Origin of the sequence: Muricoccus nepalensis (assembly GCF_006438825.1) — a bacterium.
Classification (GTDB): domain Bacteria; phylum Pseudomonadota; class Alphaproteobacteria; order Acetobacterales; family Acetobacteraceae; genus Roseomonas; species Roseomonas nepalensis.
This window is the reverse complement of sequence record NZ_RCZP01000020.1, coordinates 1-101,547: the sequence shown is the minus strand read 5'-3', so window position 1 is coordinate 101,547 and position 101,547 is coordinate 1. Positions and strand designations below refer to the sequence as shown.

The window sequence follows — 101,547 nt, the reverse complement described above, 5'->3', positions numbered from 1 at the left end:
TCAGGACCGGCGCTGTTGAACTTCAGCACCCAGTCCCGGACGATCTGCAGCGTCACGCCGCCGATCCTGGCCGCTTCGGTCCGCGTCGCACCATCGTAAACCGCAGCTAGCGAAAGCAGCCGCCGGGCCTGAGCCGCATCCTTCGTCCGTCGCGCTGCCACGCGCAGGCGAACCGCGTCGAAGTCACCCCGAAGCGGAATGGCCATGGCGAACCTCCAGCGTTCGCCATCTTGAATCACGATCCGGCCCCATGAGGGAATCCCCCACGAGAGTCAGGGTCTCCGAGATTTAGTATAAGGCTGCCGCTGACCCGGGCCGAACCAGCCACAGTGGCAAGGCTCTCCCACACGCTCACCCTGGTGATGGAGCAGGAGGAAGCCACAGCAGCCGCGATTGCACGGCCCCGTGTCCGGCAGGTCGCCTGAGATGGCCAAGGAGCCCGAGTTCCTAAGGGATGACCCTGCATCGGCTCAGGCCGTGGCGCGAGTAGGCTTGGTTGGCGGTTTTATTGGGGCGTGGTGCACGTTGATCCACATCCTGACGGCACGGCCCGTCACGCCAGTGCCGATGCTGGTCATGGCCTCCTTCGTGACCGTCGGCTACGCCGTCTCCAACCGGGAACGCTTCCTGGCTGCGAGCCTTAACCGCTGGGATGAAGCCGTGGCTTTCGCGGGCTTGGCTGCACTCGCGCAGGCTATCGTTCGAGCGATGGCAGCTTGACGAACCAGCATGGTCTTACGGTTTCTTCTGGTGAATAGCAGGCGTCATTAGCCAGTGGTGACCACTTGCTGCATCCACAGCAGCGTACCATCGAAATGGTCCGATCGAAGGTCGAGTGGAAGAAAGAGGCAGCAATACCGGCATCTTTTCGGTGCCGTTCTGCCGGGTCGTTCCTCCTGTTTCGGTTCACCGGCGCCGGTCACAGCCATTTCGCGCGCTTGAAGCTGACGAACAACGTAACGCAGAGGGCGGCGATGACACCAAGGACTACGAAGTAGCCGTACTCCGCCTTCAGCTCCGGCATGTTCTCGAAGTTCATGCCGTAGATGCCGGCAATGGCGGTCGGCACCGCCAGGATGGCCGCCCAGGCGGCGAGCTGACGGGTGATGACACCCTGCCTCTTTTGCTCCAGCAAAGAGCTCACCTCGAACACCGACGTCAGCACCTCCCTTAGGGCATCCACCATGGTCTGAACCCGGCGGACGTGATCGAGAACATCGCTGAAGTACGGGCGGGCATCGGCATCAACACAGGGAAGATCGAGACGAACCAGCTTGGAGCAGACCTCACCCATCGGACCGAGAACACGTTGGAAGCGGATCAGCTGGCGACGCAGATGGAACAAGCGGGTGACCTGCTCGCCATCGAGGAAGTTGGCGATCGCGTGCTGCTCCATGGCAAGCACGTCCTCCTCGATGGTCTCCACGATCGGCAGGTAACCATCGACGATGAAGTCCAGCACCGCATGCAAGACGTAGTCGACGCCGTGCGCGAGGAGCTTCGGCGCAGCCTCCAGATGAGCACGCAGTTCAGCATGCCCTCGGCCTGATCCATGGCGAACGGTGATGATGTGGTTGCGGCCGACGAACAGCGCTGTCTCACCATAGGTGATGTGGTCGTCCTCGAGGTGAGCCGTCCGAGCCAGCACGAAGAGCTGCTCTCCGTAGACGTCCACCTTCGGGAGCTGATTGCCCTTCAGGGCATCCTCGACCGCGAGCGGGTGAAGCCTGTAGGTCTCCTGAAGCTGCTTCAGCTCCTCCGCCGTGGGGTCAATCAGCCCGATCCAGGCGAACTCGTTGGGGTTGCCAGTGCACGGGTTCGGCTTATTGACGTCCAGAGCCTGGAGCCGCTCGCCTTGGCGGTAGAGGTGCGCCGCGACCACTGTCATTTCCGGACCTCGATTATAGCAGCACCATCATAACGATCGTCCGGCCCCTTAGTGGCAGGCGCCCGTGCCTGTCCCGATCCACCGGGCGGGTGCGGCCGGGAGGATCTCCAGCACCAAGGGGTTGCTCGCCCTTGTACAGCCCGATCCCTGAGGGCGGCGAACGGCCGAGTGCGTCCCGCGGGCTGATGGGAGTTCCCGGAGCGGGACGATGTTGCGACCTTGCGGTTCCATGAGCCTTTCGTCAGCCGCGTTCCGTTGGTCATGACCGGGCGTTACAGGCGAAACCATAAGACGCAGGAACCGCCGGGTGACCCCAGACATGAACCAGCCGTCACCCGCGCCATCCCGCTCTCCTCCTCCGGTGACCGAGCACCCAGCAGGGCCCGGCATCATGCTCGCGGCGCTCGGCGTGGTGTTCGGCGACATCGGGACCAGTCCGCTCTACGCGTTCAAGGAGTCCCTGCACTCGGCCGGACACGGGGGAGATCCCGCGCTCGGCATCGCCTCCCTGATCTTCTGGGCCGTGCTGCTGGTCGTCGGCATCAAGTATGTCCTGTTGGTCATGAGCGCCGACAACCACGGCGAGGGCGGGACCATCTCCCTCCTGTCCCTTGCCCTGCCCGCCGCTCCGGAGCGCTGGCGTGGAACGGTCCTCATGGTGGGTCTGGCAGGCGCCTCCCTGTTCTTCGGCGACGCGATGATCACCCCAACGATCTCCGTCCTCTCGGCCGTGGAAGGCTTGCACGTCGTCACCCCCGCTCTGACGCCCTACGTCGTGCCCCTCGCCTGCGTTGTCCTCGCCCTCCTGTTCCTTGTGCAGCGCCGCGGCAGTGCGGCGATCGGGCGTTTCTTCGGTCCGGTCATGCTGGCCTGGTTCGCGGTGCTGGCGATTGCCGGGCTGGTGCACGCGCTGAGGCACCCCCAGGTCTTCGCTGCCCTGAGCCCTACCTACGCCTGGGACTACCTCATCCACGCGCCCGGCACCGGCGCCTTCCTGGTCCTCGGCAGCGCCTTCCTGGCTCTCACGGGGGGCGAGGCGCTCTACGCCGACATGGGGCACTTCGGGCGGCGAGCGATCCGGCTGGACTGGTTCCTGCTGGTTCTTCCGGCCCTGGTGCTGAACTACCTGGGGCAGGCCGCGGTGGTGATCACCGACCCGTCGGCCGCCGCCAACCCCTTCTTTGGCCTGTTCCCCTCCTGGCTGCTGATCCCGGTTGTTCTGCTCGCCACGGCGTCGACCGTCATCGCGAGCCAGGCCGTGATCTCCGGCGCCTTCACCCTGGTGCAGCAGGCCATCCAGATGGGGCACGTGCCACGCCTGGAGGTCCGGCAGACCTCGAAGGATGCCGCCGGGCAGGTCTACCTGCCCCAGGTGAACTGGATCCTCGCTGCCGCCGTGCTGGGCCTCGTGTTGGGTTTCGGCTCGTCCACCGCGCTGGCCAACGCCTACGGCATCGCCGTGGCGGGGGACATGCTGGCCACGACCCTCCTGCTCTCGGTGGTGGCCCTGGGGCAGTGGCGGCAGCCCCCGGCCCTCGTGCTGGCCGTGGGCGCGCCCTTCCTCCTGCTCGACCTCGTCTTTGTCACCTCCAACCTGCACAAGGTGCCCGATGGAGGGTGGTTCCCGCTGCTCGTCGGCGCCGCGTGCCTGACCATGTCCCTGCTGTGGCGCAAGGGAAAGGCGGTGCTGGCGTCCCGGCGCGACGAGGACGCCCAGGAACTCGACGCCTTCATCGGCCGCCTCTCCGGCCCCGACGCGCCGCCGCGCACGCGTGGCGTGGCGATCTACCTCAGCGGGCAGAGGACCACGGTGCCCACGGCCCTGGCGCTCAACCTGCGGCATAACGGGGTGCTGCACGAGAGGGTATGGCTCCTGCGGGTCGAGGCGGAACGGCAGCCGCGGGTTCCCGAAGCCGAGCGCCTGTCGGTGGAAGACCTCGGATGCGGCGTCGTGCGCGCCACGCTGCGCTTCGGCTTCGCCGAGGACCCCAACGTACCGGCCGCGCTGCGGGTCCATGGAGCAGCCTTTGGCCTGGACCCGCAGGCCGCCTCCTTCTTCGTCGGCCGCGATGTGCCAGTTGCCTCCATGCGGCCGGACCTGTCGGCCTGGCAGGAAGGGGTGTTCAGCTACCTCGCCCGCAACGCCATGCGGTCGTCGGACTACTTCCGGGTGCCACCGAACAGGGTCGTTGAGCTGGGCTCCCGCGTGGAGGTGTAGGAACGATATGGGCAGCAAGGACCGCCTGGTCTGACGAGGCTGCACCTCGTCGTTGGCCCTGACACCGGTGTGATCGCGGCTGTTAGCTCTGCGACAGACGGTTCATCAGCGACTATGTTGGAGGCGCCAGAAAACTGGAGGCAGCGTGGAGAAGATCACGCATCTCACAAGCGCAAGCAACGCCATTGGCATTATCCGTGAACGTATGATCTTCGGAGCCAACGTTGGCACCCCCAACAGCCTTGAGGCCTACCCGCACTTCTACCACGTGACCCATCCCCGATCAGGCAAGCCCCATCCGGCTAAGGTTGAGGTGCAACTGATCTTCGAGTGCGACTTTCCAAAGGTTCGGGCAAGAGGTGAGCTTCCCGAACCTGGCACTCTGAACGAGCACTGGCACGACCTGGGTCATCGCTCCTTCTGGCAATACACTATCCATCCTGACGGACCGCCAATCCGACTTGTTGGGTTCATCATGCTTGATTCGGACGTGAGCAGTCGGGATCGACAGCTGCTGGAACGGGGAGTGGCGGACCGTCCTCTGATTCAGCCCGTCTGGCATCCCTCCTCAGCCATGGCGAAGAAGACTGAGCCGGTGTCGCCGCTGACGCCGCGTCCTGGCTTACTTCGTCGGCTGCTGGGCAGAAGCTGACGCTCCGCCTGCTCCCTCACCGAGTGCTGTTTAGAGCCGGATGTTTGAACCTTGCGGCCACAAACAGCGAGAAGACCGAGCAGGCGGGCTTATCGGCCTGGCAGGAGGGGGTGTTCAGCTAGCTTGTCCGCAACGCCATGCGGTCGTCGGACTGCTTCCGAATACCACCGAACCGGGTCGTTGAGCTGGGCTCTCGCGTCGAGGTGTGATGAGACCTTTCTGGCGGCACCAGCCCCTCTTTGCTCATAACTAAAATGGTTGCTATCGTTCGGCGATGGCAGAAATCTCCCCTGTGACCTGCCGGGCAGCCCGGGCGCTGTTGGCTTGGCCGCAACAGCAGCTCGCAAGTGCTGCAAACATTGGTTTGTCCACTGTCAAAAGCTTCGAAGGCGGCAACACGCTTCCCCGGCGCACCAGCCTTGATGCCATGCAGCGCGCCCTCGAGGCAGCGGGCGTTACCTTCACCAACGGTGGTGAGCCGGGCGTGAAACTTCGGAAGGCTGGCTCATGACACCGGAGCAGTGCCGTGAAGCTCGAGCCCTCCTCTGCTGGACCGAAGTGCAACTTGCCAAGCACGCCGGCATCAAGGTGGAGACGGTGCGCTACGTCGAAGCGGGCAATGGGCGGCCGAAGGCGCTGACGCTCGCCACCATCCGCACTTGCTTGGAGGCCGCCGGTGTGGAGTTCATCCCCGGGAGCGCAAACAGCGCCGGAGTGCGGATGCGCGAGGCAGAGAAGAGGTGACCAGGACCACTTGGAGCTGAACGTTCCGACAAGGCGCCACGCGCATCAACCAACGGCCTCCTCCCCTTTCGCCCGGGATCGAGACAGTGGTTTGACCGTTGCGTTCACTTCGCCTGGAACGCCGCGGCGAGGGCGGAGACGCTCAAGCCCTCCTCGGCGTCGAACAGGTCCCACAGGAAGGCGCTGCCGGTCCGTCGCTCGACCTCCGCGATCAAGGTCATCACATCGAGAGAGTCGATGATGCCAAGGCCCACCAGGTCCTGCTCGGCGAGAGCCTCTACCGAGAGGCCGGCCTGCTCCACCTTCGGGCGCAAGACCTCCAGGATCGTCGTGCGAACCGCATCCTCAGCCACCCACCATCTCCAGCGCCATCTCAACCACTACGCTTTGGCCTCCCGTGACCACAACGTTAAAGGGCCCTCATCCGCAAGCCAGGCCGGCTGTAGGATGACCAGCTACTTCCTCAGCAGCCATTTAAGAGCCCGCTTCATAACGGCTGGGTTGGGGTGAGCGGCGGGGGTTCTACGCGTTCGGAGGGTGTCTGACGTCCTTCGAGGTGGCCCATGTGGACCCCTGCCGCCCGCGTGCAGCTTGCGCGCGGCTCTCATCCCTATGCAACGTGCCTGACCGATACCGAGTGGGCGGTGGTCGCGCCCTTCCTGCCCCGTCCAGCGCACACCGGGCGACCACGGTCCTGGCCGATGCGGCTGGTGGTCGACGCTATCCTGTACGTGCTTCGGACGGGTTGTGCCTGGGCCCACCTGCCGCGCGAGTTCTTCACCGACGGCGGCCGTGCTGGACGCCCAGTCCGCCCGCTCGGGCGGTGTCGGCGTGAAGGGTGTTCGCGGCTACGATGCCGGGAAGAACGTGACGGGGCGCAAGCGTCACGCCCTGGTGGATACCGACGGCAGGCTCCTGCTGGCCGCGGTCTCACCAGCCTCCCTGCACGACAGCCGAGGGGGTGCGGCCCTCCTGGCCATGTCGCGCCGTCCATGGCCGTTCCTCGCTCGCTGCTTTGCCGACCGCGCCTATGCCGGGTCCCGCGTGGCTCAGGCCTCGTCGATTGCCGTCAGCATCGTCGGCCGGGCACCCGGGCAGAAAGGCTTCGCTGTGCAGCCCAGGCGTTGGGTGGTGGAGAGATCCTTCGCGTGGTTCGGCCGGTGCCGACGCCTCGCCCGCGACCACGAGGCGACCGTCAGCTCCGCCGTCGCCTTCTTCACCCTCGCCGCAGCCATGGTCCTCGTCAGGCGGCTGGCTCAGACGTTATGAAGCGGGCTNTGTCGCGCCGTCCATGGCCGTTCCTCGCTCGCTGCTTTGCCGACCGCGCCTATGCCGGGTCCCGCGTGGCTCAGGCCTCGTCGATTGCCGTCAGCATCGTCGGCCGGGCACCCGGGCAGAAAGGCTTCGCTGTGCAGCCCAGGCGTTGGGTGGTGGAGAGATCCTTCGCGTGGTTCGGCCGGTGCCGACGCCTCGCCCGCGACCACGAGGCGACCGTCAGCTCCGCCGTCGCCTTCTTCACCCTCGCCGCAGCCATGGTCCTCGTCAGGCGGCTGGCTCAGACGTTATGAAGCGGGCTCTGAGACGTCAGGTCAGACAAGCTTTCACCTTCGCCATCGCGAACCATTCAACACTCCCAACCAAATAATCTCGGATCGATTACTTGTTAAATCGCAATCAAATTATTTTGTAACACATGCATGATAAATGCCGTTATGCTACATTTGCAATAGATTTTCTCTTCCACATGGCGCGTGGGTCTACCGACAAGAGGACGTAGCTCATGAACGATGTTTCGAACCCTCAGCACGATGATCTTGGGCGCATGGTCGCGGCATCCTTGGAGGGGGCTCTGGAGGCGATGGTCCGGCGCCAGACGGAGGGTGACCGGCTGCCGTTGATCCTTAGGTTGCGCGCGCAGATGGAGCAGGTCCTGGCGAACGCGCCGCTCAGGGGAGACCTTGTGAAGGCGATCGCCCTCCGTACTCGGATGGCTGCCCTGTTCGATGCCGAGTTCAACCGCCTGGAAGCTTTTGAGAGATTACCGGCGCAGCCCTAGTCAGATTGGTGGCGGGCGGGCCTCATGGCTCATCGTCTGGTTCTCGAGGCGCTGCTGATCGTCGCACGCTGGCATCCTGTGGAGCCGTCAAACGGGTACGTGCCAGTGGAACCACATGGGTTACGGACCTGAGGCAAGGAAGGTTTTAGAGGGAGTGGATCACAGGCAGGTCCGCCTATACCCCGTTACTTCTTCCACGTTCGTGACAGCTTCTTCTCACCGGATATGGTTGGAACCGAGTTACCCGACCTTCGGGCAGCACGCGCCAAGGCCGTTGCAACGGCTGGCAGCATCCTTTGTGAGAACTCGGGAGGGCTGTGTGAAGGCCACCCCTGGCGCTTAGAGTTGACGGGAGAAGGCGGACAGGTCCTCTTTGCAATGCAAGTCGTACTGGACCCGCCGAAGCTGGTGGAATGAACGTCCCAACCAAGCACCACCCGCATTAACCAACCGTCGGGCCTCCTCCGCACCCCTCTTGACCTGATCAGGGCAGCGGCTTGATCGTCGCGCTCCCGCCACCTCCAAAGCTTCCAGTAACCCGGTCTGGCCGGTTCACCGGGGCCGTCGCCGGCAGTTCCGATGGAGCACCCTCTTTGGTAGGGGAGAAGTCGAGACAGCTGCCCCGGGCGGGGTTGAGGATCAGCCAGCGTTTGTCCTCCGGAAAGTCCGCCGTTATGAATTCCACGTACCGGTTTGGGGCGCTCTGAGCATGGATCAGGTCTGCCTCTTTGGAGCAGAGCGCCATGCAGCAGCACACCACCTCTTACGGCCCGCCACACTCGGACCGTCCGCCCGAGCGGCACCGCCTCGTCCGCAAGCTGCAGAGCATCACGGACCTGACGGCCGAGGAGCGGCAGGCGCTCCTCGACCTGCCCATGACCGTCCGGAGCTACGCCAGGGGCGAGGACATCGTGCGAGAGGGCGACACCCCGAGCGAGTGCTGCCTGGTCCTGGAGGGCTTTGCCTGCCGCTATAAGCTCCTGCCCGATGGGCGGCGGCAGATCATGGCCTTCCACACGCCCGGCGACATGCCCGACCTGCAGAGCCTCCACATCGGGGTCATGGACCACTCCGTCGCCGCGATGATGCCGACCCAGGCGGCGTTCATCCCGCACACGAGCATGCGCGATCTGACGCATGCCTACCCCGGGTTACTGCACGCGTTCTGGCGCGACACGCTGATCGACGCCGCCATCTTCCGGGAGTGGCTAATCGGGGTCGGCCGGCGGGACGGCCACGAGCGCATTGCCCACCTCATCTGCGAGATGCTGCTGCGCTTCCGGGGGGTGGACCTTGCCCCGAACGACACCTTCAAGATGCCGGTGACCCAGGCCGACATCGGGGACGCGCTCGGCCTGTCCCATGTGCACGTGAACCGCGTGCTGCAGGACCTCCGACGGGACGGGCTGATCACCTGGACCAACTCTGTGGTCAGCATCCTGGATTGGGAAAAACTGCAGAAGCGCGCCCTTTTCGACGCGACGTACCTGCACCAGGTCCACGAGGCCGCCGCATGAGCCCGGACCTCACCTTGACCCCGGTGCGGCTAGGGACGGACGCGGCGGACGAGGATGGGCAGCTGGTGTTCGCCGGGGACTTCCTGGTCGCCGTGCTCGTGCGGCTGGCCGAGGGACACGAGGCGGTGGGGCACTGGTTCCTGGAGCATGGCTTCGGCCGGCTTCACGTGACTGTGCCCCCGACCTTCTCCGACCTGCAGGCCGCCAAGCACTGGATTGCGGGCAGGCTGAGTGGCATCCCGGCCGGTGGGTCGCGCCTGTCGCCATGACCTGCCGGCTGCGTTTTGTGCTCTCAAGTGAGGCGCTGCCTCAAGCCCGCCTTTACCTTCTCGTGGTCTGATCGGCACACGAGAGGGCCATCCCCAATTCAGCTCGCTCCGGCGGTGAATTACGGCCTGGGCCGGTGTGGTCAGCAAAAGCTGGTGCACCACCCCCCTCGGACTTCTCGGGGCGAGGTTGGTCGTCGCGCTCTGGGAAGTGGAAGGGCCGGCAGGGCGCCCCTCCTGCCGGCCCTTCCGCGCCGAGCGCTCAGAGGCCGCCGGCCGCGAAGCGCGGCTTGGCTGAGTTGGGCACGAGAACAGGTTCCAACTACGGATCGTTGGCCGGTGTCTCTGACAGAAGCACCCGGCCGTCCCGCACCATCAAAAGGTCTCCCTTATCGAGGCTCACCTGCACCAGCGCCTCCTCCAGCAGGCGCGCCAACAGGGGCGGCAGCGGCGGAGCGGAGGGCAGCTTCATCGGATCTTCGGGCGACACGCGCTATCTGACTTCATCCATCATGCTGTCGATGGTCGGCGGCGCAGGATCAGACGCAAACACTTGCTTCAGCGACCCGTCCGGACTTTGCAGCATCACGAAGGTCTCATGGCCGCTGAGACCAAGCTTGCTCGCGACCGCAATGGCAGACTTGATCGCCGTTGCGTCGGTTTTGTAGCCGGTATAACGGTTTGCTTCTTGAACGATTGCCCAACCGTCGTCAGCGGGTGTCACGGTGTAGACCATCTTCGACAAGGCTTTGTCTCCGGGCGTCGTGGCCGCGCAAGCCCGTGCTCATGCTGAGATTGCTGTCGAGCACACTCAATACTTATAGCTTGCCTGGGTGATAAAACAGGGTGGGGCTGTGCCCCCACCCTGTTCATTCTTATCCTTGGTCCAGGTGCCTTCAGCGCTTGTTGGGGTTGGCGCCGCTGAGGTTGGTGCCGAGTGTATCGTCAACGGCTCGGCTTGCGGCGGTGCCGGGCGGGTTGCTGCCCGTCACGCCGACGCCAGCCGCCGTGCCGGTCGTGTCGTCCACCTCGACCTCGGTCCGGCGGACGGTGTCATGCACCGTCTCCGTACGCTCACCGGTGTCCTTGCGGATGACCAGCTCCTCCTTGACCCGCGCCTCCTTGCTGACGACGGCCTCCTCCGAGTGCTCGGTGGCGTCGATGACGCGCTCGCGGAACGCTTCGTCGGCATCGGTCAGCGGCCGGTCTACTGCGCGCCGCTGCACGTCAACGTGCTCCTCGCGCAGCGTCACCTGCTCGGTCACCGGCCTTTCCACGATGTAGGACCGCACCCGCACCCGGCCGCGCTCCACGTCGCGCTTGCCGATCCGGACCTGCTCTTCGACGATCGGGATCACCTCCTCGCCCCCGGTCCGGGTGGTGGAGGCCGCCGGCGCTGGCATGGAGGTTTGGCCGGTCACCGGTGCTGAAGCGGCTACCGCACCCGTGGCAACCGCACCGGTCGCGACCACGCCCAGTTCGGAGTTGGCGGGCGACGTCCCGACCACACCGGTTGCGGCGGCGGCCGGATGGCCGGTCCAACCCGACTGCCGCCACTCGGCCTCCTTGGAGTCGAGGTCCACCGCCCCGTTGTGCTCCAGGATGTTCATGGCCTGGTCGATCTTGCTCTCGTCAACCTGGGCCGAGACCACGTAGTTGCCGCGGCGGATCCCTTCGGCGTAGGCTGTACGGTCCTCGTCGGGGACAAAGAGGTCCTTCAGCGACCCCCAGAAGCCCGTATCCCCAGCGGTCGCCCCCGAGGTGGCCGTTCCGGTCGACGCGGTCTCGGCCGCGTGCACCTGGACCTGGCCGCTGCCGAGGCCGAGCTCGCGGGTGAGCTGGCTGACGGCCGCGTCGGCGGCCGTCCGAACATCGAACATGGCGGTGATGGTACGCGTCATTGTTGGCTTCCTTTCGGGTTTTCCGTCCGTTCGGCCGCCCCAGCAGCCGAGGCCGCTTGTTTCGGGACCAGCCGCTCAACCGTGGCTCGCTGTACCCGCCGTTCGGCGGCCTGCTCCACGCTCTCCTCGCTGTCGACGAAGCGCAGGTGGATCTCCTCTTTGAGAACCAGCTTCTTCGTGACGACGAGGACCTCCTCGACGACGGGAACGATGATCACGTTCCCCTCCTGTCGGGTCACCGGTACTTGGCTTACCTCGCGGCCGATGGGCACGTGCTCGACCTCGGCGTGTCGGCTGCGCAAGGTCTCGCGCAGGGTCTCCTCCACCGTCTCGGTGGTCAGTGAGACCCTGACGCGCCCCGTCTCCACAGTCCGCTTGCCGAGGTGGAGGACCTCCTCGATCAGTGGAATGACCTCCTCGGTCCTTCCTCTGTCGAGTGGGCTGCCCGACGGCCGTGTCTGCTCGACGTCGGGCGTCCCTGCGCCCTGTTCAGGCGATACGGGTGCTGCGGACCGTCAGCAGGTCACGGGTGCCACGGCGGGCGCCCAGCACCGAGGCGATCGCGCCCAGCAGCATGATCGCGAAGACCGCGAAGGCGGCCTTGGCGGCTCCGGAGGCCGCGGCGTCAGCCGCGCTACGGGCCTTCTCCTCGGCCTGGCGCGCCGTCTGAACCGCCTGTTGCTCGGCCTGCTGCACCCGGGCCTGCGCATCCTGAGGGCTGAGGTTGTACTCGGCCGCGACCAACCCGTTCAGGCGTTCACGGTCGGAGGTCGAGAGCTGCCCGTCGGTCACCCGCCGGGTCACCAAGGTGCTCATTTCTGCCTTGCGCTGATCCGAGGTCATCGTGGCCGGAACACCGCCGCCCCCGCTGAGGGCTCCCTGCACCCGGTCAACGAGACCCTGGGCTGCATTCTGCAGCGTGCCCGTGTCCGTGCGGTTGGCCGCCTGCTGGCCGACGGCGGACACCGCCGAACCCGTCCCGCTCGCAACGCTGCTGACCAGGCTGGAGGCGCCGGAGGCCGCGGTGGAGGCAATGCCGGAGACGAGGTTGCCCAGCAGCACCGCCGAGATCAGGAAGGTGGTGCCCCAGACCGCCAGGCCGTGCAGCGTGCCGTCCGTGTTGTCCGAGGTGCCCGACAGCCGGGCCGCGACGTAGCCGCCCGCGGCGAGGCCGATCAGGTTGGACACCAGCACCCAGATGGCGGCACCGATGCCGAAGGAGGAGGCGGAGGGCGTGCCCCGGGCCGTCGCGTCGACGCTGGTGGCGCCGATCCCGGCGCCGAGGGCGTTCAGCATCAGCCCGATCGTCAGTGCCACAACGGCGCCGGCAATCACCGCGCCCCAGGACACGCGTGAGGGCAGCGACGGGGCGCCCTCGGGGAGAACCGCCGTTGCCCTTGCGGCATCATTGTAGACGTCCGGTGTGGCGCGTGTTTGCACGATAGAAGTTCCTTCAGGTTTGTTCTGGAAGCCGGGCACCCACTGGAGCGGCAAGCCCACGGGGCATCGCACCGGTGCTGGTTGCTACTTTTTGGCGGCGCTCTCGGGTTCGCCTTCGGCACTTGCGGCCGTGCTACGAACCTCGGCGTTGGACTTTTCGACGCGACCTTCAGCTTCTGCCTTGGTATCGCCGGTGAGCGTGCTGATGGCGTCTTTGATGGAAGCCTTCACCTGCTCAGCGGTACCGGGAACCGGATCCCTATCCATCTGGCTTTTCCATGAGGACGTCTGAACGAGGCCAGGGTCGTTCAGACCTCGGCTCTTGCTCCGGTAACCGGCGAACCTTTTCAGGGTTCCTTCCGGGAGAACGATGTCATCGAAACAGACGGAGGCTTCTGCACTACAGGGGCACTCGCTCTGCACTAGTCCTTTGTCGGACCAGGTACCTTTGGCGGCGGACCGCCCGTGAAGCCGCGCTCACGGGCCCACACAACCAGAGCTGCCCGGGTGCGCACTCCCGTCCTGCGGTACAGCGCCGTGATGTGGTTGCGGACCGTGTTGCGTGAGATCCCGAGCTTGTGGGCGATGGAGGGATCAGCCATGCCGCGGCACACCAGGGCCAGCACATCGCGGCCGCGGGGTGGCAGATCCGCAAGCTCCGCGGTCATGGTGCCATCGAGGGCGTCCGGGCGCCGCAGTTTGGCGAGCTTCTCCAGCACCATGCGACTGAACCAGGACGTGTCACGCAGGACCGCCTCGATCGCGGACGCGATCTCCATCTCTGTGCGGCGGTGCTCAGCCACGTTCTGCGCCACCACCAGCACGCAGGACCCCTCCCCCATGCTCACCGCCTCGGCGGACAGAAGGACGTCCAACAGGTCACCCGCCCGGGTACGCAGCTGGAGAGCAAAGTCGCGTACGGCGCCATCCACCTCAAGCCGGCGCTCCAGCTCCCGACCGGCCGCCGGGTCAGCCCACAACCCGAGCTCGCCAGTCCATTTGCCGACCAGCTCCGCCTCGGGGTAGCCGCTTTCCCGGACAAAGGCGGTGTTGGCTTGCAGCAGGCGGCAGCCGGCACGCAGAGCGAGGAAAGTTGGTGCTGGTGAGAGGCGAAACGCCACATCGAAGCTGTTCTCGCTTCTCCGAAGAGCCTCCTCGGCCCGCTTGTGAGGCTCGATATCAACGAAGGTGAAGAGCATGCAGTCGGTGCCGCCGACCTCAATCGGCTGCCCGGCGACCACCACCCGTTTCTCGCCGCCCCCAGGAAGCTGAAGTAGGGCCTCCATTTGCGGGATGGTGCGCCCCTGTTGCAGCCGCTCGACGGCGAACTCCCGCCGGGCGGCACCCTCCAGCACGTCAATCTCATAGGCCGAGCGGCCGACCACCTGCTCCTCCGCGTAGCCGGTCATCTCGAGGAAGCCGCGGTTGACCTTGATGTGGCGGTGATCGGAGAGCCGCAGGATCACGGCGGGCGCCGGGTTCGCGCTGAAGGCGGCCTCAAAGCGCTCCTCGGCGTCGAAGCGCTCGGTCTCGTCGTTCAGGATCAGCACGAGGCAGTTCGGCACGCCGGCAGGGTCGTTGAGCACGAGGCTGCGGATCCGGTGGGTCCAGAGCGTCTCGTTCTCCCCGGCCGGCGCCACCTCGACCACCACCTCGTCAAAGGCCTCGCCGGCCATCACCCGCTCCATCGGGTAGGCCCCCTCGGGCAGGCGGTGCCGGTTGCGGTAGCGCAGCTCAAATCGGCCTCGGTACTCGGACACGGTGGCGCCCAGTTCAGCCACCTCGTGTACGCCGTGCATCCGGAGGGCAGCCTTGTTGGCCCAACTGATCCTCTGGTCGGGTTCAATAAGGATCACACCATCCTGCAGGGCGGCCAGGATAAGCCGGATCTGCTGCTGGTCGGCGTGCTCCTGCGAGGGGAGGTCAGGCATGCCGGGCTCCAGGCCACAAGCTGAACAAGGGTTCAGTCCGTCGGCGGGCGTTCGAGCTCGGCGTTGAGGGCTGCACCGATCAGCACGGCGGCACTCGACAGCCAGGCCCAGACCATCAGCGCGACCACGGCACCCAGCGAGCCATAGAGGCGGTCGTAGCCACCAGATCTCGAAACATAGAGGGAGAAGGCCACCGAGCTGAGCAGCCAGGCAACGGCGCCGAAGGCACCACCCCAGCTGACCCACTGCCACTGTGGGCACCGGCGGCTCGGCCCGTGCCGATAGGTCAGGGCCAGCCCCAAGGCCACGGCTGCCAGGAGCACCGGCCACCGGGCGAGGTGAAGGAGCACCTGCTCCATGCCCTCGGCTCCAGCCTCATCAGCAAGCCTCGCTGGCAAAAGGATGACGGCAAGCACCACGACGATAAAGGCCGCAGCGCCGACGGCGAAGAGTAGAGCTTCGCCACAGAGCCGAAGCAGACTCCGGCTTTCAAGCTCGCCATAAGCGACGTTCAGCGCCCCGAAAAGCTGGGCCGCGGCCGCAACGGCACCCCAGAGCGCTGCGCCGACCACGGCGGCCACCGTCGCCTTCCCAAAGCCACCCCCCTGAAGATCCGCAAGGCGGCCAAGGAGCTCGCCGGCCACCTCTGCCGCGCCGGCCGGCAGTAAACCGGAGGCGGTGTCCCGCAGGCCCTGTGTCGCTGCGGCAGGGTCGACGAAGGTACCACAAAGCCAGATCAGGGCTGCCAAGGCCGGGAACACCGTCAGCAAAGCGTAGAACGCCACGGCTGCCGCCTCCCCCAGAAGGCGCTTCTCAAAGACCTGCACGCCGGTCCGGCGCAGGAGCCCCCACCACCTCCGCGGCGACAGGTCGGAAGGAGGCGTGACCCTGCCTTCCTCGACCTGTTGGGGCTCCGCCTGAGTTTCCAGCCCCGCCGGCTTCTGGTTGGGGTCCATCATCATACCATGTTCTACGCCCGAGAACCGGCCGGGAACCCCTTCGACCCGTTGAAGAAGTTTCCGTCATCGGCAGCCCACCGAGGTGATACTCCGACCCGTAGCCGTTTCCGTCAGCTCGGCATGGACCGGAGGACGCACGACGTGCACAGGACTGTCCCGCTGACCACCGTCGGCGCGATCTGCCGCAAGGTACGAGATCTTTGCGGCAAGCGGGGCGTCAGGCCCTCGCCTTTGCCCGCGACTTGGAGGCTGGCGGCTTGGCGGCAGAGCGCCGGGGCGCCTTCTGCACCTCCTCCACCGCTTCGTCCTCGCTATCCTGGTTGGGTGCTTCGAGCCCCTCGGCTATCTCGCTGAGCAGGGCGTCCGTGCGCTTCTCCTCATCCAAGGTCTCCTCCAGAAGCTCCTCTGCATCCTCATGGCCAAGCTTGCGCGCCCAGGTCTTGAGCAGGCCGTAGCGGGCGATCTCGTAGTGCTCAATGGCCTGCGCACAGCCGATCAGCACGTCGTCCGCCGCCTCAGTGCCACCGAAGGACTCCAAGTCCTCTTCCATCTCGGCCATCAGGCCCTGCATGGCCTCGCAGGTCTTTGCCCGAGGCGGCTTGCCGATGATCTCGAACACGCGGACCAAGCGCTCGACCTGAGCGGCACTCTCCTCGGCATGCCGTGTAAAGGCGTCCTTCAACTCGGGAGAGCGCGCGGCCTTGGCGGACTTCTTCAGTCCCCGTACCGACTGCTTCTCGGCGTAGTAAACGTCCTTGAGGGTCTCGTGAAAGGCATCAGCAAGGGTCTTCTCGGCCATGGTCGTCTTTCCTTTCTAGCGTGGCGGGTGTCCGTCCGCCGATGACCATGCAACGCGGGAAGAGGCTGGACGGTGCACTCCTCGTGAGCCGCCCTATGATCAGGACCGCCGATCCAGGATGCTCGAAAGCGGTGCGCCGAGTAGGCAGTGTACCCCATCGGGGTCAAAACTGATCCTTGCCTCTCCCTGCAGCTCCCGCACCAGCACCTCCTCAATCAGGCGCAGGCCAAAGCCACGATGCGTCGGGGGAGTGATGGCTGCTCCACCAGTCTCGTTCCAGCTGACACAGAGCTTGTCGCCTACCGGTCCGGGCACCACCAACCAATTCAGTCCGACGCGGCCGTGAGGTGCGGAAAGGGCTCCGTGCTTGAGTGCGTTGAGCCCAAGTTCGTGCAGCGCCAGACCAAGCACCACAGCGGCTCCCGCGCGAAGATGGATCGATGGTCCACTGGCCTCCACGCGCCCGGCATCGCCAAACCCAAAGGGCGCCAGCTGCGCCTGTGCAAGGGAGTGCAAAGGGACGCTTTGCCAGTGCGCGGCGACAATAGCCTTCTGCGCCTGTGCCAGCGCGGACAACCGCTCCTGCAGGGCAGCCCGGAACTCCTGTATGGAGCTGGTGGTGCGACCCAGACGCGTCGCAAGGGACTGCACCGCCGCCAGATTGTTCATGACCCGATGGTTGAGCTCGCCCAACAGGATCTGCTGACTGGCGGCTGCCCGCTCTCTCGTGCTCACGTCGCGTTGCGCCGACACCCAGTGGAGGAGCCGCCCCTCGGCATTGCGAACCGGGTTGACGAGCCACTCGTTGATGTACTCCGTCCCGTCCTTCCGGTAGTTCACGGCTGTGCCGAAGAAGGTACCGCCCTGCTCCAGAGCGGCCCTGAGGCGATCCATGGTCGAGCGGTCTGTCCGTGGACCTTGAAGGATCCTCGGCGTTTGCCCCAGGACCTCATCAAGCTCGTAGCCGGTGATGCGCGTGAAGGCGGGGTTGACGTACTCGATGCGCGGACCAGGACTGTCCAGATCGGCGCTGGTGACGATTACGCCGTCACTCACTGCTTCCGCGATGGTCCTGAACAGGACCAAATCCTGGGCCGGTGTTGTAAGCGGCTTGGCGGTGTTCACCCCAGCACCGTTAACAAGCGCGGAATTACGATCGTCCAAGCCTGTCATCAGTGACACCGGAGGTGAGGTGCCTTGCCGTGCACCGAGCTTGTATGACGCCCCAGAGGCAGTTCAGGTTTCCGCGAACAGCGCTCAGTTGTACTTTCGTGACCGTTCAGGATGCCGGCCGGATCGAGGGGCAAGGTGGCTCTCCCTTAAGCCGGGCGTCCCTGAACGTTGGCAACTCTCCGTGAGCAAGGTTGCACTGTCATCTAGGCGATGAGGGTGGCAGACACATCTAGCACCCACCAGTGATCAGATAATGCTGATGGTGGAGCTGTCATGCCGGCGCAACGAGAGGTTCAGCCCCTTCTGGTGAGGCGGTACGGACGAGATCGGCTCTACAACGTGACAAGGCAGCATTATGTCACCGTCCAGGAACTCCGCGGTTGGGCACAAAAGGGCCGGCCACTGGTGGTGATCGATGACGAGACCAACACGGACGTTACTCAGGTCCTGCTGGCTGCCGATCCTCCAAGGCTTGGCGCTGTCTTTCATTAAAGGGGCGCTACGGCTTGTTAGCGCCTTATGCCTGACCACGCACAGCCCTCGGCGGGCGAGGCCGCGCAGGAAGTCGGTCCAAAACGTCTCCATCTCGAAGGCGCCGGCCGCTATGCCAAGCACCTCGCGACGGCCGTCGCTGTTCACCCCCACCGCGATGGTGACAGCCACCGAGACGGTGCAGCCCGCGCCGCGGGTTCTCGTGTAGGTGGCGTCCAGCGATAGGTAAGGCCTGTCACCCTTGATCGGGCGGGCCGGAAAGTCCTGCACCCGCCCGTCGATCTCGCGCAAAGGCGTCTCACTTGGCTGTTGCTGATGCCTTCCATGCTCATGGCCCAGACCAGCTCGTCCACCGAGCGGGTCGAGATGCCCTGGATGTAGGCCTCCTGGATCACCGCCGTGAGCGCCTTCTCCGCCAGTCGCCTTGGCTCCAGGGAGGCCGGGAAGTACGAGCCGCGCCGGAGCTTCGGGATGCGGAGCTCGATCGTTCCAGCCCGGGTCTGCCAATCTCGTTCCCGATAGCCGTTCCGCTGGTTCACCCGCTCGGCGCTGCGCTCGCCATGGGCGGCACCGCAGACCTCCTCGGCATCCAGCTCCATTAGCCGATGGGCGGCAAAGCCAATCATCTCCCGCAGAAACGTCGTGTCAGAACCCCTCTCCAGCAGCTCGCGAAGGACAATCCTCTCGTCGGTCATCGTGGCGTCCTTGGGTCAGAGTTGCGTGTCGCAACACAACCCTAACCGAGGTTCACCACATGGCCGCCCTAACCCGGGCGGCCGCCTTCTACACCACCTCCGTGGACGCTACCGAAGTATGTCCGGCTCGGATGACCGCAGACACGCCGATGGTGCTCCTCCGCCGTCAAGCTATTGTCCTGACCGGGAAATAGCCAGCCGCTCCTGATGGGCTGTGATTCGCTGCGGAAGGCAGCGGAGATCGGGCATGGCGACACCGAGGGCGGTTCGGATCGAGTTGTCGGTAGCCGAGCGCGGCGAGTTGGAGGCGTGGCTGCGCCAACGGAAGGTAGCACGCGGCGACGCGCTGCGGGCGCAGATCGTGCTGCTCGCCGCGGAGGGCCTGAGCAACCTGGCGATCGTGAAACGGCTCGGGGTGGCCCGCATGACGGTAGCGACCTGGCGGCGCCGCTTCGCCGAGCAACGGCTGGACGGCTTGGCCGACGAGCCTCGCCCCGGTGCACCACGCACTGTCACCGACGAGAAGGTGGCTGAGGTGGTGACCGCGACACTGGAGACCCTGCCTGCGGGGCGGACGCACTGGAATTCACATGGGATGGCCAGGGCGGCGGGGCTGGCACCGTCCACGGTTCAGCGCGTCTGGACAGCGTTTTCGCTCCAGCCACACCGGGTCGAGACCTTCAAGCTCTCGACCGATCCGCTGTCTGTCGAGAAGGTGCGCGACATCGTCGGCCTCTCTCTCAGTCCGCCGGAGCATGCCCTCGTGCTCTGCGTCGACGAGAAGAGCCAGATCCAGGCGCTGGATCGCACGCAGCCGCTGTTGCCGCTGCGCCCCGGCCAAGTCAAGCGGCGCACCCGCGACTACAAGCGCTGCGGCACGACCTCACTGTTCGCTGCGCTCGACGTGAAGGCGGGCACAGTCATCAGCAAGTGCATGCCGCGGCGCCAGGTAACTGAGTTCCGCCGGTTCCTCGACACGGTCGAGACCCGAGTGCCAGCCGACCTCGACGTCCACGTAGTGATGGACAACGCCGCGAGCCACAAAACGAAGCTCATCCGCGACTGGTTCGCCAAGCGGCCGCGCTGGCACGTCCACTACACGCCGACCTCGGCCTCCTGGATCAACCAGGTCGAGCGGTTTTTCGCCCTGCTGACCGAAGACGCTCTCCGGCGAAGTGTCCACCGCTCCACGGCGGAACTCGAAGCAGCCATCAACGGCTACATCGAAGCCCATAACGCCGAGCCAAAGCCCTTCGTCTGGACAAAAAGCGCTGACGACATCCTCGCCGCTGTCCAGCCCTTCTGTCAGCGCACCATCACCGCCCAAACAAGGTGTCTAGGATCTTCAGAATTTGGACAGTAGTCCATACAACGCAGTCCCACCTAACGGAACGCGATACAGTGCTCCGAGGTCACGAGCATCGCTGCCGCGCGGCTGGTGAGGTCGTCCAGGGAGAACGGCTTGGCGATGGCGGCCATGCCTGATGGCAGGTCGCCATTGAGGAGGGTGCCTGCGTAACCTGTGATGAACAGCACCGGCAGTGCCGGTCGCCGCTCCCGCGCTGCCTCGGCAAGCTGACGGCCGTTGAGGCCGGGTAGGCCGACGTCGGTCACGAGCAGGTCCACCCGCGCGGTGCCGGCCAGCGCCGCAAGCCCGGCTGGCCCGTCCTCCGCCTCCAGCACCGCGTAGCCGCGGTCGCGCAGCGCTTCGGCCACGAGCGTGCGGACGGCAGACTCGTCCTCGACGAGGAGCACCGTGCGACCTGCCGCATCGGGCAGAATCTCTGCCGGAGCCGGGAGCCGGTCCGTGACTGCGGCTGCTGCCTCGCCCCGCGGCAGGTACAGGCGCACCATCGTGCCCTGGCCGACCTCGCTCCCGATCCGCACGATACCGCCGGACTGCCGCACGAAGCCGTAGAGTTGTGAGAGCCCGAGACCGGTGCCCTTCCCAATCGGCTTCGTCGTGAAGAACGGCTCAAAGACGCGGGCCACGACGTCGGGCGGCATGCCCTCGCCGGTGTCGGCCACGGAGACGAGGACGAAGTCGCCCGGCGCGACGCCTTCGGCGTCCGCGCCGAGGTCGGCCGCCGAGAGCCGCACCTCTCCTGTCGAGAAGGTGAGGCGCCCGCCATTCGGCATGGCGTCACGGGCGTTGATCGCGAGATTCAGGAGGGCGCTCTCCAGCCCATTCGGGTCGAGGCGCACCGTCCAGTCGCCATCATGCAGCCGGATCCCCACGTCGATGCCGGGTCCGACGGTGCGACGGATGAGGTCGGCCATGCCCGCGACGACGCCGTCCACGATCACAGGCTTGACGTCGAGCCGCCCACGTCGCGCGAAGGCGAGCAGGCGGTGGGTGAGCGAGGCCGCTCGGTCCACGCCCTCGCGTCCGGCCTTGAGCAGGTGTGGCACGTCAGCCAGCCGCCCGGCCGCGAGGCGCTTTTCCAGCATCTGCAGCGCGCCGCCGATGCCCTGGAGCATGTTGTTCACGTCGTGCGCGAGGCCGCCCGTGAGCTGGCCGATGGCCTCCATCTTCTGGGCTTGGTGGAGCTGCGCTTCACGCTCCCGCAGCTCAGCGGTGCGCTCCTCGACACGGCTCTCCAGGGTGGCATTCAGCTCGCGCAGCTCCTCCTCCGCCCGGCGCTGGGCCGTCCGGTCACTGAGTACCTTCACGAAGCCGACGGCCGTGCCGGACCCATCGCGGAGCGGCGTCACTTTGCCGACGGCCCAGAACCGCTCGCCAGACTTCCGGAGGTGCCAGCGCTCATCGACGCCGCGCCCGGTGGCGAGCGCCTCGCGCATTTCCTCATCGGGCCGCCCGGCGGCGCGGTCCTCGGGCGTGAAGATGCGGTCGAGGGACTCCTTGAGCATCTCGCCCTCCTCCCAGCCGAGCACGCAGCGGGCGCCCTCGTTCCAGCGCGTGACCCGGCCGTCGAGGTCGGTCGCGAGGATCGCGTAATCAGCGGCACTGTCGAGGATTTGGCGGTTGCGCGCCTCGTTCGTCCGCAACGTCGCATCGGCCTGGAGGCGCTCGACGGCGGTCCGCGTCCGCTCCGCGAACTCGCGGATGAGTGCAAGGTCCTCCGCCGACCAGTCGCGAGCCTCGGCGTGGTTGACGAAGAACAGCGCGACGAGGCGTCCGCCCTTCATTACTGGAAAGTTCACGAAGGACCGCGCGCTCCGGGCGATAAGCGCCGCCGCCCCATTCGAGGCGCGCGGGTCCAGGGCGGCATCCGCGATGCTGAAGAACTCGCCCTGCTTCAGCACGTCGATGAGGAACCCGTAGTCCCGTGCCCGAAGCGTGCCCGCTAGGCTCTCGGTGCCCGCCGCAGTCCAGTCCCGCCCGACCGTAAGCGTCTCGGCGTCGTGGTCGATCGTGCCGTAGCCGACCCGGCTCACGCCGATGGTCTCGCCGAGGATCGCCGCGGCGGCGTGGGCCAGGTCGGTCGGGTCGGAGCCGCCGCGGATCGCGTCGGTGAGGCGGACGAGTGCCGAGCGACGCGCCTCGGCCTGCGTTCGCGCCGTCATGTCCACGCCCTGAACGAAGATGCCGGTGACCGCGCCCGCGGCATCCCGCAGGGGCTGGTACACGAAGTCTACGAAGGTCTCGCGCGCCGTTCTGCCCGGCGCGTCCTCCAACGCGAAGCGCGCGCCATCGGCGGCGTAGGCCTCGCCGGTGCGGTACACGCGGTCGAGGAGGGCGAGGTAGCCCTGCTTTACGGCCTCGGGTAGCGCCTCGGCTACCGTGCGTCCGACGACGGGGCGGTGCCCGACGAGGCGTATGTAGCCGGGGTTGGCGAGGACGATCTGATGTTCCGGGCCTCGGAGGAGGGCCATGAAGCCCGGGGCCTGGGCGAACATCGCGTTCAGCCGGTCGCTCTCGTCCTTCAGCGTGAGGTTGGCCTCGGACACGCTTCGGGCGCGGGCGAAGATGCCGCTCTGGGCCGGGGTGATCGGCGGGGACGCGGTCCCGGTCCGTTCCATCTCGCCCTGCAGATGCCGGAGTTCGGTTACGTCGATTGGGTGCTGGAGGACGAACTCGATCGTGCCGTCCGCCCCGAACACGGGGGCGTGGGTGATGCTCCACCAGCGCTCCTCGAAGCCGCCGCCCTCGGCCGCAGGCCGGGGCACGTCGAAGCGCAGGAGGGCCATCGTGTCGGGCTGGCCTGTGCGGATCACGCGCTCGAAGGAGGCGACGGACTGGCGGACCGTCTCGGGATCGGCCGGGAAGGCATCCCAGGCCCAGCGGCCGACGATGTCGGCGAGGCTGCGGCCCACGCTCGAGAGGTAGGCGCGGTTTGCGCCGGCGATGTGGAGACGGCGGTCGAGCACGAGGTAGGGGTTGGGCGAGGCGTCGAGGAGGGCGGCGTGGTTCAACCCGGAAAGGCCCAGCACCACTATGGATCCTGCCGGCGAGGGCGCGAGACCTCGCGTTCCGCTCGACCAGTCTCCGCCGCGCGCGTCTCGTCCTGCTCGATCAAGAGGCGGAGGCCGGCGCGGACCATCTCGCTAGCCGATGCGTAATCGCCACGGGCGATCCTGTCGTCCACGTAGCGCGCCAACGACCCCGTGAGGGCGATGTGGCGAGAGTGCTTCGCGGCCATGTCTCTGAGGGTTTGCCGTCCGGAGGTGTTGCCTTTTGTACACCCTGGGACGAGTGCCACCAAGGTTTCTTTCCCGGCCCGCACGTCTGGCGTGCCGACCAAGGCCAGCAGGGAGACTGCCAAACTCGGGAAAGAAGACAATGGGGCGGTGCTGTAGGGACTCTAAGCTCGAGTTTGGCCATTTGAGATGGACTGAGGTGGCGGAGCGGGATGCCCGAATGGCGCTTTGTGGACTTCCACGGCGTCCTCAGTCGGGCAGCCTGGTGCCTACGGGCGGCGTCACGTCTTCTCCTGGGATCGTTGATCGCCGCCTTCGCGCCGGGCGGACCGGTGGTGCTGAGCATCGACGACACCATCGAGCGGCGGCGGGGTAGACGCATCCTGGCCAAGGGCATTTACCGCGACTCCGTGCGCTCCTCCCACGGCCACTTCGTGAAGGCCTCCGGCCTTGCGCTGGCTCAGCCTGATGCTCCTGGCTCCCATTCCCGGGGCCGGGTTTGGGCACTGCCCTTCCTGACGGCATTCGCGCCATTCGAGCGGTTCTGCCGGGAGCATGGCCGCCGACATAAAAGGCTCACCGACTGGGCCCGCCAACTGGTCCTGCAGTCCCGCCGATGGTTGCCCGGGCGCGAGTTGGTGCTGGTCGGGGACAGCGGCTTTGCTGCCCTGGAGCTCCTGGCAGCCCTCGGCCGCCATGGTGTCGTCGGCGTCACGCGCCTGCGGCTCGATGCAGCCCTCTACCATCGGGCGCCGCTCCGGGCACCCGGCACCAAGGGCCGCCCCCGCACTACGGGAGCGCGCCTGCCCAACCTGTCCGAGGTGCTGACCAGTGCCGAGACGGGCTGGCGGCGCGTCACGGTGCCGGGCTGGTATGGCAAAGGCGAGCGCCTCGTCGAGGTCTGCTCGGCCACCGCTGTGTGGCGCCACAGTGGTATGCCCGTCGTGCCAATCCGCTGGGTGCTGATCCGCGACCCTCGCGGCCGGTTCAACCCCCAGGCCCTGCTGTGCACCGACCCACGCTGCTCTCCCGAAGGGATCATCGGCTGGCTCGTCCAGCACTGGCAGCTGGAGGTCACCTTCCAGGAAACCCGCGCTCACCTCGGCGTCGAGACCCAGCGCCAGTGGTCGGACCTGGCCATCAGCCGCACCACGCCCTGCCTGCTTGGGCTGTCCTCCCTTGTCACAGTGTTGGCGGCACGCCTCAGCTCTGCCGAACGCCAAGCCGCCGCAACCACCGCATGGTACCCGAAGGTACGCCCGACCTTCAGAGACACACTCGCCGCCGTCCGCCGCCACATCTGGCATGAGCAGGGTTTGCTGACATCCCGACGCAACCGCCATGACCCGAAATCCCGAACAGCACTCCAGCGCGCCTTGGTCTACGCCATCTGCCACGCCGCTTGATTGCCAAACTCGAGCCAAGCGCGGCAGCCCGCCCGACCGGGGCGGCCAGAACTTGTTGGCAGGCATGGTTGGGAAGGACCGGCGGAACTCCGCAAGGACCTTCCTGCCGAGCGGGTGGTGCTCGACAAGCGTTGGACGACAAGTCCTGTAGGAGGGCAGATCAGCCGCCTCAAGATGATCAAGCGGACCACGTAGGGCCGCGCGGGCCTTGATCTCCTCCCTGCTCGTCTCCTGCATGCCGCATGACCTGGCAACAGCAGCACGGAACGTGCGGGAGAACCAGGCGGCAGGGGCGCGGCTTCCACTTGATCTCAGGAAACGCTTTCCTGTACCCACTCCTGGCCTGATCATTTGACCGTCCACGAGGGCTGCCGTTAGGCCAGGGCGTGTGTCCTGCCTGCTCCCAGGCAGGACCCCTCAGAGCAATGCCAGGGGAGGATGAAGGTGTCACTCCTCCTTAGCGGACCAGGCAGAGATCCGGTCGGTTTGCATGCGCCCGCTCCGGTCACTGCCCTCCCTCGCCGGCGTACCCCTGGCCCTCTCGCTGTCGCGGCTTTCCTCTCGGCTCTCGTAGCGGGTGCCGCCGGCTTCGGCCTGACCGCTTTCGAGGCGGAGCGCGCCAGGGCTGTCCGCCTTGATGCCGCCGAGAACCAGGCGGAGGCGCTGCTCTCCGATTTGCGCGATGCCGAGACCGGACAGCGCGGCTTTCTCCTGACCGGGCGCGAGAGCTACCTTCAGCCCTACGAGGAGGCCGTGCGCGGGCTGAACGGAAGGCTCGCCGGGCTTGTCCGCCTCGGCGAGGCGGAGGCCGCCCTCGCCCGCCCAGCCGCGGAGCTCGCGCGCCTCATCCCCGCCAAGCTCGAGGAGCTCGCGCGCACCATCGCCCTCCGGCGCGCGGGCGATGCGGAGGCGGCCCTGGCCCTCGTCGAGACCGACAAGGGCAAGTCGCTCATGGACGCGGCCCGCGCCGAGGCCGCCACCCTGCGCACGGCGGCGGCCTCGCTCCGCGCGGAGCGTGACGCCGCGGCGCGGCGCTGGGTATGGGGCGCCTCGGTGGCGACGCTGGCCCTCCTGTCAGGCGGCCTCGGCCTCGGCCTCCGGCTACGGCGGCTGCGCCGCCGCGCGCTCAACGCCCGCGTCCTCGCCGAGACGGCCAACGCGCGCCTGGCCGCGATCGTCGCCTCCACCTCCGACGCGATCATCAGCTTCGCCGCCGAGGACGGGCGCATCCTCACCTGGAACGACGGCGCGGAGGCCCTGTTCGGCTACACCGCGGCCGAGGCCGTCAACGGGCCGGTGGGCCTGCTGGTGCCCCCCGACCTGCCCGACGGCGACCCGACCGGCGTGTTCCGCCGCGCGCTCGGGGGGGCGCGCGTCCACGAGCACGAGACGACGCGCCTGACCAAGGAGGGCAACCGCATCCCGGTCACCGTCACGGCGGCCCGTATGCAAGCCTCCGACGGTGGCGTCCTAGGTGTCTCCGCCATCTTCCGCGACCTCCGCCCGCGCCGGGAGGCGGAGGCCGCGCTCGTGCGGAGCGAGGCCATGCTCCGCATCGCGCTCGACACGATCCCGCAGATGGTCTGGTCGACGCGTCCGGACGGCTACCACGACTTCTACAACAGGCGCTGGTACGAGTTCACCGGAACCGTGCCGGAGGAAACCGAGGGCGAGGGCTGGAACCCGCAGTTCCACCCGGAGGACCAGGAGGGAGCCCAAAGCCGCTGGCGGCACTCGCTCGCGACGGGCGAGCCCTACGAGATCGAGTACCGGCTCCGCGCCGCCGACGGCACCTACCGCTGGACGCTCGGCCGCGCGCTGCCAGTGCGCGATCCCGCCACTGGCGAGATCACCCGCTGGTACGGCACCTGCACCGAGATCGAGGATCTCGTGGCGGCGCGGGCCGCGCTCGCCGAGGCGTTGGAGGTCAAGGAGGCGCTGCTCGCCGAAGTGAACCACCGGGTGAAGAACTCCCTCCAGCTCGTCTCCTCGCTTCTCTCGCTGCAGACCAACAAGGCCCGCGACCCCGCCCTGCGCACGGCGCTCGGGGAAGCGCGGGCGCGCATCGGCGTGGTGGCGCGCTTGCACCAGCGTCTCTACCAGGGCGGCACGCACGGCAGCGTGGACCTTGCCGGCTTCCTGCAGGAGATGTGCACGGACACGCTCACCGCCCTGGATCCGGAGGAGCGGGTGCGGCTCGAATTCGAGGAGACGCGGCAGGGCGGGAGCGGAGCAGCGCCGCTCACCCCGATTGACGAGGCCGTGCCCCTGGCGCTGATCGGGTCGGAGCTGGTCACCAACGCGGTCAAGTACGCCTTCCCCGTCGGCCGCGGGGGCACCCTGTGGGTCCGCGTGCGCGACGCGCGCGAGGAGGACGGCGGCATCACTCTCGAGGTGGAGGACGACGGCGTCGGGCTGCCGGAGGGCTTCGATCCTTCCCGGTCCGCCGGCGTGGGCATGCGCGTGGTGGCAACCCTCGTACGCCAGCTCCGCGCCCGCTTGGCGGTAGGCGAGGGAGCCTCCGGCCGCGGTGCGGCATTTGGGGTGTTCGTGCCAGGTAGGCATGGCCAGGAAGGCAGAAAAGATGACAGGCATTGATCTTGGGCTTCTCTGGGCCGCGGTGCCGAGCGACCTTGGCGGCGGTGGGGGGAGCGGCCGCCTACCCTCTCCCCTGCGCGTCCTCGTCGTGGAGGACGAGGGGCTGGTCGCGCTCGAGATCCAGGTCGGCCTGGAGGTTGCTGGGCACGAGGTGGTGGGGGTGGCCGAGGACGTGGCCTCGGCGGGCGCCCTGGCCCGGACGGAGCGGCCCGACCTCGCCCTCATCGACGTGCGCCTCGCGCGCGGCGAGAGCGGCCTCGACGTGGCGGCCGACCTTACCGCGCTCGGGGTGCCCTGCCTCTTCGTGACGGGCAACTGCCCGGAGGGGCGCGGCCAAGGCTTGGCGCTGGGCTGCCTGCACAAGCCTTTCGACGAGCGTCAGCTCACCGGCGCGGTTGCGGCGGCGGAGGCGCTCCTGCACGGGCGCCCGCTGCCGCGCCGCCTGCCCATGGGACTGCACCTGTACGTGGAGGGGGGGACGAACTCAGGAGGCCGGTGATGGCAGAACTCAGATGTCCGAAATCGAGCAGGCTTTCAACCGAAGGGATTCCGCACGGTGTCGGTGTGCTCCCCTGTCGTGACCTTCTCCGGCAAGGCCTCCTCGCGCTCCAGGGCGGCAACAGCGGCATCAAGCAGGGCGCGCAACTCACGCGCCAGCGCCAGCCCTGCCCGGTCCCGCGTCAGGTCGACGCTGCCGTGGATCGAGAGGCGGTCGAGGCGGTTCTCCACGGTCAGCTGCCCGAGGCGCAGCGAGGCGGCCTCATCGGCATAGGGAACGAAGGTCATGGCCGGTCTCCCGCTCAGCGCCGCCCGAGAACACGAAGGAACGCGATCACCATCGCCACGGCGAATACCCCTGCCACGACGACCGCGAGCTTGCCCTCAGGCCACCAGGAGGTCGCCGGTGGGGAGGGCTCTGGGGAGGAGCCGGGATCGGGGGGAGGAGCGGACGGCCGGCTGGTAACCACGCCGGGCTGGTTGTTGCAGCTTCCCCGGACGTTGCTCGGGCGCGGCTCCGGCAGGCTCATGGCTCGCGCCCTGACCGAGGCCGGGAGCGTGGGGAAGGCGTCCAGCCCGGCCAGTTCCCGCAGCCCCTCCAGCGACACGGCCCGCCATGCCAGTCCCGGCCCGTTCGGCGCCACGTAAGCCCCGGCCTCGCCGCGGGCAGGCAGGTAGACCGCCTTGTAGAGGGAGGTCGGTACCAGCACCCGTCCGTTGAGGCGCTGCAGGTCCTGGCCCTCGAAGATCGGTCCGGTGAGCACCCAGACCTCGCCCGTGTCGACGGCCAGCTCGCGTACCGTGCTCTCGATGCCCTCCCAGAGGCAGCGGTTCGAGCCCGGGTTCTGCGGCACCATGTTGGCGAGCGAGAAGCTCTCGGCCTGGGCCGAGAGGGTGGGCATGTCACCGGACGGTGCCATGTGGCCACGGTCGAAGCCGGAGCGGGCGTAGTCGGCCAAGCGGGCGCGCTCCTCCTCGGGGAGCCGGTCCTCGGCGTGGAAGGCGTCCTCGCGCGCTTGCTGGCGCGCCGCCAGGATCCGGCGGCGGGTGAGGTGTTCCGCCGCGGCAAGGGCCGCGCGCGACACGCCGCTGTGGAGCACCGCGTACCCCTCGAAGCAGAGCTCGCGTGTCCTGGCGGCAAGCGAGGGGCGCAGGATGTCGGGCGCGGCTCCGCCCGGGTGGTGTTCCGGACAGGCCGACGTTGCCGCTTCGGCGCTCGGAAGGCCTGCCAGAGGGCTGAGCAGCAGGCCGCACGCGACGAGCAGGCCGGAGGGTGTCAGCCCTCCGCGCAGCCCCCACCGGACGGCGGGCAGAGGGGTGCCGTGCCCGGGAGAACGGAAGCCAGGCCTGTGTGCCCTTCCCGCATGCCGGATGATCATGGCCGCGAACCTAGCCCTTCCAGATCGGTTTCGGCATTCCCCTCGGGACCGCGGGTTGGCATGCTCTGACGAATACGCGCCTCCGGTGAAAAGCCTCCCGCGAGTTCTTGATCTGTTCGATCTCGGTCTACACCCTTGGCCGGTGCCGCGCCCCGTTCGATTCGTCCCTTCCCGCCCGTGTGCCTCGCCTGCCGAGGTGCCTCGTGGTTGAGCCAGCGGGCGGCACTCCATCGCCCCTGGTGCCGGCCACCGGCGAGGAGGTGGCCGAGGTGCTGGCCTACGCGCTGCGCCACGACGAGCGCGGCAAGCCCCGGCGCGGCGCGGCCTGGGAGGTCGCCGCCGCCGTGCTGGCCGAGCAGCTCGCGGCCCACCTGGAGCGGGCCAACATGGTGGTGGTCAAGAGGCCGCCGCGCCCGCCGCACTCCACCTGATGGCGCAAGCCATAGGCCCGGCTGCTTCGGGAGGGCAGGGAGAGCCGCTCCCACCTGTCCAGCCTTTCGCTGAGCTCGCGGCGAGGTCGAACTTCTCCTTCCTCGATGGCGCCTCCCACCCGTGGGAGCTTGCCGCCACGGCCAAGGCGCTCGGCTACTCGGGCCTGGGGATCTGCGACACCAACACGCTGGCCGGCGTGGTGCGCGGGCACGTCGCCACCAGGGAGGCAGGGCTGCCCTTTGCCGTGGGGTGCCGCCTTCGCCTGGAGGACGGCGCCGAGTACCTCGTGTGGCCGACCTGCCGGAGCTCCTACGGGCGGCTGACGAGCCTGCTGTCCCGCGGCCGCATGGCCTCGTCGAAGGACAGCTGCCGCATCACCCGGGGCGACCTGCTGGAGGCAGCGGAGGGCTGGGTGCTGGCGGTGGTGCCGCCGGAGGAGCCTGGGGCGGAACCCGCCGTGACCTTCGGCGAGCGCGTCCGGCAGGAGGCAGCCGCCCTCCGGTCGCGCTTGGCCCTGCCGCTCATGCTGGCGGCCTCGCACACCCTCCGTGGCGACGACCAGCGCCGCCTGGACCGGCTGGCGGCCCTCGCCGCCTCGGCGGGCGGGTGGCTGCTCGCGGTGGGCGACGTCCGCTACCACGTGGCCTCCCGCCGCCGCTTGGCCGACGTGCTCACGGCCATCCGGCTCGGCACCACGGTGGACGCCATCGGGGCCGCGGCCGAGCCCAACGCGGAGCGCCGGCCCAAGAGCCTGGCCGAGGTGGCGCTGCGCTTCGCCCGCCACCCGGAGGCGGTGGCCAACACGCTGCGCGTGCTGGAGGCGACGCGGGGCTTCCCGCTGGAGGGGCTGCGCTACGAGTACCCGGACGAGGTGGTCGACCCCGGCCGCACGGCCCAGGAGACGCTCGAGGCGAGGGTGGCGGCGGCGCTCGCCGCGCGCTGGACGGTGGTGCCGGCCGAGATCGAGCGGCGCATCGCCCACGAGCTGCGGCTGATCGGCGAGCTCGGCTACGCGCCCTACTTCCTGACCGTTGAGGCGATCGTCCGCTTCGCCCGCGAGCGCGGCATCCTCTGCTAGGGGAGGGGGTCGGCCGCCAACTCGGCCGTCTGCTACGTCCTCGACATCACGGCGGTGGACCCCAACAAGCACGACCTGCTGTTCGAGCGCTTCGTCTCGGCGTCGCGCGGCGAGCCGCCCGACATCGACATCGACTTCGAGCACGAGCGCCGCGAGGAGGTCATCCAGCACCTCTACGAGCGCTACGGCCGCGAGCGCGCCGCCCTCTGCGGCACGGTGATCCGCTACCGGCCCAAGTCCGCCCTCCGCGAGGTCGGCGGACTGTCCGAGGACGTGACCGCCCGGCTGGCCAGGGCGAGCTGGGGCGGGGGAGGGGAGGGGTCGCTCGCCGACCTTGCCCAGGGAAAGGGGCTGGACCTCGCTGATCCGCGGCTCGCCACCACCCTGGAGCTTGCCGGGGAGATCCTCGACTTTCCCCGCCACACCGCCACCCACGTGGGCGGCTTCGTCATCACCCGCGGCGCGCTCACCGAGCTCGCCGTGGTCGGCAACGCCGCCATGGAGGGACGGACGGTGCTCGAGTGGGACAAGGACGACATCGACGCGCTCGGCATCCTGAAGGTCGATGTGCTGGCGCTTGGCATGCTGTCCTGCCTGCGGTGGAGCTTCGACCTTCTGCGCCGCCACGGCGGCCCCGACCACGACCTCGCCAGCCTGCCGCGCGAGTGCGCCGAGACCTACGCCATGCTCCGCCGGGCCGACAGCGTCGGCGTGTTCCAGGTCGAGAGCCGGGCGCAGATGAACATGCTCCCTCGGCTCCGGCCCGCGACGTTCTACGACCTCGTGGTGGAGGTGGCGATCGTCCGGCCCGGCCCCATCGCCGGCGACCTCGTCCACCCCTACCTCCGCCGCAAGGCCGGCGAGGAGCCGGTCAGCTTTCCCTCGCCCTCACCCCAGCACGGCCCCGCCGACGAGCTCGAGCGGGTGCTCGGCAAGACGCTCGGCGTGCCGCTCTTCCAGGAGCAGGTCATGCGGGTGGCGATCGTCGCCGCCGGCTTCACCCCCGACGAGGCTGACCAGCTGCGCCGCGCCATGGCGACCTTCAAGCTGACCGGCGGCGTGGCCCGCTACCGCGAGCGCCTGGTCGCGGGCATGGTCCGGCGGGGGTACGAGGCGGCCTTTGCCGAACAGATCTTCGCCCAGATCGAGGGCTTCGGCTCCTACGGCTTTCCCGAGAGCCACGCCGCCTCCTTCGCCCACCTCGTCTACGCCTCCTCCTGGATCAAGCGACACCACCCGGCGGTCTTCACCTGCGCGCTGCTGAACAGCCAGCCGATGGGCTTCTACGCGCCCGCCCAGCTGGTCCGGGACGCCCGCGAGCACGGCGTGCTGGTCCGCCCGGTGGACGTGAACGCGTCGGACTGGAACAGCACGCTCGAGGCGGAGCGGGAGAGCCGCGGCGGGCTGGCGCTCCGGCTGGGGCTGCGCCTCGTCACCGGCCTGCCTGAGGCGGAGGCGCAGGCGCTGCTGCGGGCCCGGCGCGCCCGCAACGGGGCGCCCTTCGCCTCGGTGGAGGACGCCGCCATCCGCGCCGGGGTGGGCAGACGGGCGCTGGAGGCGCTGGCCGCCGCGAACGTCTTCGGGGCCACGGGGACCCTGCGGCGGCGGGCGGTGTGGGACGCGGCGGTGGCGGCGAGCGGGCCGCAGCAGCTGCCGCTCTTTGCGGTAGCGCAGGACACGGCCGCGGCGGCGATGGCGGCCAGCGCGCCGCTGATGGACGAGCCCGAGGCAGCCCTGCCCCCGCAAGGGGAGGGCGAGGAGGTGGTGGACGACTACCGCGCTACCGGCCTGACGCTCGGGCGGCACCCCATGGCGATCCTGCGGCCCAACCTGGACCGCCTGGGGCTGGGCGACACCCGCCAGCTCGGCGGCCTCCGGCCGGGCGCCCGCGTCCGCCTGCCCGGCATCGTCCTCCTGCGCCAGCGGCCGGGCACGTCGAAGGGCGTGGTCTTCCTGACGGTCGAGGACGAGTTCGGCGTGGGCAACCTCGTGGTCTTCGCCGCCATCGCCGAGCGCGACCGACCGGCGCTGCTAAGCGCCCGCCTCCTCGTGGCCGAGGGCAAGGTGGAGCGCGTCAGCGAGCACGTGGAGGTGCCGGTCAATCACCTCATCGTGGCGCGCCTGATTGACCGCTCCGACCTGCTGGATGGGCTCAGCCAGGCTGAGCAGGGAGGCGAGTGGGCGGAGCGCGCTCTCGGCCGGGCCGATGAGGTCAGGCGGCCGGAGCCGGGGAGCCGGAGGCCCAAGTTGCCGCCGAGCCGTGACTTCCAATGAGGTCGGGAAGGGGAGGGACAGCCACTGTTCAGGTGCGGCCAGCCGCTACAGCAGTTCCACTCAAGCCAGGTCGACGCGGTGTTCTGCTCGCTTCTGTCCTGACGCGCCGCGCTGGCGTGACGCTGGCACAGCGGCGGGGAAAGGGAGTTGCATGGAGGGACCGTCGTTCCGCCGATCCCGTGTTCCACGTGGCTGAGGCTCGGCCGCGGATGCATCGGTAACGCCCGGCACTGGCCAGAAGCAATCCACCCGGCCTTCCTCACCCCGAAGCGCGAGGAAGACTACGCACGTCACCTCGCCATCCTCACCGGTTTCAACCGCCAGGCGGAACATCAGCCCTTCCGCTCCGTCATCCCGGCCAAGCGCGAGGGCGAGCTGTTGCGCTTCGCTCTCCTGCTGGCGGAGCGTGCGCTTGCTCGGCTCGTCGGCATCGCCACGGAAGAACCGCACCGGCACGCCCTCGATCAGGAAAACAAAGTGGTGCGTCTCATCCAGCACGCCGAGCCAAGGATAGCGGCCCGCCTCAGCAGCGCGGCGGAGCCGGTTGCGGCTGAAGGAGTAGGCGCGGCAGCCGATCGACCAGGCGTCGTCGCCGGCCCAGCTGTCAGCCACGGCGAGCGCATCGGTGCGCCCACGGGCGAGCAGGCGGGCACAGGCAGTAATGCGTTCCTCTGTCAGCGCAGGATGGAGATCCCACGGACGGCGTGCCTTCGGCGCGGCGTTGGCCTTGTTCGTCATGTGGACAGCATAGCGTATATTCTCGATGAATAGGACGGCGGATCGGGGGCGGCACCACGTAGCTCCTGACCTGACCGATGCCATATCCTGACAATCCAATATCAACCGGCATTCCCCAATAGGCTTCGGACAACCACTGGAGACTGGGCAGGCCCGCACTTCGCTCCTCTCTCATCCCGGCTTTGGAAGCGATCTAGCGCTAGGGCCCGCCCTCGTCAGGGAGACAGGTACTTGCAAGGGCTTCTGCAGGAGGCAGATATCCGCGCTGGCTTGACGGCTGGTGGGCGGATCGAGAGCGTCGTCATTGTGGCTCGTCGTGACGAGGCCGCCGGGGTGGAACACGTCCCCTACCTGCTGCCGAGTTGGCGGCGCGGCTACGTCGCCATCGGGCTGTTCCGGGGCGCGGGCGTGCGCGCCTACCGCGACCTCACGCGCTTGGTGCGATTTGTGCGCAACGACCTTGGCTATCGTGGTCCCGTCACCTTACACGAGCAGGACTGCCCGAAGCTCAGCAAGCTTCGCTCCGTCGTTGCTGGCGCAGCCCCGAGTAGCGCAGCGCTGCCCAGTCTACCGCAAACCATCGGAGGTCACGACACGAAGCAGGACACGCTCGACACCTGAGGAGCCAGGCGGTCGGCTTGTCGCTGCGTCACCTTGGGACTGATCGTCATCTTGCAACTTGCCGGCCGCTGCGCCCTGTCCGTCACGTTCGAGACGCTGGCCACCGTCATGCGCGCAGAAAGCGACGCTCAGCCGTTCGCCCTCGACCTCAAAGGACCGGGCGGCGGTCCGATCCTCTCCGAGACGCGGGAAACGGCCACGGCCCTCGCCACGACCTTGATCGAGCGCCAGGGCCGTTCCATGGAAGTGGCGCTCATGCCGGTGAACAGAGGCAACCTGCGCCAAGGCTACGCCGCTGCGCGTCGGGGCGAGGCGGGCCTGCAGCGCGCGCTTCGCACTGCCTTCTCCCGCTACGGCACCGGCCATCTCGCGTGAAGCTTTGCCAATGGTTGCGTCCAGCGGACGGCAAAGGCATTTCTGCGGCGTAGGTACGCGCCAGGGCGGTGCTGAAATTCCCCTGAAGTGGAGCGCCGTACAGAGGTGAGGATTGACCCCTTTGGCATCCGGGCAGCTTGACGCCTCAGCATTACGCGCACCGCTAACGTAGCACCTGTCCATCCGTAGTACTCCGGCCGCAACCATGGTTGCACGAAACTCGCCTCAGGGTAGATCCTGGAGCGCGCGGTGCTCCTCGGTATCCTCCCGCCTCAACCGCTTGACCCCGGCCCGGCGCGCCACCGCGACGATGTGCTTTGCCTGAACCAGAGCGCTTCAGGTCTGACGCGTTGAACCATGTGTCCAGACGCGGTCCGGCCCTGCCGCTCCGTCGGTCACAGAGCCGGACTATGTGGTTGCGGGCGTTAACGAGCGGTCCGCGCCCCCTCGCTGGAACCGGACAACGCAGTCACAGAGGCGGCGCCTGAGTGGACCAGGGACGCCTCTGCGCTCAGCCCGGGGGTTAAGCGAGGTCGTTCGAGCCCTCGGGCGAGGGTGCCACATCCGCTTCGTGTGCGGGTGGCTCGTCCTCCGGGGGCCTGTTGGCGTCGGAATTCGAGCCGTCACTGGTCAGGTTCTGCGAGAGCTCGGCCGCAGCGTTGAGGCCGGACGCCATAGCAGAGGCGGCCATTGCGGCACCGACGGCGGCAGGCGCGGCCATTGTCGCCATCATGGCGGCACCGGCTCCGGCCATGGCAGCGGGAAGGGACTTCGCGGCATCGACCTGCTGCTCATCTCCTTCAGGCGATGACGCGGCGGTGTTGGAGGAGTTCCCTGCGCCGTCGCCGTTCACCTCCCTCTTGTCGGGTGCTGATCGTGCACGCCGTGGGCTACGGGCCGCGGCAGGCGCAGTCGCCCGGGAAGGTGCAGACCGTTTGGACGGCGTCGGGCTCGACGTGTCGGCCTTGGACGACATCTTCCGGGCCGCCGGCGTAGCCTGAGGAGTGCGCCGAGCCGGGGACTTTGCCGGGGCGGTAGCGGGCCGCGACGTGCGGGTGCTGGCAGGTGTCGCCTTGCCCTTAGCAGGTGTTGAGGCTTGAGCCTGGATCTTGGACTTCGCCGCCACGCTTCTCGGTACGGACGGCTTTGTCGCCCGGGCCGAACTGGCAGCCGAGGCCGCGCGCCTGCTGGATGCGGTTGCGGGTTTTGCGGGCTGCCGCGCCGCCGTCGCTGCCGCACGAGGGCTGCGGGTAGCGGTTTTGGTTGTGCCCTTGACGCTCGCTGCGGCGCGGGATGACGTTTCGGCCTTGGCTGCAGCAGGCCGGGAGCTAGCCTTCTCTGCCTTCGCCTTGGTGCTGCTGGCTGCCGGAGCAGTCCGCCGCGCCGGCGCCGCGGCCGGCTTCCTGGTCTGCTTGGCAGGGGTGACGGCGGCGCGAGCGCTGCGCGCGGCGACCTTGCCGGTGGCCTTGCTGGCTGCTGCCGTGCGCGGTGCTGCGCTGCGCCCGTTGGCGGCGGGCGCCGCCTTCTTGGCGCCCGCAGCGGAAGCTGGCTTGCGCTCGGCCTTGGCCGGGCGTGCCCCACGCGCCGGCGCCTTCACGGCTGCCTTGCGAGCCGTCGGTGTTTTTGACGCAGCTGTCTTGCCGGTGCGCGACGGAGCCGCCGTGCTCGCCTTGCCCCGAGTGGGAGTGGTAGCGCTCCGGGCGCTCCGCGTTGCTGCGGGGGCTGCGGCAGCCTTCCGGCCTTGAGCCGCAGGCTTGCTGCGCGTGGTGGACGCTGTTGCGCGGCGGCTGGCTGAAGCGGCGCTTGGACGCGTGTTGCTGGGCGAGGGCTTGTTGCCAGGGCGTTTTGCCATGATCACCTCCGATAGACACGGGCAGTTGGCGAGCAACCGATTCGCAGTGTGCGCTCTCGACCGTGCCGTGCAATCAGATCCGTTTGGACAAGGGTCTGGCTGATGGTTCCAGTTGCACCATTGTCGCTAACCCGGACATGACGGGCTTTGACGGGAACGGGGCCGCGCCACTGAGGCGCAGCCCTTCCATACTGGTACCGCCCGACAGCCCTACCGGCCCTCCCGCAAGAACCGCACCGGGTAGGCTCCCCTGAAATCCAGGATCTCACCGCGCCGGATCATGTCGTTACCACGCAGAACCTCCAGCCTCGCTCCGGCAGCGTTGGGATAGACCCTTACAACAACCCTCTCGAGGGACTGCCCACTCCGGGTGATCACGCCATTCGCGACGATGTAGAGGGGCAGGCTGCGTGCGGCGAGCAGAAACACCACCCCTGCAACAGCAGCCCCTGCCGCGGCATTCCACACTTGCGGCACCCGCTTGGCGCGTGACGCTAGAAAGGCGCAGAGACCACCAGCGGCCAAGGCCGCCAGCATCACCGCCGACATCGGCAGCGTGGGGAGCTCAGGCAGGACCCACGCCAAGCTCAATGGGTCCCACCCATAGGCGATGGCCGCCACCGCCGCCGGAAGCACAGCTCCAGCCGGTACCAGCCCCCAGGCTGCCAACCGCCTCGCGCGGTCCAGGCGGGCCATCTCGGCGCGGGCTGCCGTGTCCCGATCGCGCCAAGCCGCTAACTCCCGTTCGTGGTCCTCATTCTTCGGCTGCGGTGCCGGCGCAACTGCCTCGAAGGATGCACGAACCAGGGCATCGTCCGCTGGCAGAAGCCCGTCACCCGTAACTTCAAGTCTTGCCGAGAGAGCCGCATAGGCAGCCGCACGCTCTCCCGCATCCTGGATGGCAAGGAGGTCCGAGGCCAGGGAGGCGCTGAGATCGACCCATTCCGCCTCGGCCGCCGCACTGGCGCGACGAAGAGAGGGCAGCACGCCCTCCCTCCTATGGGCCGCCTCCGCCACGGACCTATGCCGGGGCGGTGGCGGGCAGCGAACCAAAGACCGACATCGCCGCTTCGCCCCAGGAGGTCAGACGCCGCACGGCCAGAATGGCGTCCATGCGCTTCATGCCCTTGCCGGCCCAGAAATCGACCGGCTGCGCCAGCGCGTCGTCCAGCCGCATACGCTGGTCCACCACCTGCGCCAGGGCGGGCGACATGCATCGCGGGAAGCAGGCCGCGTTCGCCCCATGTGTCTTGAGCAGGCTGCGAACCGCCGGGGCGTCCGGCGCCAGGGGGAACAGCGCCTCGTCCCGTTCATTAAGCAGCAGCGTGCGGGTTGAGGCCGGAAGCGAATGAGCCGCATAGCCCAGCGCATTGCTGGCACTGGTCAGGGATGCCGTCTCCCCGGTGGTAAGGGCATAGAAGCGGACCCGCTCCCCTGTGCCGAGAGGACCGTCCGCGCCGAACTCATCGAGCCACACCATGAGGGACCTTGTCAGGTTTGCGCCGAGGTCGAGCACCACGTCCCGCCCCTCGTTTTCCAGCAGCAGCTCTCCAAGGTCGTTCCACATGGCGTAGATCAGCCGTGGGTTACGCTCGAGCTCCTCCATGGTGTTCGCGCCCAGGATAAAGGACCGGACCGCCTTGGTCCCGTAGATGGCACCCAGCCGCGCCTCGGCTTCGACCTCGATAATGACGGGCAGGCGGCCTGTGATGGTCAGCAAGCGCGTAATGGCCACCTGGGCGGCTAACGTCTTGCCGACGCCTCCTTTGTCGGAGCCGAAGATGTGGACGGCAGGGGAGGTGGTCTCGGCCATGGTCATTCGCCTTTGCGCCAGTTGGGATCGGTGGGCACCTCAAAGCCGCCTCCGGTGGGGAAGGGCTTGCGGACGGGGCGAGCCATTGCGGCCCGCAGCCGAGCCGCTCGCTCAGCTTCATCCCGGTCGTTGTCCCCTGCCGAAGAGCCTGAAGAGGGAGGTGTGTGTGTTTCGGCCTGGACCGTCGCAGGCGGGGGCACCTCGTGGTCCAGTCCAGCCGGCGGTAGGTGCGGAGCGGGGGTGGCCGTAGCTTCGGCTTGCTTCCCTGCCCTGGCCGGCGTCGCGGCCCGACGCTTCCGGCCGCGCGGGTTCCGCTCCAAGCGAACAGCGGAGGCTGTCACCGCCACGATGTTGGCATCCAGGGGATCGCCATTCTTCTTGGTCAGACCCCTTTTCGTCAGGATGGTGGCGACCTGCCCCCAACTGAGCTTGCGGTCGCTCTTAACCTTCATCACGGCATCAAGGTTATCCCGCAGATACAGGCGCAGTTCGCCAGCCTTCTGTAGGTCAGACGTCGGCCCAAACTCCTGCGCCGCCTCGAGCAGCCACTCGACTTCGCTCATGGCATCCGCTGTACCTTCGTGGCCATAGCAAGATCTTAGCGCTGGCTTAGAGGCCTCAGCAATCCTTAGCCACCTTTGGGCAGCCTTAGAGCACCTTAATGCACTCTTGTGAGCTGCCGCAGAAGGAGGAGAGAGGTTCACACGGCGCGGCACCTTGCGGTGCTCGGAACTGCACAGTACGTGTCGGCACTGCCTTCGGAGGGGTTCTATGGCCGCTGTGGCGTCCAGTCGAGTGTGGGCGTCCCTCACGGACGCCGAGGCCAAGGAGGTCACCAAGGCGGCCGAGGCGCGGGGCATGAGGCCGTCCGAACTGGTCCGAATGGCGGTCCTCTCCTTCATCCGGAAGGCGCCCCAGGAGGGTGCCGCTACCGCTGGAGGAGGTGCGATACCGGCCCGGCTGGAGGCCTTGGTGGAGACCCTCGGCCGGCATGTGGACGCGATCGGAAAAGCCGTCCCGACCATGGAGGATGCCTGGGAGGAGCATGAGGCCGTCCGGGGATCGCTCCGGGATATCGCCCAGGCAGTCGGCACCCTGGCCGGCTCCATCGAGCCTCCGGACGGCTCGGCCGGCGCCGGGCCGTTCTAGGGCCCCGTGCAAAGCGTCAAGCGCATCGGTGGCGGCAAGGGCGGGCTGAACCTCTCGGCTGCCGCCGACTACTACGAGGGCGAGGCGCAGAAGGCGCTCCCCGAGCAGGCCAACCTGGCCAAGGCCACCGACGAGTACCTGACGGTCGATAGCGCGGCCGCGCAGCCCACCTGGTGGAGCCCGTCCAACAGCCTGGCGCCCGACGGGCGGCCGATCGTCCCCGGGCAACTGCGCGAGATGCTGGAGGGCAGGGGGCTGGACGGCGAGGGCCTCGTCCAGGCCGCCGCCCGGAACAGCCGGGTAGGGGGCTGGGATCTGACGTTCAGCGCCCCGAAGGCCGTGGGGGCTCTCTACGCCACCGCCACGCCCGACATCCGGCAGGGCATCGCGGAGGACATGGCGGCATCTGCCCGGGCCGGGCTGCGCGCCCTGCACGATCGCGGCGTCTTCGAGACCCGGCGCGGCTCCGGGGGAGAGACGCGCGAACGGGTCCAGGATGTGGCGGCCGGCCTGTTCCCACAGTTCACCAGCCGGGCGGGCGATCCCCAGCCCCACGTTCATGCTGTTCTGGTCAACGCCGGCCGCCGGACGGACGGCTCCACCGGAGCCCTCGACCCCCAGAAGCTCTACCCCTGGAAGACCTATGGGGGCGCCATCTTCCGCGCCGAGCTGGCGAACCGCTTGGCGCAGCGCGGCGTGGCGATCCAGGAAGACGGGCAGGCCTTCACCATTGCCGGGGTCCCGCCGGAGCTCATCGCCACCTGGTCCAAGCGCCGCACCGTCATTCTCGACGCGCTAGACAAGGTCCGGGCCAACCTCGAGCAGGCCGGCGAGCAGGAGCGCGCCGCCGCCACCACTCCTGGGGTTCGGCAGGGACCGCTCCGCGAGGCCCCCTCCGGCGATCCTGGCGAGGCCAGGGGCAAGCGCCTCCGGTTGTTGAAGGAGGAGATCACCCAGAGCACCCGGCGCACGAAGGGCACCGTTCCCGAGGACGGCAGGCTGGAGGCGCGGTGGCTCCGGGAGATGGAGGGGCTTGGCCTCACCCGGGAAAAGGTCTGGGAGGCCGTGCGCGAGGCGGCGGCGCGCCACCGGCACCCCGAGCACCGGCCGGCCGACGCGGCGCTCACCGAGGCTCTGGAGCGGTCCTCCGTCGTCACCGACCGCACCCTCCGCCGCATGATCGCGGAGGCCTCTCAGGCGCGCGGTGGCGGCGCCGAGGGCGCCCATGCCGAGTACGACCGCCTCCTCGCCAGCAAGCGCCTCGTGGCCTTGGAGCCGAACCAGCGCGGCGAGTTGGTCTTCACCACCCAGGAGACGCTGGACCGCGAGCGCCGGATGCTGCTGGACGCGATGGAGCGTCGGGGCAAAGGAGGCCACATCCGCAAGGCCGACGCCGAGGCGGTCATCGCCGCCCGGCCCAGCCTCTCACCCGAGCAGGCCCAGGCCGTCCGACACACCGCCCGCGGCGATGGCGTGGTGGTGGTGGAAGGCGTGGCCGGCGCGGGCAAGAGCTTCGCCCTGGCGGCCGTGGTGGAGGCGGCCCGGCGCGGCGGCGCGCAACCCATAGGTCTCGCCCCGTCCTGGACGGCGGCGGACGTGGTGCGGCAGGAGGCCGCGCTTCCCGGCTCCCGCGCGCTACAGGGCTTCGTCAGAGAGCTCGATGCAGGCCGAGCCGAACTAATCCCACGTTCCGTGTTGATCGTGGACGAGGCCGGCATGGCCGCCTCGCGCGACGTCGCCTCACTCCTGGCGCACGCACGCGACAAGGGCGCGCAGGTCGTGCTGGTTGGCGACCGCCGCCAGCTCCGCAGCGTGGAGCCTGGGGCGCCCTTCTCCGCCCTGGCCGATGCGTTGGGCGTCGCACGGATGGAGGACGTGCGACGGCAGACCTCGCCCTGGATGAAGCAGGCGAGCCAGGCCTTCGCAGGCGGCAACAGCGTGGAAGGGCTGACGCAGTACGACGCCAAGAGCCGCGTCCGATGGGCGCGGGATGCCGCCCACACCGTGCAGCGCGTGGCCGATGCCTGGGAGAGGAACCGCCGGCAACATCCCGATGCATCCCGGCTGGTGCTGGCTGCTCGCAACACGGACGTGCATGCCCTCAACCGCGAGATCCGTGGCCGGTTGGTGGCGGCCGGAGAACTCGGCGCCGAGGCAATCACCGTCCGCACCATCCACGCCGGAGGTCGCCGTGGCGGGCAGGGTGAGCTCCGGGAGATGGAATTGCGCACGGGCGACCGCCTGGCGCTGGGCGCCACCCTGACGAAGACCGGCCGTGACGTGCTGGCAAACGATGTGGCGACGCTGGAGGGCTTCACGCGCGGCGCGGACCCCACGCTCACCTTCCGGCTCGACCGCACGCGGAAGACGCTCTCCCTGCGCCTGTCCGAGATCGCGTCCCCGGCACGGAAGGGCCAGGACCAGCCCCCGCCGACTCTGCAGCACGCTTTCGCCCGCACCATCCACAAGGCGCAAGGCCGGACGACGGACTTCACCATCCTCCACGCGGGTGGTGGTCTCGATGCGTCGCGCGCCTACGTGGCGCTCACCCGCCACCGTCAGGATGCCGTGGTGGTGGCCGATGCTGGCGCCATCGCGCAACGCCTCGCGGCTGATGGCGAGAAGCCGACCCGAGAAGCCGTCCGAAACGCCTTCCTCCGGAGCGCGAAGGCGTCTTCCGACGGGCTGAACGCATCCGACTATGTTGCCGACAGAGACACCTGGCTGCGCACGGGAGATCCGAAGATGCTGCCCGTTACGGCGCGCGAGACGCGGATGCAGGCGATCATCCGGATTGCTGCAGAAACGGCAAGGCGTGTGGGTCAGGTGGTTCGGTGGCGGCCAGAACGCATCCGGGCGCCCACGAAGCCAGCCCAAGCACCGACGCAGGCGCAAGCACCAGCGCAGACGCACGTTGCCTTTAAGGCGCAACAGCAGGTTCCGGCAGCCGGGGTGCGGATGCCGGAGGTGCCCGCCACCGAGCGCCTGGCACGGGTCTATGCGGCAAAGGTGTCGCGAGGAGAGATGGGCTTCACCGAAGCCGTGGACGCCTTGGTTTCCGCTGATCGACGTGAGGCGGAACGCACGCTCGAGTACCACTGGAATCCCGTGCACCAGATCGCCACTCCGAAGGGCGGGCGCCGGCCTGCCGACCCCGAGGTTTGGATGGATCGGCTCGAGCGGCGGATCAGCCTGCTCGAGCAAGGCTCGACGGATGCCCTGTGGCCAGAGCTTGCCAAGGCCAGGCAGCAGGCTGAGGAGCAGGCGCGCACCCAGGCGAGGGCCTCCGCGCAGTCCACCAAGGCACGCACCGGCGCTGCCCCTGATATAGCAAAAGCCCTGCCTCCTCAAAGCAAGGAGACGGGGCGCGAGAGAGGCCCGAGGATGGGGCGCTAGGAGCGCATCTTGTCCAGGACGCGGCCGAGGTGTTCCGCCCGCTTCCGCCGGGCAGCAGTATCACGTCGCGCGAGTGCCAGATCCGACCTCGCCTTGGCGACTGCCTGTTGAGCTTCGGCCGCGGCAACCGTGGCGGTGGTGGCCGCCGCAACAGTGGCCTCGACCTCAACACCGGCTTGCGCCCGAGCTTCCGGGCTGGTGTCCATGTCGCCCTGCTGCGCCTCGATCGCCTGGACGCGCGTCTTGGCAGTCGCGGCAGCTTGCCGAGCTTCAGCCGCTGCGGACGTAGCCAGGGCATGCTGTGCTTCGGCCGCGGTTGCGGCGGCCGCAGCGGCCGTGGCTTCCTCCTGCCTGACTTGGGCAGCTTTCAGGGCTTCGGGGGTGGCATCTGGTACCTTGGAGGCCCGCCGGGCCTCGGCCGCGTCAATGCGGGCTTCCGCCGCCCTTCGGCTGGCCTGTCCCACCGCGTCCTGCGCCAAGGCTGCGGTAGCCGTCGCGTTGGCAGCAGCTTCCGCCGTCTCTGCTACCTTGGCGCTAGCGACGGCCCAGGCGGATGCCGCGTCCTCCCTGGCCTTGGCGTTCCTCTTCGCATCCGTGGCAGCTTGCCGAGCCTGCCGAACAGCTTCCTGCGCAACCGCAGCCTCACGCACCCGGATCATCACCTTCGCTTCCGTGGCCCGCTCCACCTCGCTCGCGGAATTCGCCTGGATGGCTGCCTCGGCCGCCGCCTTCTCGGCCTCGGTAACCTCGGCCTCCGCCCGCGCCGCCTCTTCCTCCCTGGCTCGCTCGTGCTGCGCTTGGCTCTCGGCCTGCGCCCTCGCTACCGCCTCGAAGTCATCCCGCTCAACACGCAGCTGCAGGCAAGGCACCGGCGGTGGCTCTCCCTTCATGCGCCGAAAGCGACGATCCTTGAACCAGACCACGCGCGAGAGCTTGAGCGGGAGCAGCCCGGGCCGAAGCACAAGCATTTCGTCCCGAGGGATGCGCTGAACGTCCTGGGCCAGCAGCAGCGCCCGTCCATGCTCGGCCTCGCTCTCGGACTGCTTGGCCGGCGTCAGCCAGCCGAAGAACCGCGGGCGGCTCGTGGTGGTCTTCGTCACCGTGTCCATGCCGCCCCGCTTGCTGACCTCCTCCGCGAGCCGCTGATCCGCGCCGCCGAAGAGCAGCTCGGCCCCGGTGTTGAGGAAGATGTTCTCGGCGCCGTCCTGCCCGTAGATGCTGTGAAGCTGCTGCTTGGACTGGACGACATAGAGCAGCCGGAACCCGAAGCTGGCCGTGAAGGCAGCGGCATCGGCCAGGATATCCATGCGGCCGGGCGCCCAGAACTCGTCCATCTCAACCGCCACCTGGTAGCGGTGCCGGGGATCCTCTGCGAACTCGCGCCGGGTGTTGAAGTCCACGAGCTGCTGGAAGAACAGGGCGAACAGAGGCCGCAGCCGGCGGATATCGGCCACCTCGGCACAAACAAAGACGCTCATCGGCTCCCGCCGCAGCGCCGCCAAGTCAAAGTCGCTCACCTCGGTCGCGGCGGCGATCACCTCGCTGTCCCAAAGCGCCATGGCGGTCAGGGCCGTATCGCGCACCCCGTTGGCGCCCTCCTCGCCCTTGCGGTCGAGCCAACCGAGGATGGTGTCCACCGCGGAGGCGGAATAGGGCCGGGCCTCGTTCCGCGCCTCTTGGATCAACTGCCGAAAATGCTTGTCGTAGTCCGACCGCCCCAGCAGGCGCTTCACGGCCGCGATGTTCAGCGCAGCGCCGGGCGTCTCCGCCAGCAGCACCGCCGCGGCAGTGGCGATGCGCCTGCCCGCATTGTCCCAGAAGGGGTTGTTGGCCTTGGTCTCAGGGATAACGAACTGCATCACCCGCTGGACCGCATCATAGCAGCCGACGCCACCGCGAGGGACGTTGCCGAGGGGGTTCCACCGGTGGCTCCGGCCGTCCGGGTTGGTCGGATCGAAGACGAAGAAGGCCTGGCGCTTCCTGACGCGCTCCGCCGCGGCGGCCTGCACCAGGTCGCGCTTGATCGAGAAGGCGACCAGGGAGCCGCCCCAGTTCAGGGCGTTGGGCACCACCACGGACACGCCCTTGCCGCTGCGGGTACGGGCGTAGAGCGAGACGTGCTCCTGCCCGGGCAGGCTCACATACCGGCGCCCAAGGCCTAGGACGCCCTCCGTGCGGCCGAGCAGGAAGGCGTCACCCCGAGGGCGGCGCGAGAAGACGAGGCCGGACTTCTCGGCCTCGTCCTCGGTGGCGAAGTGGCTCTCGCCAAAGAGCTTGTTCTTTGGCCGGGTGTAGGACGAGACCGCGGCGGCGAGGCAGAGCGCGCTGGCGATGGCGGCCGACACCCCAAGGTCATGCCCAACGCCAGGGCGCCCGTAATAGGCGTGTCCGTAGAGGAACCACTGGAAGGGCAGGGACCACTCCGGCACGCGGTCCAGGTGCTGATACAGCCCGGCCAGGGCAATCAGCGCGATCGAGGCCGCGAGGCTCCAGAGCAGCGACAGCAGGAGGGCACAGCCCGCCACCTTGGGAACGGCCCTCCCCATCTCAGGCGTCCGTCAGCAGGGAGAGGGGCGTCTTGCCGTCGCGGAGGGCCGCGTCCTTGAACCAGACTTCCCGGATGGAGAAGCCACCGTCGTCATTGCGTAGGGGGATGATAATGTCCACCGCATCCCCGATCATGTTGCCCAGGGTCTCGTCACCGATCAGCCCGCCGCCGGGGGTCGTCTTGCACAGGGTGAAGGCCCGTCGGAACGCCATGGCAGGCGTGTTGCCGTGGATGGTGGTAGGGGAGCCGGGATGCCCGGTGTTCACCGCGTTGAAGTAGACCCAGGCTGCCTCGCCCGTGCGGATCTCCTGCACCGGCACCAGGTCGGGCCGCATCCGGAGCGCGGCCACGATCAAGTCCTCCGCCGTCGCACCGCTCCCCCCATGCTGGTAGAGCAGCCGCACCACGTTCTCCTGCGGCAACTGCAGCTCCAGGCTGTCCTCGACAGTCACCACGCGCTTGTCCTTCGACACCGCGCCCATGAGGGACTTAAAGAGGTGCGTCTTGCCGCCTCCGGTGGCGGCGCAGAGCCAGATGTTCATCCGGACCCGCATGGCTTCCCGCAGGAAGCCCACAGCATCGCCCGCGTCGTACAGCACCAGCAGGCGCTCCGCGAAGCCGCGCTTCACCGCCTTGTCCTTGCCCCACTGGTTCCAGGCGCGGACATCGTAGTTCTGCGGCAGATCGTCCAAGGGGTCGACGTCGCTCCCGGGCCGCCGCCACGTCAGGCTGATCGTGCCGCCGGGCACCACCGGGGGCATGCACACCTGGAGGCGCAGCAGCTCCCCGCCCGGACCGGGCATCTCCGTGGAGAGCAGCGGCTTCTGCCAGGTCACGTCCTGGGAGCGCATGGCCCCCGCCAGCATGGCGATGGCCTCCAGCGCCTCGAAGTCCAGGTCTGGCATCTCGCTGCGGTCCCAGCCCCGACTCCGGCGCCACCAGACCTCGCCTGGCCTGTTCAGCGCGACCTCCTGCGTAGTCGGGTCCGTGAACATCGCCCTCATGGGCTGCATGGCGTGATCGAGCAGCGGCTTCGCCGGATGGACATAGGCGTTCATCGGGCGCTCCTCAGCTCGTACACGCCGCTGAAATCCAGGTCCCTTGCCACGAAGACCATCTCGGCTGTCCCCTGGGGTGAGGTGCCGAACGGAGGAATGTTCACGGTGGCATCCAGCGCACGGGTGGCGGCGCTGCGCCCGCTGCCCTGCAGCTGGTTGAAGTTGATGCGCGTGCCGCCGCCATCGGGCTGCGTGGCGTTGGAGGCGGCCAGAGCGGCGGCCTGCAAGCCAGCGTCCACGAAGGACAGCATGATCGCGCCGCCGAAGCGGGCCCAGAAGTTGGTGTTTACCTCGACGGCGGTTCCGTTCCGCCCCAGGGCATCGGTGCCGGGGCTGGCCAGATCCACCACCACCCCGTCCGGGGTGCGCGCCCGCGACCAAAGGATAAAGGCGCGGTTCTGGCCCTGCTGCATCTGCCCCTTGATCTCGCCGGTCAGGACCGTGCGCCGGGGAAGGAGGGTGGTGTTGCCCGAGGCGCTGAGAACGTCCTGTGAGACGGTGCAGCGCACGAAGCCGCCGAGCTGGGTGTTGATGGCCGTGTCCCTCGTGCAGGGAATGACGTCGCCCAGGGCGATCATCAGGTCCGGGTTCTTGAGCCGCCGGGCACGGGCCGCCGGAGTGCGCGTGGCGCGCAGGCGGGCGGCCATCCCATCTTCCGGGTCCTCGTCATCGTCGCGAGCAGCGGCAGCGGCAGCGGTGGCGGTGGCGGTGGCGGTGGCGGCGCGGGCTTCCTCCCGCTCCTCAAAGGCCATAATGCCGGAAGGGCGGGGACGCTGGCGCGGAGGAGCTTGGCGCACCCGCTCACGCGGCTCCTCGTCCCGGAGGGGAAGGGCAGCGTTCGGCATCGAGACGGGCTGCGCGACCTCGACCGGGGGCAGGGCGATGCGGCGCTCAACACCGGCCGGACCGCTGCCACCGCCGCCCGCCGGAACCGTCTGTTCCTTCTCGCGCGTGCCGCTGCCCATCCAAAACAGGAAGATGAACATCACCAAGCCGCCGAGGACGATGGCCACCTTCTTGACGGGCGACAGCGGGGGCGTGCCGCCACTGACGGACGGCGTCGGCAGTGAGGGAGGGGACTGCGCGCCGCTCACGACGCGCTGCCCCGAGGCGCCAGCACCACGTCCGGCGAGATGGTGCGCGTGCCGGTGGCCTGCCCAACCCCGTTATACCCGCGGTTGATCAGGCAAAGCATGGCTTCTCCGGCACGGAGAATGATGCGGGGCGTGTAGTCGTGCACCACCACCCAGCCGTCCTCGCCGGGGGTGCTGTTGACCAGCGCCTCGCGTCCGTCCGGCAGGACGGTGAAGATGCTGGAGGCCTTCATCACGCCTGGGAAGCGCATGAAGGTCTGTCGGCCGTTGTCGCAGATCTCCGCCGGAGCCAAGCCGCGCGAGGCCGCGTCCGCACCGCGCCCCACCCAGCGGAAGTTGGCACCAGGGGTTGAGGCGCATGGCGCCGCCTGGACCTGCCGCAGACGGGTCTCGGCCGCCCGCCGATCCCGCTCCGCGCGCCGCTCCTGCCACGCTGCTTGCCGGGTGACGGTCTCGGCCGCCACGTTGCGGAGGCGGACGCTGAAGAAGGCATCCGTGCCAGCTGGTGCCGGGCGGAGCTCGAAGCGATACGGAGGCTGCGCCTTCCCGTCCACCTCCGACATGAGGAAGAGCGGCTGCGGCACTAGGTCGCCGTCCGGCTTGATGATGGCCACGTTACCGCGTCGGGCCACCGACAGGTTGCCGTCCGTGGTGCCGGGGTCACTGTCATCGGCGCCGATCGAGGCCACCACCCGGCGGCGAGGCTCCCCCAGCCGCATGGTGCTGTTGTCCGAGGTGGGGATGGCGACCACACGCTCATTCGCCGGCAACTCGATCGTCAGGGCGGCGCCGCGCTGGACGTAGAGGACGATTACCCGGTTTGGGCTGGCGACGGCGCAGCGCACCCGTGGATCGCCGGCGCCGTCGCAGGGCTCGGGTGGCGTCTGGGCCAGGGCCGAGGCGGAGAGGGCGGCCAGCGCCGCGGTAGCGAGCAGGGCAGCGCGGATCATGGCGTGGCTCCTTCTTCCATCGCCCGATAGGCCGTCACCTGAAGGCCCATGGGGTTGTAGGTGACCTGTTGGCGGGCCGGGACGGCGGCGGCCTGGCGGAACCAGATCTGCGACACGGCGGCCTTCTCGCGTGGCGGCTGCCCCTCGGTCTGGGTGATCACGCGATACCGGACCTCGTAATAGTCCGGCACGCGGCCGACGCAGGTTTCGTCCCGGCTGGCGCGCGAGCACGTCAGAACCTCGCTCACATGCCGCAGCCGAACGATGGTGCGCGTGCCGTACCGGCGGCCGGGGCTTTCCGGGTTCTTCGGGTCCACGCCCGCCTCGTATGCGCTCCACGTCGCCTTGTCGGACAGGATGGAGACGATGTTGCTATCGTCCCCGAACGCCGGGGCCATGAAGCCTTCCCGGGCTCGCACGTAGAGCCAGAGCGTGGAGGCGATGGTGTTGTCCCGCGCCGAGGTCGGCAGCTCATCCCGCCGGATCGAGGTGGTGTAAGTGCCGTCCTGCTCGATGTGGACGAACACCGGGCGGATCTCCTTGAGCGGCAGCAGCGCGACCAGCGCCGCGGCCTCCGCCACCGCCACGAAGCCCACGACACCGATGGCGAGCCGCAGGGTGCGCCGGGCGGACTTCTCCTGGCCCAGCGCCTCCTCCTGCCGCGCGAGGTTCCGCGCATAGGCGGCGCGGCGCTCCTCCGGCGGCAGCAGGGACACCGCCTTGTCCGGCGTGAAGACGGCACGGGCCTCCTCCTCGTCTGACGGAAGCCCAGCCGGGGTCATGCCGTCCATCAGCGCAAATCCTCGGCGGTGGGGGTCCAGAGCCCGGCGTTGAGGGCAAAGGGCTCGCCCTTGCAGGCCACGGGGGCGTCCTGGCCGGAAGCGCAGGCGCCCAACAGCCCCAGCAGCGCGATCACTGCGAGGCGGGGAAAGGTGAGCGGCATGGGGGACGTGCTCCTAGGAGCCAACAGGGTTGGGGGAGGCTGTCAGCCTTGTGGGGGATGGTGAGCGGTGGCAGCGTTGGCGCTGCGGATGCCGCTGGCGACGCCCTTGGCGTAGGCCTTGGCGCCTGCTGCAACGCCAGTCGCAGCCAGACGCCCGCCCGCGCTGAGCATTCCCGCCGCGACGGTGGTTCCAGCGCCGGCGCTGCCGCCTATGGCGGAGTAGAAAGGCAGGCCCAGCATCACGCAGCAGTTCACGAAGTCCCAGGCGACGATCCGGAAGAGGCCGTTGACGGCTTCCTCAATCCCGGCGCCCGCGCTGGCGGCGGTCTGCTGAACCCAAAGGATGGTCCCCGCGAGAACCACTTCCGTCAGGATGGTGCTCATCAGCGACCAGATGGCGAGCGACACCAGCTTGCCGAACCACGCCTGCACCAGGTGGCGGCTCCAGTCGAAGATGGCAGCGATCATCAGGAATGGACCGGCGGCCAGCAGCAGGGCGGTGGCGATGCGCGCCACCAACCAGAGCACGAAGCAGAAGCCCGTGAAGACAGACATGAGCGCGCGGGCAATGGAGATGCTGGTGGCTTCGCCCATGTGCCAGGGCATCGAGAGACGGCGCTGCGCCTGCGCCACGACATTCGCCGTAGCCTCCTCCACCTTGTCGAACCGCTGCGCCGCGGTGGTGGTCACGCCACCGCCTTGGATGCCGGACGCAACCAGGGTGGGGATCGTGTTCCAGAAGGGCTCCCGGAAGTACGTGTTGTAGTTAGCGACCTGAAGCACCGTGAGGACCACGAGCGCGATGAAGACGCGCCGGACGACCCACCAGACGTTGAGCCGCATCGTCCAGAGGAGGACGGCGGCCAGAGCAACAAGCACCATCATGGCGGGCCGCAAGTAGGTCAGGGAGGCCGCGGCGCCCGCCGAAATGGCGCGGTCCATCGCCCCGACAATCAGGCCATCCGAGAAGGTGCTATATTGCTCGTACATGGGCGGTCAGAGCCGGCTGCACTGGCTGCCGGCCAAGCGCCGGCCAGCGGGCTCCATGCAGGCGCGCCGCAGTCCGTCGCGCACGATAGGGCTCTCAAACATGCCATCCGTGCTTGAGGGCCGGCCCAGGCGCTCCTGATAGGCCTTGGTCTCGGCCCGCTCCGCGTTCCCGCAGATAGCCCGGCGGCCGAGCCCCACGTCATTGTGGCAACGCTGGAGCATCTCACGGCGCGCCGCCGGGTTCGCGGAGAACCAGGCCACGTCGTACTCAGCCGAGCGCGCGGCCGGCGCGCAGGTCTGGACAGCCAGCACGACGCCGGTGACCACCAGACCGGTGATGATGAAGTCCTTGAACGGGTTGAGCATCACCAGCCTCCCAGAGCACCAGCGGTGCGGTTGATCTGCTGATCGAGATCCCGGCGGCGCATCTGCTCCGCGCGCTGGGCCGTGACGCGTTCCTCGGCCGCCAGCAGGGTCTGCGCCTGCAAGAGCTGGGTCTGCTGCGCCTGGAGCTTGTTGGCCGCGAGCTGGATGCCGCCGACATGGGCCTGAACGGCGGTGCCGTCCGGCTGGGCCTCGAGTTCCGCCTTCATGGCATCGAGCGCGTCAATCTGCTCCTCGATGTCGGCAATGTTCTGCTCGACCATGGCCTTGATGTGCGCCGTGGACCTTTCGCGCCGCTCCATCTCCCGCTGCCAGTCATCCTGCGCGGGAGAGGCGTAGAGGCGATCCGCCTGCATCTGGGCCTCGGCCGAGCCCCAGGAACCCTGGCCGCGAGCGCCGTTCATGGCGACACCGGCCCGAGGCTGGGTGTACCGGCTCAACCCGCCGATCGCGCTGGAGAGGCCCTGGATGGAAGTCGTGTGGGCAATGGAGTTGTAGGTCCGCTCCAGCATGGCGAACTCCTGCCGGAGCTGCTCCACGGTCGCGATCGCTTGCGCCAGGTTGGACACGTCGATCACGGGAACGCCCGCCGTGTGGCCGCTCTGCGGCGGCATCAGCAGCGAGAAGGCGAGGAGGGCGGTGGCGGCCGTCTTTTTCATGGGCCCAGATCCTCAGCGATAGGCGGGATGGCCGCCGCCGTAGCGGCCGGCCGGGGTGTAGGGCTGCTGGTAGCCGCCACCCGGGAAGCCATAGCCACGGCGCTCAACGCCAGGCTGGCCGTAGTCGCGGCCGTCCTGGCAGGCAGCGAGGGTAAGGGCCGCCAGGGCGGCCAGTAGGGCGCACCTCATTCACCGCCTCCAATCTCATCAAGGCGGCGCCAGAACACTGGCAGCCAGACGGCCGGGTCCTTGCCGTGGTTGCCGATGCAGTCCGCCATCAGCCAGAGCGTGCCCCTGCGGCCAGCGCGGGCGGACAGCGTGGCGATGTGGTGGGGCAGGGCGGACAGGTCCGACACTAGGCGCACCGCGTAGTTCTCGCGCATGAGGATCTTCGACTTGGCGCCGACCATCATGTCTCGCGACACGGCGCGGTGGATGCGCGGGGTGGCCCCGAGGCGCCGATAGAAGGCCCATTCCGCGTCCGGGTTCGGGTAGAGCACCTTGGTTTTGGTCTGAGCGATCACCGCCGGCCCGATCGGGTGCTCCAGGATGTGCTCCGGCTGCTGCACGGCAGCGTCGAAGGACAGATCAAGCTTGCGGCCCGTCAGCAGGAAGTCCTCAAACCCCTTGGCAAACCGCATCTCGAGCTGGTCCCCGACCATGCGCGCCGGCGGCAGGTAGGACCGCGCCTCGTCAGCATGGACGATCACCCGGCGCGTGCCGGAGAGGAGGCCCGTGAGGTACAGCATGTAAGCCGCCATCGGCGGCATGACGTTCGGATCCGACATGACCGCCGTGGGGTCGACGCTGGCGAAAGGGGCGTCGAGGTCCAGCAAGTCCTCCTCCCCGTCAAAGGCCCAGCCGAGCGCGCCGCCGCGGCACCAGGCGTCGAGGCGAGCGCCATCGCCCACGGCGTTCTCGTGGTCCAGGAACTGGCGCACTCCGGCGATCGTGCGCAGCGCGGGCGGCTGGCGCATGACGAAGCCGATGCCCTTGGTCAGGCGCCGGGTGTTGGATGGCTCCAGGGCGCCCCGGCCGTCGGCCATGATCAGGCCCGAAATGAACTCGTGCAGCCACGCCCGGTTGGCCTCGGTGTTCTCCAGGCGCTTGAGCGGAACCGCGCCGCTGTCCTCGCCCCGGCGGATCTTGGCGACAGGCCCGCCCATGGCGCGGACCATGATTTCGTTTCCGGCGTCCTTGTCGAAGAAGAGCTGCGTGCCGCCCCGGCCGCCCACGAAGGGATCCAGGAAGACCGCCTCCATGGCCATGTCCAGCGTCTTGCCCGAGCCCGTGGGCCCGACGCGCAACCGGTGCCCCACGTCCCGGAGGTGCCAGGGCACGTCATAGGCGGTGCTGGCAACCGTTCGGGAACGGTAGATGGGCGAGCCCCAATGGTGCTTCACGTCGCCCTTCGGATGGGCATGGCCCGAGGACATGGCGGCGAAGGCCACGGAGGGGATGTCGCCAGCGCGGGCACGCAGGTAGTCTGGCGAGCCGGGGATTTGCGCCCAGAAGGCCGCCTCGCACCCGATGTCCTCGGCCGTGAGGACGGCGCCGGCATTGGTCAGCGCGGCGCGGGTGGTGGCCACCGCATCGGCCAGATCGACATAGCGGTCCACGTGGATTGCCACGCTCCAGAGGTGCGAGCCGGTGACGTGGGCACCGCGGGAGACGGCGTCCATAGCCTCCTCGAGCTCCAGGCGGGTGGAGACCGCGGTATCGCCCGCGTTGTCCATGTGCCGGGCCTTCTGCGCCAGGCGGTCCCCTGCTTTGGCCCGCCCCGTGAAGATGAAGGAGTTCGTCAGCACCACCCGGCAGGGCAGGCCCAGCAGCTCGTCAAACATCCCGACTTGGTACCGCGCGGGGTAGATCCGGAAGCCGAGCATCATGCCGTGCGGCTTCGCCTCGTCAGGCACGCCAGGGAGATCAACCCGGAAGCCACCGCGGCCCGTCACGATCCGATCCGTGTAGATGGCGGCGCCGAGATCGCCGGGCTCCGTCACGGGCACCGGGCTCCAGCGCCCGTAGAGCACCATCCGGTGCGCCTCCGCGATCTCGGAGAACACGATGCCACCGGCGACGCGCTCGCCCAGGCGACGAGGGCCGAAGGCGTGCAGCGCCCGCATCACGGCGCGGACCTTGTCGTTCAGGATGGAGACGCGGCGCTCGAGCGCCGGGCCAGCAGCCCGGGCGCGGGCATGGTCCGCATCCCTGGGCGGCAGGCCGATCTTCTCCCGCCAGCCTCCGATCCCCGCCCGTGGCCGGACGGCAATGGTGATGAACCAGGAGGTTGAGCGCAGCCCGCCCAGGCACTTGCCCTGATAATCGCGGGTCAGAGCCGCCCCGTAGAAGGTGCGATGAGCGGCCGGGCCAGGGCCAGCGAAGGCCGGCACCGTGTCGTGCTGCACCATGTGCTCGCACAGCACGACGTCATCGTCCGCGATGTTGCGGATTAACTCGGAGCGCAGGGCGTGCTGGGCGTTCTGCGCAGCATTGCCTGCCATGTCGAAGGGGAAGCCTTGGGCCTCGACCACGGCCACCACCGTGCCGTCCTGCGTGAGCACCACATTGGAGGCGATGTGCCCGAAGTGCCTGACGTAGCGCGTGCCCTCCCGTTCGCTGAGGGCGACGGCACGAGCGTCATACATGGCCGATGCCCCGGATGAGGCCGCGACGGTTCTTCGGGTGCAGAGGGAAGTGGCTGACCGTGCTGCCGCCGTAGGTGTGGCTGTCCAGCGAGCGGCACGCCGTCTGGATGAAGGTCATGAGCACGTTGACCGCGTACCAGTCGTAGGAGACCCAGAGGCGCAGCGGCAGGCCGATGCAGGCCATGACGATTAGGCCGGCAGCGATGCCCTGGAGCCCCGTGAGGGCCATGGCGATCTGCACCCCCACGAAGCAGAGGGGCACGGCGGCCAGGAAGGGCAAGCCGATCCGGGGCACCATCGCCGGGCGCGTCGGGCCGAGCGGGATGATGCCGCGGGTCAGGTCGACCTCCTCAGCCGCCTGCATCTCAGAACCCCAGGAAGCCGATGATGGTGGTGATGTTCGCCAGCAGCAGGCCGCCGGCCAGCACGCAGCCGATGAACATTAGCGAGAAGCGCAGGAAGAACAGCGCCACGGCGATAGCGGCGACGGCGAGCATGGCGATGCCGCGCGCCGGCCCGCTGATGAACCAGGTGGTTCCCGTGGTGAACGGGTCCGCACCCTGCGCCAGCGCCAGGTCGGGGAGGGCTGCGAAGCCGACGAGGGTCAGCACCGCGAGCGGCAGATGCCGCCGGACGAGGGGGAGATACTTCATTCGGGGGTTCCCATGGCGATACGACCACGCAGGAGGACAGGCCCGTCATCCCGGGCCTGCGGTGAGACCGGAGCGACTGGCGCCGGGCAGCGCGCCCACACGTCCCAATCCGGCAGCGAGCAGGCGGCTCGCGTGGCGATGGCGGCGGATGAGCGAGGGGAAGGCGCCGGCGCAGGTACCTCGGCGCCGTCACGGGCACGGAGAGCGGGCACCACGCGGCGCTCGAATTGAACCCGGACCCGGGCGGCATAGCCGTTCGGCACAAAGCGGCCCGAGTTGTAGCAGTGGAGGGCAGCGTCCAGCCGGTCCTGTTCGGCCAATTGCGCCGGAGCTCGGTCGTAGCAATCGGCCAGAACCTCGATGCCCACGCGGGCCGCGGTGCACGGGTCGAAAGCAGCGGCGAGCGGCAGGCCGCGCCGCCGGAGGTGCCCAGCCCGCAGGTTCAACTGCATGGCGCCCATGTCGATGTTCGTGATGCCCTGGGCGCTCAGCGCCTCAACATAGGCCGTCGCCTCCTGCGCGGAGCCGAAGCGCCGGGACAAGATGGAGCGGCCCGCCTCGTTCACGTTCACCGCATAAGGATGAAAGCTGCTCTCGGCGGCGACGACCGCGGCCAGCAGGGGCGCCTCGCTGGTCGCGACCCCGCAAGCCGGCGCCAGTGCGAGGAAGGCGGCGACAGTCAGTGCCCCGCTCATGCGAGCACACTGACGCTGGAGACGGGCCGGGGCAGTCCGCCGATGTGGTTAGTCCGGCGTGCCGATCCCCAGGCACGCGAGGCGCGGGTGGCCCTCAGGGTAGACGACGACCGGGCCGGTATAGCCGAGGCCGACGAGGGCGCGACGGAGCGCCCGGAAGTCTGACCAAGAGCGCGAGCCCTCATGGCGCCGCATGGCAATGGGGCGATACCCGAGCTCGGGCTGCCAGGAACACCGAATGTGCGGCACGTAATCCCCGGTAGCAGCGAGTTCGACAACCACCACGCGCACAAGGTGCCCGCCGGCTGCGATATGCCCGGCCATGTCGGCCAGCGAGGTACCTCTATCCCGTAGCAACGACTCACCCACCACCTCAGTAGTGGTCGCACCGTAGGGAACGAATCCCGCTGTTGGAAGCGGCTCGGGCAGCACTTCGATTGCAGCGCTCCCCATAGACCCCCCTCGCGCATCGTCTTGGTTCCGCCTTCCACACGTTTTCGGCGTCTGCCGACCTCCGCTACCCGGGAGGCGAGTGCAGGCTAGTGGAACGCATGTTCTGACGGAAGTTACGAAATGCACGTTTGCACTAATTGTAATTTTCGTCAGCTGGGGAGACGCTGGAGTAGGCTTGCCCCCCATAGGGCGCTCGGTCTGCTCCGGGGAGAGCAGAACCTCACCTACGGATGACCCACATGGGCGTTAAGCGGCCGTCGTTGCGTGAGCTGTGTCCGCTGTCCACCCAACTCGGCGGTAGCCCCAGCCAAGGAGGCCAGCTCCGCCCCGACCCGAAGCGGACCCACATCAACCCCGCTTCCGAGCCGCTGATCTGACGCGCCAAGTACGCCCCACCCTCGGTGGCTCAGTGATAAAGACGATCTCTGGTGGCCGGGCCGGTCGCAGGGCACTGTGTTGGTAACATGACTAAAACAGCCAACCACGCGACCGGATTGGACCTTGCCCCTGCTGGCCGGTGGGACCGGCGGGTAGCGCTCGCCGTGGTGCTGCTCTCAGCTTTCGTCCTCGCGGTCGTCGCGCCGATGGCGGGACAGCAGTGGGGGGCAGCGCCCGCCTTCATCCCCGCCTACCAGGCCGCAGTCGCAGTGAACGACCTCGTCACCGCCGCTCTCCTGCTCGCGGCCTTTCGAGAAGCGCGACGGCCGTCCCTCGGCCTCCTCGGGGGCGCCTATCTCTACACCGCCTTCCTCGTCGTCGCGCACACGCTGAGTTTCCCGGGCCTCTTCGGAGCGGGAAGCCTGATCGGCGGTCCGCAAAGCACCGTCTGGCTTTGGCTGGCCTGGCATGTGGCGCTGCCGGTGGTCGTTATCGTCCATGCGCTGCGGCGCGACGCAGGGGGCGTCGCGCTGTCGGGGCGCACTCCAACGACGGTCCAGGGGATGGTGCTCGCGGCGGTGACCTTCGCCGGCGGCACGGTCGCGCTCGCCACCCTTGGGCACGACGGCTTGCCAGCGCTGCTGGAGGGCAACCGCTATATCCTCGGTGTAACGCAGCCCGCCCTTGCCCTGCCGCTTGTCCTCAGCCTTGCCGCCCTCGCCGCCCTCATCGTCCGTACCCGCCTTCGTCGCGCCCTTGACCTCTGGCTCGCGGTGACGATGGGCGCCTGGGCCGTCGAGATCCTACTCAGCGCCGTCCTCAACTCCGGCCGTTTCCAGGCGGGCTTCTATGTCGGGCGCCTCTACGGACTGCTCGCCTCCTGTACCGTCCTGGTGTCGCTCCTGCTGGCGACCGCCGCCCTCCACGGCCGCCTCGCCCGCGCGCTCGCGGGTGAGAGGGACGCGGTTCGCATCGCGCTCGACAGGAGCGAGGCGCGCTACCGCCTCATGGTCGAGAGCGCGCGGGGCATCGCGATCGTCACCCTCGACGCGGACGGGATCATCACCGGCTGGAACGTAGGAGCCGAGGCGATGATGGGCCACACGGAGGCCCAGGCGCTCGGCCGGCCCGGCGCGATCTTCTTTACGCCAGAGGACCGCGCCGCGGGCGCGCCGGAGGCGGAGATGCAGAGTGCGCGGGACGAGGGGCGCGCCGAGAACGAGCGGTGGCATCTCCGGCGCGACGGAAGCTGTTTTTGGGGCTCGGGCCTCGTCATGCCGCTCGCGGACGGCACTGGCTACGTGAAGGTCTTTCGCGACAGGACCGCCGAGCACGACGCGGTCGAGCGGATGCGAGAGAGCGAGGGGCGGCTCCTCGCACTCGTCAAGGCTTCGGCGCAGGTCTTCTAGACGACGGACGCGGCGGGCCGCATCGTCGAGGACAGCCCCTCGTGGCGCGCCTATACGGGCCAGGAGACAGCGGAATGGCTCGGCTTGGGATGGCTTGACGCGGTATACCCTGACGACCGGGACCATACCGTCGGGGCGTGGCATCGCTCCACGGCGGTAGGAGAGTCCTACGAGGTGGAGTACCGCCTCTTCCACGCTGCCTACGGCGCTCATCGCTGGACCCTCGTGCGCGCCGTACCGCTCAGCGGTGCCGATGGTAGGCTGCGCGGGTGGGTCGGAATGAACACTGATGTCCACGATCGCCGCGTCGCGGAGGAGCGACAGACCCTCCTCGCGCGCGAGGTGGACCACCGCGCGAAGAACGTCCTCGCCGTGGTGCAGTCCATCCTGCGCCTGACGCGCGCGCCCGACATCCGTGCCTACCGGGAGGCCGCGGAGGGCCGCGTCGCCGCGCTCGCTCGCGCCCACACCCTTCTCGCCCACGACAACTGGATCGGTGCGGGGCTGCGCGCCATCCTTGCGTGTCCGCCGTCAGGGCTCATGAGACAGGCGGGGATGGTTGAGGAAAGGAGGGTTTCCGGCTCATCGTAACCGCCAGGGAACGAGCCATGAGCCAGAAGCCAGCGACACCGAACGCGAAGGCGCCCGCCGATCGGGTGGTGCGCGACATCCGCCGTGCGACCCGCAAGCACTACTCGGCTGAGGACAAGATCCGGATCGTGCTGGAGGGTTTGCGGGGGGAGGAGAGCATCGCGGCCCTATGCCGCCGCGAGGGCATCGCGGAGAGCCTCTACTACACGTGGTCCAAGGAGTTCCTGGAGGCGGGCAAGCGCCGCCTGGCCGGGGACACGGCCCGGGCGGCCACCACCGACGAGGTCAAGGAACTGCGCCAGGAGGCGCGCAGCCTCAAGGAGGTGGTGGCGGAGCAGGCGCTCGAGCTGCGGCTACTCAAAAAAAGTTTGATCGCGGATGAGGACGGCCGCGAATGAGGTACCCCGCCGCCGAGAAGCTCGAGATCATCCGCCTGGTCGAGGGATCACACCTGCCGGTCCGGCGCACCCTGGAGCGGCTCGGGATCCCACGGGCGACCTTCTACCGCTGGTATGACTTGTACCGGGACGGCGGTCCTGAGGCGCTGGGGGACAAGCCATCCCGACCGGACCGGGTCTGGAACCGCATCCCCGACGCGGTGCGATCCCGGATTGTGGACTTGGCGCTGGAGGCGCCCGAGCTGTCCCCGCGTGAGCTCGCGGTGCGGTTCACCGATCAGGAGCGCTACTTTGTCTCGGAAGCTTCCGTCTATCGCCTGCTCAAGGCGCATGACCTGATCACCAGCCCGGCCTTCATCGTGGTCAAGGCAGCCGAGGAGTTCCACACCAAGACCACGGCACCGAACCAGCTCTGGCAGACGGACTTCACCTACCTGAAGGTGACCGGCTGGGGCTGGTTCTATCTCTCCACCGTGCTCGACGACTTCTCCCGGTACATTATCGCCTGGAAGCTCTGCACCACCATGGCGGCCGCCGACGTCACCGAAACACTGGAGGCAGCACTCGCTGCCTCCGGCTGCGACTAGGCAAAGGTCCTGCACCGGCCGCGACTGCTCTCCGACAACGGCCCCTGCTACATCGCAGATGACCTGGCCAAGTGGCTCGACGAGAAGCGCATGGAGCACGTCCGCGGCGCTCCCTGCCACCCGCAGACCGGGGGCAAGATCGAGCGCTGGCATCAGACGCTGAAGAACCGGATCCTGCTCGAGCACTACCTCCTGCCCGGCCACCTTGAGGCGCAGATCGAGGCCTTCGTCGAGCACTACAATCACCAGCGCTACCACGAGAGCCTGCAGAACCTCACCCCGGCCGACGTCTATCTCGGCCGAGGGCAGACCATCCTGCTCGAGCGGGAACGCATCAAGCGCCAGACCATCCAGCAGCGGCGCTTGCTGCACCAACGTCAAGCCGCCTAACGTCAACAACCAGATGCGCCGGAGCCTCCACTAAGCCAGCACCCTCTCTGTCCCAAAGCATTCGACGACGGACAGTGCGGTGAGCGCGTCCGCCAGCTGCTGGAGTGTCGAGGCGCCGGCGCGGCGGGCCGCATCAAGGTAGGGCATAACCTCTTCCGCGCGCCGCCCTGCGGCCGAGGACCATGCGTCACGCGCGCCGGCTGCTGTCTCGCTGTCGCCGGGCCGGAGTTGCGGGTTGCCGAGCCGGATCCCCCTCGTCTTCGCCGCCGCGAGCGCCGCCTTCGTCCGCGCCGAGGTAGCGCGCGCCTCCTCCTCGGCGACCAGGGCCATGACGCCGATCGTGAGGCGGTTGGCGTAGGGCATATCGGCGGCGACGAACTCGACGCCCGCTTTTTCGAGGCCGAGCAGGAAGTGGGCGTCGCGGGCCAGGCGGTCGAGCTTGGCAATCAGCAGCACGCAGCGCCGAAGGCGGCATTTGGCCATGGCGAGGGCAAGCTGGGGGCGGTCACCCCGCCGGCCGCTCTCCACTTCCTCGAAAGCCGCGAGGACGGCCCCACCGCAGCCTGCGGCGTGTCGGGCGACTGCTTCACGCTGAGCGTCGAGGCCGAGGCCGGAGCGGCCCTGCTTGTCGGTTGAGACGCGGTAGTAGGCCACGAAGCGCGGGCTGGCGGAGGCGGGGGAGGCGGTCATAAGGCCTCGATCCTGCCCCTGGCGCTCCGATTTCGCAATCTGAAAAGACGGTTTGGACTGCCAAACAACCATCTGTTTTACATGGCCTTTAGTGAGCACGCGTGAAGCTGCGTTGCCCATCACCGGTGCGAGACCCGCTTGACCCATCTCCAGACCACGATGCACGCTACGACCAGGCCGAGCCCGCCCCCGATCGACGTCCCGGCCGGTCCAAACACCTTGGCGCCCACCAGCGCTGCGCTGAGAACGATTGCCGCAAAGAGCAGGACCATGCCCCATTTGGCGGCTCTCTCAAGGGCGTGCACCGGTCCAGTGCGCCCAACGGTAGCCCCAGGCGATCCTGGAACGGGCCGACCCGGCTACCATGCGGGAAGCGTTGCCGGGAAGGATTCGTCAGTCAGTCCGTTGAACCCTATCAGATCGCGTCCGATGTTGGTTACGGTTGGAACGCCAAACCGGCTGCCGCCATGCCAAAGGTGCACGCCGCGACGCAGCTCCTCGAGGAAGGCATCCGCATTCTCGTGAAAGTTCGCGTACTCCGCGAGATCCAGGCGCAATTCCTGTGCGGGGCCCCGATCAGCCAGCGTCAGCAGCCCGGCTTCCCACGCCTGCAGCAGCGGGAATAATTCAGGCAGGCGGGCCTCAGCCCGGCTCCGAGCTGAGGCAAGGTTCGCGCGCGCCTCCCGCCAATCCAGGCGGAGCGGTTCCACAAGGAACTTCTCCGGGTCCGCGAAGGCAGCGCGAATTCCTTCCTCCCAAGGACCACTCAGGTCCTTCTCCCGTAGCAACGCGATCCAGAACAGCGGCAAGCCGTTGTTGCTCGTTAGCCAAGCAACATCCTTTTCGTCCTCTTCGACCAGGATAGGCAGATTGGAGCCGCGAAGCTCCAGGCACACACGGTTCCCCATAGAGGGGGACAGGATCACGTCGTCCTATGGCGGTCCACAAGTTCAAGGCCGAACTCTAGTTCCGATGGAAACCAGACATCGGCGCACCGCTCTTCAAGGAGGGCTTGGCGCCTAACTCGGCTGTTCGGAAGGCAAGGCCACTCACCCCAAAGCGGCCATGGCCCTCAAAGCCTAGCCAGCAAGAAGGTCAGAACAGCCAGGCAATGGCGGGGAGTACCACAGTCTCCTGCATGCAGTCTTGCTGACCGCATGGCAGCACCTTGACGACTTCTCCCGACGCTGGAACGATCACGGTGTGATCCACCGCTATGCCAAGCCCGCGACGTCGAAGAAGTGCCTCGCAAGGGGCACCCCGGTTCGTCGCGCTCGGTAAGTCGTAGCGCAACAGGATCAGGTTGAACCCCGCCGGTTGGACGGGGTCACCTTCAGGTCCCGTCTCCGGCACAGGAGGCGGACATCATGGAAACGAACCCCTCGATACCGAACGGCCTCTGGCTGCCGCTCATCACGCCGTTCCGCGACGGCATGCTGGACGAGTCCTCGCTGCGCAGGCTGGTGCGGCACTACGCCTGCGAGCCGATTGACGGCTTGATCCTTGCAGCCACAACAGGTGAGGGCTTGACCCTGGACGAAGAGGAGGTCGAGCACCTCGTCGCCATCACCGCAAAGGAACTGACCGCGGCCGGGCGGCGCCTGCCTCTCTTCCTGGGCCTCTCCGGAAGCGACACACGCAAGCTCGCGAAGGCCCTGGGGCACAGCGCGGCGTGGCCGCTGGACGGCTATCTGATCGCCTGTCCCTACTACACGCGGCCCTCGCAGGAGGGGATGATCCGCCACTTCTCCACCCTAGCTGACGCTACGGCCCGGCCAATCATGATCTACAACATCCCCTATCGAACCGGCGTGAACCTCGGCAACGCGGCCATGCTGGAGCTTGCCGCACTGCCGAACATCGTTGGCGTGAAGGATTGCTCGGCCGACATGGCGCAGTCTCTCGACCTGCTCCGCCGCAAGCCACCCGGCTTTTCCGTGCTGACCGGGGAGGACGCCCTGTTCCACACCATGCTCGCCGGGGGTGCGGACGGCGGGATCACCGCCTCCGCACATGTCGGGGCTCGCGCTTTCGCCACCGTGCGCCACCTGTTCCGCGACGGTGACGCTCCCGGGGCACTGGCCGCCTGGCACAGTATCTGCGAACTGCCGCGGCTCCTGTTCACCGAGCCAAGTCCCGCGCCGATCAAGTATTGGCTCTGGCGCGCCGGGCTGATCGACACCCCGGAGGTGCGGCTGCCGATGCTCCCCGTGAGCGATGGGCTGGCCGCCCAAATCGATCAGCAGATGGAGCGGTTCTGGATCCTGGCTCCGGAAGGATCGCGCCCGTGAGACTCCTGTACCTCGCGTCCTCCCCTACGCCCGCAAGACAATGGTCTGCGCGCATGAGCTTGGGTTGCAGGACGAGCTGGAGGTCGTCTCGGTCGAGACCAGCCCCCTCCGGTCCAGATCCGAGGTCAACTTGGCCAATCCTCTTGGGAAAGTGCCGGTCCTGCTGCGGGAGGACGGCCCGGACCTCTTCGACTCTGCCGTCATCTGCGAGTACCTCGACAGCCTGGTTGCCGGCTCGAAGCTCTTCCAGCAGGCTGGGGAGGAGCGGTGGCGCTCCCTGCGGATGCATGCCCTTGCGGACGGCCTGTGCGACGCGGCAGTCGCAGTCCGTCGCGAGCGAAATCGACCGCCTGGACTGCAATGGCCAGACTGGGAACGAGCCCACCTTCGCAAGCTCAGTCAGACCTATGACTCGCTCGAGCGGGACTCGGTGCCCCCTGACAGCCCTGTCGAGATCGGCCAGATCGCGCTGGGAACGGCACTCGGCTGGATCGAGTTCCGCACCATTGGCGACGACTTCCGTCGGGGACGGCCGCGCCTTACGTCATGGTACGAGGCGTTCCGGCAACGCCCCTCCATGCTTGCCACGCCGGTATCGGACTGACGACGAAGGGCTGAGGGCCGCCCGGCCTGGGCCTTTGCTCGATGGCTACTTTTCCGCACGTCGCGCGGAAGAGCGGCCGGTCGCCTCCTGGCCAAACTTGACCGGTTGCATGGTTGGGCACGAGGGGCCGGTTTGGGTCGCCTGCCGCGGCAGCTTTCCAGGCCGGGGCTAGCGCCGGGGAGGGTGGACAGCAGACATAGACGCGCAGCGCTACGACTGCTGCTGTGCGCCCATGTCGGCTATAGAATTGCAGCAGGCGCTGTCCCGAAAGCGAACATTTCATACGCGCCTGTTACGTAGACAGTCGCACAAAGCGCAGTCAGATCGTCGGTACCTCTGAACTGTAAGCGCGGCCACGAGGCCCATGTTCCGGCGCGGGCGGTGAATGTGCTGGTTCGGCATGGGGCATGGGGCTTCGAGCCGGCATTATGGTCGACATTAGCGATGACACGAAGGACGGCGGGTATCGGCGGGTAGAGGTTCTGACGGGACCTGGTCGTCGACGGAAGTGGTCGGACGACGACAAGGCCGGATTGTCGAGGAGACGCTGCAGCCCGGCACAGTGGTGGCTGACGTAGCGCGGCGCTGGCAGGTCAGTTCACAGCAGGTGTTCACGTGGCGGCGGGAGATGCGGCGTGCTGGGGTCGTACCGCTGGAGTTCGTGCCGATTGTCTCGGAGCCCGCGCCTGTCGTGCCCGAGGCGGCGGCTTCGCCAGCAGCAGGTACGCCGCCGTCGATCGAGGTGAGGCTCGCCGGTGCGGTACTGCGCGTAGCGCCTGGTACGGACGGCGAGCTGCTGACGAGGGTGTTGCGGGCGCTTCGGGCATCCGTGGCATGATCGCGCCACCAGCTGGCGCGCGGATCCTGCTGGCGACAAAGCCTGTGGACTTCCGCAAGGGCGCGCACAGCCTGGCGGCGCTGGCTGCCGAGGTGCTTGGTGCCGATCCTTTCTCGGGGGCGGTGCTGGTGTTCCGCTCGCGGCGCGCCGACCGGATCAAGATCCTCCTCTGGGATGGCAGCGGCCTGGTCCTGATCTGGAAGCAGTTGGAGGGCGGCGCGTTTCGCTGGCCGGCGGTGGTGGACGGCATGGTGCGTCTGACGCCAGTGGAGTTCGCCGCGCTGTTCGACGGGATCGACTGGCGACGCGTTCAGGCGGTGCGGGAGATTCCCACGCCGAGTGCGCCCGCATAAACTCCGCGGCACGATGCGCGCCGCGGGAGACGACACGCCGACACTGCCGGAGGACCCTGCGGCGCTGCGGGCGCTGCTACTCGAGACGCGGGCATTGGTCGACACCCTGATCGCCGAACGTGACCTGCTGGCGAGCCAGAATGAGCGCCTCCAGCACCTGCTGCTGAAGCTGCGGCGCCGGCAGTTCGGGACAAGGTCGGAGCGGCTCCCGGAGGACCAGCTGCTGTTCGCGTTCGAGGAGATCGAGGCGACGCTGGCCGGCAACGCGGCCGAGGCGGGCAAGGCGTCCCCGACGCTCCGCGACAACCAGGCCAGGCGCTGCCGGGCCGGCCGGGGCCGGCTGCCGGCGCATCTGCCGCGGGTCGAGCAGGTGCTGGCGCCCGAGGTGACGTCCTGCCCCTGCTGCCAGGGCCCGCTGGTGGAGATCGGCACCGACACCGCCGAGCGGCTGGACGTGATCCCCGCACAGTTCCGGGTGCTCGTGACCAGGCGCCCGAAGCTGGCCTGCCGGACCTGCCCCGGCGTGGTGCTGCAGGAGCCCGCGCCGGCCCGCCTGATCGAGGGCGGTGTACCGACCGAGGCGACCGTCGCCCACGTCCTCGTCTCCCGCTACGCCGACCACCTGCCGCTGTATCGGCAGTCGCAGATCCTGGCGCGGCAGGGGATCGCGATCGGCCGGGAGGTGCTGGCTGACTGGGCCGGCACGGGCGCAATGGAGATCGTCCCCGTGGTGCGCCGCATGCGGGAGATCCTGCTGGCCTCGGCGCGGCTGTTCGCCGACGAGACCACCATGCCGGTCCTGGACCCCGGCCGCGGCAAGACGAAGAAGGGTTACGCCTGGGCGATCGCGCGCGACGACCGGCCCTGGGGCGGGGCGGACCCGCCGGCCGTGGTGTTCCACTACGCGCCCGGCCGTGGTGCCGAGCACGCCAAGGACCTGCTGGCCGGCTATCGCGGGATCCTGCAGTGCGACGGCTACGGCGCCTACAAGGCGCTCGCCGCGGCAAGCGAGGGCATTACGCTGGCATTCTGCTGGTCGCATGTCCGCCGGGGGTTCATCGAGCTGGCGAAGGGCCAGACAGCGCCAATCGCCGCCGAGACGCTGCAGAGGATCGCCGCCCTCTACGCGATCGAGGCAGAGGTGCGCGGCAAGCCGCCCGACATCCGCCACGCCGCCCGACAGGCGAGGAGCCAACCCCTCGTCGAGGACCTGTTCGCCTGACTGACGGCGCAGCTCGCGCGCCTGCCCGGCAGCAGCCCGACCGCGGAGGCCATCCGCTATGCGCTGAACCATCACGAGGGCCTGGTGCGGTTCCTCGATAACGGCACGATCGAGCTCGACACGAACACCGTGGAGCGCGCCATCCGCCCGCTCTGCCTCAGCCGAAAGAATGCGCTGTTCGCCTCCGGCGACGATGGCGGGGCCAGGTGGGCGGCCATGGCCTCGCTGGTTGAAACCTGCAAGCTCAACGGCGTCGATCCGCAGCGCTACCTTACCGACGTGCTCACGCGCCTCGTCAACGGCTGGCCAACAGCCGTATCGACGAACTCATGCCCTGGCGCTGGGCCGCCGACGAAACCGGCACCGCGTCAAGCGAAGGCCGCAAGGGTCCGTAGGCCGCGCTTACTCTGAACTGGCAATCAGCTCGCGAATGCGGCTGGCGAGGGCCTCCATCGTAAACGGCTTGGTCAGCACGTGCATGCCGGGGTCGAGGTGGCCATGGCTGAGCACCGCGTTCTCGGCGTAGCCGGTGATGAACAGCACCTTCAGCCCAGGCCGGGCTACGCGTGCCGCATCCGCGACCTGCCGCCCGTTCATGCCGCCGGGCAGTCCAACATCGGTGACCAGGAGGTCGATCCGGACATCTGACTGAAGCACCTGGAGCCCGGATGCCCCATCCGCTGCCTCGATAGCCGCATAGCCGAGATCCTCCAACACCTCGGTCACCAGCATCCGCACCGTCGGCTCGTCGTCGACGACCAGCACCGTCTCGCCCCGTTCCGCCCGTGGCGCATCGGCCAGGTCCGGTGTGGTGTCCACCTCTTCCGCTTGGCCGAGGTAGCGGGGCAGATAGATGCACACCATCGTGCCCTGATGGAGCTCCGAGTAGATGCGTACCTGCCCGCCTGACTGGCGGGCGAAGCCATACACCATGGAGAGACCCAACCCGGTTCCCTGTCCGATCGGCTTGGTCGTGAAGAACGGATCGAATGCCTTGGCAATCACGTCGGATGTCATGCCGGTGCCGGTGTCAGACACACAAAGCGAGATGTACTGACCCGGCGACAGGTCCCGCTCGCGCGCCGCACGTGCGTCCATCCAGCGGTTCCCGGTCTCGATGGTGATCTTGCCCCCGTCCGGCATGGCGTCACGGGCATTGATGCAGAGGTTTAGCAGGGCGTTCTCCAGCTGGCCGGGGTCAACCAGGGTGGGCCAGAGCCCGGCGGCACCCACCAGCGGCTCCACCGTGATCTCGGGCCCTACCGTCCTCCGGATCAGGTCCTCCATGCCGTTCACTAGCCGGTTCACGTCGGTGGGCTTGGGATCGAGTGTCTGGCGGCGGGAGAAGGCGAGAAGCCGGTGCGTCAACGCCGCAGCACGCTTGGCCGCGCCCTGGGCGGCATTGACGTACCGATCCACATCCTTGATCCGCCCCTGGGCGATGCGGGTCTGCAGCAACTCCAGGCTGCCAGTCACGCCGGTCAGGAGATTGTTGAAGTCGTGGGCGAGGCCGCCCGTCAGCTGACCCACCGCCTCCATCTTCTGGGACCGCCGAAGCGCCTCCTGCGCTTTGGCGAGTTCGGCCTCGCGTTCCTTCTCGGCCGTGATGTCGCGCCCTGTGGCGTAGGTCATGTCGTGTGCTGGCGCCGCGACCCAGGAAATCCAGCGGAAGGAGCCGTCCTTGTGCCGGTAGCGGTTCTCGATCCGGGGTTGCCCGCCTCGTGCGGCCAACTCATAGGCATCCGTGGTCCCGGGGTGGTCATCGGGGAGGACGAACTCGTTGACGTGGTGCCCAACCAGCTCTTCGGGGGTGTAGCCCAGCAGTGTCGTCCATGTCGGGTTGACCCGCCGGAACACGCCTTGAAAGTCAACCACGACCAGGAGGTCAGGTGAGGTCGTCCACATCAGGTCGCGCTCCGCCGTGCGCTCCTCCACCTTGGCCTCAAGGGTGTCGTTCATCTCCTGAAGCTCTCGGGCACTCGCCTCCAGCCGCAGGGAGCTCTCGCGGAGAGCTGCGTCGCCCCGGGCGCGCTCTACCGCCGTCCGGGTGCGCTGGGCGGCCTCACGAATAAGCGCCAAGTCCTCCGCACTCCAATGGCGAACCCCGGCATCGTTGATGAAGAACACCGCAACCAGTTCGCCGTGTTCCAGGATCGGCACGTTGACGATGGATCGGGCATGGTGGGCAATGAAGGCTTCGTTGCTCTCTGCGGTCCGGGGATCCAGGGCCGCGTCGGCGACGACCATGAACTCGCCGCGTCTGAGCGCGTCGATGACCTGGCCGAAGTCTCTTAGCCGCAGGCTCCCGGCGATGCTGGAGACGCCGGGCGCCGTCCAGTCCCGCTCAGTCAGCATCGTTTCCGCAATAGGGTCGACGGTGGAATAACCCACGCGGCTGACTGCCAAGACCTCCCCGATCACCTGGGCGGCGGCGTAGGCGATGTCCTGGGGATTATCGAGGTCATGAATGCGGTCCGACAGGGTGACCAGCGCCGCCCGCCGCGCCTCGGCCCGCTTGCGCTCGGTCAGGTCGAGCATGGCTCCGATCATGCGCACGGCCCGGCCATAGCTGTCCCGGATGACGTAGCCGCGGTCAAGCACGTCGGCATAGCCGCCGTCCGCCCGCTGAAAGCGGTACTCGTTTGTCCAGCTCGTGCCTGTGCCGTCGATCACCGCATGGATGCTGCGGTCCACTCGTGCGCGGTCCTCGGCATGGATCGTGGCGAGCCACCACTCCCCGGCCGGATCCACCTGCCCGATTTTCCAGCCGTAGGCGTCCTGCAGAGCCTCGTTCCAGAGGATGGTGTTGGCGCGCAGGTCCCAATCCCAGATCACGTCGTTCGTAGCACGCGAGGCCAGCCTGTAGCGCTCGTTGAGTGCGGCCAGGCTCTCCCCAGCCAAGTGCTGCTCGCTGCGGTCCCGCATGACCTTCACGTAGCCGACTTGCGCACCGGCCTCGTCGCGCAGCTGCATCATCTCGCCGCTGCCCCAGAAGCGGGAGCCATCTCTCCGCAGATGCCAGCGTTCGTCGATTGCTCGACCGAACAAGCGGGCCCGACTTCGCTCCCCGTCCGGCGCGCCCTTCTTCCGGTCCTCCGGCGTGAAGATCCGGTCAGCGGACTGGCCAACCATCTCCTCCTCGGTCCAGCCCATCAGCTTGGCGGCGCCAGGGTTCCACCCGAGCACCATTCCCTTCGGATCGGTGCTGATAATGGCGAAGTCGGTCACGCTGAGGAGCGTCCGGCGCTGGAGCGCCTCCGAGCGGGCCTGCCGCGCCACGGCCCGGCGTAGTTCCAGCTGCCCCATCACTTGGCGGGCCAAGGCCTGAAGGATGAATTGCTGCTGAGTGGTCAGGCCCTCTGGCCGGGGCTTGGTGTCCAGCACGCAGAGCGTACCCAAAGGTAGGCCGTCCGGGGTTTGCAACAACTCACCAGCATAGAACCGCAGTCCAGGCCCTGAGGTGACCAACGGGTTGCAGTTGAAGCGTGAGTCCTCCAGCAGGTCAGGGATGACGAGTTCGGAAGGCTGCAGCATCACTCGGGCGCAGATAGAGTTATCGAGCGGCATCTCCCGCACGCCGAGGCCCACCTCGGCCTTGAACCATTGCCGACCCTCCGCGATCAGGTTCACCGCCGCCATGGGTGCCCCGAGAAGCTCCGCGGCGAGCCGCGCCAGGTCGTCGAACCCCTGCTCAGGTGGGGTATCGAGGATGGAGTAGCGATCCAGCGCCGTCAGACGCTCGGTCTCGGTCCAGGCTCGGCCGCCGTGCTGCCCAGTCACGAAGGTCAGGTCTTCTTGTGAATGATCGTCGTAGGCGCCCGGGCATGATCGAGCTCGCGCGGCGGGTCGACCGCCGTAAGAAGCCGCAGACCAACACGAACAACCTCGCTCGCCGTTTGATAGCGGCCCGTGGCTACCTGAGCGTCGATGAAGCGTCGGAGCTCAGGTGTCAGAGACACCGTCAGTGGGTCGCTGGCAGGCATATCTGGCCTTCGGTGAGTGTGAGCGAGGGTTATCAGGTGTTAGGTGGTCATACCGCCTCTCCTAAGCGACCATCCGGCGTCGAGGTTGCGCTGCATCGCTCCAGTCTGCTTGGCCTTTTGGAAGGGCTTATGCCGCCGCAGCCTGCTGCTCAAAGGGATCTGCCCGAAAGGATTGGCCGCTTTACGCACCGCAGGCATCAAAGCAGAATGGCCGCTTTCGGCCAAACTCGCCCGTTCGGGCCGTCACCTAGACAGTCTGCTAAGGGTCGCCTGCCGCGCTAGCCTTCCTGCCAGAGCCTAGCGCCGGGTGGGGTGGGAAACGGACCTTCAGCGCAGGACATGACGGGGACGCCAGGGACCGGCTCTACAACCTCACCCGTCTCTGCCCGCGGTTGCGACGGCCCGTGAGGGGGCACCAGTTGCCGGCCTTCCGGCCACGCTGCGTCAACGGCCCTCCCCCCGCTCTGACGTCGTCGACCCCGGCCAGGGCAGGACGACGTGCCGCCGTACCCCGCCCTCGTGCACGAAGCCACTGACTGCCACGGGCGGGCGCTGGCGTCCCATCCCGTTGGTCGCCGGGTCGTACTCCCACTTGACGTCGCCCGAGAGCTCCTGGTTCGCGACGCGGTACGGCGCTTCGTCGGCGTAGGTGGCGCCGAAGGGCGAGCCGTCGTCGTTCAGCGCGATAATCCAGGGCAGCTTTCCCACGACCGGAGCCTCCAGGGGCATGTCCAGCGGCGACGCGAAGGGCAGGGTCAGCCATACCTGGTGGATATCCGGCCTGGGACGGACTCCCGTGTGCTCGGGCAGGGGCCATCCCTGCCACGATGGAGTGCCCAGGAGTTCGCAGTCCCACAGCTGCCCCGCCGCCGTCAGCTCGACTTCCCCCTTCGCGCAGGGCCAGCCGTCGATTTCGGTCGCCTCGGCCACGCCGACGATCCAGCCACCCTCCGCGATGCGCCGAAGGTAGGTCGCGCGCACGCCGAGGATGTCAGCGGGGGAGCGCAGCCGCGCGGAGGCGACGCGACGGTGAGAGGGGGTCTCCCACACGATCTCCGTCCTTGCGGGGAACAGGATGCCGTCGAGCACCTGCGGCCGGTCGAGGACCGTGGTGATGCGGGCTCTCTCGATGCGCTGCTGAAAGCGCGACAGCGGTGTACCCGGCTTGAACGCCTCATCGACGACGATGAGGAGGGCGAGCAGCACCACGACAGCGATGGCCGCGATCCAGAGAAGGATGCGTGCGAAGAAACGCCAACTCACCGGGTCAATCCCGCATGGCGACTGCCATGCCGGACGAGGGAGCGGTACCGCCGTTCCCGCCTCAATCTCCCCCGTCGCGTCATCACCCGTCTCGCTCCTATGGTTCAGGGAAGCTCTCTTCGCAAGATTTCCGAGCCAACCCTTCCGCTGTCTGTTTGCTGATTGAGTGAGGAGCAATGTCTGCAGAGGGTCGATAACACTCTGACAGAATCAGGGTATGTCGGCGCTGAAGCGAACCTTCGGTTCCGGTGCTACGGGATCCAGAAGTTGCCCTCAGCATGGACCTGCCGTGCGTCGGGAAAGTGCTTACCTCCCTAAACGAACTGCGAGGCTGTCAGCATGATCCGGCGGACCTGGGCGGGCGCCCAGCGCTGCCCGCCGCGCGGTGCCGACACACCGCGCGCCATGAGGGCTTCTGCAATCTCTGCAAGTGTCACTGCGCCCGCACGACGGGCCCTCTCGATGTACGGCAGAACGACCGCAGCACGTCGCCGCGCGTCCTCCACCTGCACCGCGTTGCCCTTTGCAGAAGCGACGGGGTCGCGCGCGAGCAGGCGCGGGTTGCCGAGCTGCACGCCGCGAGCCTTCGCCGCAGCGAGCGCTGCCTTCGTCCGCGCCGAGATCATGCGTGCCTCTTCTTCGGCGACGGCGGCGAGGATGTGCACGGTGAGGCGATTCACCGCCGGCATGTCGGCGGCGACGAACTCGACGCCGCTCTCCATCAGGCCCGAGACGAAGGCGACGTTGCGGGCCAGGCGGTCGAGCTTGGCGATAACGAGGGTGGCGCGGCTGGCGCGGCAGCCCGCAAGGGCGGCCGCGAGCTGCGGCCGATCCTTCTTCCGCCCGCTCTCCACCTCGACGAACTCGGCGCTGATGGCGCCGCCTGCGCCGGCAACGTGGCGGGCGACGGCCTCGCGCTGAGCCTCGAGCCCGAGGCCGGAGCGGCCCTGGCCTTCGGTCGAAACGCGGACGTAGGCGACGAAGCGCGGAGGGGCACGGGGGTTCCGGCGGGCTGGGACGGCCGTGATCGGGCCTCACCCAGGTCGATTTTTCAACCCCAAACGACCGTTTTGACGGATTGTAAAATGGGAGGATCGGGGTTGAGGATGGAGCATCCCCTAATCCGACCTGTCCGTTCGGCGGATTGAAGAGCCTCAGACCTGATTATTTGTCGACGGCTTTCGGAGCCGCACCCCAGCCCCTCTCCCGTTCTCGGGGATGAACTCGACGCCGGCCTCCTCCAACGCGCACATCATCGCCACGATGTTGTTCCGCATCGGTGCTTTGTTGCCACTCTCGAAACCCTTGACCGTCGAGATGCCGACGCCAGCGGCTGAAGCCAACCGACTTTGCGGCCAATCGAGAAGCGCGCGTGCGGCTCGGCACGTTGTCGGGACTAACTGTGGCACACGGACCGCATAGCAACCTTTTTGGGCGCAGGCAATGATAAGGGTCAATGCGATCCATAGGATCGTCCATAACCCTTTTGGTTGTGCATAAAGCCCGCTCGCCGCAGCAGCGTACCATCCGGCGAGGGCCTCGGACTGAAGTGACCCAGAGGAGAGGAACGGGATTCAGCGGCATCGAAATGCCCCAGACCGTCCTCCCGCCCTACTCGGCCGCGTCAGCCATCCCTGGCACCTCCGCCGGCACTCGTTCCTCGCCTGCTGGATCTGGTGCAGCACCAATATCGTTGTCTTGCTCGATGTAGAGCGGTGGGAGCGAGCGGACGATCTCCATCGTGCGGAGGCTGACCGTGATCACGCGGCAGAGAAGCTCAAAGGGATATGCCGGATTTCCCATGGTCTCGTTCGCGAAGGAATTGGTGTCCCAGACGATGCCGCTCGCCGGGTCCGTCTTGATCCCCTGCCGCTCCATCACCCACTCGATGGCTGGCTTCCCGTTCACGATGTAGTCGTAGGCCGCGAGCGGGACGTCGGTGATCGTGATGTTGGGATTGTAGATGATCGTCGCGCGGTCGAGCTTGGGCCGCTTCCCACCAAACCTCATCTTCTCGACGCGGAAGAACTTCGCCGGGTCGGAAACATGGGCAAGCTCCAAGGCGCCCTGCTCGATGGTAACAGGGTAGGGCTCCGCCTGTTCATAGCAGGCGTGCAGATCGGCCAGCTCGCGGCCAGCCGAAACGAAGGCGCGGAACGCAGAAGCCGATCCGACAGTCGGGATGCGTGGTAGCTGCTTCGTGAGATTGTCGGCGAAGCGGGCGCGGTACTCCGGCGAGTGCAGCATGCCGTAAACATAGTGGAACACGTCGTCCTTGGAGACGGCATCGCCGGGATATGAGGCACGAAAGTGTTCGAGACCCGTGTCGGTGATCGCGTCCCGCCGGCCCATGCCATCTTCGGGCGATGCAGTTCCAGCCAGGCCCAGCTCGCCGTCCGCGCCGGCTGATACTTCCGCATCGTAAAGCCAACGCGGGAAGCACTGCGTTCCGCCCTTCATGGCAGCAACGCAGAGTTCAGGAGGAACGTCGGTCATCAACGCGCTGAACCCGCCGATGTGTCCGGGCGCGGCGATGCAGATTGCCCGATTTACCTTCAACGCATCCCGCATCGGAAACACGCGCGGCATCTGGTAAACCATCTCGTTGAGCCGTCTGTCGTAGTAAAGCCAGTACGTTGAGAAGGGACGGTAGAGGCTGCGGACGAGCGCACCCGCGTCGAAGTCGAGGCGCTTGGCCCTGACCAAGTCCGCTTTGAGACTACGAGTCCAGCTAATGCGCTTCGGGTCACTGTCCACGAAACGGTCAACCGCATTCTCGCGCGCCCGCCGATCCGACGCTGGATACGCCGCATTGAAGCGCTCCAGCTCAGCGTTGTATGTGCCGATCATCGCGGCCATGTTGGCGGCTAAGGCCGCCCGGCTCGGGTTTCGAGCCCAAAAGTCGCGATTCGTTACCACACCCAGCGAGAAGCGCTCGAACAGCGCAGCGCCCTTCCCCGACTTGTCGCCCATCGAGATGAACCGGTCGAAGCCTGCGTCGCGTTGGCCGAGCCAATCCCCGTGTACGTCGGGCAAGATGCGCTGCCAGCTCGTCGTTGCTTCCAGCCCGCCGACGCTGCCGAGTGAGCGCACCTTGGCCAACTTCTCCTCGCGCGACAGGTAGTCGCCGACGTTGTGGAAGTGGATCACACCCTGCTCGGACGCTTCGGGGTTCTTCACGAGGATGGTGATCGCAATTGGGGCGCGGCTGCCCTGGCCGAATATCTTACCCCCCTCACGGCGCGAGAGCTCGCCTGACGTGCGCTGGTTCCCGCGCAGGTGAAAGACGTAGATTGAGGAGAACTCGTCGGCGAGGCTCTTGCGGAGCCCGTCGGCCATGTTCGCATCCACCCAGCCGGCGTTGGTGACGAAGCCGACGACGCCCGCTGGTCCCATTCGGTCGCTCGCCCAGCGCAGTGCCCGCACGTAGCTGTTGTAAAGACCCTTTGCCAGCTTCGCCCTGGAGCGCGCGGCGTAGGTGGACCTGATGCGGCCGTCGAGAACCGGATAGCTCAGGTTATCGGCGTTATCGTTCTCACTCTTCTGACCTTCCGAGTACGGCGGGTTACCAACGATGACCCGAATCGGCAGCCTCTTCTGACGCACCCGTCGAGTAGTATTGTCCGCCATCAACTCGCTCACAAGGTCGCGCTCACCCTCGTAGAGCTGGAAGGTGTCGGTGAGGCAGATGCCCTCAAAGGGAACGTACTCACCGCCCGCGGCGGCATGATACACTGCCTCAATGTTGATCGCGGCGATGTAGTAGGCGAGGAGCACAATCTCGCTTGCGTGCAGCTCACTTCGATACTTGCGCTCCAGGTCCTCCGGCCGGATCAGGCCCAACTGCAGCAGCCGGGTGATGAAGGTGCCTGTCCCGACGAAGGGGTCGATGACGTGGACCCCCTTGCTGCTGAGCGTCTCTCCGAAGTTCTCCCGTAGAAGCTCGTCCACGGAGCGGAGGATGAAGTCGACAACCTCGACGGGTGTGTAGACGATGCCCAGCCGCTCTGCCATTTTCGGGAAGGCAGTGCGGAAGAACTTGTCGTAGAGCTCAAGAACGATCTTCTGCTTCCCCGCAGCATCCTCAATGCCCGCGGCGCGTGACCGCACGCTGTCGTAGAAGCGCCCGAGGCCCTGGGCCTCCTTCTCGAGGTGTTGCCGGTCGAGCACGTCGAGGACGCCCTCGAGGGCGCGGCTGACAGGATTGCTAGCCGCGAAGGAGTACCCCTCGAACAGCGCCTCGAACACCGGCCGCGTTATAAGGTGCTGGGCGAGCATCTCCATCGCCTCTTCGGCGGTGATGGAGTCGTTCAGGTCGTCCCGGATCTCGGCGAGGAAGCGATCGAACGCCGCCTTCTCCTCGCTCCCAGCGGCCTCGACCGCAGCCTTGATTCGGGTGACGTGGATCTCCGCGATGCGCGCGACGTCACGTGCCCAGTCCTCCCAGTAAGTCCGCGTGCCGCACTTCTTCACGATCCGGGCGAGGATCGCGCGGGAGAACTCGTCGAAGGCGAAGCTCCCCTGCTCACCTCCTGCCACCCTCGACGGCTGGCGGGGTTCGTCGCCCGGCTCGTGGTCCCCCGCGCCGCCTCCCTGACCAATCCCAATCCCCTTGACCTTCGGCTCGGCTCGTTCCGGGAGATGGTTCGTGACGGCGACGACCTCGATGCGGTCGCCGGGATCCACGCCGAGGTCGATCTTGTTGATCGTGGCGTCGAGGCGCTCGTCGTGCGAGCGAAGGGCATTGAGAATTTGCCATACCACCCGGTAGCGCTCGTTGTCGTCAAGCGCGTCCTCCGGCTCCACCCCCGCGGGGACGCCGACGGGGAGGATGACGTAGCCCATCCGCTTGCCCTCGGCGCGCCGCATGACTCGGCCAACCGCCTGGACCACGTCGATCTGCGACTTCCGGGGGTGGAGGAACATGATCGCGTCGAGGGCGGGGATGTCCACGCCCTCGGAGAGGCACCGGGCGTTCGTGAGGATTCGGCACTCGTCGGCGCGGCCCGTGTCCTCCTTCACCCAGGAGAGGAGCTGGTCGCGGGCCTTCGCGTTGAAGCCCCCGTCCACGTGCTTCACCCGGCACTCCAGGGCGGGCAGCGCGTCCCCGTCCGCCTCGGCCTCGACCGCCGCGCGCCAGTCGGACGCGACCCTCGAGAACTCGGCCTCGACGAGCTTCGACGCGGCGATGCTCTTCGCGAAAGCGATGGCGCGGCGCATCGGGGTCGAGTCGCCGCCCGCGTCAGGCGCGAAGTCCGACTTGAGGAGGGCCTTGTAGCAGCCGACGATCTTCGTCGCGTCGTCGAGGAGGAGTTCGCTGTTCTCGTCGGCGAGGCGGGCCTGGAGGCTCGCGCTCACGTCGGCCTCATTCACGGCGAGGACGATCACTTTGTAGTCCGTCAGCAGCCCGTTCTGGACCGCCCAGCCGAAGTTGCGGGTGAAGAGTGTCTCCCCGAAGAGGGCCGGGTCGTCCATCGAGCAGAGGGCGGCGTCGGCATCGCGGGCGACCTGCTGGAGGGCCTCGCCGTACACGCGCGGCGTCGCCGTCATGTAGAGGCGCTTCCGGCCGGCGATGTAGTCCTGCTCATGGACCCGGACGAAGTTACTCTCGTCCTCGCCGGCGAGGGTCACGCCCGTCGTCCGGTGGGCCTCGTCGCAGACGATAATGTCGAACTCGGGGAGGCCGAACCTCTTCTGGGCGACCGAGATGGCCGGGATGGACTGGTAGGTCGAGAAGACGACCGTCATCCGCTCGGAGTCCGTGGCGGTCGCCTTCGCCGCGAGCCGCGAGCCGTCCGTCGTCGCGGGAATCTCGAGGTCGTGGACGTCGATGTCGGCGAGATCGTCGGCCCTCCCCCGCCGCACCCCGACCTGGGCGTCGGAGCACACAGCGAACGAGCGGAGCGGCACCCCGCTGTCGATGGACCACTCGCGGACGGTCTGCTGCATCAGGGCGAGGGAGGGGACGAGGAAGAGGACGCGGCCCCCCTTCCCCGCCAGTTCTTCGGCGATCTTCAGAGCGGTGAAGGTCTTTCCCGTGCCGCAGGCCATGATAAGCTTGCCGCGGTCCGCCTTCGCGAGGCCCTCCCGGACGCAGTCGATGGCGTCTCGCTGGTGCTGGCGCGGTTGCTTCTTGTCGTGGAGGCGGACCTTGCCGGTGTCGGCGTAGGCGCCCCAGTCGATGCCGCTGTCCTCAAGGTCCGTCAGCGAGATGCGGAGCGTCTCCATCTGCTGGTCGTGGAGCGTCGCCTCCGCGTTGTCGGTCCAGTTAACGCCGGTCGTGTCGACGAAGACGCGGCGGACGAAGGGCATGCGGCCGGAGGCGGCGAAGAAGCCGCTGATGTCCTCCATCCGGAGGCGGTGCCCCTCCTTGTAGAACTTGCACTGCACGGCGCACCACGCGTCAGGCGCGTCCGCGAGCTGCGCGACGAGGTCGATCCCCGTGTCGGTCGCGTCCTCCCCCCGCTCCTTCGCCCACTCGGCAAAGGTCAGCACGCGGCTGTAGAGATCGCGTTGCGTCGGCGCGCTCCGCATCCAGGTCGCGACAAGGCGTTCGAAGTACGTCCCCTTCTCCCGTTCCGTCGCCGCGCTAGCCCGGTATCTTGCAAGCAGATCTCTTAGCGAATGCGCCACGTCCCCACCTTGCTCCATCTGCATTCCAAAGGATCCCATCCCTACCACAGCCCCATGGTTCCCGCAGGCAGGGTCGCTCGGGACGTCGCAGGATAACTCACAATCCCTCAAACGGTCGTTTGGGGTTGTAAAAACGGGTCTCGCAGGGCACCGTCGGGCCTTCGCTACCCAGCGGGACCTGCTTTCCGCTCCGTGACCGCCTCTCCGCCAGCCCGCTTCGTCGCCTACTATCGGGTCAGCACCGACAAGCAGGGGCGCTCCGGCCTCGGCCTGGAGGCCCAGCGCGCCGCCGTCGCCGCCCACGTCGCCGGCGTGTCCCGCGCCGTCGTGGTGGCTGAGTTCGTGGAGGTGGAGAGCGGAAGGAAGAAGGACCGCCCACAGCTCGCTGCGGCGCTGGCCGCCGTGCGCGCACACTGCGCCGTGCTGGTCATCGCCAAGCTCGACCGCCTCGCGCGCAACGTCCACTTCGTGTCGGGGCTTTTGGAGAGCGGCGTCGAGTTCGTCGCCGCCGACATGCCGACCGTGAACCGGTTGACCGTGCACATTCTCGCGGCCGTGGCCGAGGAGGAGGCGCGCATAATCAGCGCACGCACGAAGGCCGCGCTCGCCGCCGCGAAGGCGCGCGGCGTCCGGCTCGGCAACCCGAACCTCCGCGCCGGCTCGCACGCGCAGGCGCGCGCCGCGAACGCCGTGCGCTCGGCGTGCTCGCGCGACCGAATCGCCGATGTGCTGCCATTCATCGAAAGCGCGAAGACAGCAGGGACGTCTACTCTGCAAGAAATCGCCAACGCTTCGGACGCCAGGGGCGTGCCCACGCCGTCCGGACGCGGTGCGCGCTGGCATCCGTCTCAGGTCGGACGCGTCGTCGGCCGCTATCAGCGTGCCGCGGTCAAACGGAGTGGCCCTGGCTGAAGCGTCCACCCTATGCAGCGCAGGCCTCAGTCCGTCAGGTACTCGTCACTCATGGCGGGGTCGGGCTCGAAACGGTTGGTGAGGACGACGATCTGGCCAACCTCGCGAGGGGCCGACTCGATCCGGTCCAAGGCCGCGTTGACGCGCTCGCACTGATCGGTTGCGAGGTAGAAGCGGTGATCGTCGAGGAAGCTCCGGGCTTTGTGGTAGCTCTTGTTGTCGGAAGCGCAGAGGGCATCCACCGCCTCGCCCAGCGCCCGCCGCGACACGCGGGGCTTGAGCAAAGGGATGACGTCCAAGGATCGGTCGTGGGACACCACGAAGGCCATGCGCGACTTTGCACTGCCCATCACGTACCGCGCGGCGGAATTGTAGCGCGAACCTCGTGAGGACGCGGCCTCCTCCTTCGCGACGCCGTCTAGGATCACCCCGACCGCATGGCAGAGCCCGTCCGGACTGACGAGGAGCGCACCATCGATCTCGGTCGCCCGCGTGATGAGCTCGCGGCTGAGCGAAACGGGCTCTATGACGGTTGCTTGCGGCGCGAGGCGCCGCGCTTCCTCCGCGGCATCACTCGCGATGACGACCAAGCTCCCGCGTCGGAACTCCACGAGGTGGGCAAGCACTTCCGCGAAGCGCGCCACCTCGGTGGCGCGAATGCCAGGAAACACACGCCGCATGTTTTCCTTGAACCGCTCTTGGCCGATCGGTTCCTGCGGGAGGAGCGCCTGTCCGAAGCGCGACCGCAGAAGGACTTGGTCTCCCCGGCGAAAATCCCACTGTTGCCGATCCAGGAAGTCCACGCAGTAGGCCGGGGGGCTGACGTCGGTGAGTTGGCCAAGGCCGAAGATGTTCAAACCGTCTGAGACCAAGCCAACGTCGCGGTCCGACATCTGCAGAAGCTTCCGCGCCCATCGCGGCTGTGACAAAGGCACCGGCCTCCGGAGCCGCAGTAAGTACTCCACGTTGGGGTCGTCGGACGCGGCGAGGACGATACGGCCGAGGTTGACGGTGCCTTCGTACAGCACCTGCGAGAGCCTCTCGAATGCACCGAACAGGTCGCCCACGGACCGCCAGTCGCCCAAGAAAGGCGAGCGCATGAACGACGACGCAGCGGCGCGAACGATCTCCGACGCAGACCGCATGCCGTCATCGTTGATCATCCTCCCGGGCTCCGGCAGCAGGAGGGCGCGCTGGCCCTCCGCCAGCAGGAAGTCGGCGCAGCGGAAAAGCAGGCTGGTGTCGTACGCCTGGCCGTTGACCGTGCACGTCACCGACGGGAACCGTTCAAGCAAGTGGGCCTGTAGCTGAAGGGCGCAGACGACGTAGTATCCCTCGACCAAGGTCGCGAGGCCGCAGAAGGTCCGGACGCCGGAAGCTTGGTCGGCGGCTTCAAGCCGACGTCGTACAGCCTCCGTGATGGTTGACCGCCGGATGTTCGCCGGCTTGTCGCGGTTCGTGGCCGCGTCGCCGTAGAACATTCTTTGAAGGGGGTGGACGGGAATCTTCTCTTCGACTTCCTCGCGGAGGCCCGAGAACAGGGCGAGCGGCCATTCCTCGTCTTCGGGCTCAACGCACACGGGATGGCGACCCGGATCGCTCTCGCTCTGCACACCGACAAGCAGCCCCTTGGCCTGACCGTCGGCGCCGAGCAGCTGCAGAACATCGTTGGTCCGGGTCAGCAGCGAGTGTCGGAAGTGCTGCTGGTAGCCCCACATGAAGAGGTTGATCGTGTCCCGCATGTCGGGTCAAAGGCGGATGCGGGCGTGCAGCCAGACGCCGAGCGTCAGTGCCTCGTGCCCGTTGAAGAACGTCTCGAAGTGGAAGACGTGGTCATCGCCGTTTTGGTCGGCAAGCAAGACTTCTCCCTCGCCGAGCGGCCCGCCGCTCTGCGCCCCGGCGTAGCTGCACACTAGCCCGAACAACCCGGCCTCCGAAACGCCCGCGAACCGGTCGCGGAAGGGCGGCGATTCCACGCAGTAGCGGCAGGGGTGGAGAGGATCGAAATCTTCCTTGCGCCGCGCGGGGTGCGGGTGCCCCGATACGAGCGCCACCATCGGCTTGCCGTCGTGCGCCTGTTCGACGAAGCGCCAAAGCGTCGACGTCAGGCTGTTCCCGAACAGCTTGCCGAGGGCCCTGATATTGTCCAACCGGGGCGGCCCGGAGAGCGCGGCCTCCGGAAAGCGCGAGTTCAAAAACAGCATCTGGCCTGCCGCGTAGTTCGCCTCCGCCTCCATTATTTCATGGCACGCGGGCGTCAGCGTCACCGCGGTGTCCCCGAAGAACATGCCGGCGTGCCACGGGATGATGTCGTGGCCGATCTCGTGGGCCTCGTTCCAACGGTGCTTCAACGCCGGCAGGTCGCGGTCCAGCAGGATCCGTTTTTGGTCGGGCAGGTACAGCGCCTTGAGGCTGAGGGAACGCACGGCATCCCGCAGAAGCGTCGGACGTTGCAGGACCTGCCGGCCCGCGACGAGCATCCGCGACAGCGTCGCCCGCAGCACCCCGTCGTCGGTCGTGCTGTAGTAATCCCTGTCCAGGCGCAGCAGCTCGCGCACGAACCGGAGATCGACCGGCGGCTCGGGGTTGCCGAGGCCGCGAAGCACTTTCGCGACCTGCGCGTCGATGTCGGCGCGGGTGCGGGCCGCGAGGCTGACGACCTTCACCGGGCGCGCTTTGGACCTTGCTCGCTCAGGACGGCCACAAAGGCTTCGAGCGCGGAGCTTTCCTCCGAGGTCAGCCGCTGCATGGACTCCGAGCGCGCCGCGAAGCGGACCGCCTCCTTCCTCAATCCGTCGTCGTTGGCGACCGCGAGCCCCGCGAGCTGCAACAGCCGCTGCTGAGGCACCTCGAACGTCCTTGCGAGTTCAAACACGGTGCGAAGCTGCGGGACGTAGTGCCGATCCTCCTCGATGACGAGCAGTTCGCTCGCTTCCAGGCAGGCGGCCTCCGCCAGCTGCTCCACGGAGTAGCCCCGCCTCCGCCGCATGAGGTTCACGAACCTGCCGAACGCGATCCGCGTCTCCTCGGCGGGTGCGGGTTGGGCCTCCAAGCCATGCTGCTCCACCGCCGGATTCGCGGCTAGCAGGCCCGCACCGACCGCAGCGTCGCCTTCTTGGCGAGCGCGGGCCAGCCACCATTCCTTGCTTCGCTCCAATCTCATCGTCGTCACTCCTCTGTGAGGAACGCACGGGCCTGTTCGGCCGTCATTTCGAAGTAGCGCAGGTGCTGGTGGCCCGGGTCCGGATCGGGACCCAGATCGACCATCCCGCGTCGGCGGTAGAAATCCTCGGCCTGAGGCAAGGAATGAAGGCCGATGCGGCCTTTGAAGCCCTCCTCAACGCTCAGCGCGATGGCCGCGCTGAGGAGGGCCGTGCCCACCCCTCGGTACCGGGGTGCCCGACCAAGCTCGGGAGAGTTCCACGGCGCGGCCTCGAGGTACTCGATGTAGACTATAGGCTTGCCGGCTTGCACGGGCGCCCGAGCCGATTTTGTCAGCTCCACCTGGGCCATGCCTTGCGTCTCGCCGTCCGCCAAAACGCAGAAGCCCCGAAACGCGAGCAGGCCTTGGACCTGCGCCGCTTTCCGCCGCCAGTCCCAGTGCGAGCTCTGCGGCCATTGCTGGCGGGAGACGCCCTTCTGGATCAGCTCCCGGATCAGGGCGTCATGCGCGGGCCGCCACTTGAGCTGCCAGTCCACCAGCTGTGCGTCCTCGATGCTATCGCGCAGCTCGGCCCGCACTTCGGACCCTGTGGCTCCGTCGACAAGATAGATGGTGGAAACGTCAACCATCAGACCAGCATCAACTCGGCCTTCTCCTTCGTCGCCTCGTTTTCGAAGAGAAGCTTCTCGCCCCTTTCGACGCGGGCCTCCACCGCTTGGTACAGCCGAAGCGCCTGGCGCAGGACGGCCGTCTTGCTGACGTCCTTTCGGGCCGACAGTTCGTCGAGCGCGCGCATCTCGGCGTCCGTGAGGTTCAGCGTCATTGTCCGCTTTGCTGTCATACTGTCCTCCGCCGCGAGCACATAAGGGGTTTGGCTAAACTTGTCAAGTATAACAGGCCAATTTTATCCCCCTTGAATGGCCAAAAAATAGCCATTAAATGATTTGACATGCTGGTTGGCATGGGGTCGTGGCGGGGGAGATCGCGTTTATGGGTCGTCAACACGTCTCTCAAAGGGAGATCGTCGCCTTCGCGGCCGAGAGAGTGAACCTGCCGAAGGAGAAGGCGGACGAGTTCCGGGCCCAGGCCCGACGGCTGCGGGAGCGATTGGAGGGCTACCTCGCCGAACATCCCGATTTCACCCTTCGCAAGATGCTCCTGTCCGGGAGCTTGGCGAAAGGGACGGCCCTCCGCTCGCTGAACGACATCGACGTGGCGTGCTACATCGGTGGGGTGAACGCCCCGAGAGACGCGGCGGCCCTTCTCGATTACCTCGCCGCGCGGTTGCGCAAGGCATTCCCTAACTTCAGCCCTAACCAAATCCAGCCGCAGACCTACTCGGTGACGGTCTCGTTCCGGGGCAGCGGCCTCGACGTGGACGTCGTCCCGATCCTCTACGACGGCGACCCGCTGTGGTACGGGGACTTGGTCAGCCAGGACGACGGCTCGCTCCTGCGGACCAGCATCCCGCTGCACCTGGACTTCGCGGCCAAGCGAAAGCAGCGGCACGGAAAGCACTTCGCGCAGGTGGTGCGGCTGGCGAAGTTCTGGGCTCGCCGGATGAAGGCTGAACGCGAGGGCTTCCGCTTCAAGTCTTTCATGATCGAGATGGTCCTGGCCAAGCTGTGTGACGACGGCTGCAGCTTTGACGACTATGCGGAGGCGCTTCTGAGCTTCTTCACCTACATCGCCGTCAGCGACTTCCGCGAGCGCATCGTCTTTGGCGACTACTACCGGCCGTCGGGCGCGGGCCCGCTGCCCGACGAGGTCCAGATCATCGACCCGGTGAACGCGGGCAACAACGTCGCCCGGCTCTACACCGCGGCCAACGCTGACGCGATCGTCGAGGCGGCCCAGGATGCCGGCGACGCCATCGACGCGGCGCTGGCCGCCCCCACGAAGCACGAGACCGTCGCCTACTGGCAGAAGGTCTTCGGCCCCTCCTTCCAGGCGTGAGATCCATGTCCCACAGCTACACGCTCACCGCGACCGCGACGTTCACCGTCACGCACGCCCGGCACATGGCCGCGAAGGTGGCCACCGACCTGAAGAGGATGCAGCGCTTCTATGGCCAGCCATCGGACATTAAGATTGCGGAGTTCGAGGCGGAGGCCGTTGAGCTGATCAGGGAGGGCTACTTGGGCATCCTCACGTTTGGCTTCAGGCGCGACGGGAACTGGGTTGAACCCGCCCTGCGCTACAGCGCTCGCGACCTCGCAGGTGGCGCCGCCGCGGACGACGACCCCGGGAAGGTTCGGCCGGGGGCCAACATCCAGGGCGCCAGCTTTCACAGCTACCTGACCTACAGCGCGAAGTGGGACGCCCTTGCCCAGCACGAGCGGGACGCCTTCAAGGACCGGATGCCGTTCCGTCGCGTCGGGGCGTCCGAACCTGGGGTCACCGGTTATCTGGTGGACGACCGCACCTACTCGTCGGGAGGGCGCGCGCTGAGCCGCGCCAGCGTCAGGGGGTTTTGATGACTGGGGCACCTTCCGCGGATGGCCTATTTGAGCGGTGCATCCTCTACCCGGACCCCGAACCACAGGCACGGCTGGCGCGGCTCGTCGGCCTCGACGAGCAAAAGGAACGCCTGACCAAGATTCTCGCGCTACTGGTCAACCCCGGCGGCTTGGTGGCCTGGGCCAAGCGCCACCACCCGGACGCAGGGTCCGCTCTCGACGCCGTCCTGCGCCGCCCGCCGTTGGTCATTCTCGCGGGCGACGTCGGCTCGGGGAAGACGGAGCTCGCGGAGACGGTCGGCGACGCGGTCGCCCGACAGGAGGGTCTGGAGGTGACCCTTCTGCCCCTCAGCCTGGCAAGCCGAGGGCAAGGCCGGGTCGGTGAAATGACCCAGCTCCTCTCCGCGGCGTTTGAGCAGACCGCGAGCGCGGCGGCGCGGTTGGCGTCCCCGGCGGGGAAGGCGCGCGGGGCGGTGATCCTGCTTGTCGACGAGGCTGACGCGCTCGCCCAGTCGCGCGAGGCCGCGCAGATGCACCACGAGGACCGCGCGGGGGTCAACGCCTTCATACGGGGCGTGGATCGGCTCGCGAACGCCAAGCTGCCGGCGGCCGTGGTCATGTGCACGAACAGGCTGGAGGCGCTCGATCCCGCGGTTCGGCGCCGTGCCGCGGAGGTGTTGAGCTTCGCGCGCCCCAGCGCCGAGCAGAGGCGCGGTGTCCTCTCGTCCCGGCTCGCCGGCCTCGGCCTTAGCCCCGCCTGCCTGGACGAGATGGCCGACGCGACCGGCTCCGTGGGCGGTCGGGAATACGGGTGCACCTTCTCCGATCTCACGCAACGCCTCGTCCCCGCCATAGTCCTGGACGCCTACCCTTCCCGGCCTGTGGACGGAGCGCGAGCCGTCGAGATCGCGCGTTCGATGCGCCCGACGCCGCCTTTCAGGGAGGGGACTCCATGAGCCAGGACGACGACCCAGCGGCGGACACTGCTTGGATGCGGGGTGCGTTCATCGGCGTGCAGAAGGAGCTGGAGATGAAGCTCCAGCTCGCGTCCGATTCCATCGCGCACTTCCCGACCCAGGGCGCGGTCAAGGAGGACCACTGGATCGCGGTCTTTCGCTCTTACCTGCCTAAGCGGTACGAGGTCGCGACCGGCTTCGTCATCGACAGCCGCGGCGGTCGGAGCCAGCAGATTGACGTCGTTGTGTTCGACAAACACTTCACGCCGACGCTCCTGGACCAGCAAAACCATCGCTACATCCCCGCCGAGGCGGTGTACGCCGTGTTCGAGAGCAAGCCACACATCGACAAGAACTACCTCGAATACGCGGGGGACAAGGCGGCATCCGTGCGAAAGCTTCGACGGACGTCGGTCTCCATCTCGCACGCGGGCGGCACGTTCAAACCCAAGGTGCCATTTCCAATTGTCGCCGGGATCCTCGCGTCGAGGTCGAGCTGGGCCGACGGTTTAGGAGAAGCGTTCTTGAAGAACCTTCCCGTGGATTCGGAAGCTCGTTTAGACTGCGGGTGCGCGTTGGAACACGGCGCGTTTGACCGGTTTGACGAGGAACTCCGCATCGTTTCCGCCAAGGGGGCGTTGATATCGTTCCTCTTTCGCCTCTTGGCCAAGCTGCAATCGTTGGGGAGCGTCCCCGCCATTGATTGGTCCGCGTACGCCGCCACGCTCGATACGCCTTCGCCTAAGGTCCCCCCCTAGACGCCAGCAACCGTTTTTCTCGCCGCAAGGCGCAGCGTGATTCGCCGTTCCTGCCAGTCAGCTGAGCACCAGTCCGACGCGTAAACGCGCCTTGTATTCTCCGACAGCGCCCGCCCGGCATAGCCCGCGGCGCGTGCTACCGCCTCGCCCACCGGGCCTGCCAGCACCGCCAGCGCTTCCGCTGGGACCGCGCCTGCCGCCAGCCGCACCACCGCCGAGGGGACGGCCGGCGGGCTCGATCGGGGCGCTCCGTCACGCTGCGCTCCTCGCCGGCAGAGGCAAGAAAAGCTATGTGTTTGCGGACGATCTCGACGCTGTCCCCACCAGAGTCCCTACCGTCCTGTCCTGCTCAGCCTGCAGGGAGGAGCGACCCCTCTGCCGCCGTTCCGCGCCCCCCGAGTGTGCCCGGAGCCCGCCCCCTGTGGTAACCGCCCCCTCCCCTTGGGCCCGACAATACGCGTTATCAAACCGAATTATTGACGTGGTGGTCCTGAATTTCGATTCCATCAAGCTGCGGAGAAATTCCCGGCGGTCACCCTAAGCCGGTCGAGGCTGCAGGTCCTCTTTAAAGGCAACAAGGCCCGGAAAGGCAACTGCCATGGGGATTGATAGCGCCGCTCATACCGTCCGCAACGACAGTAATTCCAGCACGTTAACCCTTCATCATGATGCGTGCATCACGCATCACAAATCACACATCTCGATGTATGTGGCACTCACCACGGCAGACCCCTGCCCTTCATGTACGCTTCCATGGCGTCTCCCAGAATGTCCTGGATCGGGCGGCGCTCCTGAATGGAAAGCATCTTCAGCCGCTCCCACCGCCCCTCGGAAAGCCTCAGCGTTACGCCAGGCAGTTGCCGGCTCGCGCTATGGGTCCGCACTCGTCCGGTTGAGGTGACCTGTCGGACCCGCTCCGGAACTGCGGTAGGCGCGGGATCGGCGGCAAGCGTCTGGGCCTCGGGTTCCAGCGGTGGCGCCGGGGGAACTTCCCGTAGCATCGGAACGGGCGCTAATGGGGCACCTGAAGCGGCTGGTGCATCGCGTCTAATAAAATCCGAAAAGCCTTTCTTCGGAGCGGTGCTCATGCTGCGGCCTTCACCTTGCTCGTGCCCAGCTTCTCGATTTCTTTCCAGATCTGCTTAATTTCCTTGGCTGCCTTGCTGCTCGGATCGAACTCGGCCACGGCCTGCCCCTGGGTCAGCGCTCGGCGGTAGACCTTCCGTTCACCCATCCAACTGAAGAGCATCGGCAGGCCGAGCGCCGCCATCGCCTTCTCAGTCTCGTTGGTCTCCTCGTCTCGCCGGGACGGAGCCCGGGTCATGACAGCGACCGCAGGCACTTTATTAGCCTTCAGCAGGTCAACTGTCCGCTGGGTGGCCGCCACATCCAAGATGGAAGGCTGCACTGGCACGATGGCCAGATCCACGGTGCGGGCCACTACCTCGATCGCCGGAGCCGTATGTGGCGCGGTGTCGATGAAGACGACCTGATAGCCTTCCGCCTCCGCCGCCTCCAGCGCTTCACGCAGCTCGGCCGCGATCACCGCCGCTACCGGCGGGGCCACGTCACCACGCGCTGCACCCCAGACCGCCGAGGCGCTGCCCTGCGGGTCAGTATCGATGATGGCCGTCTTAAAACCGGCCTGCTCAGCGGCTACCGCTAAGTGGACGCATAGCGTCGTCTTGGCAGCTCCGCCCTTCTGCTGAACGAGAACGATTCTACGCATTGATCCCCTCTTCCCCTGACCGAGCGCGATGCGTGCATCACGCATCGTTCTGCACGCTTTACGTTGTAGGTCGGCCGTGCCCCCGCACCACCGTTTCTTCAGCGGCACCTTGCCCGACCAAGTCCGTCTCTGTCAGGAGGTGATGGGTGCATCACGATGAATGCAACACGCATCGTGGCTAACGGGGCACGCATCGCGCCAATGTTCTGAGGTGCAACCAGCAAATTCAAGGTTTTGGTGTGCGTCACGCATCACGCATCACAATGACGCATCAAGGCGACTATAAGGGTGTGCGTGCGCGTTGGTAGATGCGTGCATCACGCATCGAGACCAACTTGGTGATCCATCTGCTGGCCAGAGGCCCTGAAGCGGTAATGACGGCCCGGGTGGGCTGGAAAGTTCGGCTGCTAGGTGCCCCGCTGAAGAGCTAACTCTGACCCAGACGATCCCCGGAGCAGCACCCCGGTGCTCTAGTCGCGCCATTGGGCGATCGCTTCCATGTTAATAACGACGCTTGAGGCACAATGGAAGCTCCCAGCAAAAACCCTAGATGCACCCCCGATGCGTGGTGAATGAATGGTGCATCACGCATCACGCGTCACATTGAGCAGTGCAGAAGGGCAGGGCGGAGCGCCCTGCTCATTCTCTTGCTAGCAGGTGATCCATAAGCTCGGACCATCTCCCTACCTGCAAAGCTCCGCCCGAAGCCAAAGGCTGGCGGCACAGGTAGACTCGGAAATTACCCCTCAAGCGAGAGGCTCCCGCACGGGCGGAGCGCCACCAGAGTCCAACTCCGCAAGTCGCTGAAGCCTTGCTAAGCCGTAATCATCGAAACGGCCACTTCCACGAGCGACGGCCGCAACGGAGCTTGGTTGGACTCTACTGGCGCTAGCGCTTCGCAATAGCTGGGCGTGAGGGATGCAGGGTGATACCGTTCTCGGCCAGGGACACCCGCGCCTCGGGATAAGCGGCCAGCGCCAGCTGGAGGCTGTCCAGAAACTGCGCACGGAAGGCCCTTAGGCGCTTGAAGCCCGCGCCGAACTGTCCGTAGAGCGCCGACCAACTTACTTCTTGGTCGCGCTTCAGAGCGTGCAGCCGATAGGCCAGCCAGATATAAACGTCGAGCGTCATTGAGCGCGGGCCGATAGCCTGCAGCGCCCCCTCGCTCACCGGTACCGGATGCTCTCTCAAGGCCCGATAGAACGCCTCATCCAGCATCACACGGTCCTGCCAGAGTTGGGGCTGCTCCCCACTGCCATGCAGAGTAATCGCCCCCTCCACGAAGCCGCCGTTCCGCAGCAGCTCCGCATCGCCAGTCCCGGCAAAAAAGGTTAGTCGGCAAACCGAAATGCGCTTGGCTTGCTCTTTTACCAAGCGGTAGCTGTTGCCGCCGATCGAGAGGCCCATCCGCCCAAGCCAGACCTGCATTGAGCGGCCCAGCTCGATCTCGCGGCTGCCCGTCTTGACTGCCTCCGATTGCAGGAAAAGGAGGATAAAGCGGGCATAGGAGCCATAAGGGAGGCCGACGAGCTGGCCTTTGCGATCCGCGCCGGATTGCAGAATGAGCGTGAGGTTATGCCCCTCACGGCGCCAGATGGCCTCTTCCTGCTCCTTGTGCGGCAGCGAGGTCAGCGCGAAGCCGGAGTAGGTGAAGCCGATGCTCTCTGTCTCTTCGCTCAGAACTCGGTAGGCGGCCTCGACTACGGCGCGCTCATGGGCGTTGACTGCCTGACGGCGAGCTTCTTCCACCCCTTGCGTTCGAATTAAGCGGTGGATCTCAGCCATGTCGCCAAAGTGGCGGGCCATCGCCCACAGCGTCAAGTTGGACTCTAGTGGCGCGGGCTATTCGAAGAGATATTAGACTTAGTTATTAGAGTGGCCACCAGAGTCCAGGGGATAAGGCCCTATTCCGCCACTAGAATCCAAGCCCAAGCCACCAGAGTCCAAGGGGGCAGCGCGGCCTCTGTGGGCGAATCGATCTGCGCTGGAAGCCGAGTTCCAGACTATCGCGATCCGCTGTGGCGATGATCAGACCCGCGTTGGATCCGCTTAGCCCCAAATGCCCTTGGTGGGGTTGCTGCGCCATAGGTCGGCGGGGCGGAGGTAGCCGAGGGCCACGTCGGCGAGCGGTGCCGGGTTTGGCTCATGACCTGTGCGAGGTCGGCGCCGGCCTAGCCAGCGGCGGTGGCGAGCCCCGCGCGCAGCGAGTGCCCCGAGAAGCGCTCCCACCCCTCCAGCCCCGTCGCCTCGGCCGCGCCCTTGACCAGCCGCGCCACCGCCCGACAGTTCCTGGCCGGTGAGCCCCCCGGCGTTGCTCATGCCGACGAAGAGCAGCCTCTCCCCGTCCGAAGCTCCGCCCGTGATGTCCGGTCCCTTCCGCCGGAAGACGAGCCAGGCCTCAAGGGCGGCGAGCGGGCAGAAGCCCGGCTAGCCTGGGTTGGCCCAGACGGCGACCTCCTAGCCGGCGCCGCGCAGGTCGGTCTTCGAGCGGCGCACGAGCACCCGCAGCCCGCGCCTGAGGACGGGCGTGACATCGCCAAGGCTGAGCCCCGCGAGTTCGCTCCGGCGCAGCGCTGCGCCAAAGCCGACCAACAACAGCGCCCGGTCGCGGGCGCCGAGTGGGGTGGCAGGGGAGGGGCGGGTGGCGAGCATCAGCCGGAGCACATCGGGCCCGGCGGCGGTGGCCTTCCCGCGCGGGCGGGTGCCCTCGAGAACCATGGCGAGACACGGGTGGCGGAGGTCCAGGGCCACGCCCGCAAGGCGGTGGGCCGCCTGAATGGCGGCGAGGTGGTCGCAGAGACTGGCCACCGCCAGGCCGCGGTCGGCAAGGCGGACGGCGTCCATGGCGAGGGTCTCGTGATTGCCGGCGAGGGGCTCGCCGCCGAGGGAGGTGCCCCAGGCCGAGCCGTCGGCGCGGCGGGTGTCCTCGTCGCGGGCGCGGGTGGCCAGCGCGGGGCAGGGGGCGCCCGCTTCCGTCCGGAAAGAGCGATTAGCGGACGGAATAGGGCGGCCCGTCGTGGGAGACGGTACTGGTCCCCCGGGAAGCACAAAAGCCTCAGCAAAACCGGGCTTTTCAGATCATTCACGCACGATAATCCTCCAGCAGCGTTCCTGAGGAGCGGGGCAGGGGCATTTGCCACGTTCCCGTTGTGCCGCGCTCCTGAACGCAAAGAGCCGTCGACCTGTGAAAGGATGGATCCTCCACTGTCGACGGCCTTATCCGGAGCTCATCAGATCCGGGTCAGCGGCCTTCTAGACAACCGCAACGATCTCGACCAGCCTTATCAGCGCTGCCGAAAAACTAACCGTCGAGGGCCATGCATCCCCGCTTTGTGGCACCCCAGAGACCCTAAGCCGCTGGAGCGGTCGTCTCCTTGTGCCCTAGCCGGAGAGAAGGGCTACTCGGGCCGGAAACTTAGTAACGGCTCAGCATAAACATTTGTGCACTGCAGCAAATTCACGAATTCGGGATGCGACAGGGTCGGCTACCAACCAAGGGAGTAGTGAAGGGCACAAGTCAGCCTGTTTCCTCGCAGACAGGCCGGATTACCTAGAAGAATGAAGCTCACGCACCACATGCGTCCGCATGATCCAGCCGACCCGCATCCGTCCTCTCAACGAGGCGCCGGAGAACGCGCGGGCCTCCTACGTTCTCTACTGGATGGGCCTGTCGCAGCGCGCCGTCTTCAACCCGGCCCTCGAGCACGCCGTGGACGAGGCAAACGCACGCAATCTGCCCCTCCTGGTCTGCTACGGCATCGCCGAGGGCTTCCCAGAGGTGAACGCCCGGCACTGGAGCTTTCTGTTGGAAGGTGTGGCTGAGGTGGGGCCAGCGCTGGAAAAGCGCGGCATCGCCTTTGTCGCCCGTCGGGAACCACCCGTGGAGACGGCGCTGCTCTACGCCGCCGATGCCGCCCTCGTCGTCTGCGACCGGACCTACCTCAAGCCGGCCGTCGGGTTCTACGCGAACTTCGCGGCGCGCGCGCCCTGCCGGGTGGTGCAGGTCGAGGGGGACGTGGTCGTGCCGGTCGAGACCGCCTCCCCCAAGCACGAGATCGCCGCGCGGACGCTCCGGCCCAAGCTCAACCGGCTGCTGCCGGACTACCTGATGCCGCTCGAGGAGCGGCGGGTCCTGCGTCCGGCCACGGACCTGCGCCACGAAAGCACCCTTGGCCTGGAGGATGTGCCGCGGCTGGTCGCCAGCCTGAAGGCTGACCAGAGCGTCCGACCGGTGCGGCGCTTCAAGGGCGGCACGTCCGTGGCAGAGGCGCGGCTGCGGCACTATCTTGGTGCCCCCTTTGCCGGCTACGCGACGGTGCGGGGAAGGCCCGATGCCGGCGCCGCCTCGCACATGAGCCCCTACCTGCACTTCGGCCAGATCTCACCCGTGGCGATCGCGCTTGCCGTGCAAGCGGCGAACACTGGGGATCCTGAAGACAAGGCTGCCTATATCGAGGAGGTCGTGATCCGGCGCGAGCTCGCCATCAACCACATCCACTACGAGCCGCGCTACGACGACTACACGTGCGTGCCCGGCTGGGCCCGCAAGACGCTCGACGCGCACCGGGGCGACCCACGACCGCATCTGTACACGCCCGAGCAACTCGAGATGGGTCTGACCCATAACCGATACTGGAACGCGGCGATGATGGAGATGCGCGAGACCGGCTACATGCACAACCACATGCGGATGTACTGGGGCAAGAAGATCGTGCAGTGGTCGGCCTCGCCCGAGGAGGCCTGGGAGACGGCGCTGCGGCTGAACAACCGCTACTTCATCGACGGCCGCGACGCCAACTCCTTCACCAACGTGGCCTGGCTCTTCGGCCTGCACGACCGGCCCTGGGGACCCCAACAGGTCTTCGGGAACGTGCGCTCCATGAGCGAGGCGAGCCTGAAGAAGTTCGACGCCGATGGCTATGTTCGCGAGGTGGAGCGGCTTGCGGCAGCGGAGCGAGAGTAGGTGTGTGAGGTGGCGAACTGGAGCAATGACCCCGCGGACACCAAAATTTTGAAGATTTTTAGGACCGGGTCGGGTCGGAGTGCCAATAGGCTGCCTTGATACCCACTGAACTGTCCCCACGAAATGTGGATAACTTCTCCACAGCCTGCTTGGTAGAGTCCCGCTTGGACGCCGAAGCTGGCGACGAAGCGTCCTGGCTCAGTTCAGTCTTCGTCACTTGCCGGAAAAACCCAGCAAATCCGGGCAGAACCAACCCCTCCAGCAGGCCTTTCACCGCCCCTTGGGCACGATAATTATCTATTATCGTGCCCAAGGGGCGGGGAGGGGGCGGTTGCCACAGATGGGCGCCCCCGGGCACATTCGGGAGGGCCGGAAGGCGGCGTGGGGGCGCTCGCCGGATCGGCCAGAGCGGGGCAGGGGAGTGGGGACTCTGGTAGGGACAGCGTCGAGAACGCCAGCCAATACAGGCCTTTGCTTGCTGGACTGCCGGAGGGGCAAGGCGTGACGGAGCGTCCAGGTTCGAGCCCGCCAGCCGTCCCCGCGTCGGTGGTGCGCCTGGCCGCGGGCGCACTGCCGGCGGAGGCGCTGGCGGTGCTGGCCGGGCCGGTGGGCGAAGCAGTGGCCCGCGCGGCGGGCTACGCCGGGCGGGCGCTGTCGGAGAACACGCGGCGCGCCTACGCCTCCGACTGGCGCGCCTTCTGTTCCTGGTGCGAGGCGGGCGGCGTGGCGGCTCTGCCGGCCGCGCCCGTGGTGATCGCCGGCCACCTGGCGAGCCTCGCGGCCACGCTCGGCAGGAGCGGGTTGCGCCGGCGGCTGGCGGCGATCGCGCATCACCATCGCCAGGCCGGTCACCCCTGGGAGACGCGCCAGCCGGCGATCAGCGCGACGATGCGCGGCATCCTCGCCACCCACGGCAAGCCCGCCCGCCCGGCGGCCGCCCTCACCTCGGCCGAGGTCAAGCGCCTGCTGGCGAGCTGCGGCACCGACGTGGCCGGGGTGCGCGACAAGGCGCTGCTGCTCGTGGGGTTTGCCGGGGCGCTGCGTCGCTCCGAGCTGGTGGGGATCGACCGCGAGCACCTGCGGTTCACGAGCGAGGGCATGACGGTGCTCATCACGCGCGCCAAGCGCGACCAGGAGGGGGAGGGGGCCTCGATCGGCATCCCCCGCGGGCTGAACCCGCTCTCCTGCCCGGTGCGGGCGGTGGAGGCCTGGCTCAAGCGCTCTCGCATCGAGTGGGGGCCGGTGTTCCGGCGCGTGAGCGCCGCGGGTGGGCTGGAGGACCGGCTGACGCCGCAGGGGGTGTGGCGCATCCTGCGACGCCGGGCCGAGCTGGCGAACTTCACCGTCGACGAGCGCGAGCGGCTGTCGCCGCACGGGCTGCGGGCGGGGTTCATCACGGAGGCCTACTTGAAGGGCGCGCTGGACGAGCAGGTGATGCACCACACGCGCCAGCGGAGCCTCGCCACCACGCAAGGCTACCGCCGGCGTGCCAAGATCACGCAGGACAGCCCCGCCCGGCTGCTCGACCTCTGAGCCGGAGGCAGGGCAGGGTGGGTCAGGGGCGCGCGGGCGTTGCGGGGTTGGGGAGGCGCGCCGGTGCGAGCGGGCTCGCGGGTCAGCGGTTCAGGACGCGGCGACCGGCGTCATACGCGGCCTCGGCGCCCGGGAACCCGGCGGGTGAGCGGGCGACGAGGGTTGAGCCGCGCCAGATTGACCAGCGCCAGGTGTTCCGTCCTGACCCCTCGCGGCCGATCCGGATCTCTCTCGTCTCTGGGGCCTCGTGTGTGGGATGGGGTAGCTTCTTCAACATGGCCGCGTCCTAAGAGCGCCGGCCGACGATGCCAACGCAAGAGACCGTGGCCACCGCCGATGAGCCTTTCCCGCAGCATCCGTCCTGGCACCCCGAGCGCACGCACACGGACTGGCTGCGGAACACGCTGGCGGTGAGCGGGCCGACGGAGGAGGTAGTGCGCTTTGCCGCCGCCGCGGCGGGTACGGGCGTGATCCCCTGGGTACTGGACCTCGCCGCGCTGGAGGAGGAGTTCCTTCTGCCGATGGCGGCACCTCTGGACGGCGTGCCCGCGATCAACCTCACCGGCGCCAAGCTCCTGGCCAGGCGGTTGAGGGAGGCGGTGGCGCTGAACCACCAGCGCGCGCTGGCCCGGATGAGCACGGACCGGAGCTGCCCGCTCGACTTGCACCGGCTGTTGCCGTTGCCCGCGGCCATCCTCAGGCTCGGCCCCGAGGAGGCGGCGAGCCGGGAGTGGCTGCTCGCCCACTGGGGCGTGACCCGTCCGCTCCGGCACGTGGAGGTGCTGCCCGGCAAGCTGGACGGGCGACGCAAGAAGATGGCGGAGCTGCGGGTGGGCTTCTGGTCGGCGGACTGGTCGCCCTGGCAGGCGGTGGTGCGGCTGCGGCGGAGCTGGCCGGCGCTCGCCTTCGTACTCACCCCCGACTACGCGCCGGGCGCAGCGGACGGGCAGGGGGCGAGCGCGGCCGAGGCGCGTGCCTCGGAGGGGAGCGGATCCTCGGTGAGTCGTGGGCGGGCCCGCCGTGGGTGAGGCGCTCGTTCAGGAGGAGGAGCCCGCCCGCGGGGAAGGGCAGGGCGCGCCGGCCGAGAGAGGCGAGGGAGCCGACTCACCAGGCACCACCCCGCAGCTGCGGGTGGAGGGCTTCGAAGGACCACTCGACTTCCTGCTCGAGATGGTGCGCCGCCAGCGGGTGGACCTCGGCCCGCTCTCCATCCTGACGCTGACCGACCAGCTGGTGGGCGCCATCGAGAACAGCGGCGGCGCGCGGCTGGAGCGGCGGGCGGACTGGCTGGTCATGGCCAGCCAGCTCCTGCTGCTCAGGGCGCAGCTGCTGGCGCCCGCCAGCCCGGAGGCGGCCGAGGAAGCGCAAGAGGATGCCCGACGGCGCCTAGAGCAGCTGGACGCGCTCGCCCGCGCGCGGGCCGGCGCCGAGTGGCTGGCCGCACGGTCACAGCTCGGGCGGGAGGTCTTTGCGCGGGGCCAGGCAGACCCACCCGCCCCACGGCCGCAGGCGGAGCTGTACGTAGCCTTCCTGGAGGCGACGCTCGCCATGCTGGAGACCAGGGAAGGGCAGGGAGCGGAGGCGCCCCAAACTTACCGTCCCGCGCCGCTCGACCTCTGGCGCATCTCGGACGCCGTGCTCCGCATCAAGCAACTCCTCGAGCACGAAAGAGGCGGGCTGCGCCTGGAGAGGTGCCTGCCTGTCCTTCCGGCGCAGGCACCGAGCAGGGCACTGCGGATGCGGGCTGCGCTTGCCAGCACGCTCATGGCCGGGCTTGAACTCACCCGCAGCGGAGAGGCGGCAATCGAACAATCAGAGCAGTTCGGGGCAATCGTTCTGGGACGTGTTCGCGAAGTAGAACGGCAGCTCGAGCAACAGGACCGCCACGAGCTGCCCGTGCATCAGTGACCCTGCGTACCAAGCCACGCTCTTGTCGTGGCAAGTCAGGAATTCTTTACCCTCGTTTCGTACCCTGTGGCATGGCAATAACGCCGTTCCCCGTTCGCTGCTGGGGAAGATCCGACGCAAGGTAAAACACCTGTGCAGGTCAACACAGCTCCGGTAGCGATCGGTGTGTTACGCCCGCCAGCTTACCTCGCCGCACTGAGCGCGGGACAGATCGCTGGCATCACCACCACGACCCTCGCGGTCATGAGCACCAACCAGCTCGGCGCTCTGACTACCACCCAGGTTGCAGCTCTCCGAGCGACCCAGATCACGGCCCTGACCACGACGGGGCTTGGAGCACTCAGCGGCACGCAACTTGGCGCCCTGTCCGCCACGAGCGTTGCCGCAATGACGGTGACGCAGGTCGGATCGTTGACCACCTTGCAGGTCAGCGGGCTAACGGCAGGGCAGGTGGTTGCGCTCAAGCCAGCGCAGGTGGCCGCCCTGCCTGTTGCGGTGCTAACGTCGATGACGACGCGGCAGCTCGCCGCGCTCTCGACGGCAGGGATCGGCGGTCTTTCCGCCAGCACCCTTGGCGCTTTGTCCTCCGACCAGATTGCAGCACTCAATGGGGCACAGCTCAGGGCGATCGGCACGAAGAACATCGCGGCCCTCTCGCCCGCTCAACTGGCGTCCCTCTCGGACTCGGCCTTCGCCGCCCTTACCCTGGGGCAGATCCAGGCGGTTTCGACCGCTCAGGCCGGCGTGCTCACGACCGAGCAGCTCCGCATCCTTAATGCGACCCAGGTCGCGGCGCTTGAGGTGGTCGACCTCGCCTCCCTGAACTCTACCCAACTCGGTGCTCTGTCGGCGATCGGTGTTACCGGGCTGAGCACGACCCAGCTGCGCGCGCTCTCCGGCACCCAGGCGGCCGGCCTTACCCAGACCCAGCTCGCCGTGCTGCGGCCAGCCCAGGTTGCAAGCCTGAGCACTGCCAGCATCGCCGCGCTGAACGGCACGCAACTCGCCGCCCTGCCCCGCGCCGGCATCGCGGCGCTCACGGCAAGCCAGGTGGCCGCCCTGGCGCCAGGCGCGATGGGTGCCCTGACATCGACGCAACTCAGCGCGTTCGGCTCCGTACAGCTCTCCGGACTGACCGCGACCGGCGCGGCAGCGCTGACGGCCGAACAGGTTTCGGCCCTGCCCACGACCAGCTTGGCCGGGCTCCGGACAGAGGTGCTTGCCGCATTGGGCAGTACCCAGATTGCCGCCCTCCGCCCGGCGCAGATTGCCGCGCTCAAGCCCGGGCAGGTCGGCGCGCTGACGTCCACGCAGCTCGGCGCGCTCACCACGGCCCAGCTTGGCGCCATCGGCGCGGCCCAGGCCGAAGCCTTGAGCGGGGACGACGTCCTGGCGCTGAGCGGGTCCCAGCTGGCAGGCCTGGGCACGACCGGAATGGCTGGGCTCACGACCACGGCCGTCGCTACACTGACAGCCACACAGCTCAGGGCGCTGACCACAACGCAGCTCGGCGCGATCCTTGCGACCCAAGCCGCGGCACTGACCGGGGACGACGTCTCGGCTCTGAGCGGCTCCCAGCTGGCAGGTCTGACGGCGACCGCTGTCACCGGGCTCACCACCTCTGCTGTCGCCACACTGACGGCGGCACAGCTCGGTGCCCTGACCACCCGGCAGGTTGGCGCCCTGACGCAGGCGCAAAGCGCTGCCCTCTCTCGGGACGGCTTGGCCGGCCTGAACGCCACGCAAGTCTCCTCTCTGTCGCCGACCGCTGTCAGGGGCTTGCCGCCTACCAGCCTTGCGGCGCTGACCAGCACGCAGTTCGCTGGGCTGACCACGACGCAGCTCGCCGTGCTCAGCGCCACCCAAATCGGTGGGCTCTCAGCCGGCAGCGTCGGGGTTCTCAGCACGATCCAGCTCACCGCCTTGGCACCGGCGAGCCTCCAGGGCCTGACCAGCGAAGCGATCGGCGCGCTGAGCACCGGGCAGGTCGCCGCGCTGACGACAGGGCAGATCGCCGCACTCGGGCCAGCACAGCTCGGGCTGTTCGCCACGACGCAGCTGGGCAGCCTTGGCACTGCGCAGCTACGTGCCATGACCACCGGCCAACTGGCCGCCGTCCCGGCAACGGGCATCGCCGCGCTGAGCACCGTGCAGGTGGCGGCCTTGTCCTCGCCCGCCCTGGCGGGGCTCACCACCACGGCGATCAGCATCCTTGCCAGCACCCAAATCGCCGCCCTGACGCCCGGGCAGGTGGCAGCCCTGACGGGGGATCAGGTCCCGGTGCTCACCCCCAACCAGCTCGGCGCCTTAGGCAACCAGATCACGGCTCTCTCGGCAGCCGCGATTGCGGGGCTGACGACGGGGCAGGTCGCTGGCCTGACCACCACCCAGTTTGGCCTGCTCACCACCGGTCAGATGGCGGCGCTCGATACGGCGCAGGTCGGCGCCCTCTCGGCGGACAGCATCGAGGCCCTCAGCACCTTGCAGCTCTCCGCGTTGCGTCCGGCCAGCCTTGCAGGCCTCACGACGACGGCCACGGCCGCGCTGAGCTCCGCGCAAGTCGCGGGCCTGCCGCCGAGGAGCATCGCAGGGCTCTCGGCTGCGAGCACCATGTCCTGGAGCACTGCACAGCTTGCGGCTCTGACCACCGCACAAATCCCGTCACTCGACCCGCAGTTGGTTGCTAACCTGAGTGACACGCAGCTTGATGCCCTGAGCACAACTCAGCTCGGTGCCCTGACCTCGTCGCAGTTCGGTGCGCTGTCATCTCAGACCATCGTGGGGCTTGCGAACAGCCAGCTTGCCGCGCTGTCTCCCTCCGGGATTGGTGGCTTGTCGGCCAGCGGTCTCGCTGGCCTCAGCACCACGCAGTTCGCGGCACTGAGCAGCACACAGCTGGCCGCGCTGAGCTCGGCCCAGCTCAGCGCCTTGCCGGCCGGCACCGTCGCGACCCTGAGCCCGGCGCAGCTTGCCTCCCTCTCCCCGGCCGCAATCAGCGGTCTTTCGACAAGTGGACTGGCAGCTCTTGGCGCCACCCAGCTCGGCGCCCTGACCACCAGCCAGGTCAGTGGCCTCGGGTCGGCGCAGGTCGCGGCCCTCTCGGCTGACCAGGTAGGAGCGCTGTCCGATGCGCAGCTCACAGCCCTGTCCAGCACGGCGGTCCGTGGCCTGGACATGACGGCGGTGGCGGGCCGTCTTGACCTATTGAGGCCTGACCAGATAGCAGCGCTTGAATCGGCACAACTCGCCGCCTTACCCAGCGAAGTGGTCAGCACCCTCGCGGACAGTCAGCTGGCGGCCATCTCCCCATCCGGGATAGCAAGCCTTGCCACCGACACCGTCGCGGCGCTTGGAACACGAATCGGCGTGCTGTCGACCCAGCAGATTGCCGGACTGGGGGCAGACCAGGTCAGCGCCCTATCGACAACCGCGCTGACCGCGCTATCGGCGAGCCAGGTCGGTGCGATAGGCTACTCTGCCACACGTGGCATGACCACTGCGCAAGCGGGCAGCCTGAACACGACCCAAATCAGCGGCTTGTCCACGATGCAGGTCATGGCCCTGAGCCCGGCCCAGGTCGCCTCCATGTCCACCACCCAGCTGAGTGGCCTGACCACGACCCAGGTCTTTCGCCTGTCGCCCACTCAACTTGCTGCGTTGACCACAGACCAAGTCGCAGCACTCAGCACCACAGCAATCGCTGCGCTGACACCCGCCCAGATGGTTGGCTTGTCGCCCGACGATGTCGCGTCCCTCCGCCCGGAAGCTTTCGCGGCACTCAGCACGACGGCGGTGGGCGCCCTGAACAACGAACAAATCGCCGCCGTCTCTCCCACACAGCTCGCCAACCTGCGGAGCATGCAGGTGGCGGCCTTCACCCAGAGCCAGTACTTCGCGATGAGCCCCAGTCAGCTCGGCGCACTGTTCGCCTGAAGAAGTTCACCTGGGGCTCGTCAACCGTCGTATTTTCGCCGACTTCAGTAAACTTGGAAGCAGCGGTTTTGCTGTCTGCGTCGCGGAGCATGAAAGCCTTTGTGTCCAGCAGATACATGCTGCCTAATACCAAGTCTCTGAGATCATGACCTATATGCCCAGTCGCGCAGTCCGATGGACATGATGCGCCAGGGCTGTTCGGTGAGCTTGTTCCAGGCGTCGCAGCAGTGGTCGACGATGTTGTCGTAGGACCGGAAGACCCGGTTGGAGAGCCAGTTGTCGCGCATGAACTGCCAGACATTCTCCATGGCGTTCAGTTCGGGGCACTTGGGTGGCAGCGGTGCGAGCGTGATGTTGGGTGGAACCGCGACCTTGTCGGAGAGGTGCCATCCGGCCTGGTCGAGCAGCAGAACGGCGTGCGNATACCAAGTCTCTGAGATCATGACCTATATGCCCAGTCGCGCAGTCCGATGGACATGATGCGCCAGGGCTGTTCGGTGAGCTTGTTCCAGGCGTCGCAGCAGTGGTCGACGATGTTGTCGTAGGACCGGAAGACCCGGTTGGAGAGCCAGTTGTCGCGCATGAACTGCCAGACATTCTCCATGGCGTTCAGTTCGGGGCACTTGGGTGGCAGCGGTGCGAGCGTGATGTTGGGTGGAACCGCGACCTTGTCGGAGAGGTGCCATCCGGCCTGGTCGAGCAGCAGAACGGCGTGCGCTCCTGGCGCCACCGCCGCGGCGATCTCGGTCAGGTGCAGGTTCATCGCCTCGGTGTTGCAGTAGGGCAGGACCAGGGCCGCGCCTTTGCCCTCCTTGGGACAGATCGCGCCGAAGATGTAGGTCGAGGCCGTGCGTTGGTCGTGCGGAGCGCTGGGCCGGGTACCGCGCCTGGCCCAACGGCGGGTGATCTTGTTCTTCTGTCCGACCCGGGCTTCGTCGGCGAACCAGATCTCTAGGCCGGAGGGCTCGACGCCCTTCTCGCGCGCGATCTCGTCCAGAGTGGCGGGGAAGGTGTTTTAAAAAGATCAACCGCGCCGTCAGCCTGGGCGTGGTGGCGCGGCCGGGCGGAGAGCTTGCGAAAGCCCAGGGCGCGCAGCTCCCGGCTCAGCGTCTGCTTGGCGATGCTGACCTTGTGTTCCTCCCAGAGCCACCCGCACAGATCGACCAGGCGCCAACGCACCACGCCATGGACGGCAGGCATCGGACCGCTCTCCAGCACAGCCACCAGCGCCGCGCGGTGGGCCTCCGTCAGCCGGGAGGGCTGGCCAGGGGCCTTGCGGTCAATCAGGCCATCAGGACCGGCGCTGTTGAACTTCAGCACCCAGTCCCGGACGATCTGCAGCGTCACGCCGCCGATCCTGGCCGCTTCGGTCCGCGTCGCACCATCGTAAACCGCAGCTAGCGAAAGCAGCCGCCGGGCCTGAGCCGCATCCTTCGTCCGTCGCGCTGCCACGCGCAGGCGAACCGCGTCGAAGTCACCCCGAAGCGGAATGGCCATGGCGAACCTCCAGCGTTCGCCATCTTGAATCACGATCCGGCCCCATGAGGGAATCCCCCACGAGAGTCAGGGTCTCCGAGATTTAGTAT

General features: G+C 67.7%; 86 protein-coding genes and 9 pseudogenes. 41 read left to right on the top strand and 54 right to left on the bottom strand.

All coding sequences use genetic code 11. The features are described from left to right. Window positions 1-206, bottom strand: a pseudogene (locus tag EAH89_RS18400) (helix-turn-helix domain-containing protein); the annotation flags it as partial. A 220-nt stretch (window positions 207-426) separates the two neighbouring features. Here EAH89_RS18400 and EAH89_RS18395 point away from each other — a divergent pair. Then, window positions 427-720 carry a hypothetical protein gene (locus EAH89_RS18395; RefSeq protein WP_140885166.1) on the top strand — a complete coding sequence of 98 codons (294 nt, stop codon included), beginning with the start codon at window positions 427-429 and terminating at the stop codon, window positions 718-720. A gap of 199 nt (window positions 721-919) precedes the next feature. Here the strand turns inward: EAH89_RS18395 and corA are convergent, their stop codons facing one another. After that, entirely contained in the window at window positions 920-1,888 is a 969-nt protein-coding gene (corA, locus tag EAH89_RS18390; RefSeq protein WP_140885165.1) for a magnesium/cobalt transporter CorA, read from the bottom strand. 391 nt (window positions 1,889-2,279) lie between these two features. Between corA and EAH89_RS18385 the strand changes: the two genes are divergently transcribed. From EAH89_RS18385 to EAH89_RS18370, 4 genes are all read left to right on the top strand, one after another. Then, window positions 2,280-4,106 (top strand): potassium transporter Kup, encoded by a 1,827-nt coding sequence (locus tag EAH89_RS18385; RefSeq protein WP_241667089.1) that lies wholly within the window; start codon window positions 2,280-2,282, stop codon window positions 4,104-4,106. 145 nt (window positions 4,107-4,251) lie between these two features. Further along, window positions 4,252-4,758 (top strand): hypothetical protein, encoded by a 507-nt coding sequence (locus EAH89_RS18380; RefSeq protein WP_140885164.1) that lies wholly within the window; start codon window positions 4,252-4,254, stop codon window positions 4,756-4,758. Between the two features lie 274 nt (window positions 4,759-5,032). Continuing rightward, window positions 5,033-5,269, top strand: a complete 237-nt coding sequence (locus tag EAH89_RS18375) for a helix-turn-helix domain-containing protein (RefSeq protein WP_161993669.1) — start codon at window positions 5,033-5,035, stop codon at window positions 5,267-5,269. Then, window positions 5,266-5,502 carry a helix-turn-helix domain-containing protein gene (locus EAH89_RS18370; RefSeq protein WP_140885163.1) on the top strand — a complete coding sequence of 79 codons (237 nt, stop codon included), beginning with the start codon at window positions 5,266-5,268 and terminating at the stop codon, window positions 5,500-5,502. The genes EAH89_RS18375 and EAH89_RS18370 overlap by 4 nt, the downstream gene beginning before the upstream one ends. A 104-nt stretch (window positions 5,503-5,606) precedes the next feature. Here EAH89_RS18370 and EAH89_RS18365 read toward each other — a convergent pair whose 3' ends face one another. Next, a complete protein-coding gene (locus EAH89_RS18365) occupies window positions 5,607-5,855 on the bottom strand; it encodes a phosphopantetheine-binding protein (RefSeq protein WP_161993668.1) in 249 nt (82 codons plus the stop codon). Between the two features lie 210 nt (window positions 5,856-6,065). Between EAH89_RS18365 and EAH89_RS18360 the strand changes: the two are divergent. From EAH89_RS18360 to EAH89_RS18335, 6 genes and pseudogenes are all read left to right on the top strand, one after another. Further along, window positions 6,066-6,771 (top strand): annotated as a pseudogene (locus EAH89_RS18360) (transposase). 11 nt (window positions 6,772-6,782) lie between these two features. Beyond that, a pseudogene (locus EAH89_RS31985) lies at window positions 6,783-7,070 on the top strand (transposase); the annotation flags it as partial. Window positions 7,071-7,282: 212 nt separating this feature from the next. After that, window positions 7,283-7,558, top strand: coding sequence for a hypothetical protein (locus tag EAH89_RS18350; RefSeq protein WP_140885160.1), 276 nt, complete (start codon window positions 7,283-7,285; stop codon window positions 7,556-7,558). A 177-nt stretch (window positions 7,559-7,735) separates the two neighbouring features. Then, window positions 7,736-7,975, top strand: a complete 240-nt coding sequence (locus tag EAH89_RS33495) for a DUF6894 family protein (RefSeq protein ID WP_140885175.1) — start codon at window positions 7,736-7,738, stop codon at window positions 7,973-7,975. 326 nt (window positions 7,976-8,301) lie between these two features. Further along, entirely contained in the window at window positions 8,302-9,075 is a 774-nt protein-coding gene (locus tag EAH89_RS18340; protein WP_140885159.1) for a Crp/Fnr family transcriptional regulator, read from the top strand. Then, the gene (locus EAH89_RS18335) at window positions 9,072-9,344 is read left to right on the top strand and encodes a hypothetical protein (RefSeq protein ID WP_140885158.1); all 273 of its coding nucleotides are present in this window, start codon (window positions 9,072-9,074) and stop codon (window positions 9,342-9,344) included. The genes EAH89_RS18340 and EAH89_RS18335 overlap by 4 nt, the downstream gene beginning before the upstream one ends. A gap of 319 nt (window positions 9,345-9,663) precedes the next feature. Here the strand turns inward: EAH89_RS18335 and EAH89_RS31400 are convergent, their stop codons facing one another. The 11 genes and pseudogenes from EAH89_RS31400 to EAH89_RS18280 form a co-directional block, all read right to left on the bottom strand. After that, window positions 9,664-9,813 (bottom strand): hypothetical protein, encoded by a 150-nt coding sequence (locus EAH89_RS31400; RefSeq protein WP_161993666.1) that lies wholly within the window; start codon window positions 9,811-9,813, stop codon window positions 9,664-9,666. A gap of 21 nt (window positions 9,814-9,834) precedes the next feature. Beyond that, window positions 9,835-10,086, bottom strand: coding sequence for a hypothetical protein (locus tag EAH89_RS18330; RefSeq protein ID WP_140885157.1), 252 nt, complete (start codon window positions 10,084-10,086; stop codon window positions 9,835-9,837). A gap of 151 nt (window positions 10,087-10,237) precedes the next feature. Next, window positions 10,238-11,242: a YsnF/AvaK domain-containing protein gene (locus tag EAH89_RS18325; protein WP_140885156.1), complete on the bottom strand. Its 1,005-nt coding sequence runs from the start codon at window positions 11,240-11,242 to the stop codon at window positions 10,238-10,240. Then, window positions 11,239-11,643: a DUF2382 domain-containing protein gene (locus tag EAH89_RS18320; RefSeq protein WP_277753857.1), complete on the bottom strand. Its 405-nt coding sequence runs from the start codon at window positions 11,641-11,643 to the stop codon at window positions 11,239-11,241. Before EAH89_RS18320 ends, EAH89_RS18325 begins: the two co-directional genes overlap by 4 nt. A gap of 88 nt (window positions 11,644-11,731) precedes the next feature. Beyond that, window positions 11,732-12,682 carry a hypothetical protein gene (locus tag EAH89_RS18315; RefSeq protein WP_241667087.1) on the bottom strand — a complete coding sequence of 317 codons (951 nt, stop codon included), beginning with the start codon at window positions 12,680-12,682 and terminating at the stop codon, window positions 11,732-11,734. 84 nt (window positions 12,683-12,766) lie between these two features. Next, window positions 12,767-12,949, bottom strand: a complete 183-nt coding sequence (locus tag EAH89_RS18310) for a CsbD family protein (protein ID WP_140885154.1) — start codon at window positions 12,947-12,949, stop codon at window positions 12,767-12,769. Between the two features lie 155 nt (window positions 12,950-13,104). Continuing rightward, the gene (locus EAH89_RS18305) at window positions 13,105-14,613 is read right to left on the bottom strand and encodes a PAS domain S-box protein (RefSeq protein WP_140885153.1); all 1,509 of its coding nucleotides are present in this window, start codon (window positions 14,611-14,613) and stop codon (window positions 13,105-13,107) included. 32 nt (window positions 14,614-14,645) lie between these two features. Then, window positions 14,646-15,572 carry a YihY/virulence factor BrkB family protein gene (locus EAH89_RS18300; protein WP_161993665.1) on the bottom strand — a complete coding sequence of 309 codons (927 nt, stop codon included), beginning with the start codon at window positions 15,570-15,572 and terminating at the stop codon, window positions 14,646-14,648. A 217-nt stretch (window positions 15,573-15,789) separates the two neighbouring features. Continuing rightward, a complete protein-coding gene (locus EAH89_RS18295) occupies window positions 15,790-16,371 on the bottom strand; it encodes a YciE/YciF ferroxidase family protein (RefSeq protein ID WP_140885151.1) in 582 nt (193 codons plus the stop codon). 99 nt (window positions 16,372-16,470) lie between these two features. After that, window positions 16,471-17,535 (bottom strand): HWE histidine kinase domain-containing protein, encoded by a 1,065-nt coding sequence (locus EAH89_RS18290; RefSeq protein WP_161993664.1) that lies wholly within the window; start codon window positions 17,533-17,535, stop codon window positions 16,471-16,473. A gap of 543 nt (window positions 17,536-18,078) precedes the next feature. After that, window positions 18,079-18,731: pseudogene (locus EAH89_RS18280) on the bottom strand (IS256 family transposase); the annotation flags it as partial. A gap of 247 nt (window positions 18,732-18,978) precedes the next feature. Here EAH89_RS18280 and EAH89_RS18275 point away from each other — a divergent pair. Then, complete coding sequence (locus EAH89_RS18275) at window positions 18,979-20,094, top strand: IS630 family transposase (protein ID WP_140885149.1); 1,116 nt, start codon at window positions 18,979-18,981, stop codon at window positions 20,092-20,094. A gap of 20 nt (window positions 20,095-20,114) precedes the next feature. On the opposite strand, the gene EAH89_RS18270 is transcribed toward EAH89_RS18275, so the two are convergent. Beyond that, window positions 20,115-23,126, bottom strand: a complete 3,012-nt coding sequence (locus EAH89_RS18270; protein ID WP_140885148.1) for a PAS domain-containing protein — start codon at window positions 23,124-23,126, stop codon at window positions 20,115-20,117. A gap of 2 nt (window positions 23,127-23,128) precedes the next feature. After that, window positions 23,129-23,335, bottom strand: a complete 207-nt coding sequence (locus EAH89_RS33485) for a ribbon-helix-helix domain-containing protein (protein ID WP_140885147.1) — start codon at window positions 23,333-23,335, stop codon at window positions 23,129-23,131. 210 nt (window positions 23,336-23,545) lie between these two features. On the opposite strand from EAH89_RS33485, the gene EAH89_RS18260 reads away from it, so the two are divergent. From EAH89_RS18260 to EAH89_RS18245, 3 genes are all read left to right on the top strand, one after another. Further along, on the top strand, window positions 23,546-24,739 hold the full coding sequence (locus EAH89_RS18260) for an IS701 family transposase (protein WP_140885146.1): 1,194 nt from the start codon (window positions 23,546-23,548) through the stop codon (window positions 24,737-24,739). A gap of 438 nt (window positions 24,740-25,177) precedes the next feature. Beyond that, complete coding sequence (locus tag EAH89_RS18250; RefSeq protein ID WP_140885144.1) at window positions 25,178-27,337, top strand: PAS domain S-box protein; 2,160 nt, start codon at window positions 25,178-25,180, stop codon at window positions 27,335-27,337. Beyond that, complete coding sequence (locus EAH89_RS18245; RefSeq protein WP_241667085.1) at window positions 27,324-27,836, top strand: response regulator; 513 nt, start codon at window positions 27,324-27,326, stop codon at window positions 27,834-27,836. The genes EAH89_RS18250 and EAH89_RS18245 overlap by 14 nt, the downstream gene beginning before the upstream one ends. Before the next feature lie 35 nt (window positions 27,837-27,871). Here the strand turns inward: EAH89_RS18245 and EAH89_RS18240 are convergent, their stop codons facing one another. Beyond that, the gene (locus EAH89_RS18240) at window positions 27,872-28,123 is read right to left on the bottom strand and encodes a hypothetical protein (protein WP_140885143.1); all 252 of its coding nucleotides are present in this window, start codon (window positions 28,121-28,123) and stop codon (window positions 27,872-27,874) included. 14 nt (window positions 28,124-28,137) lie between these two features. Further along, window positions 28,138-29,214 (bottom strand): DNA/RNA non-specific endonuclease, encoded by a 1,077-nt coding sequence (locus tag EAH89_RS18235; protein WP_140885142.1) that lies wholly within the window; start codon window positions 29,212-29,214, stop codon window positions 28,138-28,140. A 203-nt stretch (window positions 29,215-29,417) separates the two neighbouring features. Between EAH89_RS18235 and EAH89_RS18230 the strand changes: the two genes are divergently transcribed. Both EAH89_RS18230 and EAH89_RS18225 read left to right on the top strand, forming a co-directional pair. Next, complete coding sequence (locus tag EAH89_RS18230; protein WP_140885141.1) at window positions 29,418-29,645, top strand: hypothetical protein; 228 nt, start codon at window positions 29,418-29,420, stop codon at window positions 29,643-29,645. Next, window positions 29,645-32,998 (top strand): annotated as a pseudogene (locus EAH89_RS18225) (error-prone DNA polymerase). Before EAH89_RS18230 ends, EAH89_RS18225 begins: the two are co-directional and overlap by 1 nt. 60 nt (window positions 32,999-33,058) lie before the next feature. Here the strand turns inward: EAH89_RS18225 and EAH89_RS18220 are convergent. Then, a complete protein-coding gene (locus EAH89_RS18220) occupies window positions 33,059-33,736 on the bottom strand; it encodes a hypothetical protein (RefSeq protein ID WP_140885140.1) in 678 nt (225 codons plus the stop codon). 231 nt (window positions 33,737-33,967) lie between these two features. Here EAH89_RS18220 and EAH89_RS18215 point away from each other — a divergent pair, with 231 nt between their 5' ends. Together EAH89_RS18215 and EAH89_RS18210 are read left to right on the top strand one after the other, a co-directional pair. Continuing rightward, entirely contained in the window at window positions 33,968-34,357 is a 390-nt protein-coding gene (locus tag EAH89_RS18215) for a hypothetical protein (protein ID WP_140885139.1), read from the top strand. A gap of 33 nt (window positions 34,358-34,390) precedes the next feature. Further along, complete coding sequence (locus EAH89_RS18210; protein WP_140885138.1) at window positions 34,391-34,732, top strand: lytic transglycosylase domain-containing protein; 342 nt, start codon at window positions 34,391-34,393, stop codon at window positions 34,730-34,732. Window positions 34,733-35,255: 523 nt separating this feature from the next. Here the strand turns inward: EAH89_RS18210 and EAH89_RS18205 are convergent. After that, window positions 35,256-35,585 carry a hypothetical protein gene (locus tag EAH89_RS18205; protein ID WP_140885137.1) on the bottom strand — a complete coding sequence of 110 codons (330 nt, stop codon included), beginning with the start codon at window positions 35,583-35,585 and terminating at the stop codon, window positions 35,256-35,258. A gap of 256 nt (window positions 35,586-35,841) precedes the next feature. Here EAH89_RS18205 and EAH89_RS18200 point away from each other — a divergent pair, with 256 nt between their 5' ends. Further along, window positions 35,842-36,477 carry a hypothetical protein gene (locus EAH89_RS18200; RefSeq protein ID WP_140885136.1) on the top strand — a complete coding sequence of 212 codons (636 nt, stop codon included), beginning with the start codon at window positions 35,842-35,844 and terminating at the stop codon, window positions 36,475-36,477. Between the two features lie 317 nt (window positions 36,478-36,794). Here the strand turns inward: EAH89_RS18200 and EAH89_RS18195 are convergent, their stop codons facing one another. The 3 genes from EAH89_RS18195 to EAH89_RS18185 are packed head-to-tail and all read right to left on the bottom strand — an operon-like array spanning window position 36,795 to window position 38,960. Next, a complete protein-coding gene (locus EAH89_RS18195) occupies window positions 36,795-37,571 on the bottom strand; it encodes a hypothetical protein (RefSeq protein WP_140885135.1) in 777 nt (258 codons plus the stop codon). 34 nt (window positions 37,572-37,605) lie between these two features. Further along, window positions 37,606-38,397, bottom strand: a complete 792-nt coding sequence (locus EAH89_RS18190; protein ID WP_140885134.1) for a hypothetical protein — start codon at window positions 38,395-38,397, stop codon at window positions 37,606-37,608. A gap of 2 nt (window positions 38,398-38,399) precedes the next feature. Further along, the gene (locus tag EAH89_RS18185) at window positions 38,400-38,960 is read right to left on the bottom strand and encodes a hypothetical protein (protein ID WP_140885133.1); all 561 of its coding nucleotides are present in this window, start codon (window positions 38,958-38,960) and stop codon (window positions 38,400-38,402) included. Window positions 38,961-39,168: 208 nt separating this feature from the next. On the opposite strand from EAH89_RS18185, the gene EAH89_RS18180 reads away from it, so the two are divergent. Then, on the top strand, window positions 39,169-39,546 hold the full coding sequence (locus EAH89_RS18180) for a hypothetical protein (protein WP_140885132.1): 378 nt from the start codon (window positions 39,169-39,171) through the stop codon (window positions 39,544-39,546). 6 nt (window positions 39,547-39,552) lie between these two features. Further along, entirely contained in the window at window positions 39,553-42,942 is a 3,390-nt protein-coding gene (mobF, locus tag EAH89_RS18175) for a MobF family relaxase (RefSeq protein WP_140885131.1), read from the top strand. Here the strand turns inward: mobF and EAH89_RS18170 are convergent. From EAH89_RS18170 to EAH89_RS18110, 14 genes are read right to left on the bottom strand one after another with little or no spacing between them, the layout of a single operon-like run. Then, a complete protein-coding gene (locus EAH89_RS18170) occupies window positions 42,939-45,488 on the bottom strand; it encodes a type IV secretory system conjugative DNA transfer family protein (protein ID WP_140885130.1) in 2,550 nt (849 codons plus the stop codon). The two genes, mobF and EAH89_RS18170, sit on opposite strands and share 4 nt — an antisense overlap. 1 nt (window position 45,489) lies before the next feature. Next, window positions 45,490-46,548, bottom strand: coding sequence for an ATPase, T2SS/T4P/T4SS family (locus tag EAH89_RS18165; protein WP_140885129.1), 1,059 nt, complete (start codon window positions 46,546-46,548; stop codon window positions 45,490-45,492). Continuing rightward, complete coding sequence (locus tag EAH89_RS18160) at window positions 46,545-47,642, bottom strand: TrbI/VirB10 family protein (RefSeq protein WP_161993662.1); 1,098 nt, start codon at window positions 47,640-47,642, stop codon at window positions 46,545-46,547. Before EAH89_RS18160 ends, EAH89_RS18165 begins: the two co-directional genes overlap by 4 nt. After that, window positions 47,639-48,592, bottom strand: a complete 954-nt coding sequence (locus tag EAH89_RS18155) for a TrbG/VirB9 family P-type conjugative transfer protein (RefSeq protein WP_140885127.1) — start codon at window positions 48,590-48,592, stop codon at window positions 47,639-47,641. The genes EAH89_RS18160 and EAH89_RS18155 overlap by 4 nt, the downstream gene beginning before the upstream one ends. After that, a complete protein-coding gene (locus EAH89_RS18150) occupies window positions 48,589-49,383 on the bottom strand; it encodes a VirB8/TrbF family protein (RefSeq protein WP_140885126.1) in 795 nt (264 codons plus the stop codon). The genes EAH89_RS18155 and EAH89_RS18150 overlap by 4 nt, the downstream gene beginning before the upstream one ends. After that, window positions 49,383-49,535, bottom strand: a complete 153-nt coding sequence (locus tag EAH89_RS18145; RefSeq protein ID WP_140885125.1) for a type IV secretion system lipoprotein VirB7 — start codon at window positions 49,533-49,535, stop codon at window positions 49,383-49,385. Before EAH89_RS18145 ends, EAH89_RS18150 begins: the two co-directional genes overlap by 1 nt. A gap of 42 nt (window positions 49,536-49,577) precedes the next feature. Further along, window positions 49,578-50,525 (bottom strand): type IV secretion system protein, encoded by a 948-nt coding sequence (locus tag EAH89_RS18140; protein WP_140885124.1) that lies wholly within the window; start codon window positions 50,523-50,525, stop codon window positions 49,578-49,580. A gap of 6 nt (window positions 50,526-50,531) precedes the next feature. After that, window positions 50,532-50,891 carry an EexN family lipoprotein gene (locus tag EAH89_RS18135; RefSeq protein ID WP_140885123.1) on the bottom strand — a complete coding sequence of 120 codons (360 nt, stop codon included), beginning with the start codon at window positions 50,889-50,891 and terminating at the stop codon, window positions 50,532-50,534. Then, window positions 50,891-51,568: a type IV secretion system protein gene (locus tag EAH89_RS18130; protein ID WP_140885122.1), complete on the bottom strand. Its 678-nt coding sequence runs from the start codon at window positions 51,566-51,568 to the stop codon at window positions 50,891-50,893. Before EAH89_RS18130 ends, EAH89_RS18135 begins: the two co-directional genes overlap by 1 nt. Window positions 51,569-51,580: 12 nt before the next feature. Beyond that, window positions 51,581-51,757 carry a hypothetical protein gene (locus tag EAH89_RS31395; RefSeq protein ID WP_161993661.1) on the bottom strand — a complete coding sequence of 59 codons (177 nt, stop codon included), beginning with the start codon at window positions 51,755-51,757 and terminating at the stop codon, window positions 51,581-51,583. After that, complete coding sequence (locus EAH89_RS18125) at window positions 51,754-54,216, bottom strand: VirB4 family type IV secretion/conjugal transfer ATPase (protein WP_140885121.1); 2,463 nt, start codon at window positions 54,214-54,216, stop codon at window positions 51,754-51,756. Before EAH89_RS18125 ends, EAH89_RS31395 begins: the two co-directional genes overlap by 4 nt. Further along, window positions 54,209-54,580: a hypothetical protein gene (locus tag EAH89_RS18120; RefSeq protein ID WP_140885120.1), complete on the bottom strand. Its 372-nt coding sequence runs from the start codon at window positions 54,578-54,580 to the stop codon at window positions 54,209-54,211. The genes EAH89_RS18125 and EAH89_RS18120 overlap by 8 nt, the downstream gene beginning before the upstream one ends. Window position 54,581: 1 nt before the next feature. Next, window positions 54,582-54,869, bottom strand: a complete 288-nt coding sequence (locus EAH89_RS18115) for a hypothetical protein (protein WP_140885119.1) — start codon at window positions 54,867-54,869, stop codon at window positions 54,582-54,584. Further along, entirely contained in the window at window positions 54,866-55,564 is a 699-nt protein-coding gene (locus EAH89_RS18110; protein ID WP_140885118.1) for a transglycosylase SLT domain-containing protein, read from the bottom strand. Before EAH89_RS18110 ends, EAH89_RS18115 begins: the two co-directional genes overlap by 4 nt. 917 nt (window positions 55,565-56,481) lie before the next feature. On the opposite strand from EAH89_RS18110, the gene EAH89_RS18105 reads away from it, so the two are divergent. The 4 genes and pseudogenes from EAH89_RS18105 (at window position 56,482) to EAH89_RS18095 (ending at window position 59,770) form a co-directional block, all read left to right on the top strand. Continuing rightward, complete coding sequence (locus EAH89_RS18105) at window positions 56,482-57,804, top strand: MASE4 domain-containing protein (RefSeq protein WP_140885117.1); 1,323 nt, start codon at window positions 56,482-56,484, stop codon at window positions 57,802-57,804. Window positions 57,805-57,819: 15 nt separating this feature from the next. Then, window positions 57,820-58,113, top strand: a pseudogene (locus EAH89_RS33140) (PAS domain-containing protein); the annotation flags it as partial. Between the two features lie 33 nt (window positions 58,114-58,146). Beyond that, the gene (locus EAH89_RS33135; protein WP_277753856.1) at window positions 58,147-58,395 is read left to right on the top strand and encodes an HWE histidine kinase domain-containing protein; all 249 of its coding nucleotides are present in this window, start codon (window positions 58,147-58,149) and stop codon (window positions 58,393-58,395) included. A gap of 17 nt (window positions 58,396-58,412) precedes the next feature. Beyond that, a pseudogene (locus tag EAH89_RS18095) lies at window positions 58,413-59,770 on the top strand (IS3 family transposase). A gap of 30 nt (window positions 59,771-59,800) precedes the next feature. On the opposite strand, the gene EAH89_RS18090 reads toward EAH89_RS18095, so the two are convergent. Continuing rightward, on the bottom strand, window positions 59,801-60,460 hold the full coding sequence (locus EAH89_RS18090) for a recombinase family protein (protein WP_140885115.1): 660 nt from the start codon (window positions 60,458-60,460) through the stop codon (window positions 59,801-59,803). A gap of 359 nt (window positions 60,461-60,819) precedes the next feature. Continuing rightward, window positions 60,820-61,386 carry a hypothetical protein gene (locus EAH89_RS18085; protein WP_140885114.1) on the bottom strand — a complete coding sequence of 189 codons (567 nt, stop codon included), beginning with the start codon at window positions 61,384-61,386 and terminating at the stop codon, window positions 60,820-60,822. 441 nt (window positions 61,387-61,827) lie between these two features. Here EAH89_RS18085 and dapA point away from each other — a divergent pair, with 441 nt between their 5' ends. The 5 genes and pseudogenes from dapA (at window position 61,828) to tnpC (ending at window position 66,163) form a co-directional block, all read left to right on the top strand. Beyond that, window positions 61,828-62,751 carry a 4-hydroxy-tetrahydrodipicolinate synthase gene (dapA, locus tag EAH89_RS18080; protein ID WP_140885113.1) on the top strand — a complete coding sequence of 308 codons (924 nt, stop codon included), beginning with the start codon at window positions 61,828-61,830 and terminating at the stop codon, window positions 62,749-62,751. Then, window positions 62,678-63,355, top strand: a complete 678-nt coding sequence (locus EAH89_RS18075) for a glutathione S-transferase family protein (RefSeq protein ID WP_140885112.1) — start codon at window positions 62,678-62,680, stop codon at window positions 63,353-63,355. The genes dapA and EAH89_RS18075 overlap by 74 nt, the downstream gene beginning before the upstream one ends. 508 nt (window positions 63,356-63,863) lie before the next feature. Continuing rightward, window positions 63,864-64,193: an IS66-like element accessory protein TnpA gene (gene tnpA / locus EAH89_RS33480; RefSeq protein ID WP_140885111.1), complete on the top strand. Its 330-nt coding sequence runs from the start codon at window positions 63,864-63,866 to the stop codon at window positions 64,191-64,193. Then, on the top strand, window positions 64,190-64,546 hold the full coding sequence (gene tnpB, locus EAH89_RS18065; protein WP_140885110.1) for an IS66 family insertion sequence element accessory protein TnpB: 357 nt from the start codon (window positions 64,190-64,192) through the stop codon (window positions 64,544-64,546). The genes tnpA and tnpB overlap by 4 nt, the downstream gene beginning before the upstream one ends. Window positions 64,547-64,559: 13 nt before the next feature. Beyond that, window positions 64,560-66,163 (top strand): annotated as a pseudogene (gene tnpC / locus EAH89_RS18060) (IS66 family transposase). A gap of 7 nt (window positions 66,164-66,170) precedes the next feature. On the opposite strand, the gene EAH89_RS31980 reads toward tnpC, so the two are convergent. The 5 genes from EAH89_RS31980 to EAH89_RS18030 form a co-directional block, all read right to left on the bottom strand. Further along, window positions 66,171-69,548, bottom strand: a complete 3,378-nt coding sequence (locus EAH89_RS31980) for a PAS domain S-box protein (RefSeq protein WP_140885109.1) — start codon at window positions 69,546-69,548, stop codon at window positions 66,171-66,173. Between the two features lie 5 nt (window positions 69,549-69,553). After that, entirely contained in the window at window positions 69,554-69,751 is a 198-nt protein-coding gene (locus tag EAH89_RS18050; RefSeq protein WP_140885108.1) for a type II toxin-antitoxin system ParD family antitoxin, read from the bottom strand. Between the two features lie 444 nt (window positions 69,752-70,195). After that, window positions 70,196-71,014: a hypothetical protein gene (locus tag EAH89_RS18045; RefSeq protein ID WP_140885107.1), complete on the bottom strand. Its 819-nt coding sequence runs from the start codon at window positions 71,012-71,014 to the stop codon at window positions 70,196-70,198. Window positions 71,015-71,328: 314 nt separating this feature from the next. Then, window positions 71,329-72,042, bottom strand: a complete 714-nt coding sequence (locus tag EAH89_RS18040) for a recombinase family protein (protein ID WP_140885106.1) — start codon at window positions 72,040-72,042, stop codon at window positions 71,329-71,331. Window positions 72,043-72,625: 583 nt separating this feature from the next. Continuing rightward, entirely contained in the window at window positions 72,626-77,671 is a 5,046-nt protein-coding gene (locus EAH89_RS18030) for a DEAD/DEAH box helicase (protein WP_241667083.1), read from the bottom strand. A 168-nt stretch (window positions 77,672-77,839) separates the two neighbouring features. Here EAH89_RS18030 and EAH89_RS18025 point away from each other — a divergent pair, with 168 nt between their 5' ends. Then, on the top strand, window positions 77,840-78,559 hold the full coding sequence (locus tag EAH89_RS18025; protein WP_140885105.1) for a recombinase family protein: 720 nt from the start codon (window positions 77,840-77,842) through the stop codon (window positions 78,557-78,559). A gap of 26 nt (window positions 78,560-78,585) precedes the next feature. Here EAH89_RS18025 and EAH89_RS18020 read toward each other — a convergent pair whose 3' ends face one another. The 5 genes from EAH89_RS18020 to EAH89_RS18000 are packed head-to-tail and all read right to left on the bottom strand — an operon-like array spanning window position 78,586 to window position 82,545. Then, the gene (locus EAH89_RS18020; protein ID WP_140885104.1) at window positions 78,586-80,301 is read right to left on the bottom strand and encodes a diadenylate cyclase; all 1,716 of its coding nucleotides are present in this window, start codon (window positions 80,299-80,301) and stop codon (window positions 78,586-78,588) included. A gap of 6 nt (window positions 80,302-80,307) precedes the next feature. After that, window positions 80,308-81,225, bottom strand: coding sequence for an ImmA/IrrE family metallo-endopeptidase (locus EAH89_RS18015; RefSeq protein WP_140885103.1), 918 nt, complete (start codon window positions 81,223-81,225; stop codon window positions 80,308-80,310). Next, window positions 81,222-81,722: a helix-turn-helix domain-containing protein gene (locus EAH89_RS18010; RefSeq protein ID WP_140885102.1), complete on the bottom strand. Its 501-nt coding sequence runs from the start codon at window positions 81,720-81,722 to the stop codon at window positions 81,222-81,224. The genes EAH89_RS18015 and EAH89_RS18010 overlap by 4 nt, the downstream gene beginning before the upstream one ends. A gap of 5 nt (window positions 81,723-81,727) precedes the next feature. Next, a complete protein-coding gene (locus tag EAH89_RS18005) occupies window positions 81,728-82,351 on the bottom strand; it encodes a GNAT family N-acetyltransferase (protein ID WP_206667597.1) in 624 nt (207 codons plus the stop codon). Beyond that, the gene (locus tag EAH89_RS18000; protein WP_206667596.1) at window positions 82,351-82,545 is read right to left on the bottom strand and encodes a ribbon-helix-helix protein, CopG family; all 195 of its coding nucleotides are present in this window, start codon (window positions 82,543-82,545) and stop codon (window positions 82,351-82,353) included. The genes EAH89_RS18005 and EAH89_RS18000 overlap by 1 nt, the downstream gene beginning before the upstream one ends. 146 nt (window positions 82,546-82,691) lie before the next feature. On the opposite strand from EAH89_RS18000, the gene EAH89_RS17995 reads away from it, so the two are divergent. Genes EAH89_RS17995 through EAH89_RS17980 form a run of 4 tightly spaced genes read left to right on the top strand, consistent with a single transcriptional unit; the run spans window position 82,692 to window position 85,895 of the window. Then, entirely contained in the window at window positions 82,692-83,678 is a 987-nt protein-coding gene (locus EAH89_RS17995; RefSeq protein ID WP_206667595.1) for a CBASS oligonucleotide cyclase, read from the top strand. Window positions 83,679-83,683: 5 nt separating this feature from the next. Further along, on the top strand, window positions 83,684-84,199 hold the full coding sequence (locus tag EAH89_RS17990) for an HORMA-1 domain-containing protein (protein WP_140885099.1): 516 nt from the start codon (window positions 83,684-83,686) through the stop codon (window positions 84,197-84,199). Then, the gene (locus EAH89_RS17985; protein ID WP_140885098.1) at window positions 84,199-85,137 is read left to right on the top strand and encodes an AAA family ATPase; all 939 of its coding nucleotides are present in this window, start codon (window positions 84,199-84,201) and stop codon (window positions 85,135-85,137) included. Before EAH89_RS17990 ends, EAH89_RS17985 begins: the two co-directional genes overlap by 1 nt. Further along, window positions 85,134-85,895 (top strand): DUF6602 domain-containing protein, encoded by a 762-nt coding sequence (locus EAH89_RS17980; protein ID WP_140885097.1) that lies wholly within the window; start codon window positions 85,134-85,136, stop codon window positions 85,893-85,895. The genes EAH89_RS17985 and EAH89_RS17980 overlap by 4 nt, the downstream gene beginning before the upstream one ends. Before the next feature lie 1,084 nt (window positions 85,896-86,979). Here the strand turns inward: EAH89_RS17980 and EAH89_RS17975 are convergent. The 3 genes from EAH89_RS17975 to EAH89_RS17965 form a co-directional block, all read right to left on the bottom strand. Beyond that, on the bottom strand, window positions 86,980-87,624 hold the full coding sequence (locus tag EAH89_RS17975; protein ID WP_140885096.1) for a ParA family protein: 645 nt from the start codon (window positions 87,622-87,624) through the stop codon (window positions 86,980-86,982). A gap of 888 nt (window positions 87,625-88,512) precedes the next feature. Next, window positions 88,513-89,445 carry a replication protein RepA gene (locus tag EAH89_RS17970; RefSeq protein WP_241667082.1) on the bottom strand — a complete coding sequence of 311 codons (933 nt, stop codon included), beginning with the start codon at window positions 89,443-89,445 and terminating at the stop codon, window positions 88,513-88,515. Between the two features lie 636 nt (window positions 89,446-90,081). Then, complete coding sequence (locus tag EAH89_RS17965) at window positions 90,082-90,672, bottom strand: hypothetical protein (protein ID WP_140885095.1); 591 nt, start codon at window positions 90,670-90,672, stop codon at window positions 90,082-90,084. A 538-nt stretch (window positions 90,673-91,210) separates the two neighbouring features. Here EAH89_RS17965 and EAH89_RS17960 point away from each other — a divergent pair. The 5 genes from EAH89_RS17960 to EAH89_RS17940 all read left to right on the top strand — a co-directional run bounded on the left by EAH89_RS17960 (window position 91,211) and on the right by EAH89_RS17940 (window position 99,961). Next, entirely contained in the window at window positions 91,211-92,587 is a 1,377-nt protein-coding gene (locus EAH89_RS17960; RefSeq protein ID WP_140885094.1) for a deoxyribodipyrimidine photo-lyase, read from the top strand. 501 nt (window positions 92,588-93,088) lie between these two features. Next, complete coding sequence (locus tag EAH89_RS17955) at window positions 93,089-94,120, top strand: tyrosine-type recombinase/integrase (protein ID WP_140885093.1); 1,032 nt, start codon at window positions 93,089-93,091, stop codon at window positions 94,118-94,120. Between the two features lie 323 nt (window positions 94,121-94,443). After that, window positions 94,444-95,148 (top strand): hypothetical protein, encoded by a 705-nt coding sequence (locus tag EAH89_RS17950; protein ID WP_140885092.1) that lies wholly within the window; start codon window positions 94,444-94,446, stop codon window positions 95,146-95,148. After that, window positions 95,141-96,028 (top strand): segregation and condensation protein A, encoded by an 888-nt coding sequence (locus EAH89_RS17945; protein ID WP_140885091.1) that lies wholly within the window; start codon window positions 95,141-95,143, stop codon window positions 96,026-96,028. The genes EAH89_RS17950 and EAH89_RS17945 overlap by 8 nt, the downstream gene beginning before the upstream one ends. 132 nt (window positions 96,029-96,160) lie before the next feature. Then, entirely contained in the window at window positions 96,161-99,961 is a 3,801-nt protein-coding gene (locus tag EAH89_RS17940) for a beta strand repeat-containing protein (protein WP_140885090.1), read from the top strand. A gap of 143 nt (window positions 99,962-100,104) precedes the next feature. Here EAH89_RS17940 and EAH89_RS17935 read toward each other — a convergent pair. After that, window positions 100,105-100,380 (bottom strand): annotated as a pseudogene (locus tag EAH89_RS17935) (transposase); the annotation flags it as partial. A gap of 20 nt (window positions 100,381-100,400) precedes the next feature. Then, window positions 100,401-101,458 (bottom strand): IS630 family transposase gene (locus tag EAH89_RS17930; protein WP_140885088.1). Its coding sequence is split into 2 segments (ribosomal slippage): window positions 100,401-100,975 and window positions 100,975-101,458, totalling 1,059 coding nucleotides; the frame shifts between segments, so codons are not numbered across the junction. Between the last annotated feature and the right edge of the window lie 89 nt (window positions 101,459-101,547).

What these genes read in the sequence shown, in the direction of transcription:
- tnpB (WP_140885110.1), top strand. Translation starts at nt 64,190, where the DNA reads ATGATCGCGCCACCAGCTGGCGCGCGGATCCTGCTGGCGACAAAGCCT.
- EAH89_RS18005 (WP_206667597.1), bottom strand. Translation starts at nt 82,351, where the DNA reads ATGGTTGACGTTTCCACCATCTATCTTGTCGACGGAGCCACAGGGTCC.
- EAH89_RS18220 (WP_140885140.1), bottom strand. Translation starts at nt 33,736, where the DNA reads ATGACGAACAAGGCCAACGCCGCGCCGAAGGCACGCCGTCCGTGGGAT.
- EAH89_RS31400 (WP_161993666.1), bottom strand. Translation starts at nt 9,813, where the DNA reads ATGAAGCTGCCCTCCGCTCCGCCGCTGCCGCCCCTGTTGGCGCGCCTG.
- EAH89_RS18090 (WP_140885115.1), bottom strand. Translation starts at nt 60,460, where the DNA reads ATGACCGCCTCCCCCGCCTCCGCCAGCCCGCGCTTCGTGGCCTACTAC.
- EAH89_RS18110 (WP_140885118.1), bottom strand. Translation starts at nt 55,564, where the DNA reads ATGAGCGGGGCACTGACTGTCGCCGCCTTCCTCGCACTGGCGCCGGCT.
- EAH89_RS18020 (WP_140885104.1), bottom strand. Translation starts at nt 80,301, where the DNA reads ATGCGGGACACGATCAACCTCTTCATGTGGGGCTACCAGCAGCACTTC.
- EAH89_RS18010 (WP_140885102.1), bottom strand. Translation starts at nt 81,722, where the DNA reads ATGAGATTGGAGCGAAGCAAGGAATGGTGGCTGGCCCGCGCTCGCCAA.
- EAH89_RS18305 (WP_140885153.1), bottom strand. Translation starts at nt 14,613, where the DNA reads ATGCCTGACCTCCCCTCGCAGGAGCACGCCGACCAGCAGCAGATCCGG.
- EAH89_RS18030 (WP_241667083.1), bottom strand. Translation starts at nt 77,671, where the DNA reads ATGCAGATGGAGCAAGGTGGGGACGTGGCGCATTCGCTAAGAGATCTG.
- EAH89_RS17960 (WP_140885094.1), top strand. Translation starts at nt 91,211, where the DNA reads ATGATCCAGCCGACCCGCATCCGTCCTCTCAACGAGGCGCCGGAGAAC.
- EAH89_RS18000 (WP_206667596.1), bottom strand. Translation starts at nt 82,545, where the DNA reads ATGACGCTGAACCTCACGGACGCCGAGATGCGCGCGCTCGACGAACTG.
- EAH89_RS18120 (WP_140885120.1), bottom strand. Translation starts at nt 54,580, where the DNA reads ATGCAGGCGGCTGAGGAGGTCGACCTGACCCGCGGCATCATCCCGCTC.
- EAH89_RS18050 (WP_140885108.1), bottom strand. Translation starts at nt 69,751, where the DNA reads ATGCCTGCCAGCGACCCACTGACGGTGTCTCTGACACCTGAGCTCCGA.
- EAH89_RS18125 (WP_140885121.1), bottom strand. Translation starts at nt 54,216, where the DNA reads ATGTATGACGCTCGTGCCGTCGCCCTCAGCGAACGGGAGGGCACGCGC.
- EAH89_RS18250 (WP_140885144.1), top strand. Translation starts at nt 25,178, where the DNA reads ATGAAGGTGTCACTCCTCCTTAGCGGACCAGGCAGAGATCCGGTCGGT.
- EAH89_RS18245 (WP_241667085.1), top strand. Translation starts at nt 27,324, where the DNA reads ATGACAGGCATTGATCTTGGGCTTCTCTGGGCCGCGGTGCCGAGCGAC.
- EAH89_RS18350 (WP_140885160.1), top strand. Translation starts at nt 7,283, where the DNA reads ATGAACGATGTTTCGAACCCTCAGCACGATGATCTTGGGCGCATGGTC.
- EAH89_RS18275 (WP_140885149.1), top strand. Translation starts at nt 18,979, where the DNA reads ATGGCGACACCGAGGGCGGTTCGGATCGAGTTGTCGGTAGCCGAGCGC.
- EAH89_RS18240 (WP_140885143.1), bottom strand. Translation starts at nt 28,123, where the DNA reads ATGACCTTCGTTCCCTATGCCGATGAGGCCGCCTCGCTGCGCCTCGGG.
- EAH89_RS18370 (WP_140885163.1), top strand. Translation starts at nt 5,266, where the DNA reads ATGACACCGGAGCAGTGCCGTGAAGCTCGAGCCCTCCTCTGCTGGACC.
- EAH89_RS18105 (WP_140885117.1), top strand. Translation starts at nt 56,482, where the DNA reads ATGACTAAAACAGCCAACCACGCGACCGGATTGGACCTTGCCCCTGCT.
- EAH89_RS18150 (WP_140885126.1), bottom strand. Translation starts at nt 49,383, where the DNA reads ATGGACGGCATGACCCCGGCTGGGCTTCCGTCAGACGAGGAGGAGGCC.
- EAH89_RS18295 (WP_140885151.1), bottom strand. Translation starts at nt 16,371, where the DNA reads ATGGCCGAGAAGACCCTTGCTGATGCCTTTCACGAGACCCTCAAGGAC.
- EAH89_RS18340 (WP_140885159.1), top strand. Translation starts at nt 8,302, where the DNA reads ATGCAGCAGCACACCACCTCTTACGGCCCGCCACACTCGGACCGTCCG.
- EAH89_RS31395 (WP_161993661.1), bottom strand. Translation starts at nt 51,757, where the DNA reads ATGAGGTGCGCCCTACTGGCCGCCCTGGCGGCCCTTACCCTCGCTGCC.
- EAH89_RS18180 (WP_140885132.1), top strand. Translation starts at nt 39,169, where the DNA reads ATGGCCGCTGTGGCGTCCAGTCGAGTGTGGGCGTCCCTCACGGACGCC.
- EAH89_RS17980 (WP_140885097.1), top strand. Translation starts at nt 85,134, where the DNA reads ATGAGCCAGGACGACGACCCAGCGGCGGACACTGCTTGGATGCGGGGT.
- EAH89_RS18170 (WP_140885130.1), bottom strand. Translation starts at nt 45,488, where the DNA reads ATGGGGAGGGCCGTTCCCAAGGTGGCGGGCTGTGCCCTCCTGCTGTCG.
- EAH89_RS18395 (WP_140885166.1), top strand. Translation starts at nt 427, where the DNA reads ATGGCCAAGGAGCCCGAGTTCCTAAGGGATGACCCTGCATCGGCTCAG.
- EAH89_RS18185 (WP_140885133.1), bottom strand. Translation starts at nt 38,960, where the DNA reads ATGAGCGAAGTCGAGTGGCTGCTCGAGGCGGCGCAGGAGTTTGGGCCG.
- EAH89_RS18310 (WP_140885154.1), bottom strand. Translation starts at nt 12,949, where the DNA reads ATGGATAGGGATCCGGTTCCCGGTACCGCTGAGCAGGTGAAGGCTTCC.
- EAH89_RS18130 (WP_140885122.1), bottom strand. Translation starts at nt 51,568, where the DNA reads ATGAAAAAGACGGCCGCCACCGCCCTCCTCGCCTTCTCGCTGCTGATG.
- EAH89_RS18145 (WP_140885125.1), bottom strand. Translation starts at nt 49,535, where the DNA reads ATGCCGCTCACCTTTCCCCGCCTCGCAGTGATCGCGCTGCTGGGGCTG.
- EAH89_RS18300 (WP_161993665.1), bottom strand. Translation starts at nt 15,572, where the DNA reads ATGATGGACCCCAACCAGAAGCCGGCGGGGCTGGAAACTCAGGCGGAG.
- EAH89_RS18075 (WP_140885112.1), top strand. Translation starts at nt 62,678, where the DNA reads ATGGGCTGGCCGCCCAAATCGATCAGCAGATGGAGCGGTTCTGGATCC.
- dapA (WP_140885113.1), top strand. Translation starts at nt 61,828, where the DNA reads ATGGAAACGAACCCCTCGATACCGAACGGCCTCTGGCTGCCGCTCATC.
- EAH89_RS18335 (WP_140885158.1), top strand. Translation starts at nt 9,072, where the DNA reads ATGAGCCCGGACCTCACCTTGACCCCGGTGCGGCTAGGGACGGACGCG.
- EAH89_RS18260 (WP_140885146.1), top strand. Translation starts at nt 23,546, where the DNA reads ATGCCCGAATGGCGCTTTGTGGACTTCCACGGCGTCCTCAGTCGGGCA.
- EAH89_RS18385 (WP_241667089.1), top strand. Translation starts at nt 2,280, where the DNA reads ATGCTCGCGGCGCTCGGCGTGGTGTTCGGCGACATCGGGACCAGTCCG.
- EAH89_RS18325 (WP_140885156.1), bottom strand. Translation starts at nt 11,242, where the DNA reads ATGACGCGTACCATCACCGCCATGTTCGATGTTCGGACGGCCGCCGAC.
- EAH89_RS17990 (WP_140885099.1), top strand. Translation starts at nt 83,684, where the DNA reads ATGTCCCACAGCTACACGCTCACCGCGACCGCGACGTTCACCGTCACG.
- EAH89_RS18165 (WP_140885129.1), bottom strand. Translation starts at nt 46,548, where the DNA reads ATGAACGCCTATGTCCATCCGGCGAAGCCGCTGCTCGATCACGCCATG.
- EAH89_RS18155 (WP_140885127.1), bottom strand. Translation starts at nt 48,592, where the DNA reads ATGATCCGCGCTGCCCTGCTCGCTACCGCGGCGCTGGCCGCCCTCTCC.
- EAH89_RS18140 (WP_140885124.1), bottom strand. Translation starts at nt 50,525, where the DNA reads ATGTACGAGCAATATAGCACCTTCTCGGATGGCCTGATTGTCGGGGCG.
- EAH89_RS17975 (WP_140885096.1), bottom strand. Translation starts at nt 87,624, where the DNA reads ATGCGTAGAATCGTTCTCGTTCAGCAGAAGGGCGGAGCTGCCAAGACG.
- EAH89_RS18115 (WP_140885119.1), bottom strand. Translation starts at nt 54,869, where the DNA reads ATGAAGTATCTCCCCCTCGTCCGGCGGCATCTGCCGCTCGCGGTGCTG.
- EAH89_RS33485 (WP_140885147.1), bottom strand. Translation starts at nt 23,335, where the DNA reads ATGGCCGCGAAGCACTCTCGCCACATCGCCCTCACGGGGTCGTTGGCG.
- EAH89_RS18375 (WP_161993669.1), top strand. Translation starts at nt 5,033, where the DNA reads ATGGCAGAAATCTCCCCTGTGACCTGCCGGGCAGCCCGGGCGCTGTTG.
- EAH89_RS18135 (WP_140885123.1), bottom strand. Translation starts at nt 50,891, where the DNA reads ATGCTCAACCCGTTCAAGGACTTCATCATCACCGGTCTGGTGGTCACC.
- EAH89_RS18235 (WP_140885142.1), bottom strand. Translation starts at nt 29,214, where the DNA reads ATGATCATCCGGCATGCGGGAAGGGCACACAGGCCTGGCTTCCGTTCT.
- EAH89_RS18190 (WP_140885134.1), bottom strand. Translation starts at nt 38,397, where the DNA reads ATGGCCGAGACCACCTCCCCTGCCGTCCACATCTTCGGCTCCGACAAA.
- EAH89_RS17985 (WP_140885098.1), top strand. Translation starts at nt 84,199, where the DNA reads ATGACTGGGGCACCTTCCGCGGATGGCCTATTTGAGCGGTGCATCCTC.
- corA (WP_140885165.1), bottom strand. Translation starts at nt 1,888, where the DNA reads ATGACAGTGGTCGCGGCGCACCTCTACCGCCAAGGCGAGCGGCTCCAG.